Here is an 83,192-nt window from a genome sequence, read left to right on the forward strand (position 1 = left end):
CGGGGTCGAGGGGCCGGCGGTCGGCAGTCGCGTCGCGGTTTTCGGCGGCCAGGGCGGGCTGGCCGAACACGGGTGTTTTCCCGCCGATCGCGCCGTGGCCCTGCCCGACGCGATGAGCTTTACAGATGCCGCCGCGTTCCAGATCGCCTACGGCACCAGCCATGTCGCGCTGGACCACAAGGCGCGGCTGCAACCGGGCGAAACCCTGTTGGTGCTGGGGGCGGCCGGCGGCGTCGGTCTCACGGCGGTGGAAATCGGCAAGCTGATGGGCGCGACCGTGATTGCCTGCGCCCGCGGGGCCGACAAGCTCGAGGTCGCGCGACAGGCCGGCGCCGACCATGTCATCGACGCCCAGACCGAAGATATCCGGGAGGCCTGCCGTGCGCTTGGCGGCGTCGATGTCGTCTACGATCCGGTCGGCGGGGATCAGTTCAAGGCCGCGATGCGGGCCTGCCGCCCGGAAGCGCGCCTTCTGGCCATTGGCTTTGCCAGCGGCGAGGTGCCAAAGATCCCGGCCAACCACCTGCTGGTCAAGAATATCTCGGTACTGGGCCTGTACTGGGGCGGGTATCTCGGGTTCCGACCCCAGGTCGTGACAGACAGCCTGGCGCGCCTGTTCGATTGGTACCGCGAAGGCCGGCTGAAGCCTCATATCAGCCACGTCTTGCCCCTGAAGGACGCTCAGAAAGGTCTGGACCTGATGCGCACGCGCAAATCCACCGGAAAGGTCGTCGTCACGATGAAATAGGCCGCCGGGGTCACGCCTGCCGCAGAAGCGTCGGCGCGGTCGCCCGGAACCCCTGCCGTACAAGGTCGGCCAGTTGCCGCGTGATCTCATCGCGATTGGTCGCACCGTACATGTTGATCTGCTGAAACCCGAGATCCGGCAACGCCCCTTGCGCGTTGATCGCTTCCTGGTGTGGCGGAATGCTGGTCTCCAGCAGGGCCCCAACGGCAAGGTCCGCGCTGATCAGCGCCTCGACCGAGCGGTCCTCGTCCGACTCGATGGCCAGTTCCCAGTCGATGCCCGCCGCGTCGAGACTGCGCAGCACCGTGGCCCGAAAGATGCAGACGTTGCAGAAACCCAAGCGCAAGGGGCGTTTCCGCCACGCCTGCCCGCCCACGGCCCCGACCCATTTGAGCGGCATCGTCGTCAGCGTCTCGCCCCCCGGAGTCAGCGCCTTTTCGGTCGTCAGGATCAGGTCGACCTCTCCCTTTTTCAGGGCCTCGTGCAATCTCATCGTGCTGGAGGACTTGAGTGCCACGTTCACCCGCGGGAATATGCTGTTGAACGTCTTCAGGACACGGGGCACCACCGGATAGACGATGTCGTGCGGAACACCCAGCGTCAGCTGGCCTTCATAGATCTCGTCCGACAGGCGTCCCACCGCCTCGTCGTTCAGGTCGACGATCCGCCGCGCATACGTCAACAGCTGCTCGCCCGAGGCGGTCAATGCAATCCGCCGGTTGCTGCGGTCAAGCAGGTCAATGCCCAGCATCTCTTCAAGCCGCTTGAGCTGCATCGACACCGCGGACTGCGTCAGGTTCAACACCTGTGCGGCCCGCGTCACGCCGCCTTGCTCGGCCACTTCGAGAAAAGAGCGCAAGGTTGTCACGTCCAGATTTCTCATACATCACATTCCCTGATGAAACACCGATCAAACATTCATTTTTCAAATAATACCAGAGATGCCATTTATATCAACAGAATTCATGCCGCGTCGTGTTTCATCACGAAAACTGAAAGGATATTGTCATGCCCACCCTCTCGCACCGCCGCCATGGTCCATTTCGCGCCAGCCCCCGTCCCAGTCTGCTCGACGCGCTGGAACTTTACCGCCAACGCCGCGCACTGGCCCGGCTCGACGATCATGCGCTGGACGACATAGGTCTGACCCGAGCAGAGGCAGACGCCGAGGCGCGCCGGCCAATTTGGGACATCTTTCGCCGCTGAAGCCTGAACCGACTGTTTCCGCGCGACTTTCGTCCGGATTTGCTTGAAAAGTGGCTGCGGGCAACCGATATTCCATGCAAACCCCTCTACGGGTTTCAATAGGGACACTTACTCGGAGGCTTTAATGGCTCAATTCGAAACGATCCGGACGGCAACTGGTGCGCGTACCGCCGCGATCGACGAAGGCTTGCGCGCCCACATGAACAAGGTCTACGGCACCATGTCGATCGGCATGTTGCTGACCTTTGCGGCCGCCTGGGCCGTGGGCAACAACGCTGCGATGATGGAAACGCTGTTCACCGGCATCACCCGCTGGATCGTGATGTTCGCGCCGCTGATCATGGTCTTTGCCTTCGGCGCGGTGATCAACAAGCTGTCGGCGGCCGCTGCCCAACTGTTCTTCTACGCCTTCTCGGTCGTGATGGGCGTGTCGATCTCGTACATCTTCGTGGTCTTCACGGATTTCTCGATCGCGCAGGTCTTCCTGGCCACATCCGCCGCCTTCGCAGGTTTGTCGCTGTGGGGCTACACCACCAAGAAGGACATCTCCGGCTGGGGCAGCTTCCTGATCATGGGTGTGATCGGCCTGATCGTGGCGTCGATCGTCAACATCTTCATCGGGTCGAGCGAACTCATGTTCGCGATTTCGGCCATCGGCGTGCTGATCTTCGCGGGTCTGACCGCCTATGACACGCAATCGATCAAGAACGAGTATCTCGCGCACGCCCACCATGGCGACAGCGAATGGCTGGGCAAGGCCGCCATCATGGGCGCCCTGCGGCTGTACCTGGACTTCATCAACATGTTCATGTTGCTGTTGAACCTGCTGGGCCAGCGTGAATAACCACAGCGCACCAGGCTGAAACGAACAATGGGGCCGGTCATCAGACCGGCCCTTTTTCGTGATCGCTGGCTTCCAGATCACCCGTCCCGGGCCTGACCCGGGACCTCCCGCCGCAAACGCCCCCGGATCAGGTCCGGGGCGGTCGCCGCGTCTCGGCGCGCACCATTTGAAAGCCCCCAAAGCAAAAGGCCGCACCCATTGGCACGGCCCTTGAAAACGCTCGGAGGGAAGATCCTACTTGATCTTGCCTTCCTTGTATTCGACATGCTTGCGCGCGACGGGGTCGTATTTACGCACCGACATCTTCTCGGTCATGGTGCGGGCATTCTTCTTCGTCACATAAAAGTGGCCCGTGCCGGCGGTCGAGTTCAGGCGGATCTTGATAGTGGTCGGCTTCGCCATGGGTATCTCTCCTGCGGCGAGGTGTCAGCCACCCCGCGAAATTCGTCATGAAGCCCGCCTTTTAAACGCGCGGGCCTGCATGTCAACCGGATTCTCCGCGCCTCAGTTCGAGCTGATGCGCGTCGGCATGCGGTAGAAGTGATGCACCCCGATCGTCGTCGTCCGGGCGAAGGTGCGCGACCATTTCGGACGCACCGCCTTGGTGTGGTAATGCGTCGCCCCATCGGTCAACTGGCGCTTGGCGCCCTTCACCATCAGGGAGGCCACCTTACCCGCCCGCTCGAAGGCGCGCTTCTCGTTGATACGGTCGCTGTGTCCGTCACAGGTGTAGGTGAACTGGCATTGATACTTGCGCCCGGTGCCCTGATGCACGACACCACAGATCGTATCGGGAAAGCGGGCGCTGTCGACGCGGTTCATGATGACCTCCGCCACCGCGAACTGGCCCTTGACGCTCTCACCGCGGGCCTCGTGATACAGCGCCTCGGCCAGGCAACGCCACTGCTTGCCGCCCGCTTGGGCCGACTGCGCGGCCAGCCAGGTCCGTGAATAGGTCACGTCCACGCCGGGACGTTCCATATAACGCGCCACCATGTCCTCGGGGATCGAGCTCAGCACGCGGTTCTCGTGCGCATAAAGACGGTTGATGTCCTGTTCCGCCACGGCAGCGGTCGCAAACACCATCGAAAAGACTGTTGCGAGGATCTTCAAGGCTCGCCTCCTTCAATTTATGACCCTACGGGCCCGTCAAGTCGCAAGCGCCTAAAGCAATAAGTTAAAATCGTCCAGACCGGGCCGGCTCAAGGCAGCTATGCGTCAGGGGGTACGGACGGAAACCGGCAGGGATCTGCCGCAGATGTGGCGACGATCCGCCCGGGGTCTACCCGATCTTGTCCTTCACGGCCAATTGTGCGGCAGCTAGTCGCGCCACCGGAACCCGGAACGGCGAACAGGAAACATAGTCGAATCCCGCCGTCCGGCAGAAGGCAATCGATTCGGGGTTGCCGCCGTGTTCTCCGCAGATCGACAGGGTCAGATCGGGTGTCACCTCGCGTCCCCGACGCGCTCCGATTTCCAGCAATTCGCCCACCCCGTCCACGTCCAGCACGTGAAACGGGTCCTCGGGATAGACGCCCTGCTGCACGTAGTGCGACATGAACCGGCCCGCGTCGTCGCGGCTGAGACCATAGGTCATCTGCGTCAGGTCGTTGGTGCCGAAGCTGAGGAAGGCCACATGCGGCGCGATTTCCGCGGCTCTCAGCGCGGCGCGCGGGGTTTCCACCATGACACCCAGGCGATAGGTGAAATTGCGGCCGGTCTCGCGGCGCACCGCGTCGGCGACATTGTCTACATTCTGCCGGACCAGTTCGACCTCGCGCATGGCCGACACCAGCGGGATCATGATCTCGGGCACGACCGGGTCGCCTTCCTTGCTGGCCGCGACCGTCGCCTCGAAGATGGCCCGCGCCTGCATTTCGTAGATTTCCGGCACGGCGATGCCCAGCCGGACACCGCGCATCCCCAGCATGGGGTTGTACTCTCCCATCGACTCGACCCGCTCGGTCACGTCCGCCACCGGCAGGTCCAGCGCGTCCGCCAGTTCGCGAATCCCCTCGCGGTCCGCGGGCAGGTATTCGTGCAGCGGCGGGTCGAACAGGCGAATGCACACCGGCATTCCCGACATGATGCGGAAAAGATCGATGAAGTCCGCGCGCTGCATAGGCAGCAGCACCTCCAGCGCCGAGGCGCGGTCCTCGCTGGTATCGGCAAAGATCATCTCGCGCATCGCCACCAGGCGGCTGGGTTCCACGAACATGTGCTCGGTCCGGCACAGCCCGATGCCCTGCGCCTTGAAGGTCAGGGCCAGTTCGGCGTCGGCCTGGGTGTCGGCATTGGCCCGCACCTCTATATCGCGCACCTCGTCGGCCCAGCTCATCAGCGTCTTGAAGGTCTCGTCCCGCGCCGCTTCCAGCAGGCGCGGCTCGCCGGCCAGGACCTCTCCGCTGGTGCCGTCGATGGTGATCCGGTCTCCGGATTGCAGGCTGCGCCCGTCGGGAAAGACCAGCCGCTTTCGCTTGATCTGAAAGGTGATGGCCGAGGCGCCGACAACGCAGGGCTTGCCGATGCCGCGCCCGATCACGGCGGCATGGCTGGTGATCCCGCCACGCTCGGTCAGCACGCCCGCGGCGGCATGCATCCCGCGGATGTCCTCGGGGCTGGTCTCCCGCCGCACAAGGATCGCCGCCTCGCCGCGCGAGTCGGCTGCCTGCGCCTCCTCGGCGCTGAACACGATCTTGCCGGTCGCGGCACCGGGGCTGGCGGCGATTCCCTTGGCCAGAACGTCGCGCCGCACGTCCGGGTCGATCTGGCGGTGCAACAATTCGTTCAGTGCCCGCGGCTCGATCCGCATCAGCGCTTCCTCGCGCGTGATGATACCGTCCTCGGCCAGCGACACCGCGATGGCAACCGCCGCGCGGGCGTTGCGCGCCACGCGCACGCCGTCCAGCAGGTAGACCTCGCCGTTCTCGATGGTGAACTCGGCCTGCATCTCTTCGCACAGCTTCTCGCGCATCAATTTGGTGCATTGCTTCAGCCGCGCAAAGGCCTCGGGGGCCAGTTCTTCGAGCGAGGGGCCGCGCGGATCCTTCTGCAGGTAGAGCGCCTCTTTGGTCGCCTTCAGCGCCTCGCGGCCCTGGCTCTGGCTGAGGTAGCGTCCGGTGCAGCGCCGGTCGCCCGTCGTGCTGTCCACCAGCTGCATCACGCCCGACCCGCACTCGCCCTCGCCCAGCCCCAGCGCCATTTCCTGTACGACAAGGCCAAGACCCGCATCGGCCGGCGCTCCCTTGGCCTGCCGCAACAGCCGCGCCGTGGTGCCCTGCCACGCCCGCGCCATCGAGCGCAGCACACCCAGCAACTGCACCTTGGCATCCTGCGGAAACTCTTCCTCGACTTCGTCCTCGTAGGCGGCAAGCGCCTGTCCGACCGCCTTGACAGGATCGTCGTCAAGCGTGTCGAACATGTCCGGATCGGCCCGCGCGACATGCACGGCGTAGGCCTGCACGAAGCGCAGGTAAAGCGTGGCCGCCGCCGGCTTGCCGATAAGATCCGACAGGTCGACATAGCGCGCGTCGTTCATTCCGATGTTCAGGACAGCCCCCGGCCCGCCCCAATCGGGGTCTTCGGACGAGGGCCGCACGCACAGCAACGCCATGTCGCCGAACGGGTCCAGCAACGCGGCCATGTCCGGCACTTCGCCGTCCGCGATGCATCTCACCGCGTCGAAAGACAGCGCAACCGTGCGCGGAACCGGCAGCTCCAGCCGGACCAGCCGTTGCAGACATTTGGCCCGTCCGCCATGCGTCGGAATCGCGATCGGCGCGTCTGGAGTGATCGGCGTGATATGTTCAGGGCCCTGCTGCACTGCGGCATTTCCTTTTCTGGCCCGCAGAATACGCAAGCCGAATTATTAGGCAAGTCCTGTCGGAAGGCCCGCAGCGGTTTGCCCCATTACCCTTCCAGCCGCCGCAAATCCGCGGCCTGAAGGCAGATCTGGCGGATGGAATGCAGCATGTTCAGACGGTTGCGCCGGAGGATTTCATTGTCGGAATTGATCTGCACCGCCTCGAAGAACGCGTCGATCGGCCCGCGCAACGCGGCCATCGCGGCCATGGCACGGGCGAAATCCTCGCCCTTCTCGGCTGCGGCGATGGTATTCTCCGCGTCCTGCAAGGCCGCGAACAGCGCCTTTTCGGTGTCGTCCTCGGCGAACTTCGGATCCGCGCCAAAGGAATACTCGACCCCGTCTTTCTCCTCGGCCTGTGTCAGGATGTTGTTCGCCCGCTTGAAGCCCTGCACGAGATTCTCGCCATCCTCAGTCTGCAGGACATCCTGCAAGGCCCGGGCACGCTTCACCAGCAGAGCGAGGTCATCGTTGCCCTCCATCGCGATGCAGGCGTCGATCACGTCATGACGGATGCCCTGATCGCGCAGGTAGACCTTCAGGCGGTCGTGGAAGAAGGAGAGAATTTCGTCTGAATACAAGGCAACATCTTTCGCCTGTACCGCGGTATTGTGATCGAAGCTCATAGCGCTATGTGACCAATCTGCGAAAGCTAATTTCCCAGCTGTCGCAGCAGCCTCAACTGCGTTTCTTCCCTCAAAATTGTATAGCTCGTCATGGAATGGCAACAGCACAAACTGATCTCCGTCGCCAGGATGGACTTCAAGCTGTGCAACTTTGTAATCGCGTGCGAGAGAAGCAAACACTGAAAACACCGAGTGCCGAAGTTTGGGACTAAGTGAGAACTTAATATCATTCTCCAGCACCAGCCGGATCACCCCCAACGCCGCCCGTCGCAGCGCATAGGGGTCTTTCGACCCCGTCGGCTTTTCATCGATCGCCCAGAACCCCGCCAGCGTATCCAGCTTGTCCGCCAGCGCCACGGTGACCGAGACAAGACGCGAGGGCACCGCATCAGACGGCCCAAGCGGCGCATAATGCTCTTCGCAGGCCGCCGCCACATCCTCGGGCAAGCCCGCCTCGGCGGCGTAATACCGCCCCATGATCCCCTGCAATTCGGGGAATTCGTAGACCATTTCCGAACTCAGATCGGCCTTCGCCACCTTCGCCGCCTGTTCCGCCAGGTCAGGATCAGCGCCCACCACCGGCGCGATTTCCCGTGCCAAGGCCGCGATGCGGGCGATCCGCTCGGCCTGGCTGCCCAGCTTGTTGTGGAAGGTCACGTTCTCCAGGCTTTCCAGCCACGGCCCCATGCCCTCTTTCGCGATGCGCAGATCGTTCTCCCAGAAGAACTTGGCATCCGCCAGCCGCGCGGCCAGCACCTTCTGGTTGCCCGCAAGAATCGTCGCGCCCTCGTCGGCGGTTTCGCGGTTCGCAACCGTCACGAACTGCTCGATCCGGCCCGTCTTCGGGTTGCGCACCGAAAAGAACTTCTGGTGCTCTTTCATCGACGATTGCAGCACCTCGGGCGGCAGGTCCAGGAACTCGGCCCCGATCTCGCCCATCAGCGGCACGGGCCATTCCACCAGCCCCGCGACCTCCTGCAACAGCCCCTTGTCCTCGACCACCTCAAGACCACGGGCAAAGGCCAGGTTCGTGGCCTCCTGCCAGATGTGGCCCGACCGTTCCTCGGGGTTCAACACCACACGGGCGCGCTTCAGCTTCGCCGCGTAATCCTCGAAGGACGTGACGGAAAACCGCCCCGGCGCCATGAACCTGTGCCCTTCGGTGCTGTCGCCCGCCTTGATGCCGTCCACTTCCAGCGGCACGACCTGCGCCTCGCCCGCGTCGTCCGTCAGGATGCACAGGATCGAATGCAGGGGCCGCACCCAACGCAGGCTGCCCGCGCCCCAGCGCATCGACTTGGGCCACGGGAAATTACGGATCGTGTCGTCCAGAACCTCGGCCACGATCTCCGCCGCAGGGCGACCGGGCTTGGTGACGGTGGCAAAATAAACCTTGCCCTTTTTCTCGTCGCGCACCTCAAGGTCGTCGCGCGTCACGCCGGCACCCCGCAGAAACCCCTCGATCGCCTTCTCGGGCGCATCCACGCGCGGCCCCTTGCGTTCCTCGCGCAGCGTCGGGCTCTCAGACAGCAACCCTTCCAGCGCCAGCGTCAGCCGCCGCGGCGTGGCAAAGGCCGCAGCCCCGGCATAGGTCAGGCCCGCTTCGACCAGCCCGTCGGTCATCCGCTTTTTCAGGTCGTCACAGGCCCGCGCCTGCATCCGGGCCGGGATCTCCTCGGAGAAAAGTTCGATCAGAAGGTCGGGCATGATGTCACCGGAACGTCTTGGGTCAACGTCCCGGTGCTTAACGGGCCTGCCACGGCGCGGCAAGCCGATAGACGGCAATTAGCCGGCAGTGGCAGCCCGCGCCTTGGACTCGGCCTTCGCCTTGGCGGCCTGCGCCATGCTTTGAATGTCGCTGCTATCGTCCACGCCCGGCACGATCCGATAGCGCGCCTCGACGAAGTTCTCGACACCAAAGCCGATGATGCCCAGCGCGATCACGCCCAGCAGGATCCGCCCACCGGTCAGACCGCGGATATAGTCCAGCGCTCCGCCAAGGCCCATCGCCGAGGACGGGTCGGAATTTATCGCGGCAAAGCCCAGGAACACGCCCACGATGGCCAGCACGATGCCGTAGCTGACAAACCCCCAGCGCAGCAGCGGCTCAAGCTTTTGCGTCTTCTCGTTGTTCTGGATGTACCGCTTGTACTTCTTCTTCCAGCCCTTGATGACATAGTGAATCCCCGCGCCAAGAATACCGAGCGCGGCGATCCCGACGATCCACTTGCCACCAGGCATCTGCAGAACCTTCGCAGTCCAGTCCGAAGCACCGTCACCGCCCGAACTGCCACCGACGCCCATCGCAACCGTGGCCATCCCGACGCCAAGGCCCACGTGGATCAGCCCGGTAACGACCAGCGCAAGCCGTTGAAGTACGCCTTTTTCCTCGTCACCTCGGTTTTCAAGGTCGAAATACGCCGCGATGAAACGCCAGATGCCGTAACAGATGAAGCCGAAGGCCACGAGCCACAGCAGAACCTGACCGAACGGCGCATCGCGCAGGGTCTGTAACGCACCCTCGGTGCCCTCTGTATTGCCGCCCCACAAAGCGGCGGACATCGTCAGCCCACCGAGAATGAGATAGACCAGCCCCCTTGCGGAATAGCCCGCCCGCATCATCGGAATGACCCAGTCGGGTGCTCTCTGATCGGCCATAACGCGTCCTCCGCTGCAATGAAGCATTGATAGGGAAGCGTGCGAAGCGGCCTCAGAGTTCCTTGGTTTGTTGCTTAATTTTCTGCTGCGCCCTCGCGCGGCGGGCATTCCTCGCCCACCACGGTGCCGTCATAGGCCTTGTCGCCGCACTCGTTCAGCTCGTGCCAGGCATAGCCGCGACCGTCCTCGGTGACGACCACGACGCGGTCAATTCCATAACCGATATTCTTTTCACCCAGGAACGCCAGCGCAGTGCCCGCCTCCAGTTCGTCGGCAATCGCCTCGGCATCGAAACAATCAAACCAGCCCGGCGCTGTCAGCGGTTCTGCGTCCTCGTACATCTCGTAAGTCTCGGTCAGCATCGCCTGGCTCATCTCGGTCGTGAAACAGGCGCGATAGCGGATCGGGCTGCTGGCCGCGTCGATGGCCTGGAAATCCTCGTAAAGCACCGCCTCGGGCGCGTTTGTGGCAAGGTTCACCATCCGTACGTCATCGGTGCCTGTCGCCTCGACCGGCTCGTAGAAATGGTAAACCTGAAGGTAATACATGGCCGCCCCGGCCAAGAGTGCACTCATGACGATCCCGATCCCGATGACCTTGCCCATCACCCCTGCCCCGCGTCCGGCCTCATGCCGCGTAGCCGCCATCGGCAGTCAGCACATAGGCATCGGCGCATTTCTTGGCCAGCGCCCGGACACGCCCGATATAGGCCTGCCGCTCGGTCACGCTGATCACGCCGCGGGCGTCTAGCAGGTTGAAGATGTGGCTGGCCTTGATGCACTGGTCATAGGCGGGCAGCGCCATGACGATCCGGCGGCCGGTCTTGGGGTCCTCGTCAGGCTCGCTGAGGATCCGGTCGCACTCGGCCTCGGCCTCGACGAAATGGCGCAGCAACACATCGGTGTCCGCCACATCGAAATTCCACCGTGCGAACTGCGCCTCGGCCTCCAGGAACACGTCGCCATAGCTTAGCGCGATGGGCGCATCGGGGTCGTTGAAAGGCATGTCCATCACGTGATCCACGCCCAGAACGTACATCGCCAACCGTTCCAGCCCGTAGGTCAGCTCGCCCGAGACCGGGTGGCAATCATGCCCGCCCACCTGCTGGAAATAGGTGAACTGGCTCACCTCCATTCCGTCGCACCAGACTTCCCAGCCAAGGCCCCAGGCACCCAGGGTCGGGCTTTCCCAATCATCCTCGACAAAGCGGATGTCGTGCGTCTCCATGTCGATGCCGATGGCCTCCAAGCTGCCCAGATACAGCGCCTGCAGATCCGGCGGGCTGGGTTTGATCAGCACCTGGTACTGGTAATAGTGCTGCAATCGGTTCGGGCTTTCGCCATAGCGCCCGTCCGTCGGCCGGCGCGACGGCTGCACATAGGCCGCGGCCCAGGGACGCGCGCCCAGCGACCGCAGCGTCGTGGCCGGGTGGAACGTGCCAGCGCCTACTTCCATGTCGTATGGCTGCATCACGGCACAGCCCTTCGCGGCCCAGTAGGCCTGCAAACGCAGGATGATTTCCTGGAATGACCGCGGTTTGCCGCTGCTGTCGATCATGGATTTCCCTCCGGGTCGCCCCTCGTGATCCTCGCCCCTTCCCTACGGCGCTCTTACCCAGGGGTCAATTGTCCTGAAACGCCATATTTAGGATGCACCCGCCCGCAGATTTGCTAAAAAGCGGGGAAGAGCAGAAACAACATCAATCTCGGCAAGGGACGTACATGTCGCGCATCTTTCTAACCCTCGCATTTCTGGCCGTCACCCTTGTGGCGCCGATTGCCGCAAAGGCTCAGGTCTTCATCCAGATCGAGGCGCAACCCAGCCTCGCTCAGGCCGAGGCCAGTTTGCGCCGGTATTCGGGCCGGATGCAGGACGTGAACGGATTTGCCCTGGGCGGCGGCTGGTACGGGATCGCGCTCGGCCCATACAGCGAAGAGGATGCCAACACGATCCTGCGCAACCTGCGGTCGTCCCGTCTGATTCCGCGCGACAGCTACATTGCCGAGGCGTCCGAATATGATCGTCAGTTCTGGCCGGTGGGCGCCAACGTCCTGAACCGCCCGACGCAGGAGGTGACCGACAGCACCGCCACTGACAGCGCGACCCAAGGTGCAGAGCAGCAAACCACCACCGCCGAGACGCTGCCCCAGCCTGACCCGGAGCCGCAACCATCGGACGAGACGGTGCGCGAGGCCCGGGCAAGCGAGGCGGGTCTGACCCGCGAGGAACGCGAGGCTCTCCAGGAGGCGCTGAAATGGGCCGGCTTCTACGGCGGCAAGATCGACGCCGCGTTCGGGCAGGGCACGCGCGGCTCGATGGCCCGCTGGCAGGAAGCGAACAATTTCGAGGCCACGGGCGTTCTGACCACCCGTCAGCGCGCCGAACTCTTCCGGCAATACAACGCGGTCCTCGAAGGTCTGGACCTCCGCGTCGTCCGCGACACAGGCGCGGGCATCTCGATGAAACTGCCGACCGGGGTCGTGGAATTCTCGAAATACGAACCCCCCTTCGCCCATTACGACGCCACGGGCGACATCGACGCAAAGGTTCTGCTGATCAGCCAGGCCGGCGATCGCGCCACCCTCGCGGGCCTTTACGACATCATGCAGACGCTGGAGATCGTGCCGCAGGACGGACCGCGCAACCTCGACGGCGATTCCTTCACCCTGATCGGTGAGAACGCCTATACGATTTCGCATACCCAGGCATGGCTGCGCGACGGTCACATCAAGGGATTTACCGTGGTCTGGCCCGCCGGCGACGAAGAGCGCCGCACCCGGATGCTTGGCGAGATGCAAGAGAGCTTCTCGCGGCTCGACATGGTGCTCGACCCGGCGGCCGGCGCCAACGAAGTGCAAAGCATCGACCTCGTCGCAGGACTGGAAATCCGCAAGCCCAAGATTTCGCGTTCGGGGTTCTACGTCGACCGATCCGGAACGGTCGTCACCACGACCGAAGTGGTCGCATCCTGTGGGCGTATCACCCTTGACGAAACCATCGAGGCCGAAGTCCAGACCGTCAACGACGAGACCGGCATCGCGGTTCTGCGCCCGCGCACGCCGCTGGCGCCGCTGGGCGTGGCGGCCTTCCAGCAGAACATTCCCCGCCTTCAGTCGGACGTGGCTGTCGCGGGCTATTCCTATGGCGGCGTCCTTGGCGCGCCCTCGGTCACTTTCGGCCAGCTGGCCGATGTCCGCGGCCTGAACGGCGAACAGGAGATGAAGCGGCTTGCCCTGAATGCACTGGAAGGGGATGCCGGCGGGCCGGTCGTGGATGCGGGCGGCGCCGTGGTCGGGATGCTTCTGCCGGCCCGCGATGGCAGCCGTCAACTGCCCGACGGCGTCAGCTTTGCCGCCAATGCCGAGACGATCCGCCGGGTTCTGGAACAGGCCGGCGTCACGCCATCCGCAACCAATGGCAACGGCCAGATGCCGCCCGAAAGCCTGTCGGAACGCGCCTCGGGCATGACCGTTCTGGTCAGCTGCTGGGAGTAGTCGCGGCAATACCGCTAAAATTGAACGGGAACTTCGCCGTAAGGCCATGTTTCGGCCCAATGCACACCGTTCCAGGCCCCGATACCCCCCTCGGGTGGTGCGGGCGTTGGCCGTAACGATCGGCCGTGTATCTGGAGTGGACCGAAATGTTCAAATCAATCGTTCTGGGCGCAACCGCGCTTTGCGCTTCCTTCGCATCGACGGCACAGGCCGACCTGTCGTCAGACGTGGCCGCCTCGCTGCACCTCGCAGGCAATGGAAACGCCGCGCCGGCCCTGAACCACCAGGGGCAGTGGTGGACCCATCCCAAGGGATGCGAATATTCCCGCGCCGGCCGCGGCGGCGAAGTCGTGTGGTACCTCATCATCAACACCGCCCGCCCCGGCTGCCCCGCCTACATCGTCAGCTATAGCCCTTATAACGACGTCTACTGAGCAGCCCGACCATTTCGAACCGGCTGTTTTCCGAAGAGACGGAAGACCGGGCAACAGCCCGGCTTCACCCTCCCGATAACCCGTCTGTCCAAAGCCTACCCTGCAATTCCGGCTTGCACGTGGATAAGCGTCGGGCGATCCGCGTCGAAGGCCGCGCGCACCGCCTGACCCATTTCCTCCAGGCTGCCGGGCTGCACGGCATGGGCGCCGTAGGCTTTCGCCAGCGCGCAGAAGTCCGGATTTCTTGCAACCACCGCGTTGGGCGCGATCTGCGAACGGATCATCGCATCCTCGATCTCTTTCAGCTTGCCGTTGTCCCACAGGACGATCGGCAGCGGCAGGCCGTGTTCCACGGCCGTGCCCAGTTCCTGCACCGTGTATTGAAACCCGCTATCGCCGCAGATCGCCAGGGTCGGCTGGCCGTTCCGCGCGATGGCTCCCCCTATGGCGGCGGGCATTCCATAGCCCAGCGTGCCATAGCCAAAGGGATGATGCCAATGGCCGGGGCGATCCATCGGCCAGACTTCCTTGGCGGCATAGGCGAATTGCGTCATGTCGGAATAGATCATCGTCTCCGCCGGGCATGCCGCGTGCAGCGCCTCGACCACCGGCACGATGCCGGGCCGCTCGGCCACCACTTCCGCCCGCCAGCGCGCCTTGGTCGCGGCCACCGTCGCGGCATCCCATTTCGGCGCGGCTTCGGTGTCCAATGCCTCGGCAAGCGCCTCCAGGAACGCGCCCGCGTCCGACAGGATCGACAAATCCGCATGCGGGTGGTCCAGCTCGACCGGATCGATATCCACACGGATCATCTGCCCCTTGTGACCCAGCTCATCGCGCCAAAGGTCGATCTCCGACAGTTCCGATCCCACGACCAGCACGAGATCCGCCCTGGCCATGACCTCGGCGCTGTCCGGCCTCGCCAGATAGGCCCCGAAATCGAGCGGCAGATCGGCCCCTGCCACGCCACGCCCGGCATAGGTCGTCATCATCGCCGCGCCACTGCGTTCTACGACGGCCCGCGCCGCCGCCCCGGCCCTTGCGCTTCCGCCTCCGAACAGGATCATCGGTGTCTTCGCGCCGCGCAGGGCCTCCGCGACCCTCTCGACATCGCTGGCCCGTGCCACGGCGGGTGTCGGTCGCGAAGCCACCGGTTGCGGCGCCGGGTCGGCCAGGCTTCCGCCCAAAGCGATGGGCACCTGGATGTGTTTCGTCCGGGGCCGCGCCGCCGCGAACTCGTTGAACGCCCGTTCGACAAGACCACAGGTCGCCTGCGCCGACTTTACCTCAAAGCTCCAGTCGCAGATGCAGCGTGCCGCCCCTTCCTGATCTATCATCTGATGAAGCTGCCCGCGCCGCGCCGCCGTCTCGTCCAGGCAGCTCGAGATCACCAGCATCGGCACGCTGTCCGAATAGGCCTGCCCCATCGGCGTCATGATGTTGGTCAACCCCGGCCCGGTGATCACGTAGGCCACCCCCGGCTTGCCCGACGCGCGGGCATAACCGTCGGCCATGAAACCCGCCCCCTGCTCATGCCGCGCCAGCACGTGGCGAATTCCGGCCTCCTCGATACCGCGATACATTTCGACGTTATGCACGCCGGGTATGCCGAAGATCACATCGACCCCGCGGGCCTTCAACATGTGCGAGATTTGTGCGCCAAGCGGTCGCTGGGTCATCAGGCCCTCCAGAAAGAAATGGTGAAGATGGCATAGACGGCCAGCAGTTCCAGCCGGCCGATAAGCATCGCGGCGATCAGGATCCACTTGGCCGTGTCATTGAGCGGCTTGTAGGTGCCCGCCGGTCCGATGACTTCTCCCAGGCCCGGGCCGATATTGGCCAGCGCCGAGGCGGCACCGGACACGGACGTGGTGAAATCCAGCCCGGTCATGCCAAGCGCAACCGAAACCAGCCCCATCGTGACCACGAAGAAAACGAAGAACGACATGACCGAGCTCAGCACGTCTTCGGAAATCGGCCGTCCGTCATATCGCGGCGTGAACACGCCATGCGGCGAGTAGATCCGCTGGAGTTGCGACCGTACCGACGCGAAAAGCAGCTGGTACCGGAATATCTTGATCGAACAGCTGGTCGACCCGGCGCAGCCCCCGATCAGCCCGACGAAGAAGAACACCGAAACCAGCAATGGGCCCCAGCCCATGTAATCCACGCTGGAATATCCCGTTCCGCTGATGATGGAGGTGATGTTGAACGCGGCCTCCCGCAGGGCCTGCTCGGGATGATGCGGGAACATCGTCAACAGCACCCCGGCGGTGCCGACGGTCAGGAAAGTCAGCGTGATCAGGAACCCGCGTACCTGGCTGTCCTTCAGAACCGCGTTGCTGCCCGCCAGCAACTGCACGTAGCGCACGAACGGAAGCGCGGCGAGGATCATGAACACCGTCGCCACCCACTCCGCGGGCCCCCGGAAGGTACCGAACGAGGCATCGTAGGACGAAAAGCCCCCGGTCGACACGGTGGTCAGCGCATGCATCGTCGCGTCGAACGTGTTCATGCCGGTCATCATGTAACAGGCGATGCAGGCCAGCGTTAGCCCGAGGTAAATCACCGAGATACGCGACGCGATCTCGGTCGCCCGCGGCAGGATCTTCCCCATCGTGTCGAACGCCTCCGACCGAAAGAGTTGCATGCCGCCCACACGCAGTTCGGGCAGGAACACCATCGCCACGACGATGATGCCGATGCCGCCCAGCCATTGCAGAATGCCGCGCCACAGGTTCAGGCCCTTGGGTAATGTCTCCAGCCCTGTCAGCACGGTCGCACCGGTGGTGGTCAGACCGGACATCGCCTCGAAGAAGGCGTCAACGAGCGTGGAATTGGTCGCGCCGAACATAAAAGGCATCGCGCCAAAGATCGGCAGGATGACCCAGACGCCCGTCGTCAGAAGAAAGGTCTGCTGGATCGTCAGGCCCTCGCGGACCCCGTTGCGGCAGGACAGGGCCACAAGCCCCCCTGCAAGAACCGTCAGGATCGCGCTTTCCGCGAAGATCTGCCAGTGTTCGCGCCCTTCGGCGATATCCACCATCATCGGCAGGACCATCGCCAAGCCCAGCGCCATGACCGTCAGGCCAATCACATATCCAACCGGGCGAAAGTCCACCATGGAGCGAAGCCTTGGCCCCGGTACTGAATTATGTCAAGCCGCTCCGCGAGGGCCCGGCACGGCCGGAACCCCCGAAGGTCGGACAAGGTCGTCAGGCGTAGAACAGGTCCTGGAACACGTGGCGCACGATGTCTTCGCGCTTGATGCCCATTTGTTGCAGTTCCTCGTCGCTTTTCGCGCTGAGTTCCTCGATCAGGCCACGGCGCGACATGATGCGGGCGTGCTGGTCGAACCGTTCCACGATGCCGTGGAACACGCGGGTGAAAAAGCCGCCGTGGTCAAGATTGGTTGTGCTAGTCGCCATTTGGAAACCTCAAAAGTTTTGCTTCGGTTTCCTCCCTGACACCAAGGTAGGTCCAACGATCGGTCAGCACCACTGTCATACTGGAAACCCTGGCTTGCAACTGGTGCAACCCCGCTCGGTCCACGTCAGCCGACACGAACGCACCCGCCATACCCGGAGGTGCGGGAGCATCAAGAGTCACCTGCATCTTTTTGAAATTCCGGCTGAAAGCGCGTCTCTCCGGTCCGCGGACGGCACGTCGGATCAACTCGGGGCCTCTCGGGTCGCGCCCCCGATTCCGCAATCTCCGGACTCGAACCGCCTTCGGGGACAGATGCCTTGGCAGGCGTCCCGGAGGGCGGCTTCGTCGTCAGGACTGCTGAAGGTTCTTCCCTTCACGGCGGGGCAGTGCCCCGCTGACAGGCGCGGGCCGGCAACCCGGCCCGGCGTCAATGTCGCTCAGGCCGCCCATTCGGTCTGTGTGTCGCGCGTCATTGCCTGCGTGAGTTTTTTCAACTGCTCGGCAACTGTGCGGAACAGGCGGATGAGACCATTTTCGTAATTAGGATTGGTCGTGGTGGTAGCCATACTGGAAACTCCATGTTCATCTTACAGTTTCCTCCCTGGTAGACAGGTATACCTGCAGACCACGCCCTACCACCTACAAGGTGGAAGCCCCGGTTTGCGCCAAGTGCAATGCTTGACGATCCGAACAAGCCTTCCGCGTGCAGTCATTGCCGGAAAACGAGAAACGCGGCCACCGCCTCTGCAGTGACCGCGCCTTTGCTACATTCCGGCCGAAGCCGCGTGTTAAGAGTCGGCAGCCTTTCCGGCGTTGTCCGAGCGTTCGGGCATCGCCGGTGGGGCCGAGGGCTGACGCGGGCGCTTTGCCCCGCTGTCCTTGTCCGTCGCCGCCTCGGGTTTCGGAAAGGTCGTCACGTTGCTCGGCGCGGGGCTTGCGACCGCTTGTGTTGCGGGTTGCGAAGCCGGTGCCGCGGCGGGCGTATGTTGTGCTGGCTGTGCCGCCTTGGCGCTGGTTTCTGCCGGGACAGACTTGCTCGCAGGCTTGGCGGCCGGTTTCTGCGCCGGCTTGGACGAAGCCTTGGTCGCAGGTTTCGCGGCGGGCTTGGTGCTTGTCTTCGCGGCCGTCTTCGCCGCCGGTTTGGGCTCCGCCTTGGGCGCGGGTTTGGCCGCCGGTTTCGATGCCGTCTTCCGGGCAGCCGGCTTTGCCTTGGCTTTCGCCGCCGGTCGCGCCTTTGCGGCGGGTTCCGCCCCGACCGGTGCCAGACCAGGCAGACCAAAGGTCACGCCCATGAACCGAAGCTGCGATTCATAGGCGGCGCGTCCGACCACCTGCATCAGTCGCAGCTGCTTTTCCACGATCATCCCGCTTAGTTGCAGGCCCGTCAAAGACGCCCTCAGGGGTGCCGAATAAAAATCCATTGCTCCATCCCGTTTTGAATCGCCCTTTCGGGCATAAATTGCACGGAATTTATAACATCTTTGCAAACGCAGAAAAGACTATGCCGCTTTGCAGCGTACCTTGCATCGCTTTCCGGCGGGCTTTTGCCAAAGGTTTCAGCATAAACCGCGCCGGGACGCCGCCATGCCGCTCACCCGACGTGAAACAGCGTGGTAAACAGTTTCGGGTCCAGGCTTTCCGATGCAAACGTGTCGCCCTGGGTCGTGATACTGACCGCGTCATGGCTGTGCAGGCTTTCCTGATGGCTGGCGATCACACGGAAATCGCCGATCCGCGCGTCGTTCAGCAACTGCTTGGAAAACAGCCGCGCGGCATCCTCCACGAAAATAGGGTTGGCCGCGTTCAGTTCGGCAAAGGCCTGTTCGTCCTCGCGCTTGACCATGACCTGCGTTTCGGTCGCCACCGCCGTGCGGGCCAGTTCGATCAGGTCCTCGAACCACAGGCAATCCTCGCCCACCACCTCGACCGAAATCCGCGCGACCGACCGCTGGGAATGCGGCGTGGCCAGTTGCCCCCGCGCCTGCCGCGCATGCTCGCTCAATTCCAGGGAACAGGGGCAGGTCGAGGAATAGACATAATCGAGATGCATGAACTTGCGGCGCACGCCGTCATGCTCCACCAGCTCCATCGCGATATCGTAATACTGGTAACCTTCCAGCCCCGACCGCAGCGAAGTGATCTTCATGGGGAAGGAAAACCGCATCTGGATCCGCGCATCAATGCTGTCCAGATCCGAGATGTAGTCGTCCAGCGCCGATTCGATCACCTCGAAACTGAAGGTCCGCTCGGCATGCTTGTAAAAGCTGCGCATGATGCGGGACATGTTGATGCCCTTCTTCTCGGCCTCCAGGCTGACCGACCCGGTCACCGAGGTTTCGAGCGTCAGGTCACCGCCCTCACGAGTGTGAAACCGGATCGGCAGCCGAAAATTCGAGATGCCCACGTGCTGCAACTGCTGCCGCGCCCCCTTGATCAGCGAGGCCGGGCCATTCTGCAAATCGGGCAGCGTAGCCCGATAGGCGGCATCGGGCTTGAAGTTTTCCGGATAGGTCCGGCTCAGCGCGGGATAGTTTGACACCTCCCCGCGCGGCAAAAGCCGGGCAATTGCGGGGTCCAGGTCGGCCACCTCCTCCGGGCTGGCGCTCGCCGCCCACGCCCGCAGCACCGACAACGCCTGCGCGGCGTCTTCCCGGTCCAGTACCTCGCCCAGCTTGGTCCGTTGGATATTCATCAGCGGCCATCCCCTTGTGTTCTGCCGTCTATCACATAACGCGCGCGCGCGAAATCCCAGTCTCGAATGAATTTACGCCAAACGCGACAGCCCGGATCACCTTCGCATGGCGACTGCGGATCATCCGCCGGGGGCGCTCCGCTCCCGAAGTGGCTCTTGACATGCAACCATTCAGTTGCATATTCGTGCCTTCATGACCGATGTTTTTCACGCCCTCGCCGATCCGACCCGGCGCGCCCTGCTCGACCGGCTCTTTCTCAAGGGCGGCCTCACCCTTTCCGAACTTGCAGAAGGCGCCCCGATGACACGGCAAGGCGTGGCCAAGCACATCGCGATCCTCGAGGCCGCGAACCTGGTCACCGCCGAGTGGGAGGGGCGCAACAAGCGCCATTTTCTCAATCCCGTACCGCTGACCGGCATCGTTCACCGCTGGGTCGGCAAGTTCGAAGATGCCCGCCTCGACGCGCTGGCCGAATTCAAGACCCGCCTTGAAGACCCAACCGACATGGACAAGAAGGACACCAAACGCAATGGCTGATACGTTCTCCTCCTCGCACGACACCCGCGCCTCCACCGGCGAACCCACGGCATCGGACTTCGTCTACGCCGTCTTCATCCGCGCCGATATCGACACCGTCTGGAACGGCCTGATCGACGGCGAACTCACCCGCCGCTACTGGGGCCACGAGAATCGCTCCACATGGAAGCAAGGCGCGCCGTGGGAACATGTCCGCACCGATGCCGAGGGCACGGTCGACATTCGCGGCCGGGTGATCGAGATCGACCCGCCCACCCGCATGGTCTGGAGCTGGGCCTTCGGCAAAGAGGCCGACACCCCCGAAAAGCGCTCGCGCGTCACATACGAACTGGTGGCTCTCGGCCCCGACACCAAGCTCACCGTCCGCCATGCCGAACTCGAACCCGGCTCGCCGATGGACCAGAGCGTGCGCGAAGGCTGGCCGGCGGTTCTGTCGAACCTCAAGTCGATCCTGGAAACAGGCGAGGTGCTGCGCGAGGACGACTGGCCAACCCACGAATTGCTCGACTGTCCCGAAACCTGATCGCCCGGTTCCCCGTCGCGAGGCCGGCCCACGGGCCGGCCACCGACGCAATACCGACGTGATACCGACGCAATGCCGAGGTGCAGAAACGCCCTCTCAGAGCGCCTCCAGCGCCTGCATCACGTCGGCAATCAAGTCCTCGGCATCCTCGATCCCCACGCTCAGCCGCACCAGCCCCGGCGTGATGCCCAGTACATCCTTCTGCTCGTCCGAAAGGCGCTGGTGCGTCGTCGTCGCCGGATGCGTGGCGATGGATTTCGCGTCGCCCAGATTGTTCGAGATGACCACGATATCCAACGCGTTCAGAAACCGGAACGCCGCCGCTTGCCCGCCCTTGATATCCAGGGCGATCACCGTACCGCCCTTGCCCATCTGGCGCTTGACCAACTCGTGCTGCGCGTGGCTGGCGTGCCCGGGATAGATCACGCGCTCAAGCCCCGCATGGCCCTGCAACGCATCGGCGATGGCCAGCGCGTTGTCGGCCTGCGCGCGCACTCGCAGGTCGATCGTCTCCAGCCCCTTCAGCATCACCCAAGCGGTGAACGGCGACATCGAACCGCCCGTGTGCTTCATGTAAGGCTCGACCGTCTTGCGAATATACTCCTCTGTCCCGAGGATCACACCGCCCAGTGCACGGCCCTGCCCGTCGATATGCTTGGTCGCGGAATAGACCACCACGTCGGCACCCTGTTCCAGTGCCCTCGAAAAAACCGGCGTTGCAAAGACGTTATCGGCCACCACCTTGGCCCCTACCGCATGGGCGATCTCGGCCACTGCCGCCACGTCCACCACCTCCAGCGTCGGGTTGGCGATGGTCTCGAAGAACACGATTTTGGTGTCCTCCCGCACCGCCGCGCGCCACGCCTCCACGTCGGTGCCGTCGACAAATGTCACCTCCACGCCATAGCGCGTTAGGATCTCCTCCAGCACGTAGAGGCACGAACCGAACAGCGCCCGCGCCGACACAACGTGATCGCCGGCCTTCAGCATCGAGATCAGCGCTCCGCTCACTGCCGCCATGCCGCTTGCCGTGGCAAAGGCGGCCTCAGCGCCCTCCAGGCCAGCGATTCGGTCCTCGAACATCGCCACGGTCGGGTTGCCGTAGCGGGCATAGATGAACTCGTCATCGCCCGCCTGCACGAACCGCGCTTCTGCGGCCTCCGCGCTGTCATAGACAAAGCCCTGCGTCAGGAATATCGCCTCGCTCACCTCGCCGTACTGGCTGCGCCGCGTGCCGCCATGCACCAATTTGGTGCGTCTCTTCCACTCGTTTTTCATCATCGACCTCCGGGCGATCCGCCCAAAAAATAAAGTCCCCAAGCCGGTCAAGCGAAAGGGGACTTTCATCCTGACCTCTTTAGCGGAGATGTTTAACGTGGCCCGCAATCCGGTAACAAATCGCCACGCTTCTGCTCTACGCCCCCGTGCGTTTCCCGTCAACCCGTAGCTGCGCGGCTCGGCTGTGTCCCTGCAGCAGCGTCACGGTGCTGTAACCCTAGCTTCAACCAACCGTCATATGGCTGGAGTAACTGCTGCCCACAAGATGTAGTAGAAAGGGTCGAAAATGCCGCTTTTGCAGATCGACGCCACGCCTCTTGGTCCACGTCTTCATGGCGCCGCCCAGCCGATTCTGCCCGCCCTGCGTCGGGCGCTCCGGCGCCCCGGTCCGGTCGTGCTGATGACCCACGGCTTCAAATACGCCCCCGGACATCCCGCGTCCTGCCCCCACAACCACATCCTTGCGCTCGATCCCAACATCCGAACGTGGAAAGCCAAAAGCTGGCCCCGGGGGCTGGGCTTCGGCGCGGGCGACCCCGCAGAAGGGCTTGCCATCGGCTTCGGCTGGTCGGCCCGGGGCACGATCTGGAACGCCTACAAGCAGGCTGAGGCGGCCGGTCGTTGCCTTGCAGACCTTATTGCGATGATACGGCAGATCGCTCCCGATCGTCCGGTTCACCTCGTTGCTCATTCTCTTGGTGCGCGCGTCGCCCTCGGCGCCCTGCCCCGCCTTCCTGCCGGCGCCGTCGCGCGCGTCCTTTTGCTGAACGGCGCCGAATATGGCGCCGCCGCGCGCGCCGCCATCGAGAGCGCAGCCGGCCGTGCCGCCGAAATCATCAGCGTCACAACCCGAGAGAACGATCTTTTCGATTTCCTGCTCGAACGGCTGATCTCCGCCCCCGAGCATGGCGACCGCAGCCTGGCCCAGGCCCTGCCGCAGCGACCCAACACCCTGACCGTTCAACTCGACCATCCCGACACGCTCCCGTCTCTCGAAAGGGCTGGGTTTCGCGTGGCGCCGGGACGCGCGCGGTTCTATTGTCATTGGTCGACCTACCTGCGCGACGGGCTTTTCGACTTCTACCGCGCGCTTCTGCGCCAGCCCGAGCAGACCAGCCTGACCCATCTGCGGACACTGCTTCCCGGGATGCAAGATCCGCGCTGGTCGCGGCTCATGCCCTGGCCTAGAAACGGGCCCGCGTCGGTTCCGTTTCTGTCCCGGCCGCCTCAGGCGAGGCTGTCTTCAGGCGGGATCACAAGCAGCACGATGAACCAATAGGCAAAATGGATGAAAAACGCCGCGACCATCATCGCGGACATCCACACCACAAGCGAGCCGGTCGCGATCAATGCCTCGTTCACGCACAGAAAGACCATCGCGAAGCAGGCGTTGACGCGCAGCAGTGAGACCGGCCGCCCCTCTGTCACGTTGTGCATCATTCGCGCCATGACCTCCTGCTCGCGCCGGACGCCCATCAGCATGATCACAAGCACGAAAATGCAGCCCCCCGAAAGCAGGCGCTGGCTGAAAAGTGGATCACCGACCCCCAGTTGCACTGCCGCGAGTGCGGTCACGACCACCACCGGCCAGACCATCCTGGCGCGATAGCCGTCGGTCAAATGACGCGCCGCGTTGGGCAGACTGCGCCAGACCGCATGTGTCTGCGCCAGGACGAGAACCAGAACAAACACCCTGTCCTCCGGCATCCCCGACCCGTTGAGCCCGATCCACAGGATCAGCATGATCACAAGAGGAAGAAGCGTCTCGGCCCGCATCGGCGGAATGGAGGCGAAAGCGCCTTGGACGCGGGAGATCACTGCGTATGTCATGGTGTCTGCGTGAAGTATGATTGGGGCAAAAGTTTGGCCCCTCTCTAATACCGCCCGCAGAGGCCGCAACAAAGGGCGGAATAAGGGCTCAGGACTTGCCGGCGTCGTCTGTCCCGTGCTCGGCGATCAGCTTGCCCTGCATCATGAAGAACACAAACATCGCCGCCATCAGGCCGAAGGTCTTGAAATAGACCCAGGTTTCCTCGCTTTGCGTGCGCCAGACCAGTTCATTGAGCACCGCCATGGCGAAAAAGAAGATCGTGATCCGGCGGGTCAGGATCATCCAGCCCGCGTCCGTCAGAGGCATCAGGCCGTCCATCACGTATTGCAGATAGGACCGACCCCGCAACAGCCCCACGCCCAGAACCGTGCCGAAAAAGAGGTAGATGATCGTCGGCTTCATCTGGAAGAACTTCGGATCGTTCAGCCACACGGTCATGCCGCCGAACACTACCACCAGCACCGCCGTCAGGATCTGCATCTTCGACAGGTGCCCGGTCAGCTTCCACATCAGCGCAGTACAAGCCAGCAGAACGGGGATGAACACCGCCGTGATGACGATGAAGCCCTCGTATTCTGTCGCGCCGATCGTGAATACACGGTCCTTCAGCATCAGGTAAGCCACAAAGAAACCCAGCACCGGCCCGAACTCCAGCACCGCCTTCAATTTGCCATTCGCGTTCTTGTCGTCCATCGTCTCGCCTCATCGCTTCAGCCGCCACTCTCAACTATGACCGCGCCGGTTGCAATCAATGCCATCAGCGCGATCCGCCGGGGCCCCACAGTTTCCTTCAGCACCAACCAACCGATCAGGGCGGCGAACACCGTCGACGTCTCGCGCAGCACCGCCGCCTCGCCCACCTTGTCCAGTCTTGTGGCCATCATGATCGAGCCGAAGGAGAAGAACGCGATGAACCCGCCCGCAAAGCCGCGCAGCAGTAGCGGCCCCGGCTCGGGCGCGTTCTCCATCCCGCGCCACCGACGATAGGCAATGACCGGAAAGATCAGCCCGTCGATCAGGAAGAACCATGCAAGAAAGGTAAACGGGTCCGCGGTGGCCCGGATTCCGTAGGCGTCGTAAGTGGTATAGAGCGCCACGAAGAGGCCCGTCAGCACCGCCAGCCCCAGCGCCGCCGGCATGGTTTCGCGGTCCAGCTTGATCGTCCGCAGATTATAGATCGCAAGGCCGTAGATACCGACCAGCAGAACGCCGACGCCGGCCCACTGCACGAGATTGAACACCTCACCAAAAAGCAGATAGGCCCCAATCACCGTAAAGAGCGGCCCGGTGCCGCGCACCACTGGATAGACCACCGTGTAGGCCCCGCGCGTGTAGGCCATCGCCTGCAATATCTTGTAGAGCGTGTGGATCAGCCACGCGGTGGCAAAGATCACCCACATATGCGGCTCGGGCCACGGCACCACGAACAGCGCGAAGGGTGCCGCCATCAGCGCATAGGCTCCGTCGATCGCCCCTCGAGTCAGCCACGGATCGTGCCGCCCTTTCTGCAACGCCCCGAACAGCGCGTGCAAAACCGCGGCCAGCAAGGCCAGCCCGAGCGCAAGCCGGTGACCGGCCTCGGTCCCCTCCAAGGAAATGATCCATTCGCTCATGTGCCGGTGTCACACCTCCGGGACGGCCCGCTCCGCACCTCAGCCGCCATAAGTCCCCCGGAAGGAACACTCGTTTTCCGGCATGTGTCTGGTCCGGGGCGGCAACGTTTCCCTCTCCCGGCGCAACCAAGGCGCATCCGAAATACCAACCATGTGCAAATCGCCCTCCGGGTTGTCCAGAAGCAGGACAAGGTTCGCGCAAGACCCGTCGGCTTCTCCGGGTGAACGCAGATCCGGGACCCCAAGACCCGAGGCCTGCACCTGCGCCACGGTCGTCCCGTACCCCAGCGCTTCGAAAAGGGAAAGGTCCGCCCGAGATTTTCGTTCCTGGCCGCGCGCTTCGAAAGTCAGGCGACGCGAGGGAACCCACATGGCACCACATCGTTTACGTTTCATGCAACCTATGCTCGTCGCGTTCATGGACCAGATCATCAACGAAGTGCAGGGTACATTCTCGGTGGTACCGGCGTCGGTGGCCTTCGCGCGGCTCAGCGTCGCCATGGTGCTCGGTGCCTGCATCGGGTTCGAGCGCGAGCTGCGCGACAAGCCCGCCGGCCTGCGTACTCATATACTCGTCTCGGTGGCCGCCTGTCTTTTCGTGATCATCGGGCGCGAACTGGCCGCAATGGATTTCGGCGGTGACAACGGTGAGCAGCGCAACGACCCCATCCGCATGATCGAGGCTGTCACTGCCGGGGTCGCCTTCCTCGCCGCCGGCTTGATCTTTACCGCCGGCGACAAGGTGCGCAACGTCACAACCGGCGCATCGTTGTGGCTCGCCGGCGCCGTGGGCCTCGGCTGCGGCGCGGGCCAGATTCCGCTGGCCGCCATGGCCGCCGCGATCGTCGTCTGCGTGCTGCTCGTGCTGCGCCAGATCGAAAAGATGATGGGGACGCACTGACACCACGCAATTCACAGGCGTGTCTGCCTCAAACGGGATAGATGAAATTGTTCACGTGCCCGTCGACCGTCTTTTCCTTGTCCAGCCGATCCAGCAGGAAGAAGATGCGATGTCGCTGCGGATCCTGCGGCGACAGCTTGGGCCGCTCTTTTGACACGACATCGACGATCGTGTCGTGTCCATTCAGATAGTCGATGACCGGCGCAGGGTCACCGGTGACTTCGACAAACAGCTTGAACTGAGTGCCCAGCCGCTTGTGCAGCCGCAGCTTGACACTGATCGGCCCAGCCTAGGCTGGCAGCACCTCGGACAGCCGGATGACCTTGTTGCGCAGACGCCCGTGATGGCGTTCCTGATCACTCGCCAGCGAACTCAGATAGGTGTCGTTGCCATATCGGATCAGCAAGAGGTTCAGACTGGTGATGTTCTGCGGCACGCCGCTATGCGGTTCCAGTATGAACTCGAACTCCCGCGTACGCAGGGACAACTGGAAATAGGCTGCCTGGACAAGACGATTGACCACGGTCCAGACCGCACTCGCCACAGCAATGAAAAGTGTCGTGTCGAACGCCAGCTCAAACGTGCTGAACCGCGCAAGTGTCTCTTCGATCACGCCCGCGCGCCCTCTTCCAGACCCGTCAGCGCATTGGCGAAATCCTCGGGATCGAAGGGCGCAAGGTCATCGATCTGCTCTCCCACGCCGATGGCATGGATCGGCAACCCGAACTTGTCGGCCAGCGCCACCAGAACGCCGCCCTTGGCGGTGCCATCGAGTTTCGTCATCACCAGCCCCGAGACATCGGCAAGCTGCTGGAAAGTCTTGACCTGGCTCAGCGCGTTCTGCCCCGTCGTGGCGTCCAGCACCAACAGTGTGTTGTGCGGCGCATCAGGGTCTTTCTTGCGGATCACGCGCACGATCTTGGCCAGTTCCTCCATCAGGTCGGCGCGATTCTGCAACCGACCCGCCGTGTCGATCATCAGCAGGTCCGCGCCGTCCTTTTCGGCCCTGTCCATGGCATCGAACGCCAGGCTCGCGGGATCGCTGCCCTCGGGTGCCGTCAGAACCGGCACGCCCGCGCGGTCGCCCCAGATCTGCAACTGCTCCACGGCGGCCGCGCGGAACGTGTCGCCCGCCGCGATCACCACCGACTTGCCCGCCGCCTTGAACTGGCTCGCCAGTTTGCCGATTGTCGTGGTCTTGCCCGAGCCGTTCACCCCCACCACCAGCACCACTTGCGGGCGCTTCGGGTAGATCGGCATCGGTTTGGCCACCGGTTCCATGATCCGGGCGATCTCGCGCGCCAGCAGTTCCTTGATCTCCTGGCTCGACAGTTTGCGTCCCATGCGCCCCTCGGCCATGTTCGCGGTGACGCGAAGGGCGGTATCCACACCCATGTCGGCGGTAATCAACAGCTCTTCGAGTTGTTCCAGCATGTCGTCGTCGAGCACACGGCGTACGACCGTCTTCGCCTCGCCGCGTCCCAGCAGACGGCCCAGCAGGCCTGACCGCGCTTGCGGAGCGGCCTCGCTTTTCGGCGTATCGGGCGGAATCTCGATCGGCGTCGGAGTAGGTTGCGGATCGGGACGGCGCACCGGATCTTCCAGTGGCGGTGTTTGCGGCACTTCCTGCGGCGCCGTGGGGGGCACCTCCGTCGGCGGCGCGGGAATTTCCGGCGGCGACGGGTCCGGTCTCGGCTCCGGCGGCGGTGTCGGACGCGGTTCGGGCCGAGGCTCCGGCTCGGGTTCGGGCTCGGGCTCGGGCTCTGGTTCAGGCTCCGGTTCGGGGTCAGGCGCCGGCTTTGGGTCGGGCGTCGGCTCAGGTTCCGGCGTTGGCGACGGTTCCGGTTCAGGCGTCGGCTCGGGCTCCGGCTGAGGCTCGGGCTCAGGGCTAGGTTCCGGCGTCGGCTCTGGCTCCGAGCTCGGTTCGCGCTTCGGATCGGGCTCTGCCGCCTCGGTCACCTCCTCGGCCTCGCCCCCGTCCTCGACAATCGCGTCCAGCCCTTCCTCCAGCTTCGAGGAAGACTTGAACAAACGGTCCTTCAGCTTGCGGAAAAACGCCATTGAGACACCCTTGATTTCTGACCTCTCCAGTTAAACCGCCCCGCCTCCGATGAAAACCCACCATTGACAAGCGCCGGGCACCGCAGACCATGGCACCATGCTCGAACGCCTTGCCCTGATGCTCGTCCTATTGCTGCCCGGTCCCGCCTTCGCGACGCCGCCGGAAACGATCTGCTCCACCAACAAATGGGGGCCGCCGCTCTGCATCCGCAAGGCGCATTTCGTCTACGACACCTGCAACGCGATCCAGGCCTTCGCCACCCGCCACGGCATCGACCCGCATTTCTTCGCCCGCCTGATCTGGCAGGAAAGCCGCTTCGACCCCAACGCGCTCAGCCCCGCCAACGCGCGCGGGATCGCCCAGTTCATTCCCTCCACCGCCAAGCTGCGCGGCCTCTCCGACCCTTACAATCCGGCCGAGGCGCTCGATCATTCTGCGCAATACCTGGCTGAAATGGCCCGCCGCTATGGCAATCTCGGCCTTGCCGCCATCGGCTACAACGGCGGCGAGCGCCGTGCCGAAGGTCTGATCGCGGGCACCGGCGGACTGGCACAGGAAACCATCGATTACGTCCACATCATCACCGGCGTCCCCTACCCTAGCTGGACGGAAGACCCCGTGCCGACACCCGATCTCCGCCTGTCGCACGACCTGCCCTTTGACAAGGCCTGTTTCGACCTTGCCCGCAACCGCCGCATGACCGCACTGAAATCCTATCTGCCGAAGGTCAAGCCGTGGGGCATCCAGATGGCCTTCGGCATTACAAAGAAAGCGTCTCTGGCGAAGTTCAAGGCGCAAACGCGCGCCTGTACGTCTTTGATTGGCGAGGAACAACCGGACCTGCTGTTCGAGAAAAGCCGCGCCAGTCCCAGGGGCGGCTATTTCATGGCTCGGCTCGGGCGCGACAGCCGGGACGCCGCCTGGCGCGACTGCGCGAAGTTCAAGAAGGCAGGTTGCATCTGCGCGGTCTATCGAAACGACTGAAGGCAGAACGCCAGCGTGAACAACGCCTGCGCGCTCCAATAGCTGCCCCAGATGAAACCCGCCATGCCCCGCGCCGCCGGATGATCGGCGCGGATCACGAACCGCTCGAACGCCAGGACCGTGTCCGAGGCCACGAAGAGCACCGCCCCGGGCAGCTCCAACCACAATGCGCCGGTGCGCGGTACCGCCAGGGCGGCACATCCCATGCAAAGGATGACCGCCAAGTAAGCGAGCACCGGCCCGCGCAGCGCCCCGGCCCGTGGCCACAGGACCACGGCCATAGCCAGCCCCAGGATCAGAAGCGCCCCGCCAATCACCGCGCTCCCTGCCCCGAAATGATTGAGCCCGCCCTCTGGCAGCGACAGGAACAGCGCGGCATAGGCCATGTGCGCCGACGCAAAGGCGGCAACGCCGACCAGAAAAGCGGAGTCTCCCGGTCGTGACAGCATCCAGTCGCCTACCGCCGAGACAAGCAGCGCCGCCACCAACAACCACGGCGCACCGCATGCAGCGCTTGCCGCCGCCAGCGCCACGACCGACCCCGCCTTGACACAAGAGCGCCCCCAGGCGGGCGCGCCGAGAACCTGGCGCGCGCCGTAAAACACCGCCAGCGCCAGGCCGATTAGCCCCAGAAATGTCACCAGCCCGAGCATCAATCCACCTCAGATTGCATTTTCCCGCCCCTTGGCAACCGCGACCTTGCTACCCTTGCGCCTTCCCCGCCGAACACCGATGATTCAGCGCAGATTGCAAACGGCACGATCAAGCGAATCGTAATCGCCACTTGGTAAGGCCCCGGGAAGAAGCGCCAGAAAAGGAACTCCATGCAAGGGCTTCGCCTCTTCACCATCGCGACCTGTCTTCCTGTCGTCCTGATCCTGCTCGCTGCCATGCTTGGCGGCGCCTGGGCCTGGATCGCCCTGGGTTATCTGACCGTGCTTACATTCCTGCTCGACCGCCTGGTCGCGGCAGAGGCCGCCTTCACCGACCCCGATGCCGAATTTCCCGCCGCAGATACGCTGCTGACGGTGCTGGGACTATCCCATTTCGCGCTTTACGCCGCCGCACTCTGGGCCATCGCCGGCCCCTCTGGCCTCGGCGGGATCGAACGCTTTCTGACGGGCTTTGCGACAGGTCTGTTCTTTGGCCAGGTGTCGCACCCGGTCGCGCATGAACTGATCCACCGCCCGAGCCGCGCAAGACGCTTACTGGGCCGCCTGATCTACACGTCCCTGCTGGTCGGCCACCACGCCAGCGCCCATCTGCGCGTGCACCACGTCCACGTAGGTAGCGATGAGGACCCCAACAGCGCCAGACGCGGTGAAGGCTTCTATCGCTACGCTCTACGGGCCAGCGCCGGATCGTTTCGCGCCGGGCTCGCGGCCGAGAACCGCTTGCGCGCAGGCCGCAAACCGCTTTGGACTCACCCATACGCGCTTTATCTCGGCGGTGCGGCGGCCATGGTTGGCGGTGCACTCGTTCTCGGGGGCGCGAAGGCGCTCTTCGCGGTCGTGGCGTTGTCGCTCTATGCACAGATGCAGATCCTGCTATCGGACTACGTTCAGCACTACGGTCTGCGCCGCGCCACCTTGCCCGATGGCCGGACAGAGCCGGTGGGTCCGCACCATTCGTGGAACACGCCGCACTGGTTCTCCTCCGCGCTCATGCTCAACGCGCCGCGCCACTCGGACCACCATGTCACGCCGTCGCGCAGCTACCCGGCACTTCAGCTTGACCGTGACACCATGCCGATGCTGCCGCTGCCGTTGCCTCTGATGGCCACAATCGCGCTGTTTCCGACGCTCTGGCGTCGCATGATGGACCGCCGATGTGCCAGATGGCGCGAACGCGCCGATGAACGCGCCTTGCGCGCCATGGCTGGCGAATAACGCGATGGCAACCCTTGCGCCCATCTGGCAGGATCATCCCATGCGCCTCATACCGGTCCTGCTCTTGCTCGTTACCCCATTCGCCACTGCCGCACAGGATTACATGTCCGCGGCGGAGTTCGACGCCTACACACGCGGAAAGACCTTTTACTACGGGGCCCAAGGCGCGCCCTACGGCGGTGAGGAATATCTCGAGAACCGCCGCGTGCGCTGGTCTTTTCTCGACGGGAAATGCCAGGAGGGCGAATGGTACGAAGACGACGGCCTAATCTGTTTCGTCTACGAGAACAAGCCCGAGCCGCAATGCTGGAGTTTCCAGCGCTCGGGCAGCGGCCTCGTGGCGCAGTTCGAGAACGACCCGGCCCAGACCGAACTTTACGAAATGGAACAGACGGGCGAGCCGCTGCATTGCCTGGGGCCGGAAATCGGCGTCTAAGACTGCCCTAGAACAGGCTACCCTGCTCGGGCGGTGTCTTCTTTGCCTTCGCGGCGGGTTTCGGCTTGGGATCTGGGGCACTGGATTGCGGCGGGTTTCGGGGTGCATCGCCTCCGCCAACCGCCAGCCGCCCGTCGGCGAATTCGATCTCCAGCGCGCTGGCGGCTTGTGCCGCATCCTTCGTCGTCACCAGCGCGCCGTCGCCGCGCACCACGGCATAGCCGCGCTCCAGCGTCGCCTTGTAGCCCAGCGTCTCGCGCAGCCGGTCCTGCGATGCCAGCCTGTCGCGCCAGGTGCAGATCTGCCGCGCGCCCACATCCGCCAGCCGCTTGGCGACCCGATCGAAATCGGACCGCTTCTGCCTGATGTCGCGCTCCAGTGTGCGCACGTTCATCCGCGCCGCCAGCGACGCAAACCCCTCGCGCCGGTTTCGCACCCGCTCGCGCAGCATGCCGGGCCGCAGCGCCCCCGCCTTTTCCGACAGGTTTACCTGACGTACCTGAATCGACCTGCGCAACGCACCGGGCAGCTTGTCGGCCAGCCCGTCGAGCCTCTGGCGTGGTCCGTCGAGCAACGCCTCGCCCCTCGGCAGGGCCCGGCTCAGGTCCCGCAACCTCTGTTGCCGAACCGTCACCTGGCCTCTCAGCGCCTGTAGCAGCCGCCCTTCCTGCCCATCGAGCCATGCCAGCAGGTCCAGCCGCACCGGCACTGCCAACTCCGCTGCCGCCGTGGGGGTCGGCGCACGCTTGTCCGAGGCAAGATCGATCAGGGTCGTATCCGTCTCGTGTCCCACGGCAGAGATCAGCGGGATCGCCGACGCCGCCGCGGCGCGCACGACCGTCTCTTCGTTGAACCCCCACAAATCCTCGATACTGCCTCCGCCCCGCGCCACGATCAGAAGGTCGGGTCGCGGCAGCGCGCCCCCCGGCGTCAACGCGTTGAAGCCCTGAATGGCCCGGGTCACTTCGGGTGCGCATCTATCTCCCTGAACGGCCACGGGCCAGATCAGTACCTTGCGGGGAAACCTGTCGCGCAGGCGATGCAGGATGTCACGGATGACAGCCCCCGACGGCGAGGTCACCACCCCGATCACCTCCGGCAGGTAAGGCAGCGGCTTCTTGCGTTCCGCTGCAAACAGACCTTCGCCCGCCAGCGCCTTGCGCCGGGCCTCCAACATCGCCATCAGCGCGCCCATGCCCGCGGGCTTCAGGTCCTCGATGACAATTTGATACCGGGATTGTCCTGGGAACGTGGTCAACCGGCCCGTCGCAACGACTTCCATTCCCTCCTCGGGCTGGATCGCCAGGCGCCCTGCGACGCCCTTCCAAATCACTCCTGCCAGAACCGAGCGATCGTCCTTCAGATCCATGTAGATATGACCAGAGCGAGGTCGGCTCACCCGGCCCACCTCGCCCTTGACGCGCACGTGGGAGAACTCTCCCTCTATCATGCGCTTTATCGCCCCCGACAGGTCGGAGACCGAGAATTCCGGGGCGTTTTCGCCCGGGGCGGGTTCGTCGATGAGGTCAGACATGACCCCATCTTTGACGCATCCCGCCCCGGTTGGAAAGGTCAGGCCGCGCGGCTTTCGTGACGACCTTCGCAGATTTCCTCGATCATCTTGCCGCAGAAGTTGGGCAGGTCACCCGGATTGCGGCTTGTGACCACGCCCTGATCGACGACGACCGGGCTGTCTTCCCATTTTGCACCGGCATTTTCCATGTCCGTGCGAATCGAATGGTACGACGTCAGGTTCAGTCCCTTGGCGATGCCCGCCTCGGCCAGCAGCCACGGCGCGTGGCAGATCGCAGCGATGGGCTTCTTGGCCTCGTAAATCGACTTGATGAACTCCACCGCGTTCTTGTCCGCGCGCAGGAGGTCCGGGTTGATCTGACCGCCGGGCAGAACCAGCGCGTCGTAATCACGTGGGCTGACCGCATCGAGTGTCTTGTCGACGGTGATCGACCGGCCCCAGTCATCTTCATCCCAGCCGCGGATCTCGCCCGCCTTCAGCGAAACGATATGCACCTCGGCGCCTTCGCTCAGCAGCGCATCGCGCGGCTTTTCCAGTTCCGATTGTTCATAGCCGTCAGTTGCCAGTATCGCGACCTTTCGGTTCGACAGTTTGGGCATTTCTGTTACTCCTTCATCACTCAAACACACTGTGCTTCCGCAACGCCCTGCGCGCTGATCCGTTCCCGCGGCAGGCGGTCGCTTGCCACCGGAAGGCACAGCGCTTAAGCACACGGCGAAATCCAACGGAGCGGTGCCATGAATATCCTCATTCTCGGCGGCGGCGGGCGCGAACACGCGCTGGCCTGGGCGGTGATGCAGAACCCCAAATGCGACAAGCTGATCGTGGCGCCGGGCAATGCCGGAATCGCGCAGATCGCCGAATGCGCGGCGCTCGACATCGAAGACGGCGCGGCCGTGGTGAGTTTCTGCGAGGCGAACGCCATCGAGTTCATCGTCATCGGCCCCGAGGCGCCGCTGGCTGCTGGCGTGGGTGATCGTCTGCGCGACGGGGGCTTTCTCGTCTTCGGCCCGTCCAAGGCGGCAGCCCAGCTCGAAGCCTCCAAGAGCTTCACCAAGGAGATCTGCGACGCCGCGAACGCTCCCACCGCCGCGTATGGCCACTTCACCGAGGCGCAGGCAGCCAAGGACTATGTCACGGGCCAGGGCGCGCCCATCGTCGTCAAGGCCGACGGTCTGGCCGCCGGAAAGGGCGTGATCATCGCCCAGACCGTGGACGAGGCGCACGCCGCCATCGACGACATGTTCGGCGGCAGCTTCGGCAGCGCCGGGGCCGAGGTGGTGATCGAGGAGTTCATGGACGGCGAAGAGGCGTCCTTCTTTGTGTTGTGCGACGGCCAGACCGCCCTGCCCGTGGGCACCGCGCAGGATCACAAGCGCGTGGGCGAAGGCGACACCGGCCCCAATACCGGCGGCATGGGCGCCTATTCTCCCGCGCCCGTCCTGACCGATGCGGTGGCTGAAAAGGCACTGGACGAGATAATCCGCCCCACCCTGCGCGTCATGGCCGAGCGCGACATGCCCTACCAGGGCGTGCTCTATGCCGGGCTGATGATCAAGGACGGCCAGCCCAGGCTGGTCGAATACAATGTCCGTTTCGGTGACCCCGAATGCCAGGTCCTGATGTTGCGGCTTGGGGCACAGGCGCTCGACCTGATGCAGGCGGCCGCCGAAGAGCGCCTGCACCAGGTCGAGGCCACCTGGGCCGACGATCACGCGCTGACCGTGGTTATGGCCGCCCAAGGCTATCCTGGCGCCTATGAGAAAGGCAGTGCTATCAAAGGGTTGGACGACTGCATTGAGGACAGCTTTCACATGGTGTTCCACGCCGGCACAGGCGAAAAGGACGGTCGGATCATCGCCACCGGCGGACGGGTCCTGAACGTCACGGCGCGGGGCGATACGCTACGGGAAGCGGCCGACCGGGCTTACGGGATGATCGACCGGATCGACTGGCCCGAGGGGTTCTGCCGGCGCGATATCGGGTGGCGGGCGCTGGATTGAGGTTCGAACCGCGCTAAGCGCAATCCGACCGATGCGGGGGCCGGCCCCGCACGCGGGTTCAAGCGGGGGCCAGCCCCCGCACGTGTTGTAAAGCGGGGGCCAGCCCCCGCACGCGTTGTAAAGCGGGGGCCAGCCCCCCCACCCCCGGGATATTTATGGCCAGAAGAAGAGGCGGGTCAGATCTGCTTTTCGGGCATTTGTACGACAAGGCCGTCCAGCGCGTCGCTGACCTTCAGCTGACAGGTGAGGCGCGAGCGCTCGGGATCGGGCTCGAACGCGAAGTCCAGCATGTCCTCTTCCATGTCGTCCCTCGCCGGCAGCTTCTCGACCCAGGCCGGATCGACATAGACATGGCAGGTCGAACAGGCACAGGCGCCACCGCAATCGGCCTCTATGCCGGGAATGTTGTTGTCGCGCGCGCCTTCCATCACGGTCAGGCCGTTGGCGACCTCCACCTCGTGCTTGGTGCCGTTATGTTCGATATAGGTGATCTTCGCCATGTAACCGGGCTCCCGTCGCTTGCGTCTTTCTAGGGTTCCTAGCCGCGCCATTTAGGCGATACCAGTCCCATTTGCGACATCATCGGGAAAAGAGTTGCTTAAAATCCTGCATGTTCTATTTTTGTTCTCATGAAGGTTCTATCCGCCGCCACGCCCCATGACTGGCCTCGCCCGCCTGCAGCGCTGGTCGCTGTGCGTCTGGGCGATCCGCCCGACGGCGCACGTGTGACGGTGGCGGGGCTGGTCATTCTGCGCCAGCGCCCCGGCACCGCCAAGGGCGTGATCTTTCTCACGCTCGAGGACGAGACCGGCGTGGTCAACGTCGTGGTCTGGCGCGCGCTTTACGAAAAGTTCCGCCGTGCCGTCATCGCCGGGCGGCTGTTGCGCATCACCGGGCGCATTCAGCGGCAATCGGGCGTGGTGCACGTCGTCGCCGAGGAGGTCGAGGATATCTCCCCCCTGCTCGACCGACTGCTGGACTGCACCGGCGACAGCATGCTTCCCCAAGCGCATGAAACCGGTTAAGATGCTGCAAAACACGCCTGAAAAGGCACGAGCAGATGATACGACCGACCCTGATTGCCCCTTGCGCTCTGCTGGCGCTGACCGCCTGTGGAGACATCCCCGGTGGCAGCGCCGACCCCGAAACGGTGCAGCGGTTGAACACGCCGCCCCCCGGTGCGGAGCCCGGAACCTGCTGGGCCCAGGATACCTCGCCTGCGGTCGTGGAAACCGTGACCGAGCAGATTCTCGTGACCCCCGCCGAGGTAGCCGATGACGGCACCGTGACGCGTCCTGCCAGCTACCGGACGGAAACTTCGCAGAAAATCGTGCAGGAACGGCGCGTGACCCGGTTCCGGGTCCCCTGCCGCGCCGAGATGACTCCCGAATTCAATGCCTCGGTTCAGCGTGCGCTCAAGGCGCGCGGGCTTTATCACGGGCCAATCAACGGCGAGATGGATCGCCGTACCCGTGCCGCCATCCGCAGCTTCCAAAAACCGCAGGGATTCGATTCTGATATCCTGTCCGTGGCCGGTGCACGTCAGCTCGGCCTGGTCGCAGTCGCCCTCGACACGTCGGACAGCCCGGAATGACCGGTTTCCGTTAACCGGGCGTTTACCAATTTTAATCACTTTGAACGCGTGAGGTGCCATGCCGCTCAAACGCGTCGTCATTCCCGTTCTGCTAATCGCCACTGCCGCGCCGGCTCTGGCCGGACCGTGGTTGCGCGGCGAGGACAAGACCTTCCTGAGTTACTCCATCGAGACGGATCTTGAGAACGGCATTTCCGATGGCAGCGGATTCTACGGCTCGCTTTATGCCGAGCACGGCCTGACAAACCGCCTGACCCTGGGCCTCGACGCCGGCGCGCATGACCAAGACATGTCCAAGGCCATCGCATTTCTTCGCTGGCCCATCGGCGCCGCCGACCGCCGCACGCGCATTGCCGCCGAATTCGGCCTCGGGATGGCGCGAGAAACCTTCGCGCTGCGCCCCGGGATCGGTGTCGGCCGCGGGGTCGAGATCGGGGAATTGCCCGGCTGGATCAGCATCGACAGTCGCGCCGTCATTTACGGCAGTTTCGATGGAGTGCTGGAAACCGACATCACCTTCGGCTTCAACCCAAGTCCCGAGGCCAAGATCATCCTGCAACTGCAAACCGGCATTCCGACCGAAAGCGATCCCTACGCCAAGCTCGCGCCGTCCTATGTCCACCGGATCGCCCCGGGCCATCACGTCGAGGTCGGACTTGTCGCCGGGGTGGCAGATGCCGATGATTTCAAGCTGAAGATCGGCATCTGGCACCAGTTCTGAGCCGTTTCGCGAAACGCTTATGGCCCGCAGGTCAGATCAGATCGTCGATCCGGACCCGCATCGTGACCGTTCCACTGACCGCTTTTTCCCAACGCAGGTTGACCTGGTCCTTGTTCGGCCCTTCCTTGCCGTCGTAGTAGGGAACGCCAAAGTAGGCTGTTCCGCCCGCATCTCGGATCGCCCCCTCGGGCACGATCGCCTCGACCGTCTGGGCCCAGGCCTCGAATGGCAGCTTGGGATGCGGCGCCACCACCCAGGTCTTCTGTGCGCTGGCCTCGGTGTGTTGCATCACCAGAGGGTTCTCCACCTGGATATTGACGTTGAAATAGGCGTTGTTCTCGAACCGGATATTGCGGAACCGCTCGAAATTCAACGTCGCAAAGCTGGTGTCGATACCTTCGAAGCGGTCGATCGGCCCGTCGATCAGCCGCACCGTGTTGCCTGTCACCGTCAGCCCGTTGATGAAATGCCCGGGGCCATAGGGCTTGACCGAAAGGAAATTGAACGATGGCGCGGTGCTCTGACTCAGGAACACGTTGCTGGTGATCGACAGCGCGCTGAACGAGAACTCGCTCGAGAAATCGGGCGCCTCGTCATATTCGTTGGTCCACTCGATCGACCCGTCGCAGATATAGTTGCCGGTCAACGTGCCCCGGTTGTTCGTCCGCGCCAAAACGAAGATCGCGCTGCGCGGGCCCGGATCGGCGCTGTCACCCTGGAAGCAGTGGTTGCCCATGATCACGCTGGACGAACCGGCAAGGATCGCGAAATGCCGGAAGAAGTTGCAGCGGCAGTTGCGGATCTTGATGTCGTTGCCGTTGCAATTGACGCCGATCGTGGTTCGGTCCGGCACCAGCAGCGGGCTTTCCCGCGACAGGAACTGGCAGCGGTCGATCATCATCCCCTGGTCGCCCTCGCCGTGGCTGGTGATGCCCCGGTCGCGCGGCTGGGTGAAAAAGCAATCCCGGAAATGGATCGCCGATCCTGCGGGCGGCAGCAGCACGGCACTGCAATCGCCGCCGCACTGGAATTCGATATTGGACACCGCGAATTTGGAAATCTGGTCGAAGCTGCTGAAATCCCACATGTATTTGAAGCGCTTGAAGGTGTAGTTCTGCGTGCCTTCCGCATCGTAAAGCGGCTGGCTCAGCGTCACGGTCTGGGCGCCCACGTTCTTGGCACGCACGTAAACCTCGCGCCCCACCCCGTTGCCGGTCACCAGCGACCCCACCTGGATGTTGGCCACGTTGGCCACGTTGGTCAGCCGCTTGTTGTCACCGGCGTTGTACGTGGCCTGCGAGGTGACGGTATCCGTGTCCCAGTTCGGCCCCGGAAACACCGAGAACTGCGCGTTCTTGATCAGGTGCCGCGTCTTGTAGGTTGTGCGGTTCGGCACGGCGGCCTGCATGTCCACGGGTTCGCGCAGGGCCACCTTGCGCCCTTTCATGTCGAGCTCTACATGCCCCGGGTTGTTCAGCAGCGCCTGATAGGCTTTCTTGAACGCCATCTCGGTATCGCCACCGAACGCATCGACATACTTGGAAAAGTCGAAATCGTTGACCAGTTCGAAGATCTTGTCGACGGGCATGGTCACTTCCCCCTCGAAACTGACCTTGCTCTGCATGGTCAGGCTGTCGGCAAGATAGTAGGTGCCCGCCGGCACGAGCACCGTGCGCCCGTTGGCTGCAGCGTCTGCCGCCTCGAAGGCCGGCAGATCATTGGTGCTGCCATCGCCAAGCGCGCCGTAATCGCGCACATCGACCATGCCGACGATGTCGCGCAGAAAAAAATTCGTCACATCCTCGATGCGGATATCGTCGATGCGCACCACACCGCCATTCGGCCCGGTCAGGTCGATGCCGAAATGCCCGTAAAGCGGCCCGGTTCCCCAGACCATTTCGACGCCGCCACGCTCGCCGCTGCCGACGATGGCCGTGACCTCGACCACCTCGCCATAGGTCGTCAGCGCAACACTCGGCCCCACTTCGGTCAGGCCGGTCACGTGGGCACCTCCCGCGCCCCCGGCCCAGCCGGCGATCCGCACGTTCGGCAGGTTGCCGGACACCGCCTTCACCCGCGCGGTGATCTGCAGGTAACAGCCGGGCAGGATCGGCGTCTCGCCCATGTAACGCAGCTTCTGCGTGCCCTGGACCTTCTGGACCTCCAGCGCGCCGCCGAAATCCTGGTCGGCGGGGACGAAGGCGGCATTGGCGGCGCTATCATATGTGTCCGACCCCGGCGTGCCGTTCTCGCTCGACCAGACATCCAGCCCGTTCGCGAAGGCCGGCGGCATGAAGACGATGCCATCGGTAATTGCCTTGTTCATGAATTTCCCTTTCCGCGCCGGGGGCCGTCCCCCAGGCGTCACGTGATTGCCAGCCATAGGCGCGAAACGGACCGCACCCGGGCTCAGGGAAATATCAACGAGGGGTTAATGGAGGGTCAGGACACCGTGACGGTGGGGCTGCGGGCGCAACGCAGGTAGGGCGGGTAAAACCCACCATTCCCGGCATCTCCCATGAACGAAAGGCGCTACGCCATCCCGCCCTGCACCAGCCTGTCCGCAAGCCGGGCATAGGCCTCCGCCACCGCACCATCCCCCAGCGCGACAGGTCGGCCCGCGTCGCCACCCAGCCGCGTATCCAGGTCGATCGGCAAGGCGCCCAACAGGGGCAGGCCCAGCCGTTCGGCCTCCTGTGCCACGCCACCATGGCCGAAAATCGCCGCCTCGTACCCGCATTGCGGGCAGTGGAACATCGACATGTTCTCGATCAGCCCAAGCACCGGCGTCTTAAGCGTGTTGAACATGTCGATCGCCTTGCGCGCATCCAGAAGCGCCACATCCTGCGGCGTCGACACCACCAGCGCGCCGGTCGGCGCCGCCCTCTGGCACAGGGTCAGTTGCACGTCCCCCGTCCCAGGCGGCAGATCCACCAGCAGCACGTCCAGATCACCCCAGTCCACCTGGCTCATCATCTGTTGCAGCGCGCCCATCAGCATCGGTCCCCGCCAGACAACGGCGCGGTCCTCCTCGATCATCAGCCCGATGGACATCATCTTGACGCCATGCGCCGCCAGAGGTGTCAGGATCTTGCCGTCCGGGCTGCTGGCCCGCTCGGTCACGCCCATCATCCGTGGCAGGCTCGGCCCGTGAATATCCGCATCGAGCAGGCCCACGCGCCGCCCCGCCCGCGCCAGCGCCACCGCTAGGTTCGACGCCATGGTCGACTTGCCCACGCCCCCCTTGCCGGACGCCACCGCAAGGATCGACTTTACCCCGCCCGGCCGGATCGAGGCGCTGCCGCCCTCGGGATGCCGCCCGACCTTCAGCGTGGGCGCGGGGGCCTCGGCCGCCTCCGCCGTCAGCGCAACCTGAGCCGAACGCACCCCCTCGACGGAAAGCGCCGCGCGCTCGGCGGCGGCCCTCAGCGGCTCCATCTGGCGGGCCATTTCGGCACTCGGCGCCTCCAGCACGAATCGCACTTCGCCGTTTTCAATGCGCATCGCACGCACCATGTCACGGGATATGACATTGCCACCGTCCGGAAGTTCCAGCCGTTCCAACTGCGTACGCACATTGTCGAGTATTTCCGTCATGCCCGGTCTCCATGCATTCTCGACACCGAAAGTGGCATTTTTGCACGCGGGCACAACCCCCATCTCAAACCCGCACAAAAATCCATCAAACAGATGAAAATAAAAGTAAAAATTATACTATTCCTCTATGCGCTTCCTGCATAGCTGCATTGCAGCAAAATCCATTGTGCAGGCGCAGCATATCGCTATCTTTAACCCAACAGCGAACGAGACGGCCATCGCGCCAAACGCTCGCTAAAACAATCAGGTGCCGCTCCTCCCGTTTGGTACCTGTTCGGGATACCGCCTCTCCTCCCTTGTGCGGTCCCGGCAATACCTGGGCTCGATACGAGCCCTACTGAACGAACGGTCCCTTCCTCCTCCCTGGGACCCGACGTAAAGAACGGCGGCGCCTCTCCTCCTCCCTGGCGTCGCCGTTTTTTCTTTCCCGCAACACGATCCTCCACATCGCCGGTCCTTAACCGCCTTCGCCCCGGACAAGCCCTGCCTCGCCAAGCCGCAGAGCCAGCCGGTCTGGCGATGTCAGTGCACCATTCGGCCCGCCCGCCCGCGCCGCCCGCGGGTCATCGGCGCGGCCTGCCCCGCCTCTTCCAGCACATCCACGAACGCACGCGCCGCCGCGCTGCCGGCGTTTTGCACGGCCGGCTCGGACAAGGCCTCGTGCACAACCCGGGCTGTCACGGCGCCGGGATAGGCAAATACCCATTCCAGAAACCCCAGCCGCGCAATTGCCTCGGCCTCGGCGCCCGTGGCACCGCTGCGTTCCAGTCCATCCATGATCGGTGTCAGGCTCATCTTTTCTGCTCTTCCTCCGGCCACACCCCGGGCCGGCATGGGGCGAAGGAAAGCCGTGCGAGGACCGGTCTTTCCCGGTCCACCGCCCGCACCGCCCCCCGCGGTTCGACGTCATACCCAAAGGCTGGTTTCCGGGCTTGGCGGGGGTGCGGATACGCGCGCCTTCCCGGGGCGTCGCGCCCCAGTGGCCATCTGCGGTATCCCCCATCCTTACCGTTGCGGGGGCAGCGCCGGACTTGCACCGGCTTCCCAATTCTCCGCGACCTGCGCGGCACCTTCGGGAGTCTCAATGTGCCGCCAACCGAACGCTGACGCAACCCGCGATTGCGACCTTGAACGTCCCGGCGCCGACACCTGCCTCAGGCCAAGACGTCCGCCCACTCGGGATGTCTGCGAAACTGCGCCGCGGCAAAGGGACAAAGCGGCGTTATCTTCTTGCCCGCCGCACGCGCATCCTCCACCGCCCGACTCACCAGCGCCACTCCCACCCCCTGGCCGCGATAGGCCTCCGGCACGCCGGTGTGGTCGATGATGATGGCCTTGCTCCCAAGCTTGGAATAGGTCAGTTCGGCCTCCGGTCCATCATCGATCCGGGTCACGTAGCGCCCCTTGCTCTCTTCGTCTTCATGGTCGATCTGCATGTGTATCTCCTATGGCTGAGCACAGGATGCCGCACCGCGGCACAAAGGTCCAGGATGTTGCGCATCGCAGCCCGACCACCCGCCCGAACGAAAAGCGGCGCCCGCAACGGACGCCGCTCAAACCCGGTCCTGTGAACGGATCACTCCGCCGCAAGCTGGTCCATCACCGCGTCGCTGGCCTCGAAATTCGTCGTGACGTTCTGCACGTCGTCATCGTCTTCCAGCGCGTCGATCAGCTTCATCAGCTTCTGCATGCCTTCCAGGTCCAGTTCGGTGGTCGTCGTCGGACGCCAGGCCAGCTTGGTTTCCTCGCTCTCGCCCAGCTCCGCCTCCAGCGCGGTCGAGACATCGTTCAGCTCCGTATCGGCACACCAGATCACATGCCCGTCCTCGCCCGATTCAACATCCTCGGCCCCGGCCTCGATCGCGGCCATCATCACCGTGTCGCCGTCACCCACATCCGCCGGATAGGTCACCTGCCCCTTGCGCTCGAACATGAACCCGACAGAGCCGGTCTCGCCCAGGTTCCCGCCATGCTTGGTAAAGGTCGAGCGCACCGTGCTGGCGGTGCGGTTGCGGTTGTCGGTCATCGCCTCGACGATCACCGCCACGCCGTTGGGCCCATAGCCCTCGTACCGGATTTCCTCGTAATCTTCACCCTCGCCCGCGACCGATTTCTTGATCGCCCGGTCGATATTGTCGTTGGGCATAGACTGGGACTTGGCCTGTTTGACCGCCAGCCGCAAACGCGGGTTCTTGTCGGGGTCCGGATCGCCCATTTTTGCGGCGATGGTGATCTCTTTCGACAACTTGGAAAAGAGCTTCGCCCGCTGGGCATCCTGACGGCCCTTGCGGTGCTGGATATTGGCCCATTTTGAGTGGCCGGCCATGACATGCCTCCGATGACATTCGTGAAGTTCACGCCTCTATAAATCAGGCGCAGGCCCCTGTGCAATCCCGCCAATCGCCTGTTGCGCGCCGACGTCTTGACGGTACGCTGTCCGGCACAAGGCGCGGCCCGCGCCGCCGCACAAGACAGGCAGCGCTCATGACCCAGGACCAGATCATCCTCTTCACCCTCTTCGGCGGCGTCTTCGCGCTCCTGCTCTGGGGGCGCTACCGCTATGATATCGTGGCCTTCGGGGCGTTGCTGATCGGCGTGGTGGTGGGGGTGGTGCCGGTCGACGCTGCCTTCTCCGGCTTCGGCCACCCGGCGACAATCATCGTGGCGCTGGTCCTGGTTGTCTCGGCGGGGCTGGTGCGCTCCGGCGCGGTCTTCCTCATCACCCGCACGCTGGTCGACAGCTCGCGCAGCCTTGGCGCGCACATCACCATAATGGGCGGCATCGGCGGCGTGCTCTCGGCCTTCATGAATAATGTCGCCGCCCTCGCTCTGCTGATGCCGGTCGACGTGCAGACCGCCCGCAAAGCGAAACGCTCTCCGGGTCTCAGCCTCATGCCGCTGTCGTTCGCCACCATCCTTGGCGGCATGGCCACGCTGATCGGCACACCACCGAACATCATCATCGCCGGCATCCGGGAGGATGCATTGGGTACACCTTTCTCGATGTTCGATTTCGCCCCGGTCGGTGCCGTCACCGCGCTTGCAGGTCTCGTCTTCGTCGCCATCATCGGCTGGCGGCTCATACCGGCTCGCGACGACAGCGGCCTGCACGCTGCCGAATTGGCCGATTATCTGGCTGAACTCACCATTCCCGAGGACAGCGCCCAGATCGGCAAACGCCTCGCCGAACTGCAGGAGGATGCCGACAGCAACGATGTCGCCCTTCTCGGCCTGGTCCGCGACGGCAAACGCCGTTATGGCCGGGCACGCAACACCATCCTGCAGGCCGGCGACGCGCTGGTGATCGAGGCCACGCCCGACGCGCTCGACGAGTTTCGCTCCGCGCTCTCGCTCGCCTTTTCGGACTCCACGCGCGAGGACAAGCTCCGCGCTGCCGGTGAAGGGCTCGACATGATCGAGGTCGTGGTACCCCGCGACGCCCGCATCGCCGGTCGCACGGCACAGTCCGTGGGCCTCAACTGGCGTCAACGGTCGGTGCTGATGGGCATTTCCCGTCGCGGCCGCCAGATTCGCGACCAGGTCCGCAAGACCACAATCCAGCCGGGCGATATCCTTCTTTTGCTGGTGCCGCATGAAACCGGCTCGGACGTGACAGAGTGGCTTGGCTGCCTGCCGCTGGCCGAGCGGGGCCTGAAAGTCACGCAGGACCGCAAGACATGGGCCGCCATCGGCCTCTTCGCCGCCGCAGTCGCCGCAGCCAGCTTCGGGCTCATCTACCTGCCCATCGCGCTGGGACTTGTTGTCATGGCCTACGTGCTCACCCGCATCGTGCCACCCTCGGAACTCTATACACATATCGAATGGCCGGTCGTGGTGCTGCTCGGCTCGATGATCCCCCTCGGTGCCGCGCTGGAAGAGGCCGGCGGCACCGCCCTTATCGCCGGCGCGCTCGTGGACCTGACCCAGGGGCTGCCCGCCTGGGCGATCCTGACTGTGCTGATGGTGGTCACGATGACCCTCTCGGACGTGCTCAACAACACCGCCACCACCATCGTCGCGGCCCCGGTGGGCATCCAGATGGCAAACGCGCTGGACGTTTCGCCCGACCCATTCCTGATGGCTGTCGCGGTGGCGGCTTCCTCGGCCTTCCTCACGCCTATAGGGCACAAGAACAACACGCTGATCCTCGGCCCCGGCGGCTATGCCTTCGGGGATTACTGGCGCATGGGCCTGCCCTTGGAGATCATCGTGGTCGCCGTGTCCGTCCCGGCGATCCTGGTCTTCTGGCCGCTCTGAACGGTGCGCCTCAGCGGCAGTGCCGCGCGATCTCGCGCTCGCGCAGGCCGGTCTCGACCAGCAGGCACTTGTCCCGCGCAGCATAGTAATAGCCTCGCGCGTACCACATCACCGCGTCGGGCTCGCTGCCGTCCGAGACCAGCCACGCACCGCGCAGGTACTTCACCGCATATTTCAAGTTTGTCTCGGGATTCAGCAGGTCGTTCGCCTGCCCCTGGAACCCCATGCCCCGCGCCGTGGCAGGCAGGATCTGCATCATTCCCCAATAGGGTCCATTGCGGGCTTTGGGACGGTAATCGCTCTCGCGCTGCACCACCCGGTGCACCAGCGACCGCGGAACCTCGTAGTCATCGGCATACTGGTTGATCAACGCCCGGATCTGAGGTGTCTCGTTGGGGTAAAGCGGGGGGTTGTGCCGCGTCGGCGGCTCCGGAGCCTCCTTTGCACTGCACCCCGCCACCATGCAAATCAGCATCAAGGTCATTATACGCCGCATCACGGTATCCCTCGTTGTTTCGAGGTTTTTTCCCCAAGCCGCCATTTCAGGCAAGCGTCTTGGCATCCGACGCGCGAAAATCCGCCCGAAACCGCGTTCGCCCCGCAAAATTTCGCGCCTTGCATCTTGACGCAGGGGAAGTCTCATCCGATCTTCGCCGCATCCGGGTGCGAGGCTCCGCCCGGCGGCTACAAGGCGCGGGGTCGCGCCAAGAGTGCTTTCCTCCCCTGGATATACAGACATGCGCATCATCATCGCAACGGCCCTCGCCGCGTTCGCGGCCCTTCCCGCCTTCGCCGACCAGACCCAAGGCAACGTGGTCTCCTTCGACCGCGACACCGGCGTTCTCGTCCTCTCCGACAAGACGGTGTGGTACATTCCCGGCGACATCGCCCTGCCCACCGACCTCGCCGCTGGCGACCGGCTTCAGTTCGACTACGACACCGCCGGCGAGGATGGCCTGACCAAGATCCACGCGGTCACACGCGTCGCCATGGCCGCGACACAAGGCACGCGCGGCGGCAGCTGAGAGCTTGGCCGCGTTGCGATAGGCGGGCGGGGCCTTTCCGCCCCGTCACCTTACCGAGTGGCCGGAGGCGATCGTGCTGCAGGGCAAGTGCCGATCGCGGCAACCTAAGAACACGGCAAGACCCGTTTGGCGCGCCGCGCCAACGGTCCTGTCGACCGCCGCAACCTGCAGCCTGCGGGAGACATCCTTCCGGCTTTCACATTCTCCAAAAATACTCGGAATTCTGACGCCACCTCACAGCGGCCAGATGAACGGGATCAGCGCACTGGCCAACAGACCCACGCTCAGGTTCAGCGGCACGCCCACCTTCAGAAAATCGGTAAACTTGTATCCCCCTGGGCCGTAGACCAGCGTATTGGTCTGGTACCCGATGGGCGTGGCAAAGCTGGCCGAGGCCGCAACCATCACCGCCACCACCAGCGCCCGGGCGTCGATCCCCATCGCATCCGCCAGCCCGATGGCAATGGGAGTCACCACCACGGCGACCGCGTTGTTGCTCACCAGCTCCGTCAGGATCGAGGTCAGAAGATAGATCGCCCAGACGATCAGGAACGGCGGCAAGGCGGACAGCGCCGGCGCCACCGCGTTCACGATCAGCCGCACCGCGCCAGACGCATCCAGCGCCGCACCGATGGCCAGCATCGAGAAGATCAGCGCCAGCAGCCGCCCATCGACAAAGGAAAACGCCTCCTCCGCGTCGATGCAGCGCGACAAAAGCACCACCGCCAGCGCGATCACCGTCAGCGCCAGGATCGGCGCCACGCCCATCGCGGCCAGGATCACGATCCCCGCCATCGCCGCCAGCGCCACCGGCGCGTGGCCGCGCCGGAATGCCTTGGCCGAGGGCTGGCTGACGTCCACCAGGTCCATCTCGCCCGCCAGCCGCTTGATATCCTCCGGTGCGCCTTCCAGCAGCAGCGTATCGCCCACCCGCACGATCAGGTCATCGAGCTGCCGCCCGATATTCTGGTTCCGCCGATGCACCGCCAGCGGATAAACCCCGAACCGCCGACGCAGGCGTAACGAGCCCAGGCTCCGCCCCACCATCTTGCAGCCCGGCGTGATCAGCACTTCCACCGTCGTCGTCTCCACCTGCGACACCTGGTCGACGCGCTTCAGTTCCTTGTTGCGTTGCAGGCTCAGAAGCTCGGTCATCTGGGTGCGCAGTACCACCCGGTCGCCCACCTGCAACTCGACCCCCTGCAGGTTGCGCCGCAGCGAGATGTCGCCGCGCACCACGTCCACCAGCCGCACGCCTTCCCGCTTGAAGAGCTGCACACCGGTCACCTCACGGCCGATCAGGTTGCTGTCGGGCGGGATCACCGCCTCGGTAAAGAACTTCATCTTCGAGCGGTCCGACAGCATGTCCGCCATGCTCTCGCGCTCCGGCAACAGACGCGGCGCAATGAAATAAAGGTAGAACGCCCCCCAGGCCACAAGGCACAGCGCCAGCGGCGTCACCTCGAATATCCCGAACGGTGCCATCCCCTGCGCCCGCGCCACCCCGTCCACCAGCAGGTTCGTCGAGGTTCCGATCAGCGTCAGCGTGCCGCCCAAGATTGCAGCGTAACTCAACGGAATCAACATCTTCGAGGCGGTAACCCCCAGCGTCCGCGCCAGTTGCACGAAGATCGGGATCATTACCACCACCACCGGCGTGTTGTTCATGAAGGCCGAGCCGAATACGACAAAGGCCATCAGCATCCCGATCGCCAGCTTCGGGTTCACCTTGGCCTGCCGGTCCGCCACCGTGGTGAACGCCTCCAGCGCCCCGGTGCGCACCAGCGCTCCCATCACCACGAACATCCCCGCGATGGTCCAGGGCGCGGGGTTCGACAGCACTTCAAGGCCCGCGCCGTAGGGCAGCACGCCCAGCGCCAGCAGCACGGCCGCCCCGCTCAGCGCCACCACCTCGGTGGGATAGGTCTCCCGGATGAACAGCACGAACATCACCGCGACCACACCGAGGGCCACCCAAGGCTGGGCGCCCTGCGAAAGTTCCATGAATTGCATCAGCTCTGCCTGTCCCGATCCGATGTCATGCCGTGTCCGGCATTCTCATCTATCACGCGCCCCGGCACAAGAACCCGTGCCGCCCGGGGTTGCACCAGGAACATGCCCAGCATCATCACCCCCAGCGCCAGCCAGACCCATATCGAATAGCTTTCCCCCAACAGCGCCATCGACCACAGCACGCCCGCCGCCGTCACCATGTACGAGGTCTGCGCCGAAAAGACCGAGCCGGCGTGGCCTACCATCCAGACGTAAGAGGCATAGACCAGCGCGTGCAGCGCCGCCGCCCCCACCAGCGCCAGCTCCGGCACGCCCCCGCCTTCCAGCGGGTTGATCCACTGCCCGGTGCCCACCGCGATGGGCAGCGCCACGACCGACCCGATCATTGACGCCCCGATGATCACCTGCATCGGGTCCAGTCCCTGCGTGCCCCATTTCGCCACCAGGTTGCCCTCGGTCGCATAAAGCGCCGGCGCGCACAGCGCCACCAGCACGAACAGCGCCGAGGTCCCAGTCGGCAGGCTCGCCTCCGGCCCCACCAGCAGTACGATGCCGCCCAGCCCCAGCATCACACCCCAAAGCCGCTGCCACTCGAAGCGTTCGTTGCCCATCAGCACCGCGATCGGCAGCGAGAACATGGCGACCGAGGCGATCACGATCGACATGACGCCGCCCGAAAGCTGCGCGGCAGCGGTGTAAAAGAAGATATCCGGCAATACCGCACCGCACAGCGCCACCATCACGAACAGCCGCAGGTAACGCCGCGCGAACACGACCCTACGCCCCCGCAACAGTGTCACCGCGCCCAGGCATAAAACCACGATGATCAGTTGCCAGAAGATCAGGCCAAAGGGCTGATGCCCCGTGCTCACCGCGATCTTGCTCAGCGGGATCGACAGGCCCCACCCCAGCCCCATGGCAACAAGAGCGGCGTAAAGCCCAAGCGTCCGCTTCATGGAGCGCTGGCCGCCAGCCGCCCGCCTTCGCGGACCATCTCCACCTTCGTTGCCTTGCCGGTGGCGTCATCGGTTTCCACGTAAAGCCCGCACAGCGTCACCTCACCCATGGCCGGCGTGAAGCGCTCCTTGCCCATGCCGGTCACGAAGCGCCGCATCGGCTCGGTCTTCTCCATCCCGATCACGCTCAGGTAGTCGCCGCACATGCCCGCGTCCGACTGAAACGCGGTGCCGCCCGGCAGGATCTGCGCGTCAGCGGTGGGCACATGGGTATGGCTGCCCACGACGATGCTCGCCCGCCCGTCGCAGTAATGCCCCATGCCCATCTTCTCGCTGGTGGCCTCGCAGTGGATATCGATCAGGCTGGCCTGCACCGCGCCCCCCGGCACATGCGACCGCATCACGCTATCGACGGCACTGAAGGGGTCGTCAAAGGCCCGCTTCATGAACACTTGCCCCAGCACCTGCGCCACCATCACCTTTCGACCACGCGCATCGGAAAAGACCGCCGCACCGCGCCCCGGCGCGCCCTTGGCAAAGTTCAGAGGCCGCACGATCCGCGGCTCGCCTTCAATGTATTGCAGCATGTCCTTCTGGTCGAAGGCATGATCCCCCAGCGTCAGGCAATCCGCGCCCGCCTCCAGCAAATCCTTCGCATGCGCCCCGCTCAGGCCCATCCCGCCCGTGGCGTTCTCGCCGTTGACCACGACGAAATCCAGCTTCCATGCGTCGCGCAGGCCCTTCAAACGCTCCGCGACGGCCTGCCGCCCGGCCCGGCCCATCACGTCCCCAAGATACAAAATTCTCATGGCAAAACTGGTAGAGACACCGATTGCAAAGGGCAAGGGCCACCGATGCTCCCCCGCCGTCCCGGGCTTGACCCGGGACCTCCCCAGCCACCGGCACCGCCCGGCCTCAGACCGCCATCACCTCATAGCGCGCCTCGTAGACAATCGGAAACGCCACTGACCGCGCCACGAAACAGACCTCGTGAATCCGCCCATGGATCGCATCCGCCGCGTCAAGATCCGTCCCCTCCGGTACGATGATCACCGGGCGCAGTACAGCCCGTGTGAAGCGCCCCTTGCCCGACGGCTCGACCTCCGCCTCGCCAAGGGGGTCGTCGACATATCCCTGCACCGCAATCCCGGCGTCACTGGCGTAATGCAAATACCACAGCATGTGACAGGCGCTTACAGTCGCCAGCAGCAGATCCTCGGGATTGTGCAGGACAGGGTCCCCGCCCAGCATCGGATCGTTCGAGCAAGCCACCATCGGCTTGCCCGGCGTCTCGATGTTCCACGTCCGGTCGTACCCCTTGTAGGTCCGGGTGCCATCGCCCCGGTTGCCGGTCCAGACCACCTTGGCGGTATAGTTATGGCTCCCCATGAGTGTCTCCTTCCGACAAACGCGCGAGCTTTGCCCGCGATTACCAGTATCAATCAAGACGCCGGGTAAGCGCGCACTTCAGAACGCAATCACCTCTTTTTCCGTCACCACCATGTCCAGCGGCTGATCCGTGGCCTCCAGCGGCAGCGCCTCGGCCTCCTGCGCCGCAAAGGCGAACCCGATGGCCAGCGTCGGCCGCCTGCTCCTGAGCAGTTCAAGCGTCCGGTCGTAGAACCCACCGCCATAGCCCAGACGCCCACCGATGCGGTCGAACGCCACCAATGGTACGATCAGGATTTCCGGTTCGAAGAAATCATCCACCTGAGGCACCTTTGCCCCGAACGGCCCGTCGCGCAGCGGGCCGCCCGGCTCCCAGCGTGAAAACTTCAGCGGCTTGCCCTCGCCTTCGATCACCGGCACACCGACGGGGCCATGCGCCGCCGCCTCGGCCATGGCCGGCAATGGGTCGATCTCGGTACGAATGGGCATGTACCCCGCCAACGGCACACCCCGATACCCGGCCAGCACGCCGGACAAAAGGCCCGCACCGGCTCCACCCACCGCGTCGAACGCCGCCTTGCGCCGCGCAAACGCCGCCTTTCGCGCCGCCGCCTTCACCTCGGCCAGATCGCTCACAGCAGCACCACCGCCGCAAGGCCAAGGAATGCAAAAAACCCGACCACATCCGTCACTGTCGTCACGAACGCGCCCGAGGCCAGCGCCGGGTCCACGCCCACCCGGTCAAGCACGACCGGAATGACCGTGCCCGCCAACCCGGCCATCACCAGGTTGATCACCATCGCCGCGCCTATGACATAGCCCAGTTCCGGCCCGCCGAACCACAGCACGCCCACGATTCCCATCACCACGGCAAAGATCACCCCGTTGACCAGCCCCACGAGCACCTCGCGCCGGATGAACCGCCACACGTTCGATCCCGTAAGATCCTTCGTCGCGATCGCCCGCACCGCCACGGTCAGGCTCTGCGTCCCCGCATTGCCGCCCATCGACGCCACGATCGGCATCAAAACCGCCAGCGCCACGATCTGCGCGATCGCCGCCTCGAACTGCGCGATCACCAAGGACGCCAGGATCGCCGTCACCAGGTTCACCGCCAGCCACGGGAACCGCCGCTTCGTCGTGCTGATCACCCGGTCGCTCAAGCTGCCTTCCTCGCTCACACCGGCCAGCCGCAGGATGTCTTCCTCGTGTTCTTCGTCCAGCACCGCCATGGCGTCGTCGATGGTGATCACGCCCACCAGCCGCTCGTCCTCGTCCACCACGGGCGCGGAAATCAGGTGATACTGGTTGAACGCATACGCGACGTCGCCCTCGTACTGCTCGGCGGGGATGACGTGAAACGTGTCCTCCACCAACGAGCTCAGCATCACCTCGCGCCGCGACGCCATCAGCTTGCCCAGGGTCACGTTGCCCACGGGTTTCAGCCGCGGGTCCACCAGCACGATGTGATAGAACTGGTCCGGCAGGTCGTCCTGGTTGCGCAGGTAATCGATCGCCTCGCCCACGTTCCAGTGCTCGGGCGCCATCACCACCTCGCGCTGCATCAGGCGCCCGGCGGAGTACTCGGGATAGCTCAGCGACTGCTGCACCAGCGTCCGGTCGCTGTCCTCCAGCACGCCCAGGATCGCCGCGGCCCGCTCTTCCTCCAGATCCTCGACCAGGTCGACCACGTCGTCCGATTCCAGGTCGCGCACCGCGTTGGTCAGAACCTCCGGCGCCAGGATCGAGATCACCTCCTCGCGGATCGACTCGTCCAGTTCCGTCAGCACGTCGCCCTCGAACTCGTGCCCGTAAAGCTCGATCAGACGGCGGCGGTCGAAGGAATTGATCTGTTCCAGAAGGTCGGCGATGTCGGCGGGGTGGAACGGCTCCAGTTCCTGCCACAGCATCGCCTGGTCGCCGATATCGACCGCATACATTATCCGGCCCACGGATTTCTGATTCAGAACATAGGCGCTGTCCTCGCGCTCCGGTTCCCGCTCGGGTTCGGGAACCTGCACGGATTCGCGCTCATCGGTCACGTCGTCCTGCTGCTTTTCCTCGGTCATCGCGCGCTCCCCGGTTTCGGACTTTATGTAGGACAAAGCGCGGGCAAATCACAACGCGATATGCAGGATTTACGCCACCGTCCGCGACTTCTATCCTGCCGCCGACCGGCAGCAAGGACCCAGCCCCGCATGATCCCCCCGCGCATCCTGACCGGACAGGTCCTCTGCTTCACCCGATCCCCGCTCGAGGGTGACCCGGCCACCGCCGCCCGCATCGACGAGGCGGTCCTGATCGAGAACGGCCACATCACCCGCACCGGCGCCCTCTCCGAGCTGCGCGCCGCCGCCCCGCAGGCTAAAATCGAGCGCTACGATGGCCATCTCATCTCGTCCGGCTTCATCGACGCCCACGCGCACTACCCCCAGACCGGCATCATCGCCAGCTGGGGCAAACGCCTGCGCGACTGGCTGGAAACCTACACGTTTCCCGAGGAAATTCGCCTTGCCGATCCCGCCTATGCCCGCGATATCGCCAACCGCCACCTCGACCTGACACTGGCCAACGGCACCACCACCGTGGCGACGTTCTGCACCTCCCACGCACACAGCGTGGACGCCTTTTTTCAGGCCGCGCAGACCCGCAACCTTCGCGCCGTGGCGGGCAAGACCTGCATGGACCGCAACGCGCCCGCCGCCCTGCTGGACACCGCCCAGTCGGGCCACGACGACAGCGCCAGGCTCATAGCCCGCTGGCACGGTACCGGCCGGCTCACCTACGCCATCACACCACGCTTCTCTCCCACCTCGACGCCCGACCAACTCGCCGCCCTCGGCGCGCTCTGGGCCGAACACCCCACCTGCCTTATGCAAACGCATCTATCAGAGCAGGTCGAAGAGATCGCTTGGGTCAAATCCCTCTACCCGGACGCGCGCGACTATCTGGACACCTACGAAATCCATGGCCTTCTCGGCGCCCGCGGCCTCTACGGGCACGCCGTCCACCTCACTCCCCGCGAGCGCGCCCGCCTGGCCGAAGTCGGCGCGGCGCTCATCCACTGCCCCACCTCCAACACCTTCATCGGCTCCGGGCTGTTCGACCTGGCCGCGCGCATCGCTGACGGCCACCGCGTGGGTCTCGCCACCGACACCGGCGGCGGCTCCTCGTTTTCCATGCTCCGCACCATGGCGGCGGCCTACGAGATCGGCCAACTGACCGGCACCGCCCTGCACCCCGCCCAGCTCTGGTGGCTGGCCACGGCGGGCAGCGCCGACGCCCTGCACATGTCAGACCGCATCGGCACCATCTCCCCGGGGATGGAGGCCGATCTCGTCGCAGTAAACCTCGCGTCCACTTCGGCAATTGCCCAGCGCGCGGGCACCGCAGAGGATGTATGGCAGGCGCTCTTTCCGACGATCATGATGGGCGACGACCGCGCCATCGCACAGGTCTGGATCTTGGGAGAACCGCAATCGTAGGGTGCGGTTCAACCCCACCGTTCCGGCGCCAGCCGGTAAAGGAAAATGCCTGGTGCTGAACCACCCCGGATTCAGCGCACCGCCCTGTCGCATCGCGGAAATTGGTGCAGCAACACCGATTAATTTAGAACAGTTTGATTTCGAAAATCTGTTCCAAGAATTGCATGATTGGGAGCTTGTTCTCAACGCTGATCAGGAAGTTGCCCACAGGCTTCGCTGCTTCGACGATGATCAAGAGACGGATGAGCAAAAGACAGATGAAAGCACGAAAGATACACCTGTCTTTCAGACGCGCAGGGGGCCACGCCGATGAGCCGCCCTGCCCCATTTTCATTGCGTTTGACCGATGAAGAACGCCAGAAACTTGAAGCGCAGGCCGGTGCGATGCCGTTGGCCTCCTACATCAAGTCTGTCGTTCTCACTGATGACGCCCCGCGCTATCGCAAGCGGCGAAAACCGCCTGTCGCCGAGCAAAGGTTCTTAGCCGAGATACTGGCGCGTCTGGGTCACTCGCGTACGGCCAATAACCTCAATCAGATCGCCAAGCATCTGAACCAGGGCACGCTGATGATTGATGAAGAGCTAGAGCGTGATCTGCAACAAGCCGTGGTCGATGTGGCATGGATGCGGGCGACATTGATGGAAGCCTTGGGGATCAAGCCATGATCCTAGTTGGATCGCAACGCTCCGGTGCAATCGCTTTGGCCAATCACCTGATGAATGAACGAGACAATGACCATGTCACGCTCGTAGAGCTACGCGGTTTTATAGCGGATGATCTGCATGGGGCGCTCAAAGAAGCTCATGCGATATCAAAGGCGACGAAATGTACGCAGTATCTGTTCTCGCTGAGCCTCAACCCACCGGCAGATCAGGACGTGCCGGAACAGGCGTTTCATGATGCGGCAGATGGTATCGAGAACAAACTCGGATTAGAGAGTCAGCCACGTGCCATCGTTTTTCATGAGAAGGAAGGGCGTCGCCACGCGCACGTCGTCTGGTCTCGCATAAACGTTGAGACCATGACCGCTATCAATCTACCGCACTATAAGACAAAGCTCCGCGACATGGCTCGTGGGCTTTTTCTAGATTACGGCTGGAACTTGCCGGATGGCTTGGCGACCTATGGGAACAAGAACCCGCTCAACTTCACTTTGTCGGAGTGGCAACAGGCAAAACGGCAAAAGCTTGACCCACGCGAAATCAAGCAGGCGTTTCTAAAGGCCTGGGAAAATTCTGATAGCCTGAGCGGTTATAGGAATGCCCTCGAAGAACGTGGGTATTTTCTCGCTCGTGGAGACCGGCGCGGCTTTGTCGCGCTGGACTTTGACGGAAACACCTACGCAGTTGCCAAGTGGTCAGGTGTCAAAGCCAAAGATGTGAAAACCAAACTTGGCTCGCCAGACAATCTGCCATCGGTCGATACAGTAAAGCAAAGCATTCGGACACGGCTCTCGCATCACCTCCGGGATTTCATTGCCGAAACCAAACAACGCCATGTCAGCGAGCTTAGACCTATGCTGCAAGATCGCGACAATCTTGTTCAATCGCAACGTATCGAACGTCAGCGCATGAAAGACGGGCAAGCTGAACGTTGGCTGCGAGAGGCTAAAGAAAGACAAGAGCGCTTTAACACTGGCCTGCGAGGTGTCGTGGACCGGCTGACAGGCAAACGCCGAGACATTGGGACGCAAAATATCCAAGAGGCACTCGCCTGCCATAGACGGGATCAATCGCAACGAGACCGCATGGCGCTTGCACACATTAAAGAGCGACAGATCATGATGCGCGATATGAATGCGCTTAAGGCCCAACAGCAAAGAGAAAGGCGGGCTTTGGCACAAGATATCCGCAATCACTTGAGGCTCGTGCAAGGCTTCCAAAAACGCCTGGAGTCGACATGCCAAAAGAGAACACGTGATCGTGGTCCAAGCCTAACGCCGTGAGCTAAGGATATGAAAGAATGTAAAAACCCAAAATTTTTTGGTATACTTTTACAATGGAGAGCGAAAAATGGTGGGACTACTTCGATGAAGAACCCTACGAGAAAGTTGGTCGAAAAATCAAAGGCGTGTTCGAACACGAAATGACCGTCTGTCTTGCCAGAATTTCATGGGCGTACCTAGATTGGCTCGAAGAAAACAGTGGAGCTAAAATCTGGAAGTTCTTTATTGATAACGAGCTTGCTCACCGTCCAGATATGACGAATTTCGATGATTGGATGGAACAAGCAGTGTACGGCACCTTCCTTCGTCGTGAAAAACGCGGTGAACCACGCCCTCCATGGTGCCCACCTGCTGATCCTAAAGATTTCGTCTTCATCTAAACGCAAATTGATACTACTCCCCCAGAAGTCACCAATGAGGTCGACGAAGTGTCTGACGAAGACAAAAAGAAAGCGAATGCGGAGCCAAAGCTGAAACCGGCAGACGGAGTTGACAGCTCACTACCTCCCGCCGGTCATATTGGACGCAAGGTCTCGGGACCATCGGTACCCGGTCTCGGCACCAGTACGAGAGTTGTTCACCTGACGTTGGAGGTTGAGACTGAAGCATCGGATCAATACCCAGAACCCACTCCTGAAGAAAAGCGTGCTGCGTATTTGGAGGGTCTGCCAGAAGACACCGTATTCGTCGTCGAAACGGGGGATGAAGCCATAGATCAGGAGTGCGCCGAACGGGGCGAGGTTGTGGTCTCCGAAGACGAGAAAACTGCACTGCAAGCCGCGAAGGAAACCGCTTCCAAGGATGAAATTTCCGCCAGTGACTTTGCAAAAGCGTTCAAACGTGCCGCTGCGAGAAGCGCCGAGCTTGACCACGACAAGTCCAAAGGACCTGACCTAGAGTAGCTCGATTTTGCGACCTGCCGCGGGATCATGAACACGTTTCGGCGGCGCACCAACGCTGCTGATGATCTCGTTCAACCAAATCACGATCTCATTGGCATGATAGCTATTGACCATGTATTTGAGGTCTTCACCCCAAGCGCCGTATGCCAAGCGTAGTCTTGAAACCCCAAAGCGATCATCCGTAATATTCGCTTTTAATTCTGCGGTTTTCGACTTGTAGCCCACCAGCAATCCGCCAGCAAAGGTGCGATCAAAAAGAGCGTCACCATAGCGAATAGTGTTCGGTGTGATCGTCACTTCAACCTTTGGTCTATTCGCAAAGTAGCTCCAGATTGCAGCTGTAATCAGTAGGCCAAACATTACAACGCTTCCCCAGATACTTGCATAAATGGCTGGTTCCGCTTCAAACTCGTACCAAGGCAGCGAGTTTTCATAGACCTTAAAGCCAATCAAGGCTCCTAAAGGCATTAACAGGAACGCCAGCACAGAAAGTGTCAGCGGGGCGAACCAGCACCAAAAGTGGATCACTGATTGAACCCGTACAACGGCCTTTTCTTCTGTCATCGAAACAAGAGAGGTGCCGACTGGAGACGTTCGAGGCTCAATCGCACCAACCAAGGACTCTTTTTCCCGTTCGCTGGCGGTGCTTGTGATCGGTTCTTCGGTTTCGGTGACCAGTGCCGCTTGCGCCTTTGCCTTTTGGTCCGAGAGATCATCGCGTTTGGAGGAACGCGCTTCGTTTCCGTAGAACCAGGCCAGCCTTTTGACGCGTGATGCCGCCCAGAATGTGATTGGGAAGGAGGCAAGAAATATAACTGGCCCCGTCCGGAATAACCCGTCGATTAGTCCACCTAAAAGAAATCCCGCCAACACCAAGCCAGCTGCGGTCCCGGTTGTTTCGAGCGGCCTTTGGCTCAGGTTTCGGCCCAGGCGAAAGAGAAAACCTTGCATCATGGCTTTGACCTCATGTCATCGAAGCTCTTATCCGTATAGGGCACGCGCTTCAGGAAGATCGGACTGACCCCCGGATAGATGATCAGCTGGTTGCCGGATTGCCGAGAGAAGAATGCCGCCACTTCGTCAGGCATGAGCAACGGCGTACCGTCGATACTCCGCGATTGACCTGTAAAGCCGGTTGCCGCTTGCTGAACACTCTGCTCGCTTTGCGAGATTTTGAGCATGGCGGACTGCCCCAACCGCTCGGAGATGTATTTGAGCGACCCCATGTCGTTGAGGCCGAATGTCTGGAAGATAGAGGCATTGCCGAGGAATGTCTCCCAACGGTCGCCGTAGATATCCTTCATTTGGGATAAGTCTTGAAAGAAGGACCAGATGCGTACGCCAAATCCTGCAATTAACCCGGCGGCGGTTTCCAAAGCCTTCATGTGTCCCAGTACGTGCATCTCATCGAGGATCATCAGGGCCGGTGTCTCAGGGACTTGCGGGTTCACCTCAATCGCATTCATCAATCGGTTAATGAAGAGACGAAAGAAGCGCGCGTGTCTGTGCAGCCTGCCTGCGGGAAGGCATAGATATACGGATTGCCCGCCCATCTTCCACGTTTGAAGATCGGGCGTCCGTGTACCTCCTGCCAACGTTCGTGTCATAGGCGGCGATGAGATAAACCCGATCTGGTTTTGGATCGTGGACATGACACTGCCAAACTCACGATCCCCAAGGCTCAGCAGCATCGAAGCTGCCTCATAAGGAATGCCGTAGGCAAAATCGGGGCGCGCCGCCATCAATCCGTTCAGCTCATCAAAACTTAGATTCGGATCATTCACATCCGGGATCGATCCGTCCTTATACTTGTTGGGATCAACAGGAACGCGCGGCGCAAAGATCAGTCTTTTGACTTCATTCAGTGACTTGTCCTGGATCGCGGTATAAGCAACGACAAAAGCGATGTATCCCCGCAAGGTGAGACGCGCCGCATCATAGAAATAACGGTTGTTGCTACCACCCTCTTCGACAACCAAAGCATCGGCAATCGCATCACATTCATCTATGAAGTCGTCACTGTCCGGATCAAGGCCAGCAAGAGGATTGAATCCGGCGCGGTACGCATCATCGACATTGGCGACACCGAACGGATCAATGACACAAATGTCCTGACCCATGCCGCCCTGGTCTATACCTCGCCCTTTCCCGCGTCGCTCTGCTGTCAGCGTCGCGTTCTCGCCCTTTGGGTCGAGCACCAGAACGGAACCCGGATAGAGGAAAAGGTTCGGTATTATCGACGACGTCCCCTTACCCGTCCGCGATCCGGCGATGGTCAACAGATGGCGGTTGTCGCTCAAGCCAATAGCTTTGTTGTTGGCAGCGCCGAGAAAGACTTTACCTGTCTCGTAAGCCCAATTCGGATGAGAGCTGAGCTCTTCTGGATCAACCCAGAGTGCACGAGGCGCTGTGTCTTCTGAGCTGTCTGTGCTTGGTAGACCGCGCGGGAGGTTGTCGAAGGTAATCATTTGTGCGTGCCTAGTTGCGTGTTGATATACAAAGGGCGGCAAGTGAATGCACCGCCGCCCTCAATTTTGGGGTTTGGTGTCGGGCCTCACATCGCCAACAGGGGCAAGAGCAATATGCCGAGAATGAACAGCAACGCGAGGATTGTTCCGCCATTGGTCGAGCCGCCACCACTGGTGGAGTAACCGCTAGGTGTGGTCACGGGCGTTTTTCGGGGCCGCGCAGCTTGCCCTGCTGCAAATGCAGAATGTTGATGCGTGAACTGGCCATATGTCCCGCCATTCAAGCCAGAAATATAGGCGCTAGTCGCGTCAATTTTTGGGCGAGTGTAGATACCGTCCGTCTCCATGTTGGAATAGATGGGGTCTTGTTTCCATGCCATTTTGATCTCCAATTTCTTGAGTGCGCGGCGGGGTCTCCCGCCGCGCGATGAAAGCAGCTTACTTGCTACCCGACTGGCCCCTGCGGACTGCTGCATCGATTGCGGCTTTGTCAACGTGGTGCAAGCCAGTCGTGTTCACGGTGCCACCTTGGGCACCGACTTGTTGAGCCTGCTGTAGCTGCTGTTTTGTGAGAGTGGTCATGGAATGCTCCTTTGCTGTCTGAGCGTTGCTGGCGACTCGGACAGTAGGAGAACAATATTATTACGTCAATAAAAAGTAAGAAATTTCTTACGCCTTTTGTTTCCTAAAATGGTACATGCGTTTGTTGCGTTCGCGCGCTTGAGCGCGTCTTCGTTCGACTTGTTGTTCCTCGCTGAGATTTTTCACGCGAGCTGATTTTCCAGGCGCCTTAGGCAAAAGAGTGTCGAATTCTTCTGGTATGCCGTGCTTGTACAGTGCTCTGTACAGCGCTTCATCTAGCTGCTTGATGTGAGGTCGTAGGAGTCCCTTGCCGAGCCATTTTTCGTATACTGTCTTGATGAAATCGACTGGTTTCTGGGATTTGTCTGTTCGGTCGCGGTATAGCTTTGGAGCTTTGGATGGGAGGTCGGGCGGGGGAGTATCGTCGACAAGTCCTTCTACGGTGCTCTCAACGAATGCTCTAAATTCTTCCGGGCTTTCACATAGAGTTTCGGCGGCTTCTGCGAACAGAAGCTTGATATTTTGCCTTAAGTATTCTTGCCTAATTTCCTTTTCGTCCAATACTTCCTCGTGGAAGGTATTTTCATTAAAATCATAACCTTCCAGACTTTTATTTAAACATAAGATGGCCTTGATAGTAAAGAATTTTTGAAATGATAGAAGGTTTTGCCATCCATGCTGCTCGATATTTTCCAGAGCCGCGGAGGCTGTTTGGTCACGATTAATGTCAGACTTATGCCATTTTGAAAGTAGCAGGTTGTGCGCAACGCGCTCTGTCGCCACCAACTCTCGAAACCGCAAAACGAGGCTTTCATAATCTTTGTCTGCAACGATTTCTGGGATGCTGTTTCGCGTGACGACCCGTCGTTCAATCTCGGAGAAATCGCCTTCTACATAGTCTTGCTGGTCTCGATGACCGTAAAAAATGTCTTCACTGGCCCATACAGCGCGGACCGCTTTGAAGCCAGTTTTTACCGCATGATCTACTGTTCTACTTACATTGTCCCAGATGAGCGCTTTAGCGTAACCCCCGTAGCGCCGCAGCCAGATCGGCTGCTTCGTTTCGTCGATAAGCGCCGTGACAGAGGTATCCTCAAATACCTTGATATCTTCCTTCGCCATCCAATTCCTCGCGGTTCGTCACCATGTCTTCGGTCAACACCTTGATACAACCTGTTGACTTTTTTGACTAGACTTGGGCCTTCCGACATGGACACCTCTCGCCTTGCCCCATTTATCCTTGTGTCCCTTCAGCGCCAAGCTTGCTGTTTTGCGCTTGAACCTTCTGCCACAGTTAGAGCATTCGATAATTCTTCTAGGGCCGCCATCGTACAAGGACCTACCTATGCGGGTATTGGATCGTCGAGCGGAACTCGAAGAACTACTCCCAAAATAACTTTTTTCAGTTACTTCACCCGCTTTGGATAGCTCGATCTCAAACCTAGGTTCAAACTTCTCGTCTAAGATTTCAGGGTTCAAAACTTTTGGATTGACGAGTGATCGAATGCCCGGTTGCCCAGAAGAGCCGCCCGACCTATCCCATACATAAAAATATTCTCGCGCGTGTCCATCTTGTGGCCGTTTGTATGACAAAGCGTAAGGTTCGACGATCCGCTCGTACCCATCATATTCAATCCTCATAAGGCGAGCGCCGGCTCCAGCTTCCAAAAACAAGTTTCGTTGCTCTGCCGGAAAGAAAGCATTGCTGATGCGATCCGCGAGGCCCGTTGTCGAAAAAATACTATCAATAAAGTCAGAGTAAACGCCTTCAACCTTGTCGAAGTTCATTCTGCTTTGCGCAGGGCATACGATGTACTTGTTCCACGCACCGCGAAAAAACGCCATCGGCAACCCTAAAAGGATTTGTCTAGCCGAACCTGGACTTCTCTCGAAAATAGTCTTCTTCAGAAAAACCCGCGCGATCTCTGCTCTGTCCAATTCAATTTCAGAGTTGAAGAAAGCCGCATAAACAAGGTCATAGAGGTCGTGAGAGTGCCTTCTCTGAAGAAGACACTTCATCTTGCTGGCGATGCTTTCTTCGACTGCGACACACCGCAGTTCTACCTGGCATCTGGAAGCGTCTGAATATGGATGGATGATTGGTACTGAGCTGACTGGCATGTACAGTCTATCGAACTCAGTAACATCCATCCGAACCGAAATTTCCAAGGTACTCTTCGCGCCATAAAAGTCTTCAAAGAAGACCTTTCCTTTGTAAATTTTTCGGTTTGTGTTCTTTCCTAGATTTGCGCGTTTCGCTTCGTGAAAACTATTTCTTTCGGCAACAAAACGAATCCCTGAAACATCATGAGCAACAGCGCAGCAGCTCTCGATTTCACTGGCAAAACGCGCCAAGTCTACAGCCTCAGTAGTGGAAAAATCTAAATCTGAAGAAAATCTCGTGTTAGGAAAGTATGCTTTTCTAAAGCAGTTTCCGCCCTTAAGCACCAATAGTTGCGAAAGGTAGGAATTGTTGTAAATCGCAAAAAGGAGCCAGCCAAAGACGTAGTCTCGTTGAACATTCGAGGTAGTGATCTCAAACTCTTTTGCCTTGGCGTCAATTTCGTCCCGTTCAATCATTGTCGCATCACTTGGTTCCAATCGATGCTCAACCCAGAAGCTTCTAGCTCCCTGGCCAGTGATTGCTTCCAAGCACCAGCACTATCCATGGTTTCCCAAACCACACCGGCAAAATCGCTGGGAATTTCCAGCGTACCTTTCTTAAGCGCACACACCTTATCCCGCCCAAGTTTCCCAATGAAGTAGCCTAATTCAAGCAGTACGTTTTGCCTTGCACGCGGCTCAGTAGTTTCGCTCGACGCAGCACGTCCAACATCGTCGGGGGTGAGCAGAACGATTGCAAAGCCAACGTCAGAGTTTGCTTCGACTTTTTCGATTATGGTACGACCTCTGCTTGCTTGCTCATGAAGAATTATCGCAGAAAGGCCGATTTTCTCCACAAAGCGAGCGACTGTCTCCCTAGCCTCTCCATCATGTCCATGCACGATAAAAACCTTGTTTGACGCCACTGGAATTTTTAGTGAATTGTCGGGATTTCCGTTGCTTTCTACATACTCCCGATAATCTCGAACAAAGGGAACGATGAGTTGAGAAACAAGTTGCTGCACGTCTCTCATGTACTTGTTCGAGTGACTAACGTAGAATTTGCCCGCAAAATGTACTGTCCAATCTGGGTCGGCGCATAGACGTTGGACCAATAGTAATTGGGTTCCTAGTATTTCTCTTTCATCATCGGGCCAAAGTAGCGTTGCACTTCCAATCATTCCCCCTTGGGTCGCTTCGCTTCTCTTGAGAAAGTCTTCTAGATTCAAATCTCGGGTCAACTCGGCATTGATGGACTTAAGCTCGTCGCTCGCGAGTAGCCGGCCGATTTTTGCAAGCGGCCTTGCAAAAGACTGATAGTCAGCTTTTTGCAGATCAAGAACTGCATTGTTCAACTGCCGGAAAAGACCTTTGGTCTCAGTCATCGTCTGCCTCGAGGCGCGCCCGTTCAGCTTCTTCAAGGATCGCCTTACGGGATTCCTCTTTGACCGCGTCGATCAATGGCGCCACCAGCTTATTATTTGCGTAGCGACCTAAACGCTCATCAATCATTTGCTCCGCAGAAGCTATGGCACCGTCGATGCTACCAGGATCATCCGGATCGAAGTTAACCTGCCCTATTTCTCCATCCAATTCTTTTAGGGCTTGCTCGGCTTGTGCTAGCTCTTTCTGCAGTTCGTCTAAGCCTTCAATTTTAAACATGACTAACCCTTTCTAGCTGAAGTTTTTGCATTCATAACAACTATATATAGCGGGATATGGACAATCACGCCACCACATTCTGAGTGAACGTGCCTTAGAGACAAGCAGACAAATCGCAAACACAAAATGGGAAACTCACCTTACGTTTGCGTTGCCAAAGACAGCTTTGCCCCCTCACTTTGATACAAAGCAACTATCAATTTCGTGAGACCATGGAGTTCTGGGCAATCGCCGAACTGAACGGCGACGATTTCACCATCCGCATCGGCGACGGCGTTCGCCCTGCGCTAGCACGTTTGTGGGCAGACGCTCTGGCCGACACAGGCTTCGTTGACGGCATTGGAACCCCCTTCCCCACCGACACCATCGACCCGGTCGATGTGGCTCTGCAATGGCTCACCCAGCATGAGCAGAACCACTTCGATCTCGGGCACTTTGATCTGCTCGACCGCACGGCTATCGGCGAAACCGCCCGCTCCCTGGATTTCTCCATCAGCCAACGCCGCCCGGTTTTGCCGGATCGCCTTACCGTGCTGGAGGGTGCAGATCGCACAAAAGTCGAACCTTGTCTCGAACTGCAGGCCGATCATGATGCTACAGAGTCCGTTCTGGGTGCTTACTCAAAAGACGGCTGGCCGGAGCTGCACGGGCGCATGGCCGCTATCGCGTCGATGATGATGCTGATCGAACGTGAAGATGCGGCCTATGGCGCAGCGATATCAACGCATCCCAAAGCTGCGACGCGCATCTTCCAACTTCTGGGTCATGCGATGGAGATGCCTTTGATTACGGCGCATTTGATCGCTCAAGAAAACAGACGCGATGCTGTCTCACCCGATGATCTGCCCTCAGACGAAGAGCAAAGTGCATTCAATCGCACGGTGATCATTCCGGCCTATTTCGATGCGGTGCATCTGGCCCGGATTGCCGGAGCCGAAAGCATCGCGGCTGATCTTGGGGATGTGCAAAGCTTCTTTGCCGATATCCAGATTGCCAAGCTGTCGAATGCGTCTCGCTCTCCTGATCTCAGCACAACCGGCGCACAGGAATGGGCGGAACTGGTGCGCATCAATGACCAACTCAAAGCCATCCAGGGCCTCTGAGTGTCAGCTTGTGAAGTTGACCTCTAGCACATGCACCTCGAATGCTGCTGCGCCCTGCCCCAGTTGCGCGAGACTTGGCCTGTCCGTTGGCAATGCTTTGTCATCGGACACGATCACCACAAAGCGATGCACCCCGCCATGGTCCAGCTCGACAAGCGCAATGGGATAACCGTCCCGATCCCGCGGCAGGAGCGTTGCGCCTTCCGGGATAATAACTCGGAGACGCCTTTCGTCGTCACCAAGCGGCAGCGGATACCAACTGCCGTTATACCCTTCAAAGGCGACACACTGGCCCTCAAGACGGCTTTCCAGCTCCAGGCAGTAATCCTGCCCAAGGCGCAGCGTCGTCACAGCATGACTGACCGTCTTCGAACGCCTTGCAATGCCCATCGACTTTACAAGCGGGATGACCGTCAGACTGCCTGCAATCGCATGATCCGCAACAAAGCGATCCCAGTCTGACTGGCGGGGGAACCGGAACAGCTCGGGTGCGCGTTTTTGAGCAAAGGCAAAGTGGTGTGTTGCCAGCCATTCATGGATGGACGCCGCCTTGCTCCGTGCAATCTGCCCGCGCCGAAAGTTACGGTGCGGATCGCTGGATGCACTGACAGGCGCATCCTGGGCGGTCTCGACCAGGTCGTCAAAGCGGGCTCCTGTGGCTTGCGCCAAGGCGCGCATGATCCGATAGAGCGCTTGTGTCGGTTCAATGCGCTCTGGTGCGGATGCGTCCATCCAGTCGATCTCGCGCTTATGGTCCATGATCGATTCCTACCCGCAATCACCCGCACCATACCCTTATCCAGCCTGTGTTCTAGCCGCTATCTCCCTGTCTTGTCAGGGGTTTTATCAAGAAACCCTTTGGTAAACGGTCGGGTTTATGGTAGTTTGTTCTATATTTGTTCTCATCGTGTGCCTGCGCACCGAAGATCAAGATCAATCCCATAATACCCGGCCCCGGAGAAAGGAGATGCCAGCCATGTGCCGCCTAAAAGACGCAACCGCGTCCACCCCAACATTGTCCATCGATTGGGACGCTTACCTGCCGTTGTTCAAGGATGAGGATATTCCTGAAGAACAAAAACGCGCCCTGATCGAAACCCTGTGGTCGATCATGGTCGCGTTCGTTGATCTGGGCTTTGGCATTCATCCGTTGGATACCGCCTGTGGAAAGAGCGACGAGGAATTGGCGCAAGCGATAGCCTCTGTGGTATCCTCAGACCACCCCACCGAAACACCATCGCAAAGAGCGGCATCACCCTCGGGCCAAGCCGCCGGAGAGGAGTCCGCATGACAAAACAAACTGCAAAATCCATGACAGAGACAGCCCGGCCTCAGGCGGTGATCTATTGCCGTGTCTCATCCAAAGCCCAAGAGGCCGAAGGGCACGGGCTCAAGTCGCAAGAAACCCGCTGCCGCGAATATGCGGTCGCCCAGGGCTATGACGTCGCCGGAGTCTTCCCCGATACCTTTACGGGCGGCGGCGACTTCATGGCAAGGCCCGGTCTGGTGGCGTTGCTGTCCTTCCTCGATGCCCAACCGGATCAGGACTTCGTTGTGATCTTCGATGATCTCAAGCGCTTTGCCCGTGATACACGCTTCCATCTCGATCTGCGTGAAGCGCTGCGTCAGCGGGGAGCCTCAATCGAATGCCTGAACTTCAAGTTCGATGACTCCCCCGAGGGCGAGTTCATCGAAACCATCATGGCCGCGCAAGGCGCGTTGGAGCGCAAGCAAAACGGGCGGCAAGTGGGACAAAAGATGAAAGCGCGGATGCAAACCGGCTACTGGGTTCACAACGCGCCGACTGGCTACCGCTACAAGACCGTCAAAGGCCACGGCAAGGTGCTGGTGCATGACGAGCCGATGGCGTCACTCGTCAAAGAAGCGCTCGAAGGCTATGCCGCAGGACGCTTCCAAGGCCAAGTCGAAGTGAAGCGTTTCTTTGAAGCGCACCCCGACTTCCCGCGCAGCAAGCATGGCGATGTGAAGCAACAGCGCGTGACCGATATCCTCACGCAACCGCTCTACGCCGGATATATCTGCTCCGAGACTTGGGGGATCGATTGGCTCAAAGGTCAGCATGAACCGCTGATCTCGCTGGCCACCTATGACAAAATCCAGAAGCGCAGAAGTGGCGTGGCCAAAGCTCCGGCGCGTAAGGATATTGGCAAAGACTTCGCCCTACGCGGCTTTGCGACCTGCGGCGATTGCGGTGTCCCTCTACGCTCCTCCTGGCCCAAGGGCGCAAGACGGCACTATGCCTATTATCTGTGTCAGACCAAGGGCTGCGCCAGCTACGGTAAGTCGATCCCGCGTGACAAGCTTGAAGGCGACTTCGGCGAAATCGTCAAAACCCTCCAGCCCGGTCACTCAGTCATGAAACTCGCGACACTGATGTTCCGTGATGCATGGGCTGCACGGCTTGGACAAGCCAAGGCCGCAAGCGAGGCGACCAAGCGGCAGATCGCAGAGACGGATAAGCAGATCGAAAAACTGCTCGACCGGATCATGGCTGCGACCAATGATGCCGTGATCGGAGCCTATGAAGACAAGATCACGGCTCTCGAAAAAACTAAGGTCAGATTGCAGGATTCTCTTGCCAATCGGGCCAAACCAAAGGGGACCGTAGAGGAGTTGCTAGAACTCTCTCTACGTTTCCTCGCAAACCCTTATAAACTCTGGGAAAGTGGCAATATCACACTGCGCAGAACGCTCCTCAGATTGGCGTTTGCGGACCGTTTTGCCTATCATCGTTTGGAAGGGCCTAGAACACCTCAAATAGCCTTGCCGTTTAAGGCTTTGAAGGTGGTCGAAGGAGTGAAAATGAGAAGTGGTGCGGGTGAAGGGACTTGAACCCCCACGCCTTGCGGCGCCAGAACCTAAATCTGGTGCGTCTACCAATTCCGCCACACCCGCATCGAGCCGCGTCTTAGCAAAGCCTGAAACAGGAAGCGAGTGGAATTTCCCGCATCACTGTCCCACCAAATATGCCGCGCCCTTGAACAAAAGGCGCGACATTGACGAAATGTTGACGTATGGTGATGAAAAATTCGAGGCAGAAAACAGAGCGAGATAGCCCATGGAACCGAAAACGGTCGGGGGCACAGGCGGGACCAACCCGTCCGGGGCCAAGGTGCAGGCCAACGGCTTTGCCGCGGGCGCAGTTATAATGACATTGGAAGGCGAGAAGGCGGTGGAAGATCTCCGTCCCGGAGACCGCGTGATCACGCGCGACACCGGCATGGCCATCCTTCGGGACATATCCTCGGCGACCCTGCGCACCCGTGCGATCCGGGTCCAGGCCGGCTCGCTGGGCCACACCCGCCCGGTGCGCGACGTGCTGTTGCCGGCAGGGCAATACCTGCTGATCCGCGACTGGCGCGCCGAGGCGATGTTCGGCGCAAAACGCGCCATGGCACAGGTATCGCAACTGGTCGATGGCGAGTTCATCACCGACGAAGGCGAGGCCGAGATGACGCTCTTCACCCTCGACTTCGACACGCCGCACGTACTCTACGTCGACGGGCTCGAAGTCGCCAGCACGGCCGATATCGCGGCGCTTTCTAAAGCGGCATGACCCTCGCGTCCCGGGCCTGCCCCGGGACTTCGCCCTCTCAACCGAACAGATCCCGAAAAACCTTTGGCAGCTCCTCCGGCAGATCCTCCGCAATCAGCCCCGGCCCAAACGCGCGCGCACACTCAACGTGCAGCCAAGCCGCGGCCTCCGCCGCCTGCATCGGCCCATGCCCCCGCGCCAGCAAGCCGGTTATAAACCCGGCCAGCACATCCCCCGCCCCGGCGGTCGCCAGCCACGGCGCCGCGCGGTCGTACTGCGCGGAATTGATGCTGCACCGCCCGTCCGGCGCGGCGATCACCGTGTCGGCGCCCTTGAACAGCACCACGCAGCCGGCCCGCGCCGCGGCCTCGCGCGTGGCGTCCACCTTGGAATAGGCCGGACCTTTCACCGGCGTCGCATTTAGCTTTTCTGCAATATCGGGGAAAAGCCGCGCAAACTCGCCCCCGTGGGGCGTCAGCACGCAAGCTTTGTGAAGCATCCCGAACAAATCCTCGGGTTCCTCGACAAACGCCATCAGCGCATCCGCATCCATCACCGTAGGGCGGGGTTTCACCCCGCCTTGCCCCAACGCAATCGGCACAAGCTCCCGCGCCCGCTCGACGCCCATCCCGGGCCCCAGACAGAGCGCGCTCAGCCGATCGTCCTTCAGCACCTCCGCCAGCCCGTCGCCCCCCTCGATCCGCGACAGCATGATCGACGTCACCTGGCAGGCCACCTCCTGCTGCGCGCTCGGCGGCACACCGAGGCTGACCAGCCCCGCTCCGATACGCAGCGCGCCCCGCGCCGCCAGTCGCGCGGCACCAGTGCGCCCTGCGCCGCCGGTCAGGATCAGGGCGTGACCGTGTCCATATTTGTGCGACGTCGCCGCCTTGCGCAGTCGGCCACCGCCCCCCTGGCCCACCAATCGCACCGCCCCTTCCGTCGCGGCAGCACGAGAGAGCCCGATACTCTTGACCACCAGCTTTCCCAACTGTTGCGCGCCCCGCGACAGGTAATGGCCCAGCTTGGCGTCGTGAAAACTTACCGTCAAATCGGCGGTCGCAAAGGTGCCCATCGCGCGGCCGCTGTCGGCGCATAGGCCCGAGGGCATGTCCACCGCCACGGTTCGAATATGCCTTACTGCACGAAATCCATCGAACGCCGCCAGGACCTGCGCAAGCTTTCCTTCCACCGGGCGCGAAAGCCCTGTTCCGAACACGGCATCCACGAACAGGTCGGGTGTTGCCCCATGCGCGAGGTCACGACTCATGTCTGCAACCGCCCCCATCTCCGACCACCGTTCGTAGTTCACCCGCGCAGCCGGCGGCAGCTTGGCTGGGTCACCGTAGAGATACACCTCCACCTCCCAGCCCCAGTCCTTCAACAGCCGCGCCACCACGAACCCGTCGCCGCCATTGTTCCCCGGCCCGCACAACACAACGGCCCGGTGCGGCGCCTTTGCCAGCTCCGGCCATTCCTCGAACACGGCTTCGACCACGCCGCGTCCGGCGCGTTCCATCAACTCCAGCCCGGTCACCTCGCCCGAGGCAATGGCAGCCTCTTCGATGGCCCGCATCTGCGCTGCCGTCAGCAATTCGGTCATTCCCGCTCCATAACGATTCATTTTCGCACAAAACTCAGGCATATTGCCCAAATTTTAATCACGTGATTGGATCACCCTGCCGCAACTCCGCCCAAACCCCCTATCCGATTGTGCCGCGTTACCAGAAATGATCTGCAAATCCCGCAAGTCAGTCGGAGGAGTCGACCCATGAAAAAAATCGAGGCGATCATCAAGCCCTTCAAGCTCGATGAAGTCAAGGAAGCGCTTCAGGAGGTGGGTGTGCAGGGCCTCTCGGTGATCGAGGTCAAGGGCTTCGGCCGCCAGAAAGGCCACACCGAGCTTTACCGCGGCGCCGAGTATGTCGTCGACTTCCTGCCGAAGGTGAAGATCGACGTCGTGCTGGACGACGATCAGGTCGACGCCGCGATCGAGGCTATTGTCGATGCCGCAAAGACCGACAAGATCGGCGACGGCAAGATTTTCGTCAGCCCCATCGAACAAGCCATCCGCATCCGCACCGGCGAATCCGGTTCGGACGCGCTTTAAACCTACACTTGGAACCAAAACGAAGGGATCAATGGACATGAGCGCAAAAGATCTGCTCAAGACGATCAAGGACAAGGAAGTCGAGTATGTCGACATCCGTTTCACGGACCCGCGCGGCAAGTTGCAGCACGTGACGGTCCTGGCCGATCAGGTCGACGAGGATTTCCTCGAGGAAGGCTTCATGTTCGATGGCTCGTCCATCGCGGGCTGGAAATCGATCGAAGCCTCCGACATGAAACTGATGCCCGACACCGCGTCCGGCTACATCGACCCCTTCTATGCGGAAACCACGATGTGCCTGCACTGCTCGATCGTCGAGCCCGATACCGGCGAATCCTACGAGCGCGACCCGCGTGGCACCGCCGAAAAGGCCGAAGCCTACCTGAAGTCCAGCGGTCTCGGCGACAGCGCGTTCTTCGGTCCGGAAGCCGAATTTTTCCTGTTCGACGACGTGCGGTTCTCCAACTCGATCAACAAGGTCTCCTATGAGGTCGACGCGATCGACGCCTCCTGGAACACCGACACCGAGTACGAGATGGGCAACATGGGCCATCGTCCGGGCGTCAAGGGCGGCTATTTCCCGGTGAACCCCACCGACGAGGCACAAGACATCCGCTCGGAAATGCTCTCGACAATGAAGCGCCTGGGCATGAAGGTCGACAAGCACCACCACGAGGTGGCCTCGTGCCAGCACGAGCTTGGCCTGATTTTCGACAGCCTGACCAAGCAGGCAGACGAACTGCAGAAATACAAGTACGTCATCCACAACGTCGCCGCCGCCTACGGCAAGTCGGCCACGTTCATGCCCAAGCCCATCGCGGGCGACAACGGCACGGGGATGCACGTCAACATGTCGATCTGGAAGGACGGCAAGCCGCTCTTCGCCGGTGACAAGTATGCCGACCTCAGTCAGGAGGCGCTCTACTATATCGGCGGCATCCTGAAGCACGCCAAGTCGCTCAATGCGTTCACCAACCCGTCGACCAACAGCTACAAGCGTCTGATCCCGGGCTTCGAGGCTCCCGTGCTGCGCGCCTATTCGGCCCGCAATCGCTCGGGCTGCGTCCGGATTCCGTGGACCGAGTCGCCGAAAGCCAAGCGCGTCGAGGCCCGCTTCCCCGACCCGTCGTCGAACCCCTACCTGTGCTTCGCGGCCCTGTTGATGGCCGGCCTCGATGGCATCAAGAACAAGATCGACCCGGGCGAGGCGATGGACAAGAACCTCTACGACCTGCCCGCCGAAGAGCTGGAAGGCATCCCGACCGTCTGCGGCAGCCTGCGCGAAGCCATGCAGGAGCTTCAGGCCGATCACGAGTACCTTCTGGCCGGTGACGTGTTCACCAAGGATCAGATCGAGGGCTACATCGAGCTCAAGATGGAAGAGATCGAGACCTACGAGCACACGCCGCACCCGGTCGAATTCGGCATGTACTACAGCTGCTGATTGATCAGTCGGCTGAGATGCAAACGGGCGCCCTTTCTGGAGGGCGCCCGTTTTTTTGCGCATATTACTGTGAAAAGCAGCGGCATGACCGCCAAAACAGGCGGATATCCGCTCGCCCCGGCACAGCGCCCAATTGGTTCCACATTTGAAACACACTGATTTCACTTACGAGATGAAAGATTGGTTAAGTGCGGAAACAACCGGGGTTTGTAAAATGCCTGATACTGAAAATCACATCATGGCGGGGCTGGTCTTTACCGAGGAGAAGCGTATCGACCTACTGGATATGGCCACCCGCACAGTGAAAACCTTGAGCGGACTCTGCCAGGATGTCCGGTCGCTCGGATTGCTTACTGAAACGGTCGCCGGGATCGAGACCGCGCATTGCCGCATCAGCCTTACGCTAAGCCGGAATGTCCTCCTGCCCGGTCTTGCACGGCCGGCGAGTGTCGTGTTGCGGATCGACGTCCAAGGCCTTGAGCATGCGTCGCCCGACACCGGTCCGGCGATCGACGCCGTTCTGGCCCGCGTTGCGATCGAGCTCAGTGACCACCTTCGTCCGCCGCACCTGCAGTGGGTCGAGCAAGAGGCGCTACTGTCGGCCGCCGATGTCACGATGGCCTGCGAGCTTGCCGCGCATGATACGCCCGCGAACGACACGCAGAAGGACCAGGCGTTGCGCGCCCGTGCCGCTCTGACCAGGGTCGAGGATTTACATACCAAATTGGATGAGCGGCTGGCACGCATGCCCCCGCCAGCGGTGCATTTCCTGCCCTCAAAGGTTTTAATCGACGTGTCCGAGGGCATCATCGAAGACACGCCGGAGATGATCGCCCCGTCCATCGAGAACATAGCCGAGGAGACCGATCGCCTTCGCCTGTCGGCCTGGTTTCTGACTTTCGCGGTGGCCTGCTTCGCACTGCCGGTCGGGCTGACGCTGGTGATAATCAATCTGGTGAAAGGTGAAAACCTGCGCCTCGCCGGCCAGGCGGCGGCACTGTCGGGGCTTTTCGTGTCGCTTCAGACAAGCGGCGCAACCGCCGCCGCAGCGCAGGTGGTTCAGACTGTTCTGCACTGACCTGCTGCCTCCCGACGCGGCTTGACGAAAAACAAGCTCGGCCTTTGGGGAACGGACGCGCCCGATCGGCCGTTTCTTACCCCGAGGGGCGGCGTTCAGTCGCCCGTTCGAGTGTGTCGAACGTCATGGAGAATTGACTTTGTTCCCCTGACCCGCTCGACTAACATCGCCTGTGTCTGACTTGGAGCTGCCCAATGTACCCGAAACTTAAATCTCGATTTTTTGCGCTTGCCGTTGCTTGCGCCGCCACCGCAACGGCCGGCACCGCTGCCTATTCCCAATGTGGCAACAACGCCAACGGGTTCGAGCAGTGGAAGTCCAGCTTCGCCCAGCAGGCCCAGGCCGCCGGCGTCGGCCAACGGGGCCTTCAGGCGCTGGCCCAGACCAGCTATGCCTCCAGCACCATCGCCGCCGACCGCAACCAGAAAAGCTTCCGCTATTCGCTGGACAAGTTCATGCAAGTGCGCGGCGCCAACACGATCATCTCGCAGGGCCGCCAGCGCAAGGCGCAGAACCCCGGCTTCTACAACTGGATCGAACAGAATTACGGCGTGCCCGCCGGTGTCATCATCGCCATCCACGGCATGGAAACCGGTTTTGGCGGTTTCATGGGCGACAGCTCCGTCGTCTCGGCCATCGTGACCCTGACCTACGATTGCCGCCGCTCGGATTTCTTTCGCCCGCACGCCATCGGCGCGCTGAAACTGGTGGATCGCGGCTCGATCACCGTCAACACCCGCGGCGCCAAGCATGGCGAGCTGGGCCACACCCAGTTCTTGCCCGGCAACGCGCTCACCTACGGCGTCGACGGCAATGGCGACGGGCGCGTGGACTTCTACAATCAGGCCGATGCCCTTGTTTCCACCGCGAATTTTCTACGCCGCAAGGGGTGGCAGCCGGGCGCCGGCTACCAGCAGGGACAGCCGAATTTCCGTGTGATTCAGCAATGGAACGCCGCCACCGTTTATCAACAGGCGATCGCGATCATGGCCGCCAAGATCGACGGCTGAGCACCGCAGGCTTGACGCAGCGGCACACCATGCCTATCTGCGGGTCTCACGGGGCGTCAGGTCCCCGCCGCCCGCAGGCCGCCCGGCCATGGTGAAGCCCTGACAGTGACATTGCATCGACCCGGGGCTCGACCGGGCAGCAACGCGGGCCCTGCCGATCTTTTCGCCCCGTTTGGGATCAATGCAATGACACAGACCACACTTCCCCCGCGCGACGTGCTGAAAGGCCATGCGCGCAATCTTCGCCAGACGCTGGGACGCGCCGGAACGCCGATCAGCCACTCCACCGCGCTCGAACACGTGGCCCATCAATGGGGCTTTCGTGACTGGAACACCCTGTCCGACGCCGTCCCGGCCGCGGCCCCCCGCGCCTGGACACTCGGTCAGCGCGTCTCGGGCCGCTACCTCGGTCATGACTTTACCGGCACCGTCCGCGCGGCGCGCCGTCGCGGACCGAATCATGTGGAGTTGGGCATCGACTTTGACACCCCCGTCGATGTGGTCGCCTCGCCGCGCTTCAGCGCCTTGCGGCAACGGGTGACCTTCACCATCGGCGCCACCGGACGCACGGTCGAGAAAACCTCGGATGGGGAGCCTCACGTTGTCCTCGACCTGACCTGAGGCAAAGGGCGTGCCGCGCCGGCATTAAGCGCGGTACGCCCCTTTATTTCAAGGCTTCGGATCCCCTATCCGGGATCGCAATCGTAATCTTGCCGCAGTTTTTTCCCAAGCCGGTCGCAGTTGCTCCATAGATCTTGGTCCGCCCCTTTCCTGCAGGCCAGGCATGCACGACGAACAGCAGACATCTATCGCGACCTTCGGTTATCGCCATGCGCCCCCGGTGCAGGCCGGTGATATCGTGCAGGTGATCGACGAGATGCTGCAAGGCACCGACGCCCAGCCGCGCCGGATCACCTGGGTCAGCGACGCCCTTGCGATGATCGACCGCATCGACGTGCGCGTCGCGATGGCACTTTTGCCGCCCAGCCGCGAGGATCGCCACACGCGCCTTGTCCTTGCCGTCGGGCGCGCCCCCGTCGCGCCGGCCGATGACGACCTGCTGTGCCCCTCCTTCGTGCATCTCGCCGACCGGCTGGTCTATCGCATCTCGGAAGACATGCCCTACGACACGATAATGCGCGGCGAAACGCCCGAGCCGGTCGACCACGACCTCATCCTGTCGCTGTGTGATCTGCTGCGAAAGTCGTCCCGCGGCTCCGACTCCTCGGCCACCGCCAATATGCAGCCTGTCGGGGGCCGAAGACGCACTTCGGCCACCATGCCCGCCGAAGAGCGGTTCGACGTGATCCTCGCTGACGATGTGGCGGACATCATCCCGAGCGTGCCCGCCTGGCTGGAAGAACGCGCCGCGCCCACCAAGCCGCTGCGCTTGACCGTGCATACCATGGCGCTGACGATCATGCTCTACTCCGCCCCGCTCGGCGCGTTTCTGTTCACCTATTCCGTGCTCCGCGACATCACCGGCGACAACTGATCCGTCCCGTCCGCGCCACCCGTGAAAAATGAAACGGGCGGCACCTCCCTAGGTGCCCCCCCCCCGCCTGTATGAAGCCCGTTTCTCCGGCTTTTTGTCTGTTCGCCCTCGTCAAGGACCGTGCCCGCCCGGCTCTTTCATTTGCTATTGTCCCTAATAGCGAAACAATTTGACCGAATTAAGGCAATCTGTTCACCTCTGGCCCGCGCCGGGTCACGTGTACCGGCTGACCATCCGATAGGCCTTGCGCGGTCCCCTCACGGCCCAGGTTGCCGTCCACTCCGGCCAGAGCGTGAAATCATAGGCTACGTGATACATATCCGGATCGCACCAGTGCCGCGCCTCTGCGCTGTCCGTTATACTGTGAAAGAACCGCGCGTCCTCGAACAACACATCGATCCCGCCGCCCACGCCGACCCGCCACAAGTAACCCCGCTCGGCCCGCATTGGCGCCTGCCCGGCCACGGTCAGCACACCGGTCTCGCGATAAGACAGCCCGCCGTCATCGGGCATGAAAGACGCCGTGCCCTCGAACCGTGCGGGCGGCGCGCCCGCGTGCACCACGTCGCGCTCCAATCGCCATTTCCCTTCGAATTCTGCCAGTTCCGGTACCAATCGCCACGCCCGTCTTGCCGCCACCCGTTCCTCCGTCTAAACCGCGCCCGACACCCATTCAATCCAAAGGTCCGTTCGCATGATCCCTCGCTATTCCCGCCCCGACATGGTCGCCATCTGGGAACCCGCCACCAAGTTCCGAATCTGGTACGAGATCGAGGCCCATGCCTGCGACGCCATGGCCGACCTTGGCGTGATCCCGCGCGAGAATGCCGAGGCCGTGTGGAAGGCAAAGGATGTGCAATTCGACGTCGCCCGGATCGACGAGATCGAGGCCGTGACCAAGCATGACGTCATCGCCTTTCTCACCCACCTGGCCGAACATGTGGGCAGCGAGGAAGCCCGCTTCGTCCATCAGGGCATGACCTCCTCGGACGTGCTCGATACCTGCCTCAACGTCCAGCTGGTGCGCGCCGCCGACCTGCTGATCGCCGACATGGAAGACCTGCTCGCCGCCCTCAAACGCCGCGCGTTCGAGCACAAGATGACCCTTCGCGTCGGCCGCTCCCACGGGATTCACGCCGAACCCACCACGATGGGCCTCACCTTCGCGCGTTTCTATGCTGAAATGGACCGCAACCTTACCCGCCTGCGCACCGCCCGCACCGAGGTCGCCACCGGCGCCATTTCCGGCGCGGTCGGCACCTTCGCCAATATCGACCCCCGGGTCGAGGAACATGTCTGCGCCCAACTGGGCCTCACCCCCGAACCGATCAGCACGCAGGTCATCCCCCGCGACCGCCACGCCGCCTTCTTCGCCACCCTCGGCGTCATCGCCTCGTCCATCGAGAACGTCGCCATCGAGATCCGACACATGCAGCGCACCGAGGTCCTCGAAGGCGCCGAATTCTTTTCGATGGGCCAGAAAGGCTCGTCGGCCATGCCGCACAAGAAGAACCCCGTGCTGACCGAGAACCTGACCGGCCTCGCCCGTCTCGTCCGCATGGCGGTGATTCCCGCGATGGAAAACGTGGCGCTCTGGCACGAGCGTGACATCTCTCATTCCTCGGTCGAGCGCATGATCGGCCCCGACGCCACCGTCACGCTCGATTTCGCGTTGGCGCGCCTGACCGGCGTCATCGACAAGATGATCATCTTCCCCGAGAACATGCTGGAAAACATGAACAAGTTCCCAGGCCTCGTCATGTCTCAACGCGTCCTTCTGGCCCTGACCCAAGCCGGCGTCAGCCGCGAGGATGCCTACGCCATGGTCCAGCGCAACGCCCTCAAGGTCTGGGAAGAACGCACCGATTTCAAAGAGGAACTTCTGGCCGACGCCGATGTCGTCGCAGCTCTGGGCACAGATCAGATCGAAGAGAAATTCGACATGGATTACCACACCAAGCATGTCGACACGATCTTCACCCGCGTCTTCGGGGAAAGCTGAATTTCCGGGCAGATCGGGCGATACGCCGCGCAAGTCCGGACCAAAACACTGGTCTGAAGCCGATTCCGTGTTACCATCGGGGTTCCAGTGAAAAGGAGTTCAATCCATGAAGTCCAAGACCATTACCACGTCCCTGGCCCTCGTTCTGGCCTCCACCCTTTCCGCCGCCGCGATGTGCCCTGGCAAGTCGCATCAGGCTGCCTCCTGCGCCGAAGGCATGGTGTGGGACAAGACGTCCGGCACCTGCATCGAACAGACGATGAGCTGACCGGCGCACATATCCCAAGGCGAGACGGCGCACCCGGGACCGGGCGGCGCCGTTTCAAATTTTAGCTTTAGACATTTCTTCACCCCTCCTGCCCTAGTGTGCCGGAACCTGATCCGGGGACTGGAATGAGCAGCAGTAATTTTGGGCAACTGGCGCTTCCGGGGCCGTCCGCAAACGCGGCGGCCCAGCTGACCCGCCGGCAGAAGGCCGCGATCATCGTGCGGTTTCTCATCAACGAAGGCGCCGACGTGCCCTTGCACGACCTGCCCGACGACTTGCAGCGCCGCCTGACCCAGCAGATCGGCACGATGCGCTATGTCGACCGCTCCACCCTGGCCGATGTCGTGGCCGAATTCGCCTCCGAGGTCGAGGCGATGGGCCTGACCTTCCCGCGCGGCGTGGCCGGGGCGCTGACCGCTCTCGACGGGCGCATCAGCCCGCAAACCGCCGCGCGCCTGCGCAAGGAAGCCGGCGTGCGGCAGTTCGGCGACCCGTGGGAGCAGGTTCGCGCCGCCGAAACCGAAGATCTGCTGGATATCCTGCAATCCGAAAGCACCGAGGTCGCCGCTGTCCTGCTGTCCAAGCTCGACGTGGCCCGCGCCGCCGAAGCCTTGGGCAAGATGCCGGGCGACGCCGCGCGCCGCATCGCCGTCGCCATGTCTCAAACCGGCGCGGTTACCCCCGATGCCGTCGACCGGATCGGCCTGTCGCTCGCCGCGCAACTGCACAGCATTCCCGAAACCGCCTTTCCCGACGGCCCCGTCGAACGGGTCGGCGCCATTCTCAACTACTCCCCCGCCGCCACCCGCGACGACGTGCTCATGGGCCTCGACGAAAGCGACCAGGGCTTCGCCGCCAAGGTGCGCAAAGCGATCTTCACCTTCGTCAACATCTCCGAACGGCTCAATCCCATCGACGTGCCCAAGATCACCCGCGATGTCGATCAGGCCGCGCTAATACAGGCACTGGCCCATGCCCAGACCGCCGACGAGACCCGCCTCTCCGCCGACTTCATCCTCGAAAACATGTCGAAACGCATGTCCGATGCTCTCCGGGAAGAGGTTGAGGCATTGGGCAAGGTCAAACCCAAGGACGGCGAAGCCGCCATGACCGAGGTGGTCAACGTCATCCGCACGCTCGAGGCCAGCGGCGAATTGCAACTGATCATTCCCGACGAGGAAGAAGAGGACGGTGGCTGAGGCTCAGTCCACCGGAAATATGAAGCATTTGTCGCGCCGGATGGTCAGCCACATCGGCGTGTCGTTCTGCGGTAGAAATACCGCCGGCACCGTCACCTTGAAGCGCGGTCCGCCGAATTCCATTTCGAACTCGACCAGGCTCTCGCCGCCCATGAACCGCGCCCGCTTCACCACGCCGCGCACCGCCGTGCCGTCGCTGATCGTTGGCACCGGCCCCTTGCCCGCGCGATCGAAATCCAGCTTCACATGCTGCGGGCGCACCACGATCTCCACCGCCTGCCCGTCCGGCACACCGGGCGCCAGGAATTGGCCGAACGGCGTCTCGGCCAGCGCGCCATGCACCTCGCCGCGCACCACGTTCACGTCGCTGAAGAACGAAACCGCCGCGCGGTCCGCCGGCGCGTTGTAGATATTATAGGGCGCGCCCTGCTGCACGATCCGCCCGTCGCGCATCAACGCGATCGTGTCTGCCATGCGCATCGCTTCCTCGGGCTCGTGCGTGACCAGCAAAACGGCGGTGTCCTGCTCGCGCAGGATTTCCAGCGTCTCATCCCGGATGCCGTCGCGCAGACGGTTGTCGAGGCCCGAAAACGGCTCGTCCATCAGCATGATCGAGGGCCGCGGCGCCAAGGCACGGGCCAGCGCCACCCGCTGCTGCTCGCCGCCCGACAACTCGTGCGGAAAATTCCGCGCATAGCCTTCCAGCCCCACGCGCTCCAGCAACTCGCCCACGCGCGCGGCCTTCTCGTCGGCCGTACCGCCAAGGCCGAATGCCACGTTCTCACCTACCCGAAGATGCGGGAACAAAGCGAAGTCCTGAAACATCAGGCCGATATGGCGCCGCTCGGGCGGCACGCGAAAGACGGTGTCGCAGACCAGCTTGCCATCGACCCAGATTTCACCCGCGTCCTGCATCTCGACGCCCGCGATCATCCGCAGCGTCGTTGACTTGCCACAGCCCGACGGCCCCAGAAGGCACGTCACCTGACCCGGCAGCACCGACAGCGACACGTCATCCACCACCAAGCGCCCGTCGTAACGGCGCACAAGGTTGCGTGTCTCAAGGCGCGGGGTGGGATCCTGCACGTCTGCCTCTTCGCTTTCCCGATCAAATGCGTCGGGCTTGTCGTCGCAGATAGCAACCCCGCCTGCCCCGCGCAAGATGCCCGGCACCGCGCCCTTGCAAGCTCCGTCATCCGCGCACACCGGCTCCGAGCCAAATCGCACCGCCTCAAAGCGATCTCCTGCCGGCGCACCCGAACCCGACGCCCTGCGCGATCGTTACCTGGGCCATACTCCGCGCGCCATCCCGCGATCTTTGCAAGTTCACGCCGATGTGCGCAGAGGTCAGGTTTTTCAGACTATCGCGGCACGACAGTTGTGCCTAACTGGATCGTACGAACGAGCAGCAAAAACAAAAAAACCATCAACGGAGCCTACCGATGCGAAAATACGTGATCTCCATACAGGTCGCCTTGATCGCCCTTCTGGCCATCACCGGCGCCCTGGCCAGCCCTGACACGCCCCCCGCCTGCCCGCTGGGCGAAACCGCGCAGGTCGAAACCTGCAAAAAATAACAGGACTCAGCCGCCCCGCGCTTTCTCGATCGCGGGGCGGATCTGGCTCTCCATCACGCGCTCGGTGATCGGCCCCGGAAAGCGCAGCACGACCCGCCCCTCGCCGTCGATCACATAGGTCTCCGGCACGCCGTAAAGCCCCCAGTCCAGCGCCATGCGCCCGTTCGGATCGGCCCCGATGGCCGTGTAGGGATCGCCCAGTTCTTCAAGAAACCCCAGCGCATTGCCCGGCTGATCCTTGTAGTTCACGCCGTAGATCGTAATGCCTTCCTCGGCCAGCGCCTCCAGATGCGGATGCTCCACCCGGCAGGGCGCGCACCAGCTGGCCCAGTAATTGACCAGTTTCACCCCGCCGCTACGCAGGTCGGCATCGGTGAACGGCGTTTTGCCGTCCAGCGGCGTCAGCGCCACCGCCGGGGCCTGTTTGCCCTCGATGGCCGAGGGCAGCGCATCGGGGTCATCGCGCTGCATCCCGATATAGAACACCGCGGCCAGCGCGGCGAAGATCACCGGCGGCAACACCATCAGGAAAGAGGTTCTAGGCATCCGATTTCCGCTTTCTTTCAACGTCTTTCAACGCGTTCTTCACGCGCACCGACCGCCGCCAGCTGAACACGACCAGCGCGATCAACAGCACCAGCGACACCGCGTAGGATGACAGCACCGCCTCGGCGTATTTTCCAAGCTCGGGCATCACGCCTCCATCCGGTCACGGGCCAGAAGCGCCCGCATCCGCCGCGCCCGGATCTCGGTTTGCGTGCGCAGGAACACCAGCGCGATGAACAGAAACACGAACCCCGCGATGCAGACCAGCAGCGGGAAATAGAACACGTCCGCCACGTTCTCTTCCTTGTCGAGGCTCAGCGACGCCCCCTGGTGCAACCCCTGGTTCCAGAACAGCACCGCGTAGCGGCTCAGCAGGGCAAAGACCGACCCCACGATGCACAGGATCGAGGTCAGGTCAGCCGCCGTGTCGTCATTCTCGATGGCTTCCCACAGGGCGATGTAGCCGAGGTAGAACAGGAACAGGATCAGGAACGAGGTCAGCCGCGGATCCCACGCCCACCACGTCCCCCACATCGGCTGGCCCCAGATCGCCCCGGTGGCCAGCGCGATCACCGTCATGACCACGCCCACGGGGGCGGCCGCGCGGGCCGCCAGCGCGCTCACGTGGTGCCGCCGCACCACCCAGATCAACGATGCCACCAACATCATGATCCACGCGTTGATCGCCATCAGCGCGCTCGGCACATGCAAATAGATGATCTTGACGGTCGATCCCTGCCGAAAATCGTCCGGCGTGAAGAAGAACCCCCAGATCAGCCCCGTCGCCAGGCACAGCACCGCCAGCACCGACACCCACGGCAGAACCTTGTCGGTCGTATCGATGAACTTCTTCGGGTTGGCGTATTCCCAGAGTGATGCCACGCGCGCAGATCCTTTCGTTAACGCAGGTTGACCCTCAATACCGCAGCCGATGCAAAAGGCAAAAGCGCGATGGTGCCGCAGGTGATCCCCGCCAGCATCAGCATCGGCGTCGTGTAATCCTGCCCGTCCACGCCCCGCCGCGCCATCTCGGCGCCAAAGATCAACGTGGGTACGTAAAGCGGCAGCACCAAGAGGCTCAGCAACAGCCCGCCCCGGCGCAGCCCCACTGTCAGCGCCGCCCCGAACGCACCGATCATGCTCAGCGCCGGCGTACCAAGGAACAGTGACAGGACCAACGGCCCATAGCCCTGCACAGGCAGGCTCAACAACACGCCAAGCACAGGCGCCGCCAGCACCAGCGGCAATCCCGTCGTGATCCAGTGCGCCAGTCCCTTGACGGCGGCCACCGCCTCCATCGGCAGGGGCGCGGTCGCCAGCAAATCAAGGCTCCCGTCCTCCCAATCGAGCGCGAAAATCCGGTCGAGCGAAACCAAGCAGGCCAGCAGCGCCCCGATCCACAGGATGCCCGCTGCGATCCGCGACAACAATTCCGATTGCGGCCCCACGCCGAATGGCACCAGCACCACGACGATCAGGAAAAAGGCCAGGCCCAGACCGAACCCGCCCCCGGCCCGCA

The 83,192-nt window shown here is 62.2% G+C and carries 90 protein-coding genes, 1 tRNA gene and 2 riboswitches (1 of these 93 running past the window's edge); of the genes, 38 read left to right on the plus strand and 53 right to left on the minus strand.

The annotated features are described in order from the left end of the window. On the plus strand, positions 1-748 hold the 3' portion of the coding sequence (locus RBB31_RS12580) for an NADPH:quinone oxidoreductase family protein (protein WP_306129652.1). 215 nt of this gene lie to the left of the window's left edge; 748 of the gene's 963 nt are visible here — the last part of the coding sequence; the start codon falls outside the window, past its left edge; the stop codon is at positions 746-748. A 10-nt stretch (positions 749-758) separates the two neighbouring features. Here the strand turns inward: RBB31_RS12580 and RBB31_RS12585 are convergent, their stop codons facing one another. Next, on the minus strand, positions 759-1,631 hold the full coding sequence (locus tag RBB31_RS12585; protein ID WP_306129653.1) for a LysR family transcriptional regulator: 873 nt from the start codon (positions 1,629-1,631) through the stop codon (positions 759-761). Between the two features lie 125 nt (positions 1,632-1,756). Here RBB31_RS12585 and RBB31_RS12590 point away from each other — a divergent pair, with 125 nt between their 5' ends. Continuing rightward, a complete protein-coding gene (locus tag RBB31_RS12590; protein ID WP_306129654.1) occupies positions 1,757-1,954 on the plus strand; it encodes a DUF1127 domain-containing protein in 198 nt (65 codons plus the stop codon). Positions 1,955-2,078: 124 nt separating this feature from the next. Further along, entirely contained in the window at positions 2,079-2,798 is a 720-nt protein-coding gene (locus RBB31_RS12595; protein WP_306129655.1) for a Bax inhibitor-1/YccA family protein, read from the plus strand. A gap of 234 nt (positions 2,799-3,032) precedes the next feature. Here RBB31_RS12595 and rpmG read toward each other — a convergent pair whose 3' ends face one another. The 7 genes from rpmG to RBB31_RS12630 form a co-directional block, all read right to left on the minus strand. After that, positions 3,033-3,200: a 50S ribosomal protein L33 gene (gene rpmG, locus RBB31_RS12600; protein WP_050927593.1), complete on the minus strand. Its 168-nt coding sequence runs from the start codon at positions 3,198-3,200 to the stop codon at positions 3,033-3,035. 102 nt (positions 3,201-3,302) lie between these two features. Next, complete coding sequence (locus RBB31_RS12605) at positions 3,303-3,911, minus strand: cell wall hydrolase (protein WP_306129656.1); 609 nt, start codon at positions 3,909-3,911, stop codon at positions 3,303-3,305. Between the two features lie 169 nt (positions 3,912-4,080). Beyond that, on the minus strand, positions 4,081-6,621 hold the full coding sequence (locus tag RBB31_RS12610; protein ID WP_306129657.1) for a putative PEP-binding protein: 2,541 nt from the start codon (positions 6,619-6,621) through the stop codon (positions 4,081-4,083). 86 nt (positions 6,622-6,707) lie between these two features. Further along, on the minus strand, positions 6,708-8,993 hold the full coding sequence (glyS, locus tag RBB31_RS12615; protein WP_306129658.1) for a glycine--tRNA ligase subunit beta: 2,286 nt from the start codon (positions 8,991-8,993) through the stop codon (positions 6,708-6,710). A gap of 78 nt (positions 8,994-9,071) precedes the next feature. Beyond that, positions 9,072-9,944, minus strand: coding sequence for a DUF1206 domain-containing protein (locus RBB31_RS12620; RefSeq protein ID WP_306129659.1), 873 nt, complete (start codon positions 9,942-9,944; stop codon positions 9,072-9,074). 74 nt (positions 9,945-10,018) lie between these two features. Further along, entirely contained in the window at positions 10,019-10,549 is a 531-nt protein-coding gene (locus tag RBB31_RS12625) for a DUF6446 family protein (RefSeq protein WP_306129738.1), read from the minus strand. Positions 10,550-10,571: 22 nt separating this feature from the next. Continuing rightward, complete coding sequence (locus tag RBB31_RS12630; RefSeq protein ID WP_306129660.1) at positions 10,572-11,501, minus strand: glycine--tRNA ligase subunit alpha; 930 nt, start codon at positions 11,499-11,501, stop codon at positions 10,572-10,574. A gap of 164 nt (positions 11,502-11,665) precedes the next feature. Between RBB31_RS12630 and RBB31_RS12635 the strand changes: the two genes are divergently transcribed. Next, positions 11,666-13,438, plus strand: coding sequence for a serine protease (locus RBB31_RS12635; protein WP_306129661.1), 1,773 nt, complete (start codon positions 11,666-11,668; stop codon positions 13,436-13,438). Positions 13,439-13,584: 146 nt separating this feature from the next. Then, complete coding sequence (locus tag RBB31_RS12640) at positions 13,585-13,872, plus strand: hypothetical protein (RefSeq protein WP_306129662.1); 288 nt, start codon at positions 13,585-13,587, stop codon at positions 13,870-13,872. Positions 13,873-13,967: 95 nt separating this feature from the next. On the opposite strand, the gene RBB31_RS12645 is transcribed toward RBB31_RS12640, so the two are convergent. The 6 genes from RBB31_RS12645 to folE2 form a co-directional block, all read right to left on the minus strand. Continuing rightward, positions 13,968-15,551, minus strand: a complete 1,584-nt coding sequence (locus RBB31_RS12645) for a 5-guanidino-2-oxopentanoate decarboxylase (protein WP_306129663.1) — start codon at positions 15,549-15,551, stop codon at positions 13,968-13,970. Next, the gene (locus tag RBB31_RS12650; protein WP_306129664.1) at positions 15,551-16,996 is read right to left on the minus strand and encodes a TrkH family potassium uptake protein; all 1,446 of its coding nucleotides are present in this window, start codon (positions 16,994-16,996) and stop codon (positions 15,551-15,553) included. Before RBB31_RS12650 ends, RBB31_RS12645 begins: the two co-directional genes overlap by 1 nt. Positions 16,997-17,087: 91 nt before the next feature. Further along, a complete protein-coding gene (locus RBB31_RS12655) occupies positions 17,088-17,300 on the minus strand; it encodes a hypothetical protein (RefSeq protein WP_306129665.1) in 213 nt (70 codons plus the stop codon). Between the two features lie 438 nt (positions 17,301-17,738). Continuing rightward, positions 17,739-17,867 (minus strand): hypothetical protein, encoded by a 129-nt coding sequence (locus RBB31_RS12660; RefSeq protein WP_306129666.1) that lies wholly within the window; start codon positions 17,865-17,867, stop codon positions 17,739-17,741. Between the two features lie 222 nt (positions 17,868-18,089). After that, positions 18,090-18,722, minus strand: a complete 633-nt coding sequence (locus tag RBB31_RS12665) for a hypothetical protein (RefSeq protein ID WP_306129667.1) — start codon at positions 18,720-18,722, stop codon at positions 18,090-18,092. A 170-nt stretch (positions 18,723-18,892) separates the two neighbouring features. Then, the gene (gene folE2, locus RBB31_RS12670) at positions 18,893-19,993 is read right to left on the minus strand and encodes a GTP cyclohydrolase FolE2 (RefSeq protein ID WP_306129668.1); all 1,101 of its coding nucleotides are present in this window, start codon (positions 19,991-19,993) and stop codon (positions 18,893-18,895) included. 193 nt (positions 19,994-20,186) lie between these two features. Between folE2 and RBB31_RS12675 the strand changes: the two genes are divergently transcribed. Further along, positions 20,187-20,531 carry a helix-turn-helix transcriptional regulator gene (locus RBB31_RS12675; RefSeq protein WP_306129669.1) on the plus strand — a complete coding sequence of 115 codons (345 nt, stop codon included), beginning with the start codon at positions 20,187-20,189 and terminating at the stop codon, positions 20,529-20,531. Next, positions 20,524-21,054: an SRPBCC family protein gene (locus RBB31_RS12680; protein ID WP_306129670.1), complete on the plus strand. Its 531-nt coding sequence runs from the start codon at positions 20,524-20,526 to the stop codon at positions 21,052-21,054. Before RBB31_RS12675 ends, RBB31_RS12680 begins: the two co-directional genes overlap by 8 nt. A gap of 96 nt (positions 21,055-21,150) precedes the next feature. Here the strand turns inward: RBB31_RS12680 and metZ are convergent, their stop codons facing one another. Further along, the gene (gene metZ / locus RBB31_RS12685; RefSeq protein WP_306129671.1) at positions 21,151-22,332 is read right to left on the minus strand and encodes an O-succinylhomoserine sulfhydrylase; all 1,182 of its coding nucleotides are present in this window, start codon (positions 22,330-22,332) and stop codon (positions 21,151-21,153) included. A 58-nt stretch (positions 22,333-22,390) separates the two neighbouring features. Then, a riboswitch (SAM riboswitch) is annotated at positions 22,391-22,469 on the minus strand. A 149-nt stretch (positions 22,470-22,618) separates the two neighbouring features. On the opposite strand from metZ, the gene RBB31_RS12690 reads away from it, so the two are divergent. Next, a complete protein-coding gene (locus RBB31_RS12690; RefSeq protein WP_306129672.1) occupies positions 22,619-23,611 on the plus strand; it encodes an alpha/beta hydrolase family protein in 993 nt (330 codons plus the stop codon). Here RBB31_RS12690 and RBB31_RS12695 read toward each other — a convergent pair. From RBB31_RS12695 to RBB31_RS12705, 3 genes are all read right to left on the minus strand, one after another. Then, entirely contained in the window at positions 23,560-24,162 is a 603-nt protein-coding gene (locus tag RBB31_RS12695) for a hypothetical protein (protein WP_306129673.1), read from the minus strand. The two genes, RBB31_RS12690 and RBB31_RS12695, sit on opposite strands and share 52 nt — an antisense overlap. An 88-nt stretch (positions 24,163-24,250) precedes the next feature. Then, on the minus strand, positions 24,251-24,856 hold the full coding sequence (locus RBB31_RS12700) for an inner membrane-spanning protein YciB (RefSeq protein ID WP_306129674.1): 606 nt from the start codon (positions 24,854-24,856) through the stop codon (positions 24,251-24,253). 17 nt (positions 24,857-24,873) lie between these two features. After that, on the minus strand, positions 24,874-25,776 hold the full coding sequence (locus RBB31_RS12705; protein WP_306129675.1) for a DMT family transporter: 903 nt from the start codon (positions 25,774-25,776) through the stop codon (positions 24,874-24,876). Between the two features lie 418 nt (positions 25,777-26,194). Between RBB31_RS12705 and RBB31_RS12710 the strand changes: the two genes are divergently transcribed. Beyond that, positions 26,195-26,677: an MgtC/SapB family protein gene (locus RBB31_RS12710; RefSeq protein ID WP_306129676.1), complete on the plus strand. Its 483-nt coding sequence runs from the start codon at positions 26,195-26,197 to the stop codon at positions 26,675-26,677. Between the two features lie 28 nt (positions 26,678-26,705). On the opposite strand, the gene RBB31_RS12715 is transcribed toward RBB31_RS12710, so the two are convergent. The 3 genes from RBB31_RS12715 to ftsY all read right to left on the minus strand — a co-directional run bounded on the left by RBB31_RS12715 (position 26,706) and on the right by ftsY (position 28,738). Further along, positions 26,706-26,834: a hypothetical protein gene (locus tag RBB31_RS12715; RefSeq protein ID WP_306129677.1), complete on the minus strand. Its 129-nt coding sequence runs from the start codon at positions 26,832-26,834 to the stop codon at positions 26,706-26,708. 132 nt (positions 26,835-26,966) lie between these two features. After that, positions 26,967-27,290, minus strand: a complete 324-nt coding sequence (locus RBB31_RS12720; RefSeq protein ID WP_306129678.1) for a hypothetical protein — start codon at positions 27,288-27,290, stop codon at positions 26,967-26,969. Beyond that, positions 27,287-28,738, minus strand: a complete 1,452-nt coding sequence (ftsY, locus tag RBB31_RS12725) for a signal recognition particle-docking protein FtsY (RefSeq protein ID WP_306129679.1) — start codon at positions 28,736-28,738, stop codon at positions 27,287-27,289. The genes RBB31_RS12720 and ftsY overlap by 4 nt, the downstream gene beginning before the upstream one ends. 97 nt (positions 28,739-28,835) lie before the next feature. Here ftsY and RBB31_RS12730 point away from each other — a divergent pair, with 97 nt between their 5' ends. Beyond that, entirely contained in the window at positions 28,836-29,723 is an 888-nt protein-coding gene (locus RBB31_RS12730; RefSeq protein ID WP_306129680.1) for a lytic transglycosylase domain-containing protein, read from the plus strand. Here the strand turns inward: RBB31_RS12730 and RBB31_RS12735 are convergent. Continuing rightward, the gene (locus tag RBB31_RS12735) at positions 29,708-30,376 is read right to left on the minus strand and encodes a lysoplasmalogenase (RefSeq protein WP_306129681.1); all 669 of its coding nucleotides are present in this window, start codon (positions 30,374-30,376) and stop codon (positions 29,708-29,710) included. The genes RBB31_RS12730 and RBB31_RS12735 overlap by 16 nt on opposite strands. Before the next feature lie 171 nt (positions 30,377-30,547). On the opposite strand from RBB31_RS12735, the gene RBB31_RS12740 reads away from it, so the two are divergent. Beyond that, complete coding sequence (locus RBB31_RS12740) at positions 30,548-31,612, plus strand: alkane 1-monooxygenase (protein ID WP_306129682.1); 1,065 nt, start codon at positions 30,548-30,550, stop codon at positions 31,610-31,612. Positions 31,613-31,652: 40 nt separating this feature from the next. Next, a complete protein-coding gene (locus RBB31_RS12745; protein ID WP_306129739.1) occupies positions 31,653-32,048 on the plus strand; it encodes a hypothetical protein in 396 nt (131 codons plus the stop codon). Between the two features lie 7 nt (positions 32,049-32,055). On the opposite strand, the gene xseA is transcribed toward RBB31_RS12745, so the two are convergent. Continuing rightward, positions 32,056-33,582: an exodeoxyribonuclease VII large subunit gene (xseA, locus tag RBB31_RS12750; RefSeq protein ID WP_306129683.1), complete on the minus strand. Its 1,527-nt coding sequence runs from the start codon at positions 33,580-33,582 to the stop codon at positions 32,056-32,058. A 38-nt stretch (positions 33,583-33,620) separates the two neighbouring features. Then, on the minus strand, positions 33,621-34,181 hold the full coding sequence (locus tag RBB31_RS12755) for a type 1 glutamine amidotransferase domain-containing protein (protein ID WP_306129684.1): 561 nt from the start codon (positions 34,179-34,181) through the stop codon (positions 33,621-33,623). 138 nt (positions 34,182-34,319) lie between these two features. Here RBB31_RS12755 and purD point away from each other — a divergent pair, with 138 nt between their 5' ends. After that, the gene (gene purD / locus RBB31_RS12760; protein ID WP_306129685.1) at positions 34,320-35,585 is read left to right on the plus strand and encodes a phosphoribosylamine--glycine ligase; all 1,266 of its coding nucleotides are present in this window, start codon (positions 34,320-34,322) and stop codon (positions 35,583-35,585) included. A gap of 176 nt (positions 35,586-35,761) precedes the next feature. Here purD and RBB31_RS12765 read toward each other — a convergent pair whose 3' ends face one another. Continuing rightward, positions 35,762-36,085, minus strand: a complete 324-nt coding sequence (locus tag RBB31_RS12765) for a 2Fe-2S iron-sulfur cluster-binding protein (RefSeq protein ID WP_306129686.1) — start codon at positions 36,083-36,085, stop codon at positions 35,762-35,764. Between the two features lie 129 nt (positions 36,086-36,214). Between RBB31_RS12765 and RBB31_RS12770 the strand changes: the two genes are divergently transcribed. Genes RBB31_RS12770 through RBB31_RS12780 form a run of 3 tightly spaced genes read left to right on the plus strand, consistent with a single transcriptional unit; the run spans position 36,215 to position 37,900 of the window. Then, positions 36,215-36,610, plus strand: coding sequence for an OB-fold nucleic acid binding domain-containing protein (locus RBB31_RS12770; protein WP_306129687.1), 396 nt, complete (start codon positions 36,215-36,217; stop codon positions 36,608-36,610). Between the two features lie 35 nt (positions 36,611-36,645). Further along, on the plus strand, positions 36,646-37,179 hold the full coding sequence (locus RBB31_RS12775; protein WP_306129688.1) for a peptidoglycan-binding protein: 534 nt from the start codon (positions 36,646-36,648) through the stop codon (positions 37,177-37,179). Between the two features lie 58 nt (positions 37,180-37,237). After that, positions 37,238-37,900 carry a hypothetical protein gene (locus RBB31_RS12780; protein ID WP_306129689.1) on the plus strand — a complete coding sequence of 221 codons (663 nt, stop codon included), beginning with the start codon at positions 37,238-37,240 and terminating at the stop codon, positions 37,898-37,900. A 31-nt stretch (positions 37,901-37,931) separates the two neighbouring features. On the opposite strand, the gene RBB31_RS12785 is transcribed toward RBB31_RS12780, so the two are convergent. The 5 genes from RBB31_RS12785 to RBB31_RS12805 form a co-directional block, all read right to left on the minus strand. Beyond that, positions 37,932-40,226: a glycosyl hydrolase family 28-related protein gene (locus tag RBB31_RS12785; protein WP_306129690.1), complete on the minus strand. Its 2,295-nt coding sequence runs from the start codon at positions 40,224-40,226 to the stop codon at positions 37,932-37,934. A 206-nt stretch (positions 40,227-40,432) separates the two neighbouring features. Continuing rightward, positions 40,433-41,497, minus strand: coding sequence for an Mrp/NBP35 family ATP-binding protein (locus RBB31_RS12790; protein WP_306129691.1), 1,065 nt, complete (start codon positions 41,495-41,497; stop codon positions 40,433-40,435). A gap of 522 nt (positions 41,498-42,019) precedes the next feature. Then, complete coding sequence (locus tag RBB31_RS12795; RefSeq protein WP_306129692.1) at positions 42,020-42,292, minus strand: hypothetical protein; 273 nt, start codon at positions 42,290-42,292, stop codon at positions 42,020-42,022. A 104-nt stretch (positions 42,293-42,396) separates the two neighbouring features. Beyond that, positions 42,397-42,586, minus strand: a riboswitch (cobalamin riboswitch). 65 nt (positions 42,587-42,651) lie between these two features. After that, the gene (locus tag RBB31_RS12800) at positions 42,652-42,933 is read right to left on the minus strand and encodes a GNAT family N-acetyltransferase (protein WP_306129693.1); all 282 of its coding nucleotides are present in this window, start codon (positions 42,931-42,933) and stop codon (positions 42,652-42,654) included. A gap of 140 nt (positions 42,934-43,073) precedes the next feature. Further along, complete coding sequence (locus RBB31_RS12805) at positions 43,074-43,823, minus strand: YebC/PmpR family DNA-binding transcriptional regulator (protein ID WP_306129694.1); 750 nt, start codon at positions 43,821-43,823, stop codon at positions 43,074-43,076. A 158-nt stretch (positions 43,824-43,981) separates the two neighbouring features. Here RBB31_RS12805 and RBB31_RS12810 point away from each other — a divergent pair, with 158 nt between their 5' ends. Beyond that, entirely contained in the window at positions 43,982-45,754 is a 1,773-nt protein-coding gene (locus tag RBB31_RS12810) for an SLC13 family permease (protein WP_306129695.1), read from the plus strand. 10 nt (positions 45,755-45,764) lie between these two features. Here RBB31_RS12810 and RBB31_RS12815 read toward each other — a convergent pair whose 3' ends face one another. After that, positions 45,765-46,229: a lytic transglycosylase domain-containing protein gene (locus tag RBB31_RS12815; protein ID WP_306129740.1), complete on the minus strand. Its 465-nt coding sequence runs from the start codon at positions 46,227-46,229 to the stop codon at positions 45,765-45,767. A 262-nt stretch (positions 46,230-46,491) separates the two neighbouring features. On the opposite strand from RBB31_RS12815, the gene RBB31_RS12820 reads away from it, so the two are divergent. Next, on the plus strand, positions 46,492-46,779 hold the full coding sequence (locus tag RBB31_RS12820; protein ID WP_306129696.1) for a hypothetical protein: 288 nt from the start codon (positions 46,492-46,494) through the stop codon (positions 46,777-46,779). Between the two features lie 234 nt (positions 46,780-47,013). Here the strand turns inward: RBB31_RS12820 and RBB31_RS12825 are convergent, their stop codons facing one another. The 6 genes from RBB31_RS12825 to mgtE all read right to left on the minus strand — a co-directional run bounded on the left by RBB31_RS12825 (position 47,014) and on the right by mgtE (position 53,206). Continuing rightward, a complete protein-coding gene (locus RBB31_RS12825) occupies positions 47,014-48,792 on the minus strand; it encodes an SLC13 family permease (protein ID WP_306129697.1) in 1,779 nt (592 codons plus the stop codon). Beyond that, a complete protein-coding gene (locus RBB31_RS12830) occupies positions 48,792-49,748 on the minus strand; it encodes a DMT family transporter (RefSeq protein WP_306129698.1) in 957 nt (318 codons plus the stop codon). Before RBB31_RS12830 ends, RBB31_RS12825 begins: the two co-directional genes overlap by 1 nt. Next, entirely contained in the window at positions 49,745-50,557 is an 813-nt protein-coding gene (locus RBB31_RS12835; protein ID WP_306129699.1) for a TIGR00282 family metallophosphoesterase, read from the minus strand. The genes RBB31_RS12830 and RBB31_RS12835 overlap by 4 nt, the downstream gene beginning before the upstream one ends. Before the next feature lie 106 nt (positions 50,558-50,663). Then, entirely contained in the window at positions 50,664-51,137 is a 474-nt protein-coding gene (locus RBB31_RS12840; protein WP_306129700.1) for an OsmC family protein, read from the minus strand. Between the two features lie 78 nt (positions 51,138-51,215). Next, positions 51,216-51,773: a 5-formyltetrahydrofolate cyclo-ligase gene (locus RBB31_RS12845; RefSeq protein WP_306129701.1), complete on the minus strand. Its 558-nt coding sequence runs from the start codon at positions 51,771-51,773 to the stop codon at positions 51,216-51,218. Further along, on the minus strand, positions 51,770-53,206 hold the full coding sequence (gene mgtE, locus RBB31_RS12850) for a magnesium transporter (protein ID WP_306129702.1): 1,437 nt from the start codon (positions 53,204-53,206) through the stop codon (positions 51,770-51,772). Before mgtE ends, RBB31_RS12845 begins: the two co-directional genes overlap by 4 nt. 129 nt (positions 53,207-53,335) lie before the next feature. Here mgtE and guaD point away from each other — a divergent pair, with 129 nt between their 5' ends. The 6 genes from guaD to RBB31_RS12880 are packed head-to-tail and all read left to right on the plus strand — an operon-like array spanning position 53,336 to position 57,470. Next, the gene (gene guaD / locus RBB31_RS12855) at positions 53,336-54,622 is read left to right on the plus strand and encodes a guanine deaminase (protein WP_306129703.1); all 1,287 of its coding nucleotides are present in this window, start codon (positions 53,336-53,338) and stop codon (positions 54,620-54,622) included. Between the two features lie 52 nt (positions 54,623-54,674). Then, a complete protein-coding gene (locus RBB31_RS12860) occupies positions 54,675-54,935 on the plus strand; it encodes a hypothetical protein (RefSeq protein WP_306129704.1) in 261 nt (86 codons plus the stop codon). Next, positions 54,932-55,288, plus strand: a complete 357-nt coding sequence (gene mobC, locus RBB31_RS12865; protein WP_306129705.1) for a plasmid mobilization relaxosome protein MobC — start codon at positions 54,932-54,934, stop codon at positions 55,286-55,288. The genes RBB31_RS12860 and mobC overlap by 4 nt, the downstream gene beginning before the upstream one ends. Continuing rightward, positions 55,243-56,568, plus strand: a complete 1,326-nt coding sequence (locus tag RBB31_RS12870; protein ID WP_306129706.1) for a relaxase/mobilization nuclease domain-containing protein — start codon at positions 55,243-55,245, stop codon at positions 56,566-56,568. The genes mobC and RBB31_RS12870 overlap by 46 nt, the downstream gene beginning before the upstream one ends. 53 nt (positions 56,569-56,621) lie before the next feature. Continuing rightward, complete coding sequence (locus RBB31_RS12875) at positions 56,622-56,948, plus strand: hypothetical protein (protein ID WP_306129707.1); 327 nt, start codon at positions 56,622-56,624, stop codon at positions 56,946-56,948. A gap of 48 nt (positions 56,949-56,996) precedes the next feature. Then, entirely contained in the window at positions 56,997-57,470 is a 474-nt protein-coding gene (locus RBB31_RS12880) for a hypothetical protein (protein WP_306129708.1), read from the plus strand. Here the strand turns inward: RBB31_RS12880 and RBB31_RS12885 are convergent. The 7 genes from RBB31_RS12885 to RBB31_RS12915 form a co-directional block, all read right to left on the minus strand. Beyond that, positions 57,462-58,424 carry a hypothetical protein gene (locus RBB31_RS12885; protein ID WP_306129709.1) on the minus strand — a complete coding sequence of 321 codons (963 nt, stop codon included), beginning with the start codon at positions 58,422-58,424 and terminating at the stop codon, positions 57,462-57,464. The genes RBB31_RS12880 and RBB31_RS12885 overlap by 9 nt on opposite strands. Continuing rightward, a complete protein-coding gene (locus tag RBB31_RS12890; protein WP_306129710.1) occupies positions 58,421-59,938 on the minus strand; it encodes a type IV secretory system conjugative DNA transfer family protein in 1,518 nt (505 codons plus the stop codon). The genes RBB31_RS12885 and RBB31_RS12890 overlap by 4 nt, the downstream gene beginning before the upstream one ends. Before the next feature lie 86 nt (positions 59,939-60,024). Further along, complete coding sequence (locus RBB31_RS12895; RefSeq protein WP_306129711.1) at positions 60,025-60,318, minus strand: hypothetical protein; 294 nt, start codon at positions 60,316-60,318, stop codon at positions 60,025-60,027. A 289-nt stretch (positions 60,319-60,607) separates the two neighbouring features. Further along, positions 60,608-61,642 (minus strand): hypothetical protein, encoded by a 1,035-nt coding sequence (locus RBB31_RS12900; RefSeq protein ID WP_306129712.1) that lies wholly within the window; start codon positions 61,640-61,642, stop codon positions 60,608-60,610. A 33-nt stretch (positions 61,643-61,675) separates the two neighbouring features. After that, positions 61,676-63,100: a nucleotidyl transferase AbiEii/AbiGii toxin family protein gene (locus tag RBB31_RS12905; protein WP_306129713.1), complete on the minus strand. Its 1,425-nt coding sequence runs from the start codon at positions 63,098-63,100 to the stop codon at positions 61,676-61,678. Further along, positions 63,097-64,008, minus strand: coding sequence for a nucleotide-binding protein (locus RBB31_RS12910; protein WP_306129714.1), 912 nt, complete (start codon positions 64,006-64,008; stop codon positions 63,097-63,099). The genes RBB31_RS12905 and RBB31_RS12910 overlap by 4 nt, the downstream gene beginning before the upstream one ends. Then, a complete protein-coding gene (locus RBB31_RS12915; protein WP_306129715.1) occupies positions 64,001-64,285 on the minus strand; it encodes a hypothetical protein in 285 nt (94 codons plus the stop codon). The genes RBB31_RS12910 and RBB31_RS12915 overlap by 8 nt, the downstream gene beginning before the upstream one ends. A 212-nt stretch (positions 64,286-64,497) precedes the next feature. Between RBB31_RS12915 and RBB31_RS12920 the strand changes: the two genes are divergently transcribed. Then, positions 64,498-65,388, plus strand: coding sequence for a hypothetical protein (locus RBB31_RS12920; RefSeq protein WP_306129716.1), 891 nt, complete (start codon positions 64,498-64,500; stop codon positions 65,386-65,388). A 3-nt stretch (positions 65,389-65,391) separates the two neighbouring features. On the opposite strand, the gene RBB31_RS12925 is transcribed toward RBB31_RS12920, so the two are convergent. Continuing rightward, complete coding sequence (locus RBB31_RS12925) at positions 65,392-66,147, minus strand: hypothetical protein (RefSeq protein WP_306129717.1); 756 nt, start codon at positions 66,145-66,147, stop codon at positions 65,392-65,394. 217 nt (positions 66,148-66,364) lie between these two features. Between RBB31_RS12925 and RBB31_RS12930 the strand changes: the two genes are divergently transcribed. Together RBB31_RS12930 and RBB31_RS12935 are read left to right on the plus strand one after the other, a co-directional pair. Continuing rightward, positions 66,365-66,679: a hypothetical protein gene (locus RBB31_RS12930; RefSeq protein WP_306129718.1), complete on the plus strand. Its 315-nt coding sequence runs from the start codon at positions 66,365-66,367 to the stop codon at positions 66,677-66,679. Further along, on the plus strand, positions 66,676-68,241 hold the full coding sequence (locus RBB31_RS12935; protein WP_306129719.1) for a recombinase family protein: 1,566 nt from the start codon (positions 66,676-66,678) through the stop codon (positions 68,239-68,241). The genes RBB31_RS12930 and RBB31_RS12935 overlap by 4 nt, the downstream gene beginning before the upstream one ends. Here RBB31_RS12935 and RBB31_RS12940 read toward each other — a convergent pair. Beyond that, a tRNA-Leu gene (locus tag RBB31_RS12940) sits at positions 68,220-68,304 on the minus strand. The two genes, RBB31_RS12935 and RBB31_RS12940, sit on opposite strands and share 22 nt — an antisense overlap. 163 nt (positions 68,305-68,467) lie before the next feature. On the opposite strand from RBB31_RS12940, the gene RBB31_RS12945 reads away from it, so the two are divergent. Then, positions 68,468-68,965 carry a Hint domain-containing protein gene (locus RBB31_RS12945; protein ID WP_306129720.1) on the plus strand — a complete coding sequence of 166 codons (498 nt, stop codon included), beginning with the start codon at positions 68,468-68,470 and terminating at the stop codon, positions 68,963-68,965. 37 nt (positions 68,966-69,002) lie between these two features. Here the strand turns inward: RBB31_RS12945 and RBB31_RS12950 are convergent, their stop codons facing one another. Continuing rightward, complete coding sequence (locus RBB31_RS12950; protein ID WP_306129721.1) at positions 69,003-70,547, minus strand: NAD(P)H-hydrate dehydratase; 1,545 nt, start codon at positions 70,545-70,547, stop codon at positions 69,003-69,005. Between the two features lie 168 nt (positions 70,548-70,715). Here RBB31_RS12950 and RBB31_RS12955 point away from each other — a divergent pair, with 168 nt between their 5' ends. From RBB31_RS12955 to RBB31_RS12980, 6 genes are all read left to right on the plus strand, one after another. Beyond that, positions 70,716-71,054, plus strand: a complete 339-nt coding sequence (locus tag RBB31_RS12955; RefSeq protein ID WP_306129722.1) for a P-II family nitrogen regulator — start codon at positions 70,716-70,718, stop codon at positions 71,052-71,054. Positions 71,055-71,091: 37 nt separating this feature from the next. Beyond that, positions 71,092-72,498, plus strand: coding sequence for a type I glutamate--ammonia ligase (gene glnA / locus RBB31_RS12960; RefSeq protein WP_306129723.1), 1,407 nt, complete (start codon positions 71,092-71,094; stop codon positions 72,496-72,498). A 172-nt stretch (positions 72,499-72,670) separates the two neighbouring features. Beyond that, the gene (locus RBB31_RS12965) at positions 72,671-73,576 is read left to right on the plus strand and encodes a hypothetical protein (protein ID WP_306129724.1); all 906 of its coding nucleotides are present in this window, start codon (positions 72,671-72,673) and stop codon (positions 73,574-73,576) included. 194 nt (positions 73,577-73,770) lie between these two features. After that, positions 73,771-74,586: a lytic transglycosylase domain-containing protein gene (locus tag RBB31_RS12970; RefSeq protein WP_306129725.1), complete on the plus strand. Its 816-nt coding sequence runs from the start codon at positions 73,771-73,773 to the stop codon at positions 74,584-74,586. A 186-nt stretch (positions 74,587-74,772) separates the two neighbouring features. Then, a complete protein-coding gene (locus RBB31_RS12975) occupies positions 74,773-75,207 on the plus strand; it encodes a glyoxalase superfamily protein (RefSeq protein ID WP_306129726.1) in 435 nt (144 codons plus the stop codon). Between the two features lie 163 nt (positions 75,208-75,370). Further along, positions 75,371-76,081, plus strand: a complete 711-nt coding sequence (locus RBB31_RS12980) for a hypothetical protein (protein WP_306129727.1) — start codon at positions 75,371-75,373, stop codon at positions 76,079-76,081. A gap of 213 nt (positions 76,082-76,294) precedes the next feature. On the opposite strand, the gene RBB31_RS12985 is transcribed toward RBB31_RS12980, so the two are convergent. Next, complete coding sequence (locus tag RBB31_RS12985; RefSeq protein ID WP_306129728.1) at positions 76,295-76,720, minus strand: DUF6314 family protein; 426 nt, start codon at positions 76,718-76,720, stop codon at positions 76,295-76,297. A gap of 55 nt (positions 76,721-76,775) precedes the next feature. Here RBB31_RS12985 and purB point away from each other — a divergent pair, with 55 nt between their 5' ends. The 3 genes from purB to RBB31_RS13000 all read left to right on the plus strand — a co-directional run bounded on the left by purB (position 76,776) and on the right by RBB31_RS13000 (position 79,550). Beyond that, entirely contained in the window at positions 76,776-78,083 is a 1,308-nt protein-coding gene (gene purB / locus RBB31_RS12990; protein WP_306129729.1) for an adenylosuccinate lyase, read from the plus strand. A 106-nt stretch (positions 78,084-78,189) separates the two neighbouring features. Further along, entirely contained in the window at positions 78,190-78,351 is a 162-nt protein-coding gene (locus RBB31_RS12995; RefSeq protein WP_306129730.1) for a hypothetical protein, read from the plus strand. Between the two features lie 125 nt (positions 78,352-78,476). Continuing rightward, entirely contained in the window at positions 78,477-79,550 is a 1,074-nt protein-coding gene (locus RBB31_RS13000; protein WP_306129731.1) for a flagellar motor switch protein FliG, read from the plus strand. 3 nt (positions 79,551-79,553) lie between these two features. Here RBB31_RS13000 and RBB31_RS13005 read toward each other — a convergent pair whose 3' ends face one another. Beyond that, entirely contained in the window at positions 79,554-80,636 is a 1,083-nt protein-coding gene (locus RBB31_RS13005) for an ABC transporter ATP-binding protein (protein ID WP_306129732.1), read from the minus strand. 356 nt (positions 80,637-80,992) lie between these two features. Here RBB31_RS13005 and RBB31_RS13010 point away from each other — a divergent pair, with 356 nt between their 5' ends. Further along, the gene (locus RBB31_RS13010) at positions 80,993-81,127 is read left to right on the plus strand and encodes a hypothetical protein (protein WP_306129733.1); all 135 of its coding nucleotides are present in this window, start codon (positions 80,993-80,995) and stop codon (positions 81,125-81,127) included. A 6-nt stretch (positions 81,128-81,133) separates the two neighbouring features. On the opposite strand, the gene RBB31_RS13015 is transcribed toward RBB31_RS13010, so the two are convergent. From RBB31_RS13015 to ccmB, 4 genes are all read right to left on the minus strand, one after another. Next, positions 81,134-81,673 carry a DsbE family thiol:disulfide interchange protein gene (locus RBB31_RS13015; protein ID WP_306129734.1) on the minus strand — a complete coding sequence of 180 codons (540 nt, stop codon included), beginning with the start codon at positions 81,671-81,673 and terminating at the stop codon, positions 81,134-81,136. Then, positions 81,666-81,821, minus strand: coding sequence for a heme exporter protein CcmD (gene ccmD / locus RBB31_RS13020; protein ID WP_371931326.1), 156 nt, complete (start codon positions 81,819-81,821; stop codon positions 81,666-81,668). Before ccmD ends, RBB31_RS13015 begins: the two co-directional genes overlap by 8 nt. After that, entirely contained in the window at positions 81,821-82,555 is a 735-nt protein-coding gene (locus RBB31_RS13025) for a heme ABC transporter permease (RefSeq protein WP_306129736.1), read from the minus strand. The genes ccmD and RBB31_RS13025 overlap by 1 nt, the downstream gene beginning before the upstream one ends. 17 nt (positions 82,556-82,572) lie before the next feature. Beyond that, positions 82,573-83,192, minus strand: a 620-nt coding sequence (gene ccmB / locus RBB31_RS13030) for a heme exporter protein CcmB (RefSeq protein ID WP_306129737.1), incomplete at its 5' end; no start/stop codon positions are given.

This window comes from Roseovarius sp. MMSF_3350 (genome assembly GCF_030733425.1).
Classification (GTDB): domain Bacteria; phylum Pseudomonadota; class Alphaproteobacteria; order Rhodobacterales; family Rhodobacteraceae; genus Roseovarius.

What these genes read in the sequence shown, in the direction of transcription:
- RBB31_RS12645 (WP_306129663.1), bottom strand. Translation starts at nt 15,551, where the DNA reads ATGACCCAGCGACCGCTTGGCGCACAAATCTCGCACATGTTGAAGGCC.
- RBB31_RS12710 (WP_306129676.1), top strand. Translation starts at nt 26,195, where the DNA reads ATGGACCAGATCATCAACGAAGTGCAGGGTACATTCTCGGTGGTACCG.
- mobC (WP_306129705.1), top strand. Translation starts at nt 54,932, where the DNA reads ATGAGCCGCCCTGCCCCATTTTCATTGCGTTTGACCGATGAAGAACGC.
- ccmD (WP_371931326.1), bottom strand. Translation starts at nt 81,821, where the DNA reads ATGCCCGAGCTTGGAAAATACGCCGAGGCGGTGCTGTCATCCTACGCG.
- RBB31_RS13000 (WP_306129731.1), top strand. Translation starts at nt 78,477, where the DNA reads ATGAGCAGCAGTAATTTTGGGCAACTGGCGCTTCCGGGGCCGTCCGCA.
- RBB31_RS12955 (WP_306129722.1), top strand. Translation starts at nt 70,716, where the DNA reads ATGAAAAAAATCGAGGCGATCATCAAGCCCTTCAAGCTCGATGAAGTC.
- RBB31_RS12765 (WP_306129686.1), bottom strand. Translation starts at nt 36,085, where the DNA reads ATGGCGAAGATCACCTATATCGAACATAACGGCACCAAGCACGAGGTG.
- purB (WP_306129729.1), top strand. Translation starts at nt 76,776, where the DNA reads ATGATCCCTCGCTATTCCCGCCCCGACATGGTCGCCATCTGGGAACCC.
- mgtE (WP_306129702.1), bottom strand. Translation starts at nt 53,206, where the DNA reads ATGACCGAGGAAAAGCAGCAGGACGACGTGACCGATGAGCGCGAATCC.
- RBB31_RS12655 (WP_306129665.1), bottom strand. Translation starts at nt 17,300, where the DNA reads ATGGCGACTAGCACAACCAATCTTGACCACGGCGGCTTTTTCACCCGC.
- RBB31_RS12695 (WP_306129673.1), bottom strand. Translation starts at nt 24,162, where the DNA reads ATGACATACGCAGTGATCTCCCGCGTCCAAGGCGCTTTCGCCTCCATT.
- RBB31_RS12950 (WP_306129721.1), bottom strand. Translation starts at nt 70,547, where the DNA reads ATGACCGAATTGCTGACGGCAGCGCAGATGCGGGCCATCGAAGAGGCT.
- RBB31_RS12870 (WP_306129706.1), top strand. Translation starts at nt 55,243, where the DNA reads ATGGATGCGGGCGACATTGATGGAAGCCTTGGGGATCAAGCCATGATC.
- ftsY (WP_306129679.1), bottom strand. Translation starts at nt 28,738, where the DNA reads ATGGCGTTTTTCCGCAAGCTGAAGGACCGTTTGTTCAAGTCTTCCTCG.
- RBB31_RS12630 (WP_306129660.1), bottom strand. Translation starts at nt 11,501, where the DNA reads ATGATCGACAGCAGCGGCAAACCGCGGTCATTCCAGGAAATCATCCTG.
- glnA (WP_306129723.1), top strand. Translation starts at nt 71,092, where the DNA reads ATGAGCGCAAAAGATCTGCTCAAGACGATCAAGGACAAGGAAGTCGAG.
- RBB31_RS12795 (WP_306129692.1), bottom strand. Translation starts at nt 42,292, where the DNA reads ATGAGCCTGACACCGATCATGGATGGACTGGAACGCAGCGGTGCCACG.
- RBB31_RS12660 (WP_306129666.1), bottom strand. Translation starts at nt 17,867, where the DNA reads ATGGCTACCACCACGACCAATCCTAATTACGAAAATGGTCTCATCCGC.
- RBB31_RS12680 (WP_306129670.1), top strand. Translation starts at nt 20,524, where the DNA reads ATGGCTGATACGTTCTCCTCCTCGCACGACACCCGCGCCTCCACCGGC.
- guaD (WP_306129703.1), top strand. Translation starts at nt 53,336, where the DNA reads ATGATCCCCCCGCGCATCCTGACCGGACAGGTCCTCTGCTTCACCCGA.
- RBB31_RS12805 (WP_306129694.1), bottom strand. Translation starts at nt 43,823, where the DNA reads ATGGCCGGCCACTCAAAATGGGCCAATATCCAGCACCGCAAGGGCCGT.
- RBB31_RS12700 (WP_306129674.1), bottom strand. Translation starts at nt 24,856, where the DNA reads ATGGACGACAAGAACGCGAATGGCAAATTGAAGGCGGTGCTGGAGTTC.
- RBB31_RS12920 (WP_306129716.1), top strand. Translation starts at nt 64,498, where the DNA reads ATGGAGTTCTGGGCAATCGCCGAACTGAACGGCGACGATTTCACCATC.
- folE2 (WP_306129668.1), bottom strand. Translation starts at nt 19,993, where the DNA reads ATGAATATCCAACGGACCAAGCTGGGCGAGGTACTGGACCGGGAAGAC.
- RBB31_RS12975 (WP_306129726.1), top strand. Translation starts at nt 74,773, where the DNA reads ATGACACAGACCACACTTCCCCCGCGCGACGTGCTGAAAGGCCATGCG.
- RBB31_RS12650 (WP_306129664.1), bottom strand. Translation starts at nt 16,996, where the DNA reads ATGGTGGACTTTCGCCCGGTTGGATATGTGATTGGCCTGACGGTCATG.
- RBB31_RS12965 (WP_306129724.1), top strand. Translation starts at nt 72,671, where the DNA reads ATGAAAGATTGGTTAAGTGCGGAAACAACCGGGGTTTGTAAAATGCCT.
- RBB31_RS12905 (WP_306129713.1), bottom strand. Translation starts at nt 63,100, where the DNA reads ATGATTGAACGGGACGAAATTGACGCCAAGGCAAAAGAGTTTGAGATC.
- RBB31_RS12790 (WP_306129691.1), bottom strand. Translation starts at nt 41,497, where the DNA reads ATGACGGAAATACTCGACAATGTGCGTACGCAGTTGGAACGGCTGGAA.
- RBB31_RS12830 (WP_306129698.1), bottom strand. Translation starts at nt 49,748, where the DNA reads ATGAAGCGGACGCTTGGGCTTTACGCCGCTCTTGTTGCCATGGGGCTG.
- RBB31_RS12635 (WP_306129661.1), top strand. Translation starts at nt 11,666, where the DNA reads ATGTCGCGCATCTTTCTAACCCTCGCATTTCTGGCCGTCACCCTTGTG.
- RBB31_RS12840 (WP_306129700.1), bottom strand. Translation starts at nt 51,137, where the DNA reads ATGGGGAGCCATAACTATACCGCCAAGGTGGTCTGGACCGGCAACCGG.
- RBB31_RS12915 (WP_306129715.1), bottom strand. Translation starts at nt 64,285, where the DNA reads ATGTTTAAAATTGAAGGCTTAGACGAACTGCAGAAAGAGCTAGCACAA.
- RBB31_RS12595 (WP_306129655.1), top strand. Translation starts at nt 2,079, where the DNA reads ATGGCTCAATTCGAAACGATCCGGACGGCAACTGGTGCGCGTACCGCC.
- RBB31_RS12980 (WP_306129727.1), top strand. Translation starts at nt 75,371, where the DNA reads ATGCACGACGAACAGCAGACATCTATCGCGACCTTCGGTTATCGCCAT.
- rpmG (WP_050927593.1), bottom strand. Translation starts at nt 3,200, where the DNA reads ATGGCGAAGCCGACCACTATCAAGATCCGCCTGAACTCGACCGCCGGC.
- RBB31_RS12910 (WP_306129714.1), bottom strand. Translation starts at nt 64,008, where the DNA reads ATGACTGAGACCAAAGGTCTTTTCCGGCAGTTGAACAATGCAGTTCTT.
- RBB31_RS12825 (WP_306129697.1), bottom strand. Translation starts at nt 48,792, where the DNA reads ATGCAATTCATGGAACTTTCGCAGGGCGCCCAGCCTTGGGTGGCCCTC.
- RBB31_RS12780 (WP_306129689.1), top strand. Translation starts at nt 37,238, where the DNA reads ATGCCGCTCAAACGCGTCGTCATTCCCGTTCTGCTAATCGCCACTGCC.
- RBB31_RS12925 (WP_306129717.1), bottom strand. Translation starts at nt 66,147, where the DNA reads ATGGACCATAAGCGCGAGATCGACTGGATGGACGCATCCGCACCAGAG.
- RBB31_RS12625 (WP_306129738.1), bottom strand. Translation starts at nt 10,549, where the DNA reads ATGGGCAAGGTCATCGGGATCGGGATCGTCATGAGTGCACTCTTGGCC.
- RBB31_RS12640 (WP_306129662.1), top strand. Translation starts at nt 13,585, where the DNA reads ATGTTCAAATCAATCGTTCTGGGCGCAACCGCGCTTTGCGCTTCCTTC.
- xseA (WP_306129683.1), bottom strand. Translation starts at nt 33,582, where the DNA reads ATGTCTGACCTCATCGACGAACCCGCCCCGGGCGAAAACGCCCCGGAA.
- RBB31_RS12890 (WP_306129710.1), bottom strand. Translation starts at nt 59,938, where the DNA reads ATGATTACCTTCGACAACCTCCCGCGCGGTCTACCAAGCACAGACAGC.
- RBB31_RS12835 (WP_306129699.1), bottom strand. Translation starts at nt 50,557, where the DNA reads ATGAGAATTTTGTATCTTGGGGACGTGATGGGCCGGGCCGGGCGGCAG.
- RBB31_RS12675 (WP_306129669.1), top strand. Translation starts at nt 20,187, where the DNA reads ATGACCGATGTTTTTCACGCCCTCGCCGATCCGACCCGGCGCGCCCTG.
- RBB31_RS12900 (WP_306129712.1), bottom strand. Translation starts at nt 61,642, where the DNA reads ATGGCGAAGGAAGATATCAAGGTATTTGAGGATACCTCTGTCACGGCG.
- RBB31_RS12690 (WP_306129672.1), top strand. Translation starts at nt 22,619, where the DNA reads ATGCCGCTTTTGCAGATCGACGCCACGCCTCTTGGTCCACGTCTTCAT.
- metZ (WP_306129671.1), bottom strand. Translation starts at nt 22,332, where the DNA reads ATGAAAAACGAGTGGAAGAGACGCACCAAATTGGTGCATGGCGGCACG.
- RBB31_RS12730 (WP_306129680.1), top strand. Translation starts at nt 28,836, where the DNA reads ATGCTCGAACGCCTTGCCCTGATGCTCGTCCTATTGCTGCCCGGTCCC.
- RBB31_RS12735 (WP_306129681.1), bottom strand. Translation starts at nt 30,376, where the DNA reads ATGCTCGGGCTGGTGACATTTCTGGGGCTAATCGGCCTGGCGCTGGCG.
- RBB31_RS12665 (WP_306129667.1), bottom strand. Translation starts at nt 18,722, where the DNA reads ATGGATTTTTATTCGGCACCCCTGAGGGCGTCTTTGACGGGCCTGCAA.
- RBB31_RS12935 (WP_306129719.1), top strand. Translation starts at nt 66,676, where the DNA reads ATGACAAAACAAACTGCAAAATCCATGACAGAGACAGCCCGGCCTCAG.
- RBB31_RS12970 (WP_306129725.1), top strand. Translation starts at nt 73,771, where the DNA reads ATGTACCCGAAACTTAAATCTCGATTTTTTGCGCTTGCCGTTGCTTGC.
- RBB31_RS13010 (WP_306129733.1), top strand. Translation starts at nt 80,993, where the DNA reads ATGCGAAAATACGTGATCTCCATACAGGTCGCCTTGATCGCCCTTCTG.
- RBB31_RS12820 (WP_306129696.1), top strand. Translation starts at nt 46,492, where the DNA reads ATGCGCATCATCATCGCAACGGCCCTCGCCGCGTTCGCGGCCCTTCCC.
- RBB31_RS12785 (WP_306129690.1), bottom strand. Translation starts at nt 40,226, where the DNA reads ATGAACAAGGCAATTACCGATGGCATCGTCTTCATGCCGCCGGCCTTC.
- RBB31_RS12815 (WP_306129740.1), bottom strand. Translation starts at nt 46,229, where the DNA reads ATGCTGATTTGCATGGTGGCGGGGTGCAGTGCAAAGGAGGCTCCGGAG.
- RBB31_RS12620 (WP_306129659.1), bottom strand. Translation starts at nt 9,944, where the DNA reads ATGGCCGATCAGAGAGCACCCGACTGGGTCATTCCGATGATGCGGGCG.
- RBB31_RS12800 (WP_306129693.1), bottom strand. Translation starts at nt 42,933, where the DNA reads ATGCAGATCGACCATGAAGACGAAGAGAGCAAGGGGCGCTACGTGACC.
- RBB31_RS12945 (WP_306129720.1), top strand. Translation starts at nt 68,468, where the DNA reads ATGGAACCGAAAACGGTCGGGGGCACAGGCGGGACCAACCCGTCCGGG.
- RBB31_RS12995 (WP_306129730.1), top strand. Translation starts at nt 78,190, where the DNA reads ATGAAGTCCAAGACCATTACCACGTCCCTGGCCCTCGTTCTGGCCTCC.
- RBB31_RS12585 (WP_306129653.1), bottom strand. Translation starts at nt 1,631, where the DNA reads ATGAGAAATCTGGACGTGACAACCTTGCGCTCTTTTCTCGAAGTGGCC.
- RBB31_RS12810 (WP_306129695.1), top strand. Translation starts at nt 43,982, where the DNA reads ATGACCCAGGACCAGATCATCCTCTTCACCCTCTTCGGCGGCGTCTTC.
- RBB31_RS12755 (WP_306129684.1), bottom strand. Translation starts at nt 34,181, where the DNA reads ATGCCCAAACTGTCGAACCGAAAGGTCGCGATACTGGCAACTGACGGC.
- purD (WP_306129685.1), top strand. Translation starts at nt 34,320, where the DNA reads ATGAATATCCTCATTCTCGGCGGCGGCGGGCGCGAACACGCGCTGGCC.
- RBB31_RS12895 (WP_306129711.1), bottom strand. Translation starts at nt 60,318, where the DNA reads ATGGCATGGAAACAAGACCCCATCTATTCCAACATGGAGACGGACGGT.
- RBB31_RS12875 (WP_306129707.1), top strand. Translation starts at nt 56,622, where the DNA reads ATGGAGAGCGAAAAATGGTGGGACTACTTCGATGAAGAACCCTACGAG.
- glyS (WP_306129658.1), bottom strand. Translation starts at nt 8,993, where the DNA reads ATGCCCGACCTTCTGATCGAACTTTTCTCCGAGGAGATCCCGGCCCGG.
- RBB31_RS12705 (WP_306129675.1), bottom strand. Translation starts at nt 25,776, where the DNA reads ATGAGCGAATGGATCATTTCCTTGGAGGGGACCGAGGCCGGTCACCGG.
- RBB31_RS12930 (WP_306129718.1), top strand. Translation starts at nt 66,365, where the DNA reads ATGTGCCGCCTAAAAGACGCAACCGCGTCCACCCCAACATTGTCCATC.
- RBB31_RS12885 (WP_306129709.1), bottom strand. Translation starts at nt 58,424, where the DNA reads ATGATGCAAGGTTTTCTCTTTCGCCTGGGCCGAAACCTGAGCCAAAGG.
- RBB31_RS12740 (WP_306129682.1), top strand. Translation starts at nt 30,548, where the DNA reads ATGCAAGGGCTTCGCCTCTTCACCATCGCGACCTGTCTTCCTGTCGTC.
- RBB31_RS12770 (WP_306129687.1), top strand. Translation starts at nt 36,215, where the DNA reads ATGAAGGTTCTATCCGCCGCCACGCCCCATGACTGGCCTCGCCCGCCT.
- RBB31_RS12775 (WP_306129688.1), top strand. Translation starts at nt 36,646, where the DNA reads ATGATACGACCGACCCTGATTGCCCCTTGCGCTCTGCTGGCGCTGACC.
- RBB31_RS12745 (WP_306129739.1), top strand. Translation starts at nt 31,653, where the DNA reads ATGCGCCTCATACCGGTCCTGCTCTTGCTCGTTACCCCATTCGCCACT.
- RBB31_RS13015 (WP_306129734.1), bottom strand. Translation starts at nt 81,673, where the DNA reads ATGCCTAGAACCTCTTTCCTGATGGTGTTGCCGCCGGTGATCTTCGCC.
- RBB31_RS12590 (WP_306129654.1), top strand. Translation starts at nt 1,757, where the DNA reads ATGCCCACCCTCTCGCACCGCCGCCATGGTCCATTTCGCGCCAGCCCC.